Origin of the sequence: Pseudomonas sp. PS01300, assembly GCF_029960155.1 — a bacterium.
GTDB lineage: Bacteria > Pseudomonadota > Gammaproteobacteria > Pseudomonadales > Pseudomonadaceae > Aquipseudomonas > Aquipseudomonas palmensis.
In genome coordinates this window covers 1-105,734 of sequence record NZ_JASCPN010000012.1, presented here as the reverse complement: position 1 = coordinate 105,734, position 105,734 = coordinate 1, and the positions used below count along the sequence as shown (strand labels likewise).

General features: G+C 65.6%; 98 protein-coding genes. 53 read left to right on the top strand and 45 right to left on the bottom strand.

What is annotated here, in order from left to right; genetic code table 11:
* Nucleotides 1-74 precede the first annotated feature (74 nt).
* Nucleotides 75-1,208, bottom strand: a complete 1,134-nt coding sequence (locus QMX96_RS09415; RefSeq protein WP_282361663.1) for an MFS transporter — start codon at nucleotides 1,206-1,208, stop codon at nucleotides 75-77.
* Between the two features lie 97 nt (nucleotides 1,209-1,305).
* On the opposite strand from QMX96_RS09415, the gene QMX96_RS09410 reads away from it, so the two are divergent.
* A complete protein-coding gene (locus QMX96_RS09410; RefSeq protein ID WP_210015236.1) occupies nucleotides 1,306-2,196 on the top strand; it encodes a LysR family transcriptional regulator in 891 nt (296 codons plus the stop codon).
* A 114-nt stretch (nucleotides 2,197-2,310) separates the two neighbouring features.
* The gene (locus tag QMX96_RS09405; protein ID WP_282361661.1) at nucleotides 2,311-3,978 is read left to right on the top strand and encodes an FMN-binding glutamate synthase family protein; all 1,668 of its coding nucleotides are present in this window, start codon (nucleotides 2,311-2,313) and stop codon (nucleotides 3,976-3,978) included.
* 27 nt (nucleotides 3,979-4,005) lie between these two features.
* Here QMX96_RS09405 and QMX96_RS09400 read toward each other — a convergent pair whose 3' ends face one another.
* Nucleotides 4,006-5,295, bottom strand: coding sequence for an OprD family porin (locus tag QMX96_RS09400; RefSeq protein WP_043861662.1), 1,290 nt, complete (start codon nucleotides 5,293-5,295; stop codon nucleotides 4,006-4,008).
* 395 nt (nucleotides 5,296-5,690) lie between these two features.
* On the opposite strand from QMX96_RS09400, the gene QMX96_RS09395 reads away from it, so the two are divergent.
* Nucleotides 5,691-7,781 (top strand): TonB-dependent siderophore receptor, encoded by a 2,091-nt coding sequence (locus tag QMX96_RS09395; protein WP_123753344.1) that lies wholly within the window; start codon nucleotides 5,691-5,693, stop codon nucleotides 7,779-7,781.
* Between the two features lie 142 nt (nucleotides 7,782-7,923).
* Here the strand turns inward: QMX96_RS09395 and QMX96_RS09390 are convergent, their stop codons facing one another.
* The 4 genes from QMX96_RS09390 to QMX96_RS09375 all read right to left on the bottom strand — a co-directional run bounded on the left by QMX96_RS09390 (nucleotide 7,924) and on the right by QMX96_RS09375 (nucleotide 13,380).
* A complete protein-coding gene (locus tag QMX96_RS09390) occupies nucleotides 7,924-8,124 on the bottom strand; it encodes a hypothetical protein (protein WP_078481589.1) in 201 nt (66 codons plus the stop codon).
* Between the two features lie 184 nt (nucleotides 8,125-8,308).
* Nucleotides 8,309-9,415, bottom strand: a complete 1,107-nt coding sequence (aguA, locus tag QMX96_RS09385) for an agmatine deiminase (RefSeq protein ID WP_229589766.1) — start codon at nucleotides 9,413-9,415, stop codon at nucleotides 8,309-8,311.
* Between the two features lie 2 nt (nucleotides 9,416-9,417).
* Nucleotides 9,418-10,296 carry an N-carbamoylputrescine amidase gene (gene aguB, locus QMX96_RS09380; RefSeq protein WP_043861659.1) on the bottom strand — a complete coding sequence of 293 codons (879 nt, stop codon included), beginning with the start codon at nucleotides 10,294-10,296 and terminating at the stop codon, nucleotides 9,418-9,420.
* A 198-nt stretch (nucleotides 10,297-10,494) separates the two neighbouring features.
* Complete coding sequence (locus tag QMX96_RS09375; RefSeq protein WP_282361660.1) at nucleotides 10,495-13,380, bottom strand: aminotransferase; 2,886 nt, start codon at nucleotides 13,378-13,380, stop codon at nucleotides 10,495-10,497.
* Between the two features lie 392 nt (nucleotides 13,381-13,772).
* Between QMX96_RS09375 and rfbB the strand changes: the two genes are divergently transcribed.
* From rfbB to QMX96_RS09340, 7 genes are all read left to right on the top strand, one after another.
* On the top strand, nucleotides 13,773-14,855 hold the full coding sequence (rfbB, locus tag QMX96_RS09370; protein ID WP_043861652.1) for a dTDP-glucose 4,6-dehydratase: 1,083 nt from the start codon (nucleotides 13,773-13,775) through the stop codon (nucleotides 14,853-14,855).
* Nucleotides 14,852-15,733 carry a glucose-1-phosphate thymidylyltransferase RfbA gene (gene rfbA / locus QMX96_RS09365; protein WP_054915924.1) on the top strand — a complete coding sequence of 294 codons (882 nt, stop codon included), beginning with the start codon at nucleotides 14,852-14,854 and terminating at the stop codon, nucleotides 15,731-15,733. Before rfbB ends, rfbA begins: the two co-directional genes overlap by 4 nt.
* On the top strand, nucleotides 15,724-16,269 hold the full coding sequence (rfbC, locus tag QMX96_RS09360) for a dTDP-4-dehydrorhamnose 3,5-epimerase (RefSeq protein ID WP_043861650.1): 546 nt from the start codon (nucleotides 15,724-15,726) through the stop codon (nucleotides 16,267-16,269). The genes rfbA and rfbC overlap by 10 nt, the downstream gene beginning before the upstream one ends.
* Nucleotides 16,266-17,126: a dTDP-4-dehydrorhamnose reductase gene (rfbD, locus tag QMX96_RS09355; protein WP_054915923.1), complete on the top strand. Its 861-nt coding sequence runs from the start codon at nucleotides 16,266-16,268 to the stop codon at nucleotides 17,124-17,126. The genes rfbC and rfbD overlap by 4 nt, the downstream gene beginning before the upstream one ends.
* Before the next feature lie 144 nt (nucleotides 17,127-17,270).
* Complete coding sequence (locus tag QMX96_RS09350) at nucleotides 17,271-19,085, top strand: ATP-binding protein (protein WP_081315192.1); 1,815 nt, start codon at nucleotides 17,271-17,273, stop codon at nucleotides 19,083-19,085.
* Nucleotides 19,082-20,494, top strand: a complete 1,413-nt coding sequence (locus tag QMX96_RS09345; RefSeq protein ID WP_282361658.1) for a sigma-54 dependent transcriptional regulator — start codon at nucleotides 19,082-19,084, stop codon at nucleotides 20,492-20,494. Before QMX96_RS09350 ends, QMX96_RS09345 begins: the two co-directional genes overlap by 4 nt.
* Nucleotides 20,494-20,946 carry a YiiD C-terminal domain-containing protein gene (locus QMX96_RS09340; RefSeq protein ID WP_043861647.1) on the top strand — a complete coding sequence of 151 codons (453 nt, stop codon included), beginning with the start codon at nucleotides 20,494-20,496 and terminating at the stop codon, nucleotides 20,944-20,946. Before QMX96_RS09345 ends, QMX96_RS09340 begins: the two co-directional genes overlap by 1 nt.
* Here the strand turns inward: QMX96_RS09340 and cysQ are convergent.
* A complete protein-coding gene (gene cysQ / locus QMX96_RS09335; RefSeq protein ID WP_282361657.1) occupies nucleotides 20,935-21,762 on the bottom strand; it encodes a 3'(2'),5'-bisphosphate nucleotidase CysQ in 828 nt (275 codons plus the stop codon). The genes QMX96_RS09340 and cysQ overlap by 12 nt on opposite strands.
* Nucleotides 21,759-22,325: an ADP compounds hydrolase NudE gene (nudE, locus tag QMX96_RS09330; RefSeq protein ID WP_043861645.1), complete on the bottom strand. Its 567-nt coding sequence runs from the start codon at nucleotides 22,323-22,325 to the stop codon at nucleotides 21,759-21,761. The genes cysQ and nudE overlap by 4 nt, the downstream gene beginning before the upstream one ends.
* A 73-nt stretch (nucleotides 22,326-22,398) precedes the next feature.
* Between nudE and yrfG the strand changes: the two genes are divergently transcribed.
* Nucleotides 22,399-23,061 carry a GMP/IMP nucleotidase gene (yrfG, locus tag QMX96_RS09325; protein ID WP_058541678.1) on the top strand — a complete coding sequence of 221 codons (663 nt, stop codon included), beginning with the start codon at nucleotides 22,399-22,401 and terminating at the stop codon, nucleotides 23,059-23,061.
* A gap of 83 nt (nucleotides 23,062-23,144) precedes the next feature.
* Here the strand turns inward: yrfG and lysM are convergent, their stop codons facing one another.
* Nucleotides 23,145-23,585, bottom strand: coding sequence for a peptidoglycan-binding protein LysM (lysM, locus tag QMX96_RS09320; protein WP_058541679.1), 441 nt, complete (start codon nucleotides 23,583-23,585; stop codon nucleotides 23,145-23,147).
* Between the two features lie 84 nt (nucleotides 23,586-23,669).
* Here lysM and QMX96_RS09315 point away from each other — a divergent pair, with 84 nt between their 5' ends.
* The 13 genes from QMX96_RS09315 (at nucleotide 23,670) to QMX96_RS09255 (ending at nucleotide 37,458) form a co-directional block, all read left to right on the top strand.
* The gene (locus tag QMX96_RS09315; protein ID WP_054915921.1) at nucleotides 23,670-24,557 is read left to right on the top strand and encodes a LysR family transcriptional regulator; all 888 of its coding nucleotides are present in this window, start codon (nucleotides 23,670-23,672) and stop codon (nucleotides 24,555-24,557) included.
* A 94-nt stretch (nucleotides 24,558-24,651) separates the two neighbouring features.
* A complete protein-coding gene (fdhD, locus tag QMX96_RS09310; RefSeq protein ID WP_054915920.1) occupies nucleotides 24,652-25,488 on the top strand; it encodes a formate dehydrogenase accessory sulfurtransferase FdhD in 837 nt (278 codons plus the stop codon).
* Complete coding sequence (locus QMX96_RS09305) at nucleotides 25,485-27,821, top strand: FdhF/YdeP family oxidoreductase (RefSeq protein WP_282361656.1); 2,337 nt, start codon at nucleotides 25,485-25,487, stop codon at nucleotides 27,819-27,821. The genes fdhD and QMX96_RS09305 overlap by 4 nt, the downstream gene beginning before the upstream one ends.
* A gap of 295 nt (nucleotides 27,822-28,116) precedes the next feature.
* Nucleotides 28,117-28,596 carry a glycine zipper domain-containing protein gene (locus tag QMX96_RS09300; protein ID WP_043861639.1) on the top strand — a complete coding sequence of 160 codons (480 nt, stop codon included), beginning with the start codon at nucleotides 28,117-28,119 and terminating at the stop codon, nucleotides 28,594-28,596.
* A 331-nt stretch (nucleotides 28,597-28,927) separates the two neighbouring features.
* A complete protein-coding gene (locus tag QMX96_RS09295) occupies nucleotides 28,928-29,998 on the top strand; it encodes a methyl-accepting chemotaxis protein (RefSeq protein ID WP_255000363.1) in 1,071 nt (356 codons plus the stop codon).
* Between the two features lie 17 nt (nucleotides 29,999-30,015).
* Nucleotides 30,016-30,381, top strand: coding sequence for a response regulator (locus QMX96_RS09290; RefSeq protein ID WP_043861637.1), 366 nt, complete (start codon nucleotides 30,016-30,018; stop codon nucleotides 30,379-30,381).
* Between the two features lie 5 nt (nucleotides 30,382-30,386).
* Nucleotides 30,387-30,713, top strand: coding sequence for an STAS domain-containing protein (locus QMX96_RS09285; RefSeq protein ID WP_043861636.1), 327 nt, complete (start codon nucleotides 30,387-30,389; stop codon nucleotides 30,711-30,713).
* Between the two features lie 2 nt (nucleotides 30,714-30,715).
* Complete coding sequence (locus QMX96_RS09280; protein WP_282361655.1) at nucleotides 30,716-32,734, top strand: chemotaxis protein CheA; 2,019 nt, start codon at nucleotides 30,716-30,718, stop codon at nucleotides 32,732-32,734.
* A gap of 2 nt (nucleotides 32,735-32,736) precedes the next feature.
* Complete coding sequence (locus tag QMX96_RS09275) at nucleotides 32,737-34,359, top strand: methyl-accepting chemotaxis protein (RefSeq protein ID WP_043861634.1); 1,623 nt, start codon at nucleotides 32,737-32,739, stop codon at nucleotides 34,357-34,359.
* A 13-nt stretch (nucleotides 34,360-34,372) separates the two neighbouring features.
* Nucleotides 34,373-34,885, top strand: coding sequence for a chemotaxis protein CheW (locus tag QMX96_RS09270; RefSeq protein WP_253086524.1), 513 nt, complete (start codon nucleotides 34,373-34,375; stop codon nucleotides 34,883-34,885).
* On the top strand, nucleotides 34,886-35,698 hold the full coding sequence (locus QMX96_RS09265; RefSeq protein ID WP_043861632.1) for a protein-glutamate O-methyltransferase CheR: 813 nt from the start codon (nucleotides 34,886-34,888) through the stop codon (nucleotides 35,696-35,698). It abuts the gene before it with no gap.
* Nucleotides 35,695-36,762: a chemotaxis response regulator protein-glutamate methylesterase gene (locus tag QMX96_RS09260; protein ID WP_054915916.1), complete on the top strand. Its 1,068-nt coding sequence runs from the start codon at nucleotides 35,695-35,697 to the stop codon at nucleotides 36,760-36,762. The genes QMX96_RS09265 and QMX96_RS09260 overlap by 4 nt, the downstream gene beginning before the upstream one ends.
* A gap of 39 nt (nucleotides 36,763-36,801) precedes the next feature.
* Nucleotides 36,802-37,458: a response regulator transcription factor gene (locus QMX96_RS09255; RefSeq protein ID WP_043861630.1), complete on the top strand. Its 657-nt coding sequence runs from the start codon at nucleotides 36,802-36,804 to the stop codon at nucleotides 37,456-37,458.
* A gap of 12 nt (nucleotides 37,459-37,470) precedes the next feature.
* Here the strand turns inward: QMX96_RS09255 and QMX96_RS09250 are convergent, their stop codons facing one another.
* On the bottom strand, nucleotides 37,471-37,899 hold the full coding sequence (locus QMX96_RS09250) for a thioesterase family protein (RefSeq protein WP_043861629.1): 429 nt from the start codon (nucleotides 37,897-37,899) through the stop codon (nucleotides 37,471-37,473).
* A 179-nt stretch (nucleotides 37,900-38,078) separates the two neighbouring features.
* Here QMX96_RS09250 and QMX96_RS09245 point away from each other — a divergent pair, with 179 nt between their 5' ends.
* Together QMX96_RS09245 and QMX96_RS09240 are read left to right on the top strand one after the other, a co-directional pair.
* On the top strand, nucleotides 38,079-38,393 hold the full coding sequence (locus QMX96_RS09245; protein WP_043861628.1) for a hypothetical protein: 315 nt from the start codon (nucleotides 38,079-38,081) through the stop codon (nucleotides 38,391-38,393).
* Nucleotides 38,393-38,680 (top strand): helix-turn-helix domain-containing protein, encoded by a 288-nt coding sequence (locus QMX96_RS09240; protein WP_043861671.1) that lies wholly within the window; start codon nucleotides 38,393-38,395, stop codon nucleotides 38,678-38,680. Before QMX96_RS09245 ends, QMX96_RS09240 begins: the two co-directional genes overlap by 1 nt.
* Before the next feature lie 63 nt (nucleotides 38,681-38,743).
* Here QMX96_RS09240 and QMX96_RS09235 read toward each other — a convergent pair whose 3' ends face one another.
* On the bottom strand, nucleotides 38,744-40,285 hold the full coding sequence (locus QMX96_RS09235; protein ID WP_043861627.1) for a phosphoenolpyruvate carboxykinase: 1,542 nt from the start codon (nucleotides 40,283-40,285) through the stop codon (nucleotides 38,744-38,746).
* A gap of 179 nt (nucleotides 40,286-40,464) precedes the next feature.
* Complete coding sequence (gene hslO / locus QMX96_RS09230) at nucleotides 40,465-41,367, bottom strand: Hsp33 family molecular chaperone HslO (RefSeq protein WP_043861626.1); 903 nt, start codon at nucleotides 41,365-41,367, stop codon at nucleotides 40,465-40,467.
* A 105-nt stretch (nucleotides 41,368-41,472) separates the two neighbouring features.
* Here hslO and QMX96_RS09225 point away from each other — a divergent pair, with 105 nt between their 5' ends.
* Entirely contained in the window at nucleotides 41,473-42,276 is an 804-nt protein-coding gene (locus QMX96_RS09225; protein ID WP_043861625.1) for a phosphatase PAP2 family protein, read from the top strand.
* Here QMX96_RS09225 and QMX96_RS09220 read toward each other — a convergent pair.
* The gene (locus QMX96_RS09220) at nucleotides 42,273-42,674 is read right to left on the bottom strand and encodes a S4 domain-containing protein (protein WP_043861624.1); all 402 of its coding nucleotides are present in this window, start codon (nucleotides 42,672-42,674) and stop codon (nucleotides 42,273-42,275) included. The genes QMX96_RS09225 and QMX96_RS09220 overlap by 4 nt on opposite strands.
* A 109-nt stretch (nucleotides 42,675-42,783) precedes the next feature.
* On the opposite strand from QMX96_RS09220, the gene QMX96_RS09215 reads away from it, so the two are divergent.
* Entirely contained in the window at nucleotides 42,784-43,266 is a 483-nt protein-coding gene (locus QMX96_RS09215) for an ATP-dependent zinc protease (RefSeq protein ID WP_054915912.1), read from the top strand.
* The gene (rimK, locus tag QMX96_RS09210) at nucleotides 43,263-44,168 is read left to right on the top strand and encodes a 30S ribosomal protein S6--L-glutamate ligase (protein ID WP_043861622.1); all 906 of its coding nucleotides are present in this window, start codon (nucleotides 43,263-43,265) and stop codon (nucleotides 44,166-44,168) included. The genes QMX96_RS09215 and rimK overlap by 4 nt, the downstream gene beginning before the upstream one ends.
* 12 nt (nucleotides 44,169-44,180) lie before the next feature.
* Here rimK and QMX96_RS09205 read toward each other — a convergent pair whose 3' ends face one another.
* Both QMX96_RS09205 and ompR read right to left on the bottom strand, forming a co-directional pair.
* Complete coding sequence (locus QMX96_RS09205) at nucleotides 44,181-45,494, bottom strand: ATP-binding protein (RefSeq protein ID WP_043861621.1); 1,314 nt, start codon at nucleotides 45,492-45,494, stop codon at nucleotides 44,181-44,183.
* Nucleotides 45,495-45,618: 124 nt separating this feature from the next.
* Nucleotides 45,619-46,359 carry a two-component system response regulator OmpR gene (gene ompR / locus QMX96_RS09200; RefSeq protein ID WP_043861620.1) on the bottom strand — a complete coding sequence of 247 codons (741 nt, stop codon included), beginning with the start codon at nucleotides 46,357-46,359 and terminating at the stop codon, nucleotides 45,619-45,621.
* A gap of 242 nt (nucleotides 46,360-46,601) precedes the next feature.
* Between ompR and QMX96_RS09195 the strand changes: the two genes are divergently transcribed.
* The 4 genes from QMX96_RS09195 (at nucleotide 46,602) to QMX96_RS09180 (ending at nucleotide 51,668) form a co-directional block, all read left to right on the top strand.
* Complete coding sequence (locus QMX96_RS09195; RefSeq protein WP_058541685.1) at nucleotides 46,602-48,917, top strand: Tex family protein; 2,316 nt, start codon at nucleotides 46,602-46,604, stop codon at nucleotides 48,915-48,917.
* Nucleotides 48,914-49,300: a PaaI family thioesterase gene (locus tag QMX96_RS09190; protein ID WP_052504261.1), complete on the top strand. Its 387-nt coding sequence runs from the start codon at nucleotides 48,914-48,916 to the stop codon at nucleotides 49,298-49,300. Before QMX96_RS09195 ends, QMX96_RS09190 begins: the two co-directional genes overlap by 4 nt.
* Before the next feature lie 153 nt (nucleotides 49,301-49,453).
* On the top strand, nucleotides 49,454-51,040 hold the full coding sequence (gshA, locus tag QMX96_RS09185) for a glutamate--cysteine ligase (RefSeq protein WP_282361651.1): 1,587 nt from the start codon (nucleotides 49,454-49,456) through the stop codon (nucleotides 51,038-51,040).
* Between the two features lies 1 nt (nucleotide 51,041).
* Nucleotides 51,042-51,668: a TetR/AcrR family transcriptional regulator gene (locus QMX96_RS09180; protein WP_043861617.1), complete on the top strand. Its 627-nt coding sequence runs from the start codon at nucleotides 51,042-51,044 to the stop codon at nucleotides 51,666-51,668.
* Between the two features lie 106 nt (nucleotides 51,669-51,774).
* Here the strand turns inward: QMX96_RS09180 and QMX96_RS09175 are convergent, their stop codons facing one another.
* From QMX96_RS09175 to QMX96_RS09140, 8 genes are all read right to left on the bottom strand, one after another.
* On the bottom strand, nucleotides 51,775-51,990 hold the full coding sequence (locus tag QMX96_RS09175; RefSeq protein ID WP_043861616.1) for a TOBE domain-containing protein: 216 nt from the start codon (nucleotides 51,988-51,990) through the stop codon (nucleotides 51,775-51,777).
* A 28-nt stretch (nucleotides 51,991-52,018) separates the two neighbouring features.
* Nucleotides 52,019-52,831 (bottom strand): aliphatic sulfonates ABC transporter ATP-binding protein, encoded by an 813-nt coding sequence (gene ssuB, locus QMX96_RS09170; RefSeq protein ID WP_043861615.1) that lies wholly within the window; start codon nucleotides 52,829-52,831, stop codon nucleotides 52,019-52,021.
* Nucleotides 52,828-53,622: an aliphatic sulfonate ABC transporter permease SsuC gene (gene ssuC, locus QMX96_RS09165; protein WP_043861614.1), complete on the bottom strand. Its 795-nt coding sequence runs from the start codon at nucleotides 53,620-53,622 to the stop codon at nucleotides 52,828-52,830. The genes ssuB and ssuC overlap by 4 nt, the downstream gene beginning before the upstream one ends.
* Before the next feature lie 10 nt (nucleotides 53,623-53,632).
* Nucleotides 53,633-54,781 carry an FMNH2-dependent alkanesulfonate monooxygenase gene (gene ssuD, locus QMX96_RS09160; RefSeq protein ID WP_078481609.1) on the bottom strand — a complete coding sequence of 383 codons (1,149 nt, stop codon included), beginning with the start codon at nucleotides 54,779-54,781 and terminating at the stop codon, nucleotides 53,633-53,635.
* A gap of 58 nt (nucleotides 54,782-54,839) precedes the next feature.
* Entirely contained in the window at nucleotides 54,840-55,805 is a 966-nt protein-coding gene (locus QMX96_RS09155; RefSeq protein WP_054915910.1) for a sulfonate ABC transporter substrate-binding protein, read from the bottom strand.
* A gap of 96 nt (nucleotides 55,806-55,901) precedes the next feature.
* On the bottom strand, nucleotides 55,902-56,495 hold the full coding sequence (ssuE, locus tag QMX96_RS09150; protein WP_043861611.1) for an NADPH-dependent FMN reductase: 594 nt from the start codon (nucleotides 56,493-56,495) through the stop codon (nucleotides 55,902-55,904).
* A 277-nt stretch (nucleotides 56,496-56,772) separates the two neighbouring features.
* Complete coding sequence (locus QMX96_RS09145) at nucleotides 56,773-57,411, bottom strand: peroxiredoxin (protein ID WP_282361649.1); 639 nt, start codon at nucleotides 57,409-57,411, stop codon at nucleotides 56,773-56,775.
* 158 nt (nucleotides 57,412-57,569) lie between these two features.
* Nucleotides 57,570-58,904 (bottom strand): OprD family porin, encoded by a 1,335-nt coding sequence (locus tag QMX96_RS09140; protein ID WP_282361648.1) that lies wholly within the window; start codon nucleotides 58,902-58,904, stop codon nucleotides 57,570-57,572.
* A gap of 490 nt (nucleotides 58,905-59,394) precedes the next feature.
* Between QMX96_RS09140 and tauA the strand changes: the two genes are divergently transcribed.
* The 4 genes from tauA to tauD are packed head-to-tail and all read left to right on the top strand — an operon-like array spanning nucleotide 59,395 to nucleotide 62,873.
* The gene (tauA, locus tag QMX96_RS09135) at nucleotides 59,395-60,372 is read left to right on the top strand and encodes a taurine ABC transporter substrate-binding protein (RefSeq protein ID WP_043861608.1); all 978 of its coding nucleotides are present in this window, start codon (nucleotides 59,395-59,397) and stop codon (nucleotides 60,370-60,372) included.
* 15 nt (nucleotides 60,373-60,387) lie between these two features.
* Nucleotides 60,388-61,182: a taurine ABC transporter ATP-binding subunit gene (gene tauB / locus QMX96_RS09130; RefSeq protein WP_043861607.1), complete on the top strand. Its 795-nt coding sequence runs from the start codon at nucleotides 60,388-60,390 to the stop codon at nucleotides 61,180-61,182.
* A complete protein-coding gene (gene tauC, locus QMX96_RS09125) occupies nucleotides 61,179-62,018 on the top strand; it encodes a taurine ABC transporter permease TauC (protein ID WP_282361647.1) in 840 nt (279 codons plus the stop codon). The genes tauB and tauC overlap by 4 nt, the downstream gene beginning before the upstream one ends.
* Before the next feature lie 21 nt (nucleotides 62,019-62,039).
* Complete coding sequence (gene tauD / locus QMX96_RS09120) at nucleotides 62,040-62,873, top strand: taurine dioxygenase (RefSeq protein ID WP_054915908.1); 834 nt, start codon at nucleotides 62,040-62,042, stop codon at nucleotides 62,871-62,873.
* A 150-nt stretch (nucleotides 62,874-63,023) separates the two neighbouring features.
* Here the strand turns inward: tauD and betT are convergent, their stop codons facing one another.
* Nucleotides 63,024-65,021: a choline transporter BetT gene (betT, locus tag QMX96_RS09115; RefSeq protein ID WP_282361646.1), complete on the bottom strand. Its 1,998-nt coding sequence runs from the start codon at nucleotides 65,019-65,021 to the stop codon at nucleotides 63,024-63,026.
* Nucleotides 65,022-65,257: 236 nt separating this feature from the next.
* Complete coding sequence (gene epsC / locus QMX96_RS09110) at nucleotides 65,258-66,190, bottom strand: serine O-acetyltransferase EpsC (RefSeq protein ID WP_043861603.1); 933 nt, start codon at nucleotides 66,188-66,190, stop codon at nucleotides 65,258-65,260.
* A 193-nt stretch (nucleotides 66,191-66,383) separates the two neighbouring features.
* Here epsC and QMX96_RS09105 point away from each other — a divergent pair, with 193 nt between their 5' ends.
* From QMX96_RS09105 to QMX96_RS09050, 12 genes are all read left to right on the top strand, one after another.
* Nucleotides 66,384-67,397 (top strand): D-cysteine desulfhydrase, encoded by a 1,014-nt coding sequence (locus QMX96_RS09105; protein WP_043861602.1) that lies wholly within the window; start codon nucleotides 66,384-66,386, stop codon nucleotides 67,395-67,397.
* Between the two features lie 21 nt (nucleotides 67,398-67,418).
* Nucleotides 67,419-68,213: a cystine ABC transporter substrate-binding protein gene (tcyJ, locus tag QMX96_RS09100; RefSeq protein ID WP_100632959.1), complete on the top strand. Its 795-nt coding sequence runs from the start codon at nucleotides 67,419-67,421 to the stop codon at nucleotides 68,211-68,213.
* The gene (tcyL, locus tag QMX96_RS09095; RefSeq protein WP_088514101.1) at nucleotides 68,210-68,878 is read left to right on the top strand and encodes a cystine ABC transporter permease; all 669 of its coding nucleotides are present in this window, start codon (nucleotides 68,210-68,212) and stop codon (nucleotides 68,876-68,878) included. Before tcyJ ends, tcyL begins: the two co-directional genes overlap by 4 nt.
* A gap of 3 nt (nucleotides 68,879-68,881) precedes the next feature.
* A complete protein-coding gene (gene tcyN / locus QMX96_RS09090) occupies nucleotides 68,882-69,643 on the top strand; it encodes an L-cystine ABC transporter ATP-binding protein TcyN (RefSeq protein ID WP_058541691.1) in 762 nt (253 codons plus the stop codon).
* A 182-nt stretch (nucleotides 69,644-69,825) separates the two neighbouring features.
* Nucleotides 69,826-70,551 (top strand): hypothetical protein, encoded by a 726-nt coding sequence (locus QMX96_RS09085; protein WP_282361645.1) that lies wholly within the window; start codon nucleotides 69,826-69,828, stop codon nucleotides 70,549-70,551.
* 183 nt (nucleotides 70,552-70,734) lie between these two features.
* Complete coding sequence (locus QMX96_RS09080; protein WP_054915904.1) at nucleotides 70,735-71,976, top strand: SfnB family sulfur acquisition oxidoreductase; 1,242 nt, start codon at nucleotides 70,735-70,737, stop codon at nucleotides 71,974-71,976.
* 21 nt (nucleotides 71,977-71,997) lie between these two features.
* Nucleotides 71,998-73,203: an SfnB family sulfur acquisition oxidoreductase gene (locus QMX96_RS09075; RefSeq protein WP_282361644.1), complete on the top strand. Its 1,206-nt coding sequence runs from the start codon at nucleotides 71,998-72,000 to the stop codon at nucleotides 73,201-73,203.
* On the top strand, nucleotides 73,203-74,585 hold the full coding sequence (locus QMX96_RS09070) for an LLM class flavin-dependent oxidoreductase (protein ID WP_054915902.1): 1,383 nt from the start codon (nucleotides 73,203-73,205) through the stop codon (nucleotides 74,583-74,585). Before QMX96_RS09075 ends, QMX96_RS09070 begins: the two co-directional genes overlap by 1 nt.
* Entirely contained in the window at nucleotides 74,578-75,384 is an 807-nt protein-coding gene (locus tag QMX96_RS09065) for a MetQ/NlpA family ABC transporter substrate-binding protein (protein WP_282361643.1), read from the top strand. The genes QMX96_RS09070 and QMX96_RS09065 overlap by 8 nt, the downstream gene beginning before the upstream one ends.
* Nucleotide 75,385: 1 nt before the next feature.
* Entirely contained in the window at nucleotides 75,386-76,507 is a 1,122-nt protein-coding gene (locus QMX96_RS09060; protein ID WP_282361642.1) for a methionine ABC transporter ATP-binding protein, read from the top strand.
* Nucleotides 76,497-77,141: a methionine ABC transporter permease gene (locus QMX96_RS09055; protein ID WP_054915900.1), complete on the top strand. Its 645-nt coding sequence runs from the start codon at nucleotides 76,497-76,499 to the stop codon at nucleotides 77,139-77,141. The genes QMX96_RS09060 and QMX96_RS09055 overlap by 11 nt, the downstream gene beginning before the upstream one ends.
* A gap of 170 nt (nucleotides 77,142-77,311) precedes the next feature.
* Complete coding sequence (locus QMX96_RS09050) at nucleotides 77,312-77,767, top strand: transposase (RefSeq protein WP_043861589.1); 456 nt, start codon at nucleotides 77,312-77,314, stop codon at nucleotides 77,765-77,767.
* Nucleotides 77,768-77,852: 85 nt separating this feature from the next.
* On the opposite strand, the gene QMX96_RS09045 is transcribed toward QMX96_RS09050, so the two are convergent.
* The 14 genes from QMX96_RS09045 to QMX96_RS08980 form a co-directional block, all read right to left on the bottom strand.
* Nucleotides 77,853-80,900, bottom strand: coding sequence for an efflux RND transporter permease subunit (locus QMX96_RS09045; protein WP_043861588.1), 3,048 nt, complete (start codon nucleotides 80,898-80,900; stop codon nucleotides 77,853-77,855).
* Entirely contained in the window at nucleotides 80,897-81,964 is a 1,068-nt protein-coding gene (locus QMX96_RS09040) for an efflux RND transporter periplasmic adaptor subunit (protein ID WP_100632965.1), read from the bottom strand. The genes QMX96_RS09045 and QMX96_RS09040 overlap by 4 nt, the downstream gene beginning before the upstream one ends.
* A complete protein-coding gene (locus QMX96_RS09035) occupies nucleotides 81,961-83,049 on the bottom strand; it encodes an efflux RND transporter periplasmic adaptor subunit (RefSeq protein WP_043861586.1) in 1,089 nt (362 codons plus the stop codon). The genes QMX96_RS09040 and QMX96_RS09035 overlap by 4 nt, the downstream gene beginning before the upstream one ends.
* 354 nt (nucleotides 83,050-83,403) lie before the next feature.
* On the bottom strand, nucleotides 83,404-84,282 hold the full coding sequence (locus QMX96_RS09030; RefSeq protein WP_054915897.1) for a transporter substrate-binding domain-containing protein: 879 nt from the start codon (nucleotides 84,280-84,282) through the stop codon (nucleotides 83,404-83,406).
* A complete protein-coding gene (locus QMX96_RS09025; protein ID WP_282361641.1) occupies nucleotides 84,279-85,052 on the bottom strand; it encodes an amino acid ABC transporter ATP-binding protein in 774 nt (257 codons plus the stop codon). The genes QMX96_RS09030 and QMX96_RS09025 overlap by 4 nt, the downstream gene beginning before the upstream one ends.
* Complete coding sequence (locus tag QMX96_RS09020; RefSeq protein WP_043859912.1) at nucleotides 85,049-85,708, bottom strand: amino acid ABC transporter permease; 660 nt, start codon at nucleotides 85,706-85,708, stop codon at nucleotides 85,049-85,051. Before QMX96_RS09020 ends, QMX96_RS09025 begins: the two co-directional genes overlap by 4 nt.
* On the bottom strand, nucleotides 85,689-86,354 hold the full coding sequence (locus tag QMX96_RS09015; RefSeq protein WP_043859911.1) for an amino acid ABC transporter permease: 666 nt from the start codon (nucleotides 86,352-86,354) through the stop codon (nucleotides 85,689-85,691). Before QMX96_RS09015 ends, QMX96_RS09020 begins: the two co-directional genes overlap by 20 nt.
* 450 nt (nucleotides 86,355-86,804) lie before the next feature.
* On the bottom strand, nucleotides 86,805-87,590 hold the full coding sequence (locus QMX96_RS09010; protein WP_043859910.1) for a MetQ/NlpA family ABC transporter substrate-binding protein: 786 nt from the start codon (nucleotides 87,588-87,590) through the stop codon (nucleotides 86,805-86,807).
* Between the two features lie 162 nt (nucleotides 87,591-87,752).
* On the bottom strand, nucleotides 87,753-88,697 hold the full coding sequence (locus QMX96_RS09005; protein ID WP_058541698.1) for a sigma 54-interacting transcriptional regulator: 945 nt from the start codon (nucleotides 88,695-88,697) through the stop codon (nucleotides 87,753-87,755).
* Nucleotides 88,698-88,763: 66 nt separating this feature from the next.
* The gene (locus QMX96_RS09000; protein WP_043859907.1) at nucleotides 88,764-89,345 is read right to left on the bottom strand and encodes an alpha/beta hydrolase; all 582 of its coding nucleotides are present in this window, start codon (nucleotides 89,343-89,345) and stop codon (nucleotides 88,764-88,766) included.
* A 226-nt stretch (nucleotides 89,346-89,571) separates the two neighbouring features.
* Nucleotides 89,572-89,973 (bottom strand): biopolymer transporter ExbD, encoded by a 402-nt coding sequence (locus QMX96_RS08995; RefSeq protein WP_043859906.1) that lies wholly within the window; start codon nucleotides 89,971-89,973, stop codon nucleotides 89,572-89,574.
* Nucleotide 89,974: 1 nt separating this feature from the next.
* On the bottom strand, nucleotides 89,975-90,697 hold the full coding sequence (locus QMX96_RS08990) for a MotA/TolQ/ExbB proton channel family protein (RefSeq protein ID WP_043859905.1): 723 nt from the start codon (nucleotides 90,695-90,697) through the stop codon (nucleotides 89,975-89,977).
* Nucleotides 90,698-90,726: 29 nt separating this feature from the next.
* Nucleotides 90,727-91,521: an energy transducer TonB gene (locus QMX96_RS08985; protein ID WP_282361640.1), complete on the bottom strand. Its 795-nt coding sequence runs from the start codon at nucleotides 91,519-91,521 to the stop codon at nucleotides 90,727-90,729.
* A gap of 252 nt (nucleotides 91,522-91,773) precedes the next feature.
* Nucleotides 91,774-94,113, bottom strand: coding sequence for a TonB-dependent receptor (locus QMX96_RS08980; RefSeq protein WP_282361639.1), 2,340 nt, complete (start codon nucleotides 94,111-94,113; stop codon nucleotides 91,774-91,776).
* Nucleotides 94,114-94,257: 144 nt separating this feature from the next.
* On the opposite strand from QMX96_RS08980, the gene QMX96_RS08975 reads away from it, so the two are divergent.
* Nucleotides 94,258-95,202, top strand: coding sequence for a LysR family transcriptional regulator (locus QMX96_RS08975; protein WP_088514085.1), 945 nt, complete (start codon nucleotides 94,258-94,260; stop codon nucleotides 95,200-95,202).
* Between the two features lie 100 nt (nucleotides 95,203-95,302).
* Complete coding sequence (locus QMX96_RS08970) at nucleotides 95,303-96,901, top strand: alkaline phosphatase family protein (RefSeq protein ID WP_043859901.1); 1,599 nt, start codon at nucleotides 95,303-95,305, stop codon at nucleotides 96,899-96,901.
* 119 nt (nucleotides 96,902-97,020) lie between these two features.
* On the opposite strand, the gene QMX96_RS08965 is transcribed toward QMX96_RS08970, so the two are convergent.
* From QMX96_RS08965 to dibA, 6 genes are all read right to left on the bottom strand, one after another.
* The gene (locus QMX96_RS08965) at nucleotides 97,021-98,010 is read right to left on the bottom strand and encodes a sulfate ABC transporter ATP-binding protein (protein WP_054915893.1); all 990 of its coding nucleotides are present in this window, start codon (nucleotides 98,008-98,010) and stop codon (nucleotides 97,021-97,023) included.
* A 3-nt stretch (nucleotides 98,011-98,013) separates the two neighbouring features.
* Complete coding sequence (cysW, locus tag QMX96_RS08960; RefSeq protein ID WP_043859899.1) at nucleotides 98,014-98,886, bottom strand: sulfate ABC transporter permease subunit CysW; 873 nt, start codon at nucleotides 98,884-98,886, stop codon at nucleotides 98,014-98,016.
* A 14-nt stretch (nucleotides 98,887-98,900) separates the two neighbouring features.
* Entirely contained in the window at nucleotides 98,901-99,719 is an 819-nt protein-coding gene (gene cysT / locus QMX96_RS08955; RefSeq protein ID WP_043859898.1) for a sulfate ABC transporter permease subunit CysT, read from the bottom strand.
* Between the two features lie 87 nt (nucleotides 99,720-99,806).
* Nucleotides 99,807-100,814 (bottom strand): sulfate ABC transporter substrate-binding protein, encoded by a 1,008-nt coding sequence (locus QMX96_RS08950; protein ID WP_043861301.1) that lies wholly within the window; start codon nucleotides 100,812-100,814, stop codon nucleotides 99,807-99,809.
* A gap of 46 nt (nucleotides 100,815-100,860) precedes the next feature.
* Nucleotides 100,861-101,043, bottom strand: coding sequence for a sulfur starvation response protein OscA (gene oscA / locus QMX96_RS08945; RefSeq protein WP_007941032.1), 183 nt, complete (start codon nucleotides 101,041-101,043; stop codon nucleotides 100,861-100,863).
* 236 nt (nucleotides 101,044-101,279) lie between these two features.
* Nucleotides 101,280-103,175, bottom strand: coding sequence for a phosphodiesterase DibA (gene dibA / locus QMX96_RS08940; RefSeq protein WP_043861302.1), 1,896 nt, complete (start codon nucleotides 103,173-103,175; stop codon nucleotides 101,280-101,282).
* A gap of 150 nt (nucleotides 103,176-103,325) precedes the next feature.
* Here dibA and desA point away from each other — a divergent pair, with 150 nt between their 5' ends.
* Together desA and QMX96_RS08930 are read left to right on the top strand one after the other, a co-directional pair.
* Nucleotides 103,326-104,510: a delta-9 fatty acid desaturase DesA gene (gene desA, locus QMX96_RS08935; protein ID WP_043861303.1), complete on the top strand. Its 1,185-nt coding sequence runs from the start codon at nucleotides 103,326-103,328 to the stop codon at nucleotides 104,508-104,510.
* Between the two features lie 150 nt (nucleotides 104,511-104,660).
* The gene (locus QMX96_RS08930) at nucleotides 104,661-105,650 is read left to right on the top strand and encodes a sensor domain-containing diguanylate cyclase (RefSeq protein ID WP_058541701.1); all 990 of its coding nucleotides are present in this window, start codon (nucleotides 104,661-104,663) and stop codon (nucleotides 105,648-105,650) included.
* The last annotated feature ends 84 nt before the right edge of the window (nucleotides 105,651-105,734 follow it).

The following is a 105,734-nucleotide window of genomic DNA, read 5'->3' as shown; positions in this document are numbered from 1 at the left end:
GGTCAAGCCCGCTCCCACAAGGATCCCCGCTGTCCTTGTGGGAGCGGGCTTGACCCGCGAAGGGGCCGAAGGGTTCAGCGCCAGCCCACCCGCCCGATCAACATGAACACCGCCTGAAACCCCAGAATCAGCACCACGCACCCGGTCCAGCCCCACTGCTGCCACAGCACCGCCGGCAACAGCGCGCCGGCACTCCCGCCCAGGTAATAGCAGGTCAGGTAGCGCCCGATCGCCCCGGCCTTGTTCGCGCCGGCCGTGGTCGCAATGAAGGTGTTGGCCGCCGCCTGCGCCAGGAACACCCCGGTCGAGCTCAACGCCAGCCCCAGCACGATCACCCACAGCGTGGGCACAAGCGTCAGGCCGATGCCCACCGCGCCGACAACGCCCGCCACCATCAGCAGGTGCAACGGCGGGCGAGCCCTGGCCAGGCGGCCGGCAATCGGCGTGACCACCAGCGCCAGCAGAAACACCGCATAGATCGACCCCAGCGCCGCCGCCCCCAGCCCGAAAGGCGCCCGGCTCAGGTGCAGCCCCACATAGGTGAACGACGCCACCTGTGAAAACAGCACGCAGAACCCCACCGCGCACGCCGACCACAATGGCCAGCCAAACCGTGGTGGCGCACTGGCCCTGCGCGTGCTCGCCGGCATCGGTTCGAGCACCAGCAGCCAGCGAATCCCCAGCCCCATCAGCAGCACCACCAGCGCCAGCACCTCGAACGCTTCGCGCCAGCCCCAGTACTCGGTCACCCACGCCACCACGAAGCGCCCGGCAAAGCCGCCCAGGATGGTGCCGGTCACGTACAGGCTGGTGACCTCGGTCACGCTCGCGCCCTGCCATCGCTCACCAATCAGCGCCACGCTGCAGGCGAAGATCACCGGTATCAGCAAGCCCTGCACCGCCCGCCACAGCAGCAGCTCGGCAAAGCTGCCCACCGTGGCCATCAGCAGCACCGGGGTGGCCAGCAGCAACGCCGCCATCACGATCAGCGTCACCGGCGACCAGCGCCGCGCCAGCCAGCCGACCCAGGGCGCAGTCAACGCCACCATCAGGGTGGTGATGGTCAAGCTCCAGCTCACCTGGCCAATGTCCACGGCAAACTGCCGGGCCAGTTGCGCGAGGATGCCCTGGGTGGCGTACAAGGGGAGGAACGCCGCGCAGCCGCACAACAACATCGCGACCCGCGCAGCCGAAGAAGGCGCCTGCATGGCAAAACTCGTTAAAGTGTGTGGCGCCCTTTATACGGCGCCCCACTCGCCCCGGGCCAATACCGATTTCGGACCGATCGATACCTCAAGGTGCACCATGCTCGACCTCCGCAAACTGCGCTATTTCCTGGCCGTGGCCCAGGCCCTGCATTTCGGCCGCGCCGCCCAGGCCCTGCACCTGGCCCAGCCCGCGCTGACCCGGCAGATCTCGGCGCTGGAAGCCCAGCTGGGGTTCAGCCTGTTCGAGCGCAGCAGCCGCAACGTCAGCCTCACCGTGCAGGGCCAGGCCTTCGTGCCCTATGCACGCAACGTGATCGAGCAACTGGCGCTGGCCGAAACCATGGCCGCCAGGCTCGCCAGCGGCATGGCCGGCCACCTGAGCCTGGGCTATGCCAGCTCCGTGGCCCTGAGCGACCGCTTTACCCAGGCCATCCAGCGCTTCGCCCAGGCCTTCCCCGAGGTGCAGTTGAACCTGATCGAACAGGCGTCGATGAACCAGTGGGCGCAGCTGCGCGACGGCACCCTGGACATCGGCCTGAGCCGCCTGCCGCCCCCCGCCGAGCACAACCTGCACACCGACACCCTGGAGCACGAACCCCTGCTGCTGGCGCTGCCGGTCAGCGACCCGCTCAGTGAACAGGCACAGGTCAGCCTGGCGCAGTTGCAGCAGCGCCCGGTGATCCTCTACCCCGAGCAGCACGGCACCGGGCTCAACCTGGCTATCGAGACCCTGTTCGCCAACGCCGGCCTGGCGCTGCACCGCGGCCCCAGCGGCCAGCAGACCACCACCATCATCGCCCTGGTCGCCGCCGGCCAGGGCGTGGCGGTGGTGCCGGCCTGCACCAGCGCGCTGGAACGCAAGGGCGTGTGCTACCGCCCGCTGAGCGATGCCGATGCACACATCGCGCTGCATGCCATCAGCCGCCGGCACGGCCGTTCGCGGGCGGCCGAGGCGTTCCTGGCGATCATCAACCAGCCGGGCCCATGAGCCCCGGCGCCTGGCAAGCACGGCGCGGATAAAACTGTTTTACCGAAACCGCGGGTTTTCCGCCGCGGTGCTTTGCCTATCCTAGGCGCGACAAACATCATCAGCGGAAGATTCATGCGCCTCTCGTTTCCCAGCCGTTATGCCTGCCTGGCGGCGTGCCTCACGTTCAGCCTGGCCAGCCTGCCGTTTCTTGCCACTCACGCCTGGCTCTGGCCATTGACCCTGATCGGCACGCTGCTCTCGCTGGTGGGCCTGAACGACCTGCGCCAGCGCCAGCACGCAGTGCGGCGCAACTACCCGATCCTGGGCAACCTGCGCTACCTGATCGAGACCATCCGACCCGAGATCCGCCAGTACCTGCTCGAAGGCGACGACGACAAGCTGCCCTTCTCCCGCGCGCAGCGCTCGCTGGTGTACGCACGGGCCAAGAACGAAAGCGCCGAGAAAGCCTTCGGCACGCTCAATGACGTGTACCGCCCGGGCTTCGAGTTCATCAGCCATTCGATGCTGCCGGTCAACACCCCCGACCCGGCCTCGTTTCGCATCGCCATCGGCGGCCCGCAATGCCGCCAGCCTTACTCGGCATCGATCTTCAACATTTCGGCCATGAGCTTCGGCGCCCTCAGCGCCAACGCCATCGGCGCGCTGAACAAGGGCGCCAGCCTCGGCCGTTTTGCCCACGACACCGGCGAGGGCAGCATCAGCCCCTACCACCGCGAACATGGCGGCGACCTGATCTGGGAAATCGGCAGCGGCTATTTCGGCTGCCGCGACGCCCACGGCCGCTTCAACCCGCAGCGCTTCGCCGAACAGGCCCGCGACCCGCAGGTGAAGATGATCGAGATCAAGCTCAGCCAGGGCGCCAAGCCCGGCCACGGCGGCATCCTGCCGGGGCACAAGGTGAGCGCCGAGATCGCCGCCACGCGCGGTGTGACGCCCGGCGAAGACTGCATCTCGCCCGCCGCCCACAGCGCCTTCAACACGCCGGTGGGGTTGCTCGAGTTCGTGGCGCAGTTGCGCGAGCTGTCCGGCGGCAAACCGGTGGGCTTCAAGTTCTGCCTGGGCCACCCCTGGGAGTTCATGGGCATCGCCAAGGCCATGCTGGCCACCCAGATCGTGCCCGACTTCATCGTGGTCGACGGCAAGGAAGGGGGCACCGGCGCTGCGCCACGCGAATTCAGCGACAACATCGGCGTGCCCATGCGCGAGGGCCTGATGTTCGTGCACAACACCCTGGTGGGCCTGAACCTGCGCCACAAGGTGCGCATCGGCGCCGCCGGCAAGATCGTCAGCGCGTTCGACATCGCCGGCGTGCTGGCCCTGGGCGCCGACTGGGTGAACTCGGCGCGCGGCTTCATGTTCGCCATCGGCTGCATCCAGTCGCAAAGCTGCCACACCAACCAGTGCCCCACCGGCGTGGCCACCCAGGACCCGTTGCGCCAGCGTGCACTGGTGGTGCCCGACAAGGCCGAACGGGTGTTCAGCTTTCATCGCAACACCCTGCATGCGCTGGCCGAGATGCTCGCGGCCGCCGGCCTCGAGCACCCCAGCGAACTCAAGCCCAAGCATCTGGTACGCCGCGTCAGCGCCAGCGAGATCCGGCTGTTTTCGCAGTTGCACGTGTTCCTCAAGCCCGGCGAATTGCTCAGCGGCTCGATCGACAGCGAATTCTATGCACGGATGTGGCGGATGGCCCGCAGCGACAGCTTCGCGCCGCAATTGCAGGATGCGCCCGTGGCGCCGGCGAATGCGGTACGCCGAAAACAAACAACCCCGGCCTAGGCCGGGGTTGTTTGAAGGTCGAATCGATCAGAGGATGCTGATCGGGTACTCGACGAATACGCGGACTTCGTTGCCGTCTGCGGTGTAGTCGATAGCGTTGAGGTTGTTGGTGCCACGCAGGAACGAGCTACGCAGTTTGACGGACAGGTCCTTGGCAGGGCCTTCCTGAACCACGTACTTGAACTGGTTGAAGATTTCGCGCTCTTTGCCTTCGCCGAAGCCGTGGGTGTTGATGTTGTCACCCGCTACGTATGCAAAGTTGTAGGTCAGACCCGGTACGCCGAAGGCGCTGAAGTCCAGGCCGTAGCCGATCTGCCACGAACGCTCGTCTTCGGCGTTGAAGTCGGACCAGTAGGAGTTGGCCAGGAAGATGGTCGAACCACCGTCACCCACGCCGCGGCGGTTCTGGTACCAGCCGTACTGGTAGCCGGTGTCGCCGGTGTTGCGCTGGTGCGCCAGGGTGATCGAGTGCGGGCCGAAGGCGTAGGTGGCCGCCAGGCTCCAGATGGTGTTGCGGTCACCGGTCAGGCCTGCACGGTTGACGTACTTCTTGTCGATGTCCGACTTGTAGCCGTTGAAATCCAGGGTCAGCGACTGGTCGTCGGAGATGGCGTGGACGTAGTTCAGGCCCAGGTAGTGCTTCTTCAGTACGTCTTCGACGTCGGAGGTGTACAGCGCACCGGTGAAATTCTCGGTGAACTGGTACTTGCCGCCGAACACGTTGATCGACTTCAGACCACCGCTATCGCGACCTTCGGCGCTCTTGCGCGCTTCCTGGGTGTAGCGACCGGCGTTCAGTTCCAGGCCCTTGATCTCCTTGGAGGTGATCGATGTGCCAGTGAAGCTCTCTGGCAGCAGGCGGCCGTCGTCATAGTTCAGCACTGGCAGAGTCGGCATCTGGTCGCCGTATGCCAGTACGGTATTGGAGACGCGGAACTTGATCGCAGCACCGGCACGCGCCAGGTTGTGCGGGGAGTTGCTCGGTTCGGTATCGCTTGGCTTGAAGAAGTCGATACCGGCGCCGCCGTTACGACCCTTGCCGCCGTCCAGGCGGATGGCATACAGGCCGAAGGCGTCGACGCCCACGCCCACGGTGCCCTGGGTGAAGCCCGACGAGAACTTGCCGATGAAGGCCTGGCCCCACTCGGACTGGTCACTGCTGCCATGCTTCTTGTCACGATTGATGAACGCGTTGCGCAGCAGAACGCTGGCCTTGCTGTCTTCCTGGAAACCGTTCGACGCGGCCTGGTCGTTGGCCATTGCCTGAGTCGCCGCCATAAGCCCCAGCGCGATCAGACTGATCCGTGTTTTCAACATGTTATTTTCCTTATTTCGGAGTGTTTTACGCTCTGCGACCAACGCCAGGAACCACGCCCCCTGCGTGGGTTGACGCTCACGGGTCTGCAAACAAAAAGCCCGCCTGCAACAAGGGTGCAGCGGGCCTTTTCTTGGGACTCTTGGCCGATGGGCCTACAGGCGTTGGGTCCGATCCTAGCCGTGCGTACAAGGCCATGTCAAAAATTCGTGAAAACGACAAGTCATATGGCCATTACGCCGTCTTCAGCGGCGCAGACAAGGCAACCCGCAATCGGTTGCGCCCCGGTGGAAATACCTGGATACGACCGCACCACAACGGTGCGTAAATAGCGCTAACATTTGGGAATGCAAAGCATTACCATTCGCACCCTTTTCATCACCAAGTACCTTTGCCGATGCGTGCCACGCCCGTCCCTTGCCGTCTTTCCCCTGTGTCTCTGGGGCTTTGCGCCCTGTTCAGCTCCAGCCTGGCGTGTGCTGCCAGCACCACGTTGCCCGAGCTGTCGGTAACCGCCGACAGCGACCGGGATGACCCTCGGGTCAAGGAAGTGACCACCGCCACCCGCACCTCCACCCCGGCGCGCTACGTGCCCCAGGCCATCGATTCGATCAAGACCGCCAGCGTGCACGACTACGGCACCCATGACCTGGGCAAGGCCCTGAGCGGCATCCCCAACGTCAGCAACAGCGCCGACACCCGCTTCGACAGCCTGCGCATCCGAGGCTTCGACGCCAGCAATGACTTCTACCTGGACGGCATCCGCGACGACAGCCAGTACGTGCGCGACCTGTACAACATCGAACGGATCGAGGTGCTCAAGGGGCCGGCGGCGGTGCTGTACGGCCGCGGCAGCCAGGGCGGTATCATCAACCGCGTGAGCAAGGCGCCCGAAGCCGGCCGACACTCCAGCATCGAGGCCCAGGGCGGCAGCGACGACCTGCGCAGCCTGTATGCCGACCTCAGTGCCGACCCCAGCGACACCCTCAGCCTGCGCCTGAACATGGGCAACCGAGACAACAACAGCTTCCGCCACGGCATCGACGGCAGCCGCCAGCTGTTCGCGCCTTCGATGAGCTGGCAGCTCAGCCCGGACCTGAACTGGCTGGTGCAGTACGAATACAGCCGCTACAACCGCACGCCCGACCGCGGTATCCCCGGCGATCCGCGCACCGGTCGCCCGGTGGATGTCAGCCGCAGCACCACCTATGGCGACCCGCAGCGCGACTACATCGACGACACCGCGCAGTCGCTGCGCTCGCGCCTGAACTACCAGCTCAACGATGCCTGGCAACTGCGCCATACCCTGGGCCTGTTCCAGCTCGACAGCGACTTCGACAACACCTACCTCACCGGCTACAACGCCAGCACCGGCCTGGTCGGGCGCCAGCGCTGGCAGCAGGACCTGAACACGCGCAACCTGTTCAACACCGTGGAAATCGAAGGCAACGTGTCGACCTTCGGCCTGGAGCACACCCTGCTCACGGGGCTCGAACTGGGCGAGCAGCGCCGTCACTCGCTGCTGCGCAGCGGCAAGGGCGTGCCGGGCGTCGACCTGTTCAACCCGGACCGCGGCCAGCAACACAACGGCGTGCTGGCGGTGTCCAGCAACAACCATACAGACGTGCACAGCCGTGGCCTGTATGTGCAGGACCAGGTCCGCCTGAACGATCAGTGGCAACTGCTCGTGGGCCTGCGCCATGACCGGTTCGAGGTGGACACCACCAGCAAGGTCAGCGGCCTGAGCGAAAAGCAGCAGAGCAACAGCACCAGCCCGCGCCTGGGCGTGGTGTGGACGCCGCTCAGGGACCACGCTTTCTATGCCTCGTGGAGCAAGACCTTTTCGCCGGTGGGCGGCGGCCTGATCGGCATCACCCCGGGGGCGGCGGGCAACGCCAACGAAACCGGGCCTGAACATACCCGGCAGAAGGAGATCGGGGTCAAGAGCGAGTGGCTGGACGAGCGCCTGAGCACCACCCTCGCGGTGTACGAGCTGGAGCTGTACGACCGCCGCAGCCGCGACCCGGACAACGCCGACCGCTACATCCTCACCGGCCTGCAGCGTTCGCGCGGGGTCGAACTGACCGCCACCGGCAAGCTGGGAGGCAACTGGTATGTGCGCGGGGGCATCGGCCTGCAGGACGCCACCATCGTCGAGGACACCGAAGGCAATGCCGGAAACCGCATCAACGACGTGGCGCGGCGCAACGCCAGCCTGTTCGTCACCTGGAAACCGGAAATGGGCTGGTACGCCGAAACGGGTGTGACACTGGTGGGGCAGCGTTATGCCGATACCAGGAACACCATCGTGCTGCCGGGGTATGGCAGTTGGGACGCGCTGGTCGGCTGGCGCACGCAGGATTGGGATGTGCGCGCGGCGCTGAGCAACATTGCCGACAAGACCTACTACAGTTCGGCGACCAGTGCCGGGCAGATCCAGTTCGGTGATCCGCGCAGCCTGGTGGTGACGGGTACCTACAACTTCTAGAACTGCGGTGCTGCCATCGCGGGTCAAGCCCGCTCCCACAAAGACCGCGCCACCCCCTGTGGGAGCGGGCTTGACCCGCGATGAGGCCAGTACAGCCTCCACAAAAAAGGGCACCACCGCAATCGGTGGCGCCCTTTCCAGTTCAGCGGTAGCACACCCCCAGCAGCGCATCGAGCTCTGCCTCGGTGATCAACCCCTGTGGATAACGTTCCACCAGTGCACGTCGTGGATCGGTCTTCCTGACCCGGAGGGTTCCATGGTGTTTCAACCACTGCGCCACTGCCTCAAGCGCCTCGAGGTTCACCACCGACGGGTGCGAAACCGGTTCACTTGTCGCATTCATTTCCACACGTACTCCCCAGAAGTGTGAGCGGCTACCTTAATCAAACTTTGTGACAGAACTGCGCCGTCGTACTTGCTTGAAATACAAGGCAAAACGAATACAAGAGGTGTGCCAGTTGCGTCGCCGGCCATCGCGCAGGCAAAAAAAAGCCCGTCGATGACGGGCTTGATTTGCCAGGCCGCTCTCAGCGCTTGGCAGGGGCGGGTTGCTGCTGGGTCAGGCAATGGATGTTGCCGCCGCCCAGCAACAGCTCGCGGCCCGGCACCATGACCACTTCGTGATCGGGGAACAGACGTGCCAGGACCGCTCTGGCCTCGGCATCGGCGGGGTCGTCGAAGCTCGGCGCGATGATCCCGCCGTTGACGATCAGGAAGTTCACGTAGGAACCGGCCAGGCGTACCGACGGATTGCGCTCCTGGCTGCCGGCCACCAGATCGACCCCGGCGCACTCCTCTTCGGTAGCGTACAACGGGCCCGGGATCGGCATCTTGTGCACCACGAATTCACGGCCCCTGGCATCGCGCTGGCTTTGCAGCACCGCCAGGGCGGCGCGGCAGCGTGCGTAGTTGGGGTCTTGCGAATCATCGGTCCAGGCCAGTAACACTTCGCCCGGGCGAACGTAACAACAGAAGTTGTCCACATGCCCGTCGGTTTCGTCGTTGTACAGGCCCTCGGGCAGCCACACGATGGTGTCCACCGCCAGTTGATCGCGCAGGATCGCCTCGATCTGCTCGCGGTTCAGGTGCGGGTTGCGGTTGTGGTTGAGCAGGCACTCCTCGGTGGTGATCAGGGTGCCTTCGCCATCCACGTGAATCGAGCCGCCTTCGAGCACGAAGCCCTCGGTGCGGTAACGCTGGCAGCGCTCCATTTCCAGCACCTTGGCCGCCACCTGTTCGTCGCGGTTCCACGGTGCGTACAGGCCGCCCTCGAAGCCGCCCCAGCTGTTGAAGCCCCAGTGCACGCCGCGCACTTCGCCGCTGTCGTTGATCACGAAGGTCGGGCCGGTGTCACGCACCCAGGCGTCGTCGTTGCTGATTTCCACCACACGGATGTTGGGCATGTCCAGTTGCGCACTGGCGTTTTCGTACTGGCCGGCCGACACACCCACGGTGACCGGCTCGAAACGCGCGATGGCCTTGGCCACCGCCACGTGGGCGGCCTGGGCCGGCTTGCCGCCCAGGCGCCAGTTGTCCGGGCGCTCGGGCCACAGCATCCATACCTGGGTTTGCGGTGCCCACTCGGCAGGCATGTGGAAGCCGTCGGCGCGCGGGGTAGTGTTCAGGGTCTTCATGGTCAGGATTCCAGTGAACCGTCGAGGGTTTTGATCGCACCATACAGGTTCGGACGGCGGTCACGGAAGGTGCCCCAGGCGCTGCGCACGTGTTCCAGTTTGTCCAGGTCAAAGCTGTGCACCAGCACGCCCTCTTCGGTCTGGTCCAGTTCCTCGACCTTTTCGCCGAACTGGTTGGCGATGAACGACGAGCCGTAGAAGGTGATGGCGTAGCCGTCCTGTTCTTCGCGGCCGATGCGGTTGCTGGCCACCAGCGGCATCAGGTTGGCGCCGGCGTGCCCCTGCTGCACACGCTGCCAGTGCTCGCGGGAGAGGATATTGGCATCGTGCGGTTCGCTGCCGATGGCGGTGGGGTAGAACAAAATCTCCGCGCCCAGCAGCGCCATGCTGCGGGCGCACTCGGGGAACCACTGGTCCCAGCAGATGCCCACGCCGATCTTGGCGTAGCGGGTCTGCCACACCTTGAAGCCGGTGTCGCCGGGGTTGAAGTAGTACTTCTCGTGGTAGCCGGGGCCGTCGGGGATGTGGCTCTTGCGGTACACGCCCAGGTTGCTGCCGTCGGCGTCGATGATCGCGATGCTGTTGAAGCGGGCGCGGCCGGCCAGCTCGTAGTAGCTGATGGGCAGCACCACCTGCAGCTCCCTGGCGAGCGTCTGGAAGTGCGCGATGGCGGCGTTGGTTTCGGTGGGCGTAGCCAGTTGCAGGTAGTCGGCGTTGGGCTTCTGGCAGAAGTACGGGGTTTCGAACAGTTCCTGGATCAGGATGATCTGCGCGCCCTTGGCGGCGGCTTCGCGCACCAGTTTTTCGGCGGTGGCGAGATTTGCCTGGCGGTCCCAGGAACAAGCCATCTGGGTGGCGGCGACGGTGACGGTACGGCTCATGGGAACCTCCTTGGGAAGGTACAAGGGAAGACGATGAGCACTTTATAACCGATAAATATCGGCTTTAAAAGCCAAAAATAATTAAAACACTCAGGTTCGTCCGATTATTAATCGATATTAATCGGCGAAAGGAAGGGTTCGTTGACTGCTTCGCTGGCAAGCCAGCGAATGCAGGACAGCGCCCTCCCGACTCCGCCGCTACACCCCCTGCGTCAACACCCGCTCCACACTGTCCACAAAGAAATCCACGCTCGCCCGCGTAGTGCACATGGGCGGCTTGATCTTGAGGATGTTCAGGTAGTCACCGGTCGGCTGCATGAAGATGCCCAGCTCGCGCAGACGCTCGCACAGCGCCGCCGTCTCTTCGGTGGCCGGTTCCAGGCTGGCGGCATCACGCACCAGCTCCAGGCCCAGGTAGAACCCCGACCCATGCACCGCACCCGCCAGCGGATACTTATCGACAAGCGCCTGCAGACGCGCCTTGAAGTACCCACCCACCTCGCGCGCGTTGTCCCACAGGCCCTCCTCCTCCATCACGTCCAGCACCGCCATGCCGATACGGCAGCTCACCGGGCTGCCACCGGCCGACGAGAAGAAGTAACCCTCGGCCTCCAGCGCCTCGGCGATCTCGCGCCGGGTGATCACCGCGCCCAGCGGCTGGCCATTGCCCATGCCCTTGGCCATGGTGATGATGTCCGGCACCACACCCTGCTGCTCGAAGCCCCAGAAGTACTCGCCCAGCCGCCCGTACCCCACCTGCACCTCGTCGGCGATGCATACCCCGCCCCGCGCGCGCACCCTGGCATACACCTGCTGCAGATACCCCGCCGGCAACGGGATGCCACCGGCATTGCCGTACACCGGCTCGCAGATGAACCCCGCCAGCTGACGCTCGCCGATCTCGGCCAGGCGTTCGTCGACATCGCGCACATAGTCGGCGGTGGTGTCCTGCCCACGGTACTTGCCGCGGTAGGTGTTCGGTGCGGTCACCGGGTGCACCCAGTCGGGCCGAGTGCTCAATGCCTGCGGGTTGTCGGCGATGGAGGTCGAGATGGCATCGGTGGCCACCGACCAGCCGTGGTACGCCTCCAGCACGCTGAGCATGTCGCGCCCGCCGCTGGCCGCCCACGCCAGGCGGATCGCCAGGTCGTTGGCCTCGGTGCCGCTGTTGACCAGGAACACCCGGTCCATCCCCGGCGGCGCCAGCGCCAGCAGGCGCTCGGAAAACTCGGCGATGGCCGCATAGTGAAAGCGCGAGTTGGTGTTGAGCAGCGACCACTGGCGCGCCGACTCGCTCACCATGCGCGGGTGCCCATGGCCCAGCACCGCGACGTTGTTGAGCATGTCCAGGTACGAGCGCCCCTGCATGTCGATCAGGTAGTTGCGCCAGCCGCGCTCGATATGTGGCGGCTGCTGGTAGTAGTGCTTCTGCGAGCGCGCGAAGCTGGCGTCGCGACGCGCCAGCAGGGCATGCGGGTCGGGCAGTGGCGCGGCGTCGCAGTCAAAGCCCAGCAGCGCAGCCGGCGAAGGGCACAGCGCCTGCCACGCCAGCGCGCGCGAAGGCGCGACGAAGTTCGGCGGTTGCAGGCCGGCCACGCGGCACAGCTGCACCTTGAGCTCGGTGGCGTGCCCCAGCGGCTCGCCCTGGGCGATGACCGCGCCCGATGCGGGGCTTTGCACCACCCCGCGCAGCCACAGGCTGGAGGCGTCACCTTCAAGGCACGCCCAGCCCTGCTCGCCGTGGCGCCAGGTGCCGGCAAACGGCGCCACCAGCGCACTGTCCACGGGCAGGTGCAGCTCCACGTGCAGCGCACAGGTGTGCGGTTCCAGCGGGTTGTCGATATGGGTCTGCGACAGGCGGTACTGGGCATACAACGTGCTGGCCGGGGCCGCATGGGTACGCAGCAGGTGCTGGTCGATGCCGGGCTGCTGCCAGTTGCCGGCGCTGAAGTGCTCGCTCAGCACGCCAAGATCGACCCGCGCCACAGCCTGGTCGCGCAACCCCGGCAGCAGCATGCCCGTGGCCGGCAGCGGCGCGGGCGCAAGGCCGGCTAGTTGCATGATCGCCGCCTCCATCAATGCAAACGGCACACCGGCTGCCACCTCGAAGATCTGCCACTCATGGGCCAGGTTGTCGCGGCTGTAGGTGTTGCCGGGGTCGACGCCCACCTGCTGCTCGCCACTGAGCACCAGCACCGCCGCGCGCGCCACGATCATCGGCCATAGCGCTCGCAGCTCGGCCTCGTGCAGCGGGTTGAGCGCATGGTAGGCAGCGATGGCCGGCAGGATGCGCAGCGGGTCGCCGTCGACATGATGCAGCAGCGCCGCGCAGGTCACCGACAGGTCGGCGATGCGCCAGGTGTGCAGCAGGTCGCCGAAATCGATCACCCCCTGTAACTGCCACTCGCGTGCGCCATCGCGCTGCCACACGGCGTTGTCATCGGTAATGTCCAGGTGCACCGCCTGCATCGGCAGCTGCGCCAGAAGCGGCTCTAGCGCCACGCGGGCCTGCTCGGCAATGGCCTGCACCCGCACCTTGCGCGGCCCGTCGGCCAGCACCGGGAGCAGGTGGGCGATCACCGCCTGGGCATGGCGCGGGTCCCATTGCAGGGTGCGCTCCAGCCCGGGGTGGGTGAAGTCCGCCAGCGCCAGGTCGACCCGTGCACACAGCGCCCCCAGCGCGTGCATCAGGCGCGGCGCCATGTACGGCAGGCGGGTCAGGGTCTGGCCCTCGATGTAGGTGAGCACCCGTGCGCGCACCGGCTGGCCGTCGATCGTCAGTGCCAGCAGCGGCTCGCCACCGTTGGCACGACGAACGGCCGGTACCGGCACACCCTGACGGTGCAGGTGCTCCAGCGCCGCATGCTGGGCTTCAAGCTCCTGCTGCGCATAGTCGCCATGGCAGACCTTGAGCACGAAGCGCCCGTGGGGCGTATCGACGCGAAAGTTCAGGTCCTGCTGGCTGCCCAGCGGCTGCAGCGTGCCTTGCAGCCCGTAATGCGCCTGCAGCAGCTGCGCCGCCTGGGCCGGGTCGAGATCGGGGCATGGCAGGCTGGCGCGGTGAATGAGGGTGTTCAGCGACATGGAGAAGGCCTCGATTTTTTTTGTCGCTTATATCGCCACCGCTGCTGCCGATAAGCAAGGGGAGTGACGAAGGGAAAGAATTGAACGTATTCTGACCCGCCGTCGATTTCGCCCTCCAACCCCGGGACAGACGCTTGAAGCAGGTTGCCATCCTCCAATCCTGCTCCCGCGCATGCAGCAGGCGATGAGCGACGCCGGGTTCACCGCGTACTTTTCCGACAACCTGCCCCTCGGCGCGCAGATCGGCGGCAGGATCAGCCACTATTAACTACGCGGGCATCCGGCCGATAGCCTGACGTCGGCCAGCGCTGCGTTGCCCTTGCACCGGCCGGCGCCTGGCGACAAGCTACGAGCCACCTGAACACCACCCGCTGCACCAAAGGCCATTCGACATGCGCATACTCATCACCGGCGGTGCCGGCTTCATCGGTTCGGCGCTGGTCCGCCACCTGATCGAGCACACCGACCACCACGTGCTCAACCTGGACAAGCTGACCTACGCCGGCAACCTGGAGTCGCTGCACAGCATCGCCAGCAACACCCGCTACGAGTTCGTGCAGGCCGATATCGTCGACCAGGCCACGGTGAGCGCGGTGCTGGAGCGCTTCCGGCCCCAGGCGATCATGCACCTGGCAGCCGAGTCGCATGTCGACCGCTCCATCGACGGGCCAGCGGCGTTCATCCAGACCAACATCGTCGGCACCTACAGCCTGCTCGAAGCCACTCGCGCCTACTGGGGCACGCTGCCGGCCGCCGAGCGCGAGGCGTTTCGCTTCCATCACGTGTCCACCGACGAGGTGTATGGCGACCTGCATGGGGTCGACGACCTGTTCACCGAAACCACTCCCTACGCACCCAGTTCGCCCTACTCGGCGAGCAAGGCCGCGTCCGACCACCTGGTGCGCGCCTGGCAGCGCACCTACGGGCTGCCGGTGCTGCTGACCAACTGCTCGAACAACTACGGGCCGTACCACTTCCCGGAAAAACTCATCCCGCTGGTGATCCTCAACGCCCTGGCGGGCAAGCCGCTGCCGGTGTACGGCAACGGCCAGCAGGTGCGCGACTGGCTGTTCGTCGAGGACCATGCCCGCGCCCTGCTCAAGGTGGTCACCGCAGGTGAGGTGGGCCAGACCTACAACATCGGCGGGCACAACGAGCAGACCAACCTCGAGGTGGTGCACGCCATCTGCGCTCTGCTCGAAGAGCTGGCCCCCGCACACCCGGCGGGCGTGGCGCGCTATGCCGACCTGATCACCTTCGTGCAGGACCGCCCCGGCCACGACCTGCGCTACGCCATCGACGCCGGCAAGATCGAGCGCGAGCTGGGCTGGCGCCCTGAAGAAACCTTCGCCACCGGCCTGCGCAAGACCGTGCAGTGGTACCTGGATAACCTGGAATGGTGCCGCCATGTGCAGGACGGCAGCTACCAGGGCCAGCGCCTGGGCAACAGCGATTTCAAGGACCTGATTGCATGACCAAAGGCATCGTACTGGCAGGCGGCTCCGGCACGCGCCTGCACCCCATCACCCTGGGCATTTCCAAACAGCTGCTGCCGGTATACGACAAGCCGATGATCTACTACCCGATCTCGGTGCTGATGCTGGCCGGCATCCGCGAGATCCTGATCATCTCCACCCCTCACGACCTGCCACACTTTCGCCAGCTGCTGGGCGACGGCAGCCAGTTCGGGGTGCACTTCGAGTATGCCGAGCAGCCCTCGCCCGACGGCCTGGCCCAGGCGTTCCTGATCGGCGAATCGTTCATCGGTGACGACTCGGTGTGCCTGATCCTGGGCGACAACGTATTCCACGGCCAGCGTTTCACCGAGCAACTGCTGCGCGCCGCCGCCCACTCCAGCGGCGCAACGGTGTTCGGCTACTGGGTCAAGGACCCGGAGCGTTTCGGCGTGATCGAGTTCGACGCGGCAGGCAACGCCTTGTCGATCGAAGAAAAGCCCGCGCAGCCCAGGTCCAGCTACGCGGTCACCGGCCTGTACTTCTACGACAACGACGTGGTGCGCATCGCCCGCGACATCAAGCCTTCGCCGCGTGGGGAGCTTGAGATCACCGATGTCAACAATGCCTACCTGCGCCGTGGCGACCTGCGCGTGGAGCGCTTCGGGCGTGGCTTCGCCTGGCTCGACACCGGCACCCACGACAGCCTGCTGGAGGCCTCGCAGTACGTGCAGACCATCGAGCATCGCCAGGGCCTGAAGGTCGCCTGCCTTGAAGAGATCGCCTTCCAGCAGGGCTGGATCTGCCAGGAGCGTCTGCTGGAACGGGCCAAGGCCTTCGGCAAGACCGGCTACGGCCAGTACCTGTACGGCCTGACCGGAGACCAGCAATGGAAGTGATCGCCACCGCGCTACCGGACGTGCTGATCCTCGAGCCCAGGGTGTTCGGCGATGACCGCGGGTTCTTCTACGAGAGCTTCAACGCCCAGGCCTTCAGGGCCGCAACCGGCATCGATGCACAGTTCGTGCAGGACAATCATTCGCGCTCGCTTCGCGGCGTGCTGCGCGGCCTGCACTATCAGGTGCACAACCCCCAGGGCAAGCTGGTGCGCGTGACCCAGGGCGAGGTGCTGGACGTGGCGGTGGATATCCGCCGCAGCTCGCCGACCTTCGGGCAATGGGTGGCGGTACACCTGTCGGCCGCCAACCACCGGCAGGTGTGGATCCCCCAGGGGTTTGCCCACGGTTTCCGGGTGCTCAGCGACAGCGCCGAGTTCCTGTACAAGACCACCGACTACTACAACCCGAGCGCCGAGCGCTGCATTCGCTGGGACGACCCGCAGCTGGCCATCGACTGGCAACTGGACGCACCGCCGCAGCTGTCGGCCAAGGATCAGGTCGGCCAGTTGCTCAAGGACGCCGACCTGTTCCCATGAAAATCCTCATCACCGGGCGCAATGGCCAGCTCGCCCAGGCCCTGCAGCAGCGCCTGGCCGGGTTGGGCCAGGTGCATGTACTGGGCCGCGAACAGCTTGACCTGGCCGAGCCCGAACGCATCCGCCAGGTAGTACGCGAGCTGAGCCCCGACCTGCTGGTGAACGCCGCCGCCTATACCGCAGTCGACCAGGCCGAAAACGAACCTGCGCTGGCCTTCGCCATCAACGCCACCGCACCCGGCGTACTTGCCGAGGAGGCCGCACGGCTGGGCGTACCGCTGCTGCACTACTCCACCGACTACGTGTTCGACGGCAGCAAGGCCACGCCCTACACCGAAGACGACGCGCCCAACCCCCTGAGCGTGTACGGACGCAGCAAGCTGGCTGGCGAGCAGGCCATCCATGCCGTGGGCGGCGCGCACCTGACACTGCGCACCAGCTGGGTGTACTCGTTGCACGGGCGCAATTTTCTGCTGACCATGCAGCGTCTGCTGCAGGAAAAACCGCAGCTGCGCGTGGTCGCCGACCAGATCGGTGCACCGACCTGGGCCGGTAGCCTGGCCGCCAGCACCCTGGCGTTGATCCAGCGCTGGCAGGCCGGGCAGGCGGGTGCGTGGGGCACCTACCACATGACCGCGCAGGGCCAGACCTCCTGGTTCGGTTTCGCCCAGGCCATCGGCGAGCATCTGAAGGCTCAGGGCAGGCCCTGCGCGCAGCTGCTGCCGATCCCGTCCAGCGAATACCCGACCCCGGCGCAGCGCCCACTGAACTCGCGCCTGGACTGCAGCCGCCTGCGCCAGCAGTGGCAGGTGGAGCAGCCAGACTGGCGTCAAGCGCTGATCGAGTGCCTGAAGTAGCGCATAATGCGGCCAACGTTTCTGCGCCCTTTGCGACGCCATCGCGGGTCAAGCCCGCTCCCACGGGATAATCAGTGGCCTTGTGGGAGCGGGCTTGACCCGCGATGGGCTGCAACGCGGCCCCCCACCAAAGCCCGGTTTGCGATGACCATGACCCCGACCCTACCCCGCCGTCCGCGCTGGCGCAGCCTGGCCCTCCTGGCGCTGTGCCTGGCGCCGCTGCTGTGGCCGCTGCAACGTCTGGCCGAGCACTACTACCAGGAGGAACTGGCCAGCCAGAACCGCCAGACCCTGGACCTGTACGTGGCCAACCTGCTGGGCACCCTGCACCGCTACGAGACCCTGCCGCAGATCCTCGGTGACCTGCCGGCATTGCGTGCGGTGCTGGCCGACCCGATACGCCTCGAGACCCTGACCAACGCCAACCGCCTGCTCGACGACATCTGCGCGCAGACCGGCGCCGAGGTGATGTACCTGATGGACGTCAACGGCAACACCCTGGCGGCCTCCAACTGGAACAAGCACGACAACTTTGCCGGGCGCAACTTCTCGTTCCGCCCCTACTTCAGCGAAGCCATGCAGGGCCGGCTGGGGCGTTTCTTCGGCCAGGGCACCACCTCGGCCAAGCGCGGCTACTTCTTCGCCGCAGCAGTGCGCGACGGCGACCAGGTGATCGGCGTACTGGTGGCCAAGATCGACCTGGACCACACCGAAACCCTGTGGGGCAAGACCCCCGAGCAACTGCTGGTGACCGACCACAACGGCGTGGTGATCCTCACCTCGCGCCCCGACTGGCGCTTTCGCGCCACGCGCCCGCTCAGCGAGGCCGAGCGCGACGCGATCGTGGCGATCCAGCCCTACCCCACCACCACGCCCAAGCCCCTCAGGCTCAACCCCGATGCCTGGCTGACCCAGACCCAGGCCATCCCCGAGACCGGCTGGCAGGTCAGCATCCTGGCCCCGCGCACCCTGGTCGACCGCTCGGTGAGCACGGTGCTGTTCATCGGCGCCGCCACCCTGCTGGTGGTGATGCTGCTGCTCGGGCTGGTGATGCAGCGCCGGCGCAACTACATGGACCGCCTCGACTTCGAGGCCCGCGCCCGCCAGGAGCTGGAGCTGCGCGTGGCCGAACGCACCGCCGCCCTCGAAGGCCTCAACAGCCGCCTCAAGACCGAAGTGCTGGAGCGCGAGCAGGCCCAGCAGGAACTGGTGCGCGCCCAGGACGAGCTGGTGCAGGCCGGCAAGCTGTCGGTGCTGGGCACCATGTCGGCAAGCATCAGCCATGAGCTCAACCAGCCGCTGGCGGCTATCCGCAGCTACGCCGAGAACGCCGAGATCCTGCTCGACCACCAGCGCACCGACGATGCTCGCAGCAACCTCAAGCTGATCAGCGAACTGACCGGGCGCATGGCCTCGATCATCGCCCACCTGCGCGCCTTCGCCCGGCGTGACCGGCATGCGCCGGAAAGCGTGGCGCTGCAGCCGGCACTGGACGACGCCCTGGCCCTGCTGGCCAAGCGGCGCCGGGCGATGGCGGTGGAACTGGTGCGCGACCTGCCCGAGGCCACCCTGTGGGTGCAGGCCGGCGAAACCCGCCTGCGCCAGGTACTGGGCAACCTGCTGGCCAACGCCCTCGACGCACTGACCGAAAAGGCCAACCCGCGCAAGCTCTGGCTAAGTGCCGAACGCCGCGAAGGCAGCGTCTACCTGACCATTCGCGACAACGGCCCGGGCTTCAGCAGCCAGGCCCTGCTGCGCGCACGCGAGCCGTTCTTCACCACCAAGACCCGCACCCAGGGCCTGGGCCTGGGCCTGGCGATCTGCGATACGCTGATCAACGCGCTGGGCGGTGAGCTGGTGCTGGCCAACCACCCGGAAGGCGGTGCGCTGCTGACCCTGCAACTGCGCGTGGCCACCCCCGGCGCCGCGCTTCAAACCTCGGAGGACTCCTCGGCATGACGACCGACACACTGATCGACAGCCGCACCCAGGTCGTCCTGGTCGATGACGACCCGCACCTGCGTCAGGCCCTGAGCCAGACCCTGGACCTCGCCGGCCTGCGCGTGCTGCCCCTGAGCGACGCCCAGGGCCTGGCCGCGCGCCTGGAAAGCGACTGGCCCGGGGTGGTGGTGAGCGATATCCGCATGCCCGGCATCGACGGCCTGCAACTGCTCGAACAACTGCATGCCCAGGACCCGGACCTGCCGGTGCTGCTGATCACCGGCCACGGCGACGTGCCGCTGGCGGTGCAGGCGATGCGCGCCGGGGCCTACGACTTTCTCGAAAAGCCCTTCGCCAGCGACGCCCTGCTCGACAGCGTGCGCCGCGGCCTGGCGCTGCGCCGCCTGGTGCTGGACAACCGCAGCCTGCGCCTGGCCCTGAGCGATCGCCAGCAACTGAGCACGCGCCTGGTGGGCCAGTCGACCCCGATGGCCCGGCTGCGCGAGCAGATCGGCGCGCTGGCCGGCACCCGCGCCGATGTACTGATACTGGGCGAGACCGGCGCCGGCAAGGAGGTGGTGGCGCGCGCGCTGCACGACCTGTCGAGCCGGCGCGACGGCCCGTTCGTGGCGATCAACGCCGGTGCCCTGGCCGAATCGGTGGTCGAGAGCGAGCTGTTCGGCCACGAGCCCGGGGCCTTTACCGGGGCGCAGAAGCGGCGCATCGGCAAGTTCGAATTCGCCAATGGCGGCACGCTGTTTCTCGATGAAATCGAGAGCATGAGCCTGGATGTACAGGTCAAGCTGCTGCGCCTGCTGCAGGAGCGGGTGGTCGAGCGCCTGGGCGGCAACCAGCTGATCCCGCTGGATATCCGCATCATCGCCGCCACCAAGGAAGACCTGCGCCAGGCCGCCGACCAGGGGCGTTTTCGCGCCGACCTGTATTACCGCCTAAACGTCGCGCCGCTGCGCATTCCCCCCCTGCGCGAGCGCGGCGACGATGTGCTGATGCTGTTCCAGCATTTTGCCGACGCCGCCAGCGAACGCCACGGCCTGCCCCCCCACGTGCTGCAACCGGCGCAACGTGCGACGCTGCTGCGCCATGCGTGGCCGGGCAACGTGCGCGAGCTGCAGAACGCCGCCGAGCGCTTCGCCCTGGGCCTGGAGCTGGCCCTGGACGGCGACAGCCCTGGCCCGGTCGATCAGGCGCAGGCAGCGCCGGGCAGCGGCAACCTCAGCGAACAGGTCGAGCAGTTCGAACGCTCGCTGATCGCCGCCGAACTGACCCGCCCGCACAGCTCGATGCGCAGCCTGGCCGAAGCCCTCGGCGTGCCGCGCAAGACCCTGCACGACAAGCTGCGCAAACACGGCCTGAGCTTTGCCGACAGCAATGCCAGTGGCACCGACGACACCGAGGACAACCGCTGATGAACCCGAGCCATTACCTGCAGGACGTGCTGCACGCCGACATCCCGCTGACCCGCGAGATGGGCCTGCAGGTGCTCGACTGGCAGCACCAGCGGCTGCGCCTGCAATTGCCGCTGGCGGCCAACGTCAACCACAAGAGCACCATGTTCGGCGGCAGCCTGTATTGCGCGGCCGTGCTGGCAGGCTGGGGCTGGCTGCACCTGCGCCTGCGCGAGGCGGGCATCGGCGACGGGCATATCGTCATCCAGGAAGGCCAGATCAGCTACCCGCTGCCGGTCACCGGCGCCGGCGTGGCGGTGTGCGCGGCGCCCGAGGCCAAGGTCTGGGAGCGCTTCGTGGCCACCTACCAGCGCTACGGCCGCGCGCGCCTGACCCTGCACACCCAGGTGTTCAACGAAGGCAGTGAAACGCCCGCCGTGCAGTTCGGCGGGCAGTACGTGCTACACCGCTGAGGCGAGCGCGAGCAGGCTGGCGCGCCACGGCGCTGCGGCTGGCAGGGCAAGGAAGAAAGGATTGAGCAGGCTTTCGCGGGGTGGGTAGGCGAACGGCTGGCCGTCCAGGCCCAGCACTTCGCCGCCGGCGCCTTCGAGCACGCCCTGGGCGGCGGCGGTGTCCCACTGCGAGGTCGGCGCCAGGCGCGGGTAGCAGTCGGCGGCGCCTTCGGCGAGCAGACAGAACTTGAGCGAGCTGCCCACGGAGGTCAGCTCCAGCTCACCCACCGCCGCACTCAGGCCGGCCAGCAAGCGCTCCTGCTCGGGGCTGCTGTGGCGGCGGCTGGCGACCACGGTGAACGGGGTGCCGGCAGGCGGCGCCGCACGCACGCTGATCGGCGCTGCCGGCGCGTGCGGGTCTTCGTGCCAGGCGCCCAGGCCCTGGCCACCGTAGTAGCAACGCCCCGTGGTGGGCACCCCGACCACGCCGAATACCACCCGGCCCTGTTCGATCAGGGCGATGTTGACGGTGAACTCTTCGCTGCCGGCGATGAACTCCTTGGTGCCGTCCAGCGGGTCCACCAGCCACCAGCGCTGCCACTGTTGGCGCTCGGCCAGGCCGATGTCGCAGTCTTCCTCGGACAGCACCGGAATGTGTGGCGCCAGCCGCTGCAGGCCGGCGGCGATCACGTCGTGGGCGGCGATATCGGCTGCGGTCACCGGCGAGGCATCGAGCTTGGTCTGCACAGCCACGTCCGCACGCCAGAAGGGCAGGATGGCAGCGCCCGCCTGCCGGGTCAGTTGCACCACCTGCTGCATCAGTTCGCGGTCGTTCATGCGCCGAACACGCCGCGCTGGGTCAGCAGGTCACGCACCAGGTACAGCGCCGCCAGCGCCCGCCCTTCGGAGAACTGCGGATGCTGGGCCAGGGCCGAGAGCTCGCGCAGGTTGACCTTGTCGACACGCATCGGCTCGGGCTCGTCGCCCTCCAGGCGCTCTTCGAACAGGTCGGTGGCCAGCACCACCTGGATCTTCTGGCTCATGTAGCCGGGCGACAGCGACAGCTCGGTCAGGTGTTCCAGCTGCCGGGCGCCGAAGCCGGCCTCTTCCTTGAGTTCACGGTTGGCCGCCGCCAGCACGTCTTCACCGGGCTCGATCAGGCCCTTGGGCAGCGACAGCTCGTATTCGTCGGTGCCGCCGCAGTATTCCTCCACCAGCACCGCGTGCTCGGCATCGAGCATCGCCACGATCATCACCGCGCCATAGCCGTTACCGCGCCCGACCAGGCGTTCATAGGTACGTTCGGTGCCGTTGCTGAAGCGCAGCTCGACCGCTTCGACACGGAACAGGCGGCTGCTTGCAACAATTTCGCGACTGAGGACAGTGGGTTTCTGGCGCATGAGGGGGCGGCTCCTTGGCGGTAACGGGGTACTATACCGTCCACCGAGTCTGGATCGAACGAGAATATTTCACATGCCCTCCCTGGCCTGGCACGACATCGATACCGTATTGCTGGATATGGACGGCACCCTGCTGGACCTGCACTACGACAACCACTTCTGGTTGGAGCACCTGCCCCAGCGCTACGCCGAGCTACATGGCATCAGCCGTGCGATGGCCGAGCTGGAAATGCAGCCACTGTTCGAACGCCACGCCGGCTCGCTGAACTGGTACTGCCTGGATTTCTGGAGTGCCGAGCTGAAGCTGCCGGTGCGCGAGCTGAAACTGGAAACGGCCGACCTGATCGCGCTGCGTCCGGACGCCGACACCTTTCTGCAGGCGATCCGCCAGGCCGGCAAGCGGGTGATCCTGATCACCAATGCCCATCGCGATTCGTTGTCGTTGAAGCTGGAGCGGGTGGCGCTGGCGCCCTATTTCGAGCGGCTGATCAGCTCCCATGACTATGGCTTCCCCAAGGAAGACCAGCAGTTCTGGAGCGCATTGCACGCGGATACCGGGTTCGACCCGGCACGCAGCCTGTTCATCGACGACACCCTGGCGATACTGCGCAGCGCGCGCGACTTTGGCGTGGCGCACCTGCTGGCAGTGCGCCAGCCGGACAGCCGCAAGGGGCCGCGGGATACGGCGGAGTTTGCGGCGCAGGAAGATTATCGGGACTTGTTGCTGGGGCTGTAGGCCGCTTCGCCGGCTCCTACACAAGGCACCTTACCTGTAGGAGCCGGCGTTGCCGGCGAAGACCGCACCACCAAGCTGGAGCCTTACTCCGGAATACGCAGCGTCTGCCCCGGGTAGATCTTGTCGGGATGGCTCAGCAACGGCTTGTTGGCCTCGAAGATCTTGTTGTACTGGTTGGCATTGCCATACACCGCCAACGAAATCGCACTCAGCGTGTCGCCCTTCTTCACCACCACGAAACGCGCCGCCGCCACGACCGGGCCGGTCACGGTGAGCTGGTCGTCCACCGACGCCACGCCGGCAATGTTGCCCAGCGCCAGCAGGATCTTCTCCTTCTCTTCCTGGCTGCCTACCTCGCCCTTGACCGTGACCTTGTCGCCGTCGACGGTGGTCTGGATGTTCGGGTTGCCCAGGCCGACCTTCTGCACGTGCTCCTTCAACTGGTCGTCAGCCTTGGCGTTGCCGGGGGTGAGCAGGTCGATCAGTTTTTCACCCGCTTCTTTCACGAAACTAAAAATGCTCATCCTGTGCTCCTTAGGTATCAATGACCGGAGCAGGCAGTCTAGGACAAGATAGAATGCTTCGCCTGCCAATGCCCCGGAACGACGATGGATATCAAACAACTCAAATTCCTCATCGCCCTGGATGAAACCCGCCACTTCGGCCAGGCCGCCGCGCGCTGCCACGTGACCCAGCCCACGCTGTCGATGCGCCTGCGCAACCTGGAGCGCGAACTGGGCCTGCCGCTGGTCAACCGCGGCCAGCGTTTCGAGGGCTTCACCGCCCAGGGCGAGCGCGTGCTGGCCTGGGCGCGCTCGGTACTCTCGGCCTACGACGGCCTGTACGCCGAGGCCGCCGCCTGTCGAGGGCACCTGGCCGGCACGCTGCGCCTGGGGGTGGTGCCGCTGTCGAGCTTCGACCCGCTGCCGCTGCTGCAGCGCCTGCACCGCCAGCACCCCGAGCTGCGTTTCGAGCTGAGCGCGTTGAGCTCCGAACAGATTCTCGACCAGCTGGCGAGCAACCGCCTGGACCTGGGCGTGTCGTACCTGGAGCGTCTCGACAGCGAGCGCTTCGAGGCCCTGCCCCTGGGCGACACACGCATGGGCCTGCTGTTCGACCCACGTCACTTCGCATTCGCCGAACAGCCGTTGAGCTGGGAGGCCGTGGCCGAGCTGCCGCTGGGCCTGCTGACCGCCGGCATGCACTTTCGCCAGTCCATCGACCACGCCTTCCATACCCGCGGCCTGGCCCCGCAGTTGCTGTTGCAGACCGACGCCGTTCATCAGCTGGTGCAAGCGGTGGAGGGTGGCCTGTGCTGCGCGGTAATGCCGCTGAACGCCGGGCTCGAAGCACTCACCGGGCACCTGCGCCTGCAACCGATAGACCAGGCCACCACGCTGGCGCCCCTGGGGCTGATCATGCGCCGCAGCGCGCCGCGCTCGGCCCTGGCCGAGGCCTGCATCGCCGAGTACCGCCTGTCGCTCGACCCGGCGTGATCGACGCGCTCTATCAATGCATCGGCAGTAGCGATTAGACGATACCCGAGTGCAGGCCTAGGCTTAAGGCTGACCTGCCTGCCGGTACCTGCCGATGACCATCAAACCCCCGGCCTGCGGGGCGTCCACGCCCCTGGCCGCGCCCGCTGCCAGCAACCGCTACGACTACCGCCAGCTTGACGACAACAGCCAGGGTGGCGCCGACCTCGCCGAAGAGGTGGCCCTGGCGATCGCCTACAACGGCATCAGCCAGGCGGTGATGCTGGTGAGCCCTACCGATCTGCACGACTTCATCGTCGGTTTCAGCATCGGCAGCGGCATCATCGCCTCCCCCGACGACATCTATGACGTGAGCTTCACGGCCAGCGGCTCGGCCATCCATGCCGAGGTGCAGATAGCCAGCCGCGCCTTCTGGAACCTCAAGAACCAGCGCCGCCAACTGGCCGGCACCAGCGGCTGCGGCCTGTGTGGCGTCGAGGCGGTGGAGCAGGCGCTGCCCGATCTGCAGGTGCTGCCCGGCGCGCCCCTGCCGCCGCCGCACTGGCTGGACGGCCTGCGCCAGCGCATCAGCGCCTTCCAGCCACTGGGCCAGCACTGCGGCGCGGTGCACGCGGCACTGTTCATGAACGATCAGGGCGAACTGCTGCTGGGCCGCGAAGACATCGGCCGGCACAACGCCCTGGACAAGCTGATCGGCGCCCTGGTGCGTCAGCACATCGCCCTCGACGGCGGCCTGGCGGTAGTCACCAGCCGCTGCAGCCTGGAGCTGATCCAGAAGGTGCTGCGCGCCGGCATCCAGACCCTGGTGAGCCTGTCTGCGCCCACCGGCCTGGCGCTGCAATGGGCGCGCCGCCACCAGCTCAACCTTATCCACCTGCCGCACCACAGTGCGCCAAGGGTCTACAGCCCGGCGCAGGAGAGTCGCCCGTGAGCCTGCATCATCAAGCCGACCAGAAGCCGGTCCCCCGCTACAAGCCCTACCACGGCGCCGCCGGCGGCTGGGGCGCGCTGCGCAGTGTGGCGCAGGCCTGGATCGGCAGCGACAACGCGCTGAAGAACATCCGCGCCCTGCTCAAGACCAACCAGAACGGCGGCTTCGACTGCCCGGGCTGCGCCTGGGGCGACTCGCCGGAAAGCGGCATGGTCAAGTTCTGCGAGAATGGCGCCAAGGCGGTGAACTGGGAGGCCACCAAGCGCCGGGTCGATGCGGCCTTCTTCGCCCGCCACAGCGTCACCTCGCTGCTGGGCCAGAGCGACTACTGGCTGGAGTACCAGGGCCGGCTCACCGAGCCGATGGTGTACAACCCCTCCAACGACCGTTACCAGCCGATCAGCTGGGACAACGCCTTCGCCCTGATCGCGCGCCACCTCAACGGCCTGACCAGCCCCGACCAGGCGGAGTTCTATACCTCGGGCCGGGCCAGCAACGAGGCGGCCTACCTCTACCAGCTGTTCGTGCGCGCCTACGGCACCAACAACTTCCCGGACTGCTCGAACATGTGCCACGAGGCCAGCGGCGTGGCCCTGGGCCAGAGCGTCGGGGTCGGCAAGGGTACGGTGACCTTCGACGATTTCGAGCACGCCGACGCGATCTTCGTGTGGGGCCAGAACCCTGGCACCAACCACCCGCGCATGCTTGAACCGCTGCGCGAGGCGGTCAAGCGCGGTGCCCAGGTGGTGTGCGTGAACCCGCTCAAGGAGCGCGGCCTGGAGCGCTTCCAGCACCCGCAGCACCCGCTGGAGATGCTCACCAACGGTGATCGTCCGACCAACACCGCCTATTTTCGCCCCGCCCTGGGCGGCGACATGGCGCTGCTGCGCGGCATGGCCAAGTTCCTCCTGCAGTGGGAGCGCGAGGCGCAGGCAACAGGTGCGCCAGCGGTGTTCGACCATGCCTTCATCGCCGAACACACCGCGGCCGTGGAGGCCTATCTTGAAGTGGTCGAGGCCAGCAGCTGGGAGCAGATCGTGCAGCAGTCGAGCCTGGGCCTGGCCGATATCGAGCAGGCCGCACGCATGTATGCGCGGGCCGAAAAAGTCATCATGTGCTGGGCCATGGGCATCACCCAGCACCGTCACTCGGTGCCGACCATCCAGGAAATCGCCAACCTGATGCTGCTGCGCGGCAACCTTGGGGTGCCAGGGGCCGGGCTATGCCCCGTACGCGGCCACAGCAACGTGCAGGGCGACCGTACCATGGGCATCAACGAACGCCCGCCGGTGGCGCTGCTGGATGCACTGGAGCGCCGCTTCGGCTTTGCCGTGCCGCGCCACAACGGCCACAACACGGTGGAGGCGATTCGCGCCATGCTCGATGGCAAGGCGCGTGTGTTCATCGGGCTGGGCGGCAACTTCGCCCAGGCCACCCCCGACACCGAACGCACTGCACAGGCGCTGCGCAACTGCGAGCTGACGGTGCAGATCAGCACCAAGCTCAACCGCAGCCACCTGATCCACGGGCAGCAGGCGCTGATTCTGCCGTGCCTGGGACGCACCGATATCGACCTGCAGGGCGAAGGCCCGCAGGCAGTGACGGTGGAGGACTCGTTCAGCATGGTGCATGCCTCCAACGGCCAGCTCAAACCGCTGTCGCGCCAGATGCGCTCGGAGCCGGCGGTGATCGCCGGAATCGCTGCCGCCACCCTGGGCAGCAAACCGGTGGACTGGCACTGGCTGGTGGCCGACTATGGGCGCATTCGCGAACTGATCGCCGACACCATTCCAGGGTTCGAGGGGTTCAACCAGCGCCTGCAGCACCCCGGTGGCTTCTACCTGGGCAACAGCGCCGGCCAGCGCCAGTGGAAGACGTCCAGCGGGCGGGCCAACTTCAAGGCCAATGCGTTGCCCGACGACCTGCTGCACGAGAGCGTGCGCGCCAGCGGCCAGGTGCCGGACCTGATCATGCAGTCGATGCGTTCCCACGATCAGTACAACACCACCATCTACGGGTTGGATGACCGTTACCGTGGGGTCAAGGGGCAGCGCGACGTGCTGTTCGCCAACGAGGCGGATATCATCCGGCTGGGTTTCAACCCCGGTGACAAGGCCGATATCGTGTCGTTGTGGGGCGATGGCCGCGAGCGCCGGGTCAAGGGCTTCACCTTGCTGGCATTCGACATTCCGGCGGGGCAGGCGGCAGCCTACTACCCCGAGGTGAACCCGCTGGTGCCACTGGAAAGCGTGGGCGATGGCAGCCATACGCCGACGTCGAAGTTCGTGGCGATCAGGATCGAGGCGGCCAGCGCCACGGCCAGGATCATCTAGGCCCCTTCGCCGGCAACGCCGGCTCCCACAGGGTCTTGCGGCGCATGCAGAACGCTGTGGGAGCTGGCTTGCCAGCAGTTCGTTCAGCGCATAACTGCAGGCAAGAAAAAGGCCCTGGCATCACTGCCAGGGCCTTCGTCCCAAGTAAGCTCAGACCCGCAAAAACGCATTAAGTTTCACTGTAAAAACAGTAACTTATAAAATTGTATACACGTCGTGCCAATCGTCGGATTTGCGTTGCCAGCGCGTGTTGCAGAGCCTCAGGATCGCCTCGTCATCCCTTTGAGGCTCCCTTATGAAGTACTCCTCGATTCTGCTGTTGTCTCTCGGCCTGCTCAGTGGCGTTGCCTCGGCAGGTGGCTCCACCGAAGCCGGTATCGGCGGCGCATTGGGCGGGGTATTGGGTTCGGTGGTTGGCCAGTCGATCGGTGGCAGCACCGGTTCGGCCATCGGCGCCGGCCTGGGCGGTGCAGCCGGTAGCGCGGTAGGTGCCGACAAGCGCAGCCGCGGCGAGGCGGCCATCGGTGGCGCACTGGGTGCGGCCGGCGGCAACGTGGTGGGCCGCAGCGTGGGCGGCAACACCGGCAGCCTGATCGGCGCCGCAGCCGGCGGCGGTGCGGGCGGTGCACTGGGCAACTACATGGGCAACAAGAGCGACGACGAAGACCGCCGCTACAACAACCGCGGCCGCGGCTACGACGACCGCCGCCACTACCGCGATCGCGGCCACCACTACGGCCATCGCAAGCACGACAAACGCTGGCGTCACCGCTGAATTCCATCGACGCTGCCGGCCCCGCGCCGGCAGCGCCGCAGTTGTACCCGCAAACGTAGCAATCAAGCCATGTGCCATCACGCCATTGGCTTAAGCCATTCACCTAAGCCTTTCCCCGCCCCGGCCCCTGCGCGAAAACCTTCGAGCCTGTTGTTCGGCCAGCTTTCCAGCCTTTTATATTGACTGTCCGATCAACATCGGCAGGGGCCTGTTTGCGTCGGCTGTTTTGTGACTGACGGGTCGGCTTAAGGGGCGTCCCGATTTTGACGTCAAATAGCAATCGCTATGATCCGTCCCACCTTAAGCGACGCAGTGGGCGCACGGAATGCGGATGTACCTGGGAATATGGATCGGCACGGCCCTCGGCGCCTGCGGCCTGCTGCTCGACCTGCTGCCCCTGGGCCTGGCCGGGCTGTCGCTGGTACTGCTTGCCAGCACCTTGCTGCGCCCGCGCCCCGTGGCACAGGTGGCTGCGGTCAGCGACGCGCCCATCGTGCTCGAACAGCCGCCACTGCACACACTGCTGCCGGTGGTGGCGCCCAGCTGGATCGACAGCCTCCAACAGAGCCGAACCCTGCTGGGCGACAACATCAGCCAGTTGCTCGAACGCTTCGGCGCCATCAACCAGCGCCTGGAACACAGCCTCAACGACGCCGACAACGTGCTGGCCAATGGCGGCGTGGGCGAGAACCTGCGCGAGGCCAACCAGCGTCTGCGCCGGGTCACCGAAAGCTTCGCCGCCAGCAGCCAGCGCCAGCATGAATTTCTGACCACCATCAATCATCTGGGCAGCTACGCCGGCCAGCTCCAGCAGATGGCCAAGCGCGTGCAGGAAGTTGCCAGCCAGACCAACCTGCTGGCGCTCAATGCCGCCATCGAGGCTGCCCGCGCCGGCGAGTTCGGCCGCGGCTTCTCGGTGGTCGCCGACGAGGTGCGCAAGCTCTCCAGCCTGTCGGCCGAGACCGGCCAGTCGATGGACGCCAAGGTGGGCGAGATCAACCAGTCGATCCAGTCCAGCATCGATGCCGCCACCGCGCTGGGCAGCGAAGAGCAGGCCAACCTGCGCGAGCTGGAGCAGGTGCTCGACGAGGTGATCAGCGACCTGGGCGGCAACCTCGACGCCCTCGACGGCGCCTCGCGGGCGCTGCAACAGGATGCCCGCGCCACCCAGGCAGATATCCACGCGATCATGGTCAGCCTGCAGTTCCAGGATCGCGCCGACCAGATGCTCGACCACCTGCAGGCCGACCTGCTGCAACTGCTCGATGCCCTTGCCCACGACGACCCGCGCCTGCACGACCCGCAAGGCTGGCTGCAGCAATTGCGCCAGCGCTTCACCACCAGCGAGGAACGGGCTGGCCACAGCCAGTCGGCATCCAGCAGCGACGTGACCTTTTTCTAACTCCGGAAGCCCTGAACATGGCCAAGACCATCCTGATCGTGGACGACTCCGCCTCGATGCGCCAACTCGTGAAAATCAGCCTGGCCAGCGCCGGCCACCAGGTCATCGAAGCCTGTGACGGGCGCGACGCGCTGAACAAGCTCACCGGGCAGAAGATCAACCTGGTGATCAGCGACGTGAACATGCCCAACCTGGACGGCATCGGCCTGGTCAAGGCGCTCAAGGCGCGCAACGAATACCGCTTCACCCCGATCATGATGCTCACCACCGAAAGCGAGCAGGCCAAGAAGGCCGAGGGCCAGGCCGCCGGAGCGCGGGCCTGGATCGTCAAGCCGTTCCAGCCCCAGCAGTTGCTGGCGGCTGTCGAAAAGCTGATTGGCTGACGCGCATGTTCACACTCGCCGCAGCCACCGCCGACACCCCCGCACGGCTACGCCTGGACGGCGACCTGACCATCTATGAGGTGCGCGCCGCACGCGAGCAGCTGCTGGCCCTGTTGCCCGCTCAACCAGTGCCCTGGCAACTGGACCTGGGCGGCCTGGACGAGCTCGACAGTGCCGGCGTGCAACTGCTGCTGAGCCTGCACAAGACCCTCTGCGCAAATGGCCACGACGCCGAGGTGATCGCCCTGCCGGGCAACGCCCGGGCGTTGCTGGAGCTGCTGCGCCTGCCCGCATTGTGCCCGGCCGGTAGTCCCGTGCCGTGCGAGGAGTGAGCATGTTCGACGCCGAGCAATGGAGCCAGCTGCTGCAGGGCTTTCTCGAAGAGGCCCGCGACCTGCTCAAGGAAGCCGAAGACAGCCTGCTGCGCCTGGAAACCCGCCCCGATGACGACGCGGCGATCAACGCGCTGTTTCGCGCCGTGCACACGCTCAAGGGCTCGGCGGGAATCTTCTCCCTCGACCCACTGGTGGCGCTGGCGCACCAGCTGGAAAACCTGCTGATGGGGGTACGCGACGGTGCGCGGGTGCTGGACGCCCCGCTCACCTCGTTGATGCTGCAGTGCATGGACGAACTGGGGGTGATGCTCGACAGCATCGACCCGCAGCAGGTCAGCATGCCAGCGCACACGCCACGCCAGGCCGCCCTGCTGGCGGCATTGCAGGCGCATCAGGGCGAGCTGCCCGCGTCTGTGGACAACCCGCTGGCAGCCCCGCACGGTGCGCCCCGCTTGCGTACCTGGCACCTGTCGATCCGCTTTGCCAGCGAGCTGCTGAGCAACGGCTTCGACCCGGCGGCGTTCATCCGCTACCTGGCGCGGCTGGGCGACATCCTCAGCCTGCAGACCCTCACCTGGGCCGTGCCGGAGCTCGACAGCCTCGACCCGGAGGCCTGCTACCTGGGCTTCGAAGTGAGCCTGCACAGCGACGCCAGCCGCGAGCAGCTCGAAGACGTGTTCGCCCTGGTGCAGGACTTCTGCACCCTGCGCCTGCAGGCCCAGGAGCCGACCGATACCGCCTTGCCGGCCGAACCCCGCGCACCGGCGCAAACGTTGGCGCCTGCAACCGCCACACCCTTGCCATCGATGCCCGCCGGCGAGCCGCGCACTGCCTCCAGCAGCCAGGTCAAGGTGGCTGCGCAAAAGCTCGACGAGCTGATCAACCTGGTCGGCGAGCTGGTCATCGCCACCGCCGGCGCCCAGATGCAGGCCCTGCGCAGTGCCCACGCCGCCTGCATCGAAAGCGTGCAGGCGGTGCAGCAGCATGTGGAGCAGATCCGCGAGCGGGCGCTGAAACTGCGCATGGTCGAAGTGGGCGAGACCTTCAACCGCTTCCACCGCGTGGTGCGCGATGTGAGTCAAGCGCTGGACAAGCAGATTGCGCTGACCATCAGCGGCGGCGACACCGAGCTGGACAAGACCCTGATCGACCGCATCGCCGACCCGCTGGTGCACCTGGTGCGCAACGCCATCGACCACGGCATCGAGGCCCCTGCCGAGCGCCGCGCCGCCGGCAAGCCCGAGCAGGGTCAGCTGCGCCTGAACGCCTACCACGACTCGGGCATGATCGTGCTCGAGATCCAGGATGACGGGCGCGGCCTGAACACCACGAAGATCCGCGAGAAGGCCATCGCCCGCGGCATGCTCGACAGCGATTCACCGATGAGCGAACAGGACATCCACCTGCTGATCTTCGAAGCGGGTTTTTCCACCGCCGAGCAGGTGTCCAACCTGTCCGGACGCGGGGTGGGCATGGACGTGGTGCGCAGCGCCATCGACCAGTTGCGCGGGGTCATCGAGATCGACTCCAGGGCCGGCCATGGCTGCACCTTCCGCATCCGCCTGCCGCTGACCCTGGCGATCATCGACGGGTTTCTGGTGAGCGTGGGCGAGGAGCACTTCGTGATCCCGCTGGACATGGTCACCGAATGCATGGAGGCGCCCGCCAACCAGGCCGAGCAGGGCCACCTGAACCTGCGCGGGCGGCCGCTGCCGTGCATCGACCTGCAACCGCATTTCGGCCTGCCGCGCAGCGCCTGCGTGCGCCGCAACATCGTGGTGGTCAGCCAGGGCCGGCAGCATGCCGGGCTGATCGTCGACCAGTTGCACGGCGAACTGCAGACCGTGATCAAGCCCTTGGGGCAACTGTTCCAACACCTCAGTGGCATCAGCGGCTCGACCATCCTCGGCTCTGGCCAGGTGGCGCTGATACTCGATATCCCCAGCCTGTTCCGCCAGTCGCAGCAACGCGCCGAAGGCGAGACGCCGCACCTGTTGCCAAGCCCTTCCGGAGAATAGACATGCAGTTGATCAGCAATATGAAGATAGGCGTGCGCCTGACCCTGGGCTTTCTGCTGGTGGTGGCGCTGACCGCGCTCATCGGCGTCATCGGCCTGCGCAACCTGGAGCAGGTCAACGGCCTGTCGGACCGCATGTACGAGCTGGACGTGGCCGGCCTGAGCACCTTGCAGCAAGCCAACATCCAGCTGCTGATGGCCAACCGCGCCGTGCGCCAGAGCCTGCTCTCCACCACCGCCCAGGAGCGCGACCAGTCGGCCGCCACCGCCCGTGCGGCGATGGAAAAGACCCGCGAACTGCTGATCAAGGCGCGCGAGCACTTCATCACCAAGGAAGGCCGCGCCCAGGTGGAAAGAATCGACGCGCCGCTGCAGGCCTACATCAGCGTGGCCAACCAGTTGCTGGGGGTGCACCAGCAGTCGGGCGACCTGCAGATTGCTTCCGAAGCGCTGGCGTTGATGCCGCAGAACGTCGCGGCGGCCAACGTGGTCGACCAGTTGCTGGGTGAGGCCAGCGCTGCCAAGCAGGCGCGCGCCGGCGAGGCGAACGCCGAGATCAGCGTCATCTACGAACGCTCGCGGGTGCAGATGATCGCCCTGGTCGCCGCCGCAACCCTGATCGGCATGCTGATCGGCGTGCTGGTCACCCGCAGCATCACCCGGCCGCTGGCAGGCGCAGTGCAGGCCGCCGACCGCATGGCCGCCGGCGATCTGAGCCAGGACCTGGTAGTGACCCACAAGGACGAGACCGGGCAGTTGCTGGGCTCGATGCAGAACATGACCCTGCGCCTGCGCAGCATCTTGGGCGATGTGCGCAGCGCCGCCGATGCGCTGTCGTCGGCCTCCGAACAGGTCAGTTCGACCTCGCAATCGCTGAGCCAGGCGGCCAACGAGCAAGCCGCCAGCGTCGAGCAGACCAGCGCTTCGGTCGAGCAGATGTCGGCCTCGATCGCGCAGAACACCGAAAGCGCCAAGGTCACCGACGGCATCGCCGGCAAGGCGGCCAACGACGCGGTGCAGGGCGGCGGCGCAGTGGGCGACACGGTGCTGGCGATGAAGCAGATCGCCGAGAAGATCGGCATCATCGACGACATTGCCTACCAGACCAACCTGCTGGCGCTCAACGCCGCCATCGAGGCCGCCCGTGCCGGCGATCACGGCAAGGGCTTTGCCGTGGTGGCCGCCGAGGTGCGCAAGCTGGCCGAACGCAGCCAGGTGGCGGCGCAGGAAATCGGCCAGGTGGCCTCCAGCAGCGTGCAACTGGCCGAACAGGCCGGCAGCCTGCTCAGCGAGATCGTGCCCAACATCCAGAAGACCTCGGACCTGGTGCAGGAAATCACCGCCGCCTCGCAGGAGCAGAGCAGCGCCGCCGGGCAGATCAACATCGCCATGGGCCAGATGAACCAGATCACCCAGCAGAACGCCTCGGCTTCCGAAGAGCTGGCCGCCACCGCCGAAGAGATGAACGCCCAGGCCGGCCAGCTGCAGGAACTGATCGGCTTCTTCCGCTTCGAGGCCGGCAGCACTGCGCGTGCCCTGCCCCGGGTGGGCGAACCGCAAGTCGGCGCCTACAAGCCCACCCACAAGGCGCTGATCGATGAAGGCCAGTTCGTCAGCTTCACTTGACCGAGGCGTACCCATGCACACCCTAGAGTCTGCGGCGCCCGCGTCGCACCTGCCCACCAGTGTCCAGCACCTGACCTTTCGCGTGCGTGAGGCCGGCTATGCACTGCCCATCGAACTGGTGCGCGAGATCATCGAGTACGCCGAGATCACCCGCGTGCCGATGATGCCCGCCTACATTCACGGCGTGCTCAACCTGCGCGGCAACGTGGTGCCGGTACTGGACCTGGCAGCGCGCTTCGGCATGGAACTGACCGAGGCCGGCAAGCGCACCTGCATCGTGATCATCGCCCTGCCCCTCGAGGACGGCGTGCAGCGCATCGGCCTGGTGGTGGATGCGGTGGACGCGGTACTCGACATCGACCCGCACGGGGTGGTGCCGGCGCCGCCGTTCGGCACCGGCATCCGTGCCGACTTCATTGCCGGCATGGCCCAGCAGGAACAGGGCTTTTTGATCATCCTGAACATGCCCCAGGTGCTGTCGCTGGAAGATATCCGCTACCTCAGCCAGGCGGCGAAGGGCTCCTGAATGCCCTCGACCTTCAAACTGCCGGTGCTGGGCGAACAGGAGTTCAGCCGCCTGCAGACGCTGATGAGCAGCGCCTCGGGCATCCACCTGGCCAGCAACAAGCGCTCGCTGGTGGCCGGGCGCCTGATGAAACGCCTGCGTCACTACCACCTGGACAACTACCGCGACTACCTGCACCTGATCGAGCGCCCGACCCACAGCCGCGAGCGGCGCCTGGTGATCGACCTGCTGACCACCAACGAGACCTACTTCTTTCGCGAGTTCCCGCACTTCGAATTCCTTGGCCAGTGGCTGGGCCGGCGCAAGGGGCCGCTGCGGCTGTGGAGCGCGGCCTGCTCGTCGGGCGAGGAGCCCTACAGCCTGGCCATGACCGTGGCCGAGCACGCCACCGGCAGCGACTGGTCGATCCTGGCCAGCGACCTCAGCCAGAGCATGCTGACGCTGGCCGAGCAAGGCATCTACGACATCGCCCAGGCGCGCTACTTTCCCGATGGCTGGATGCAGCGCCACTGCCTGTGCGGGGTTGGCGACATGCACGGGCGCCTGCGCGTGCAGGCGCACCTGCGAGCGCGGGTGAGCCTGCGCGAGATCAACCTGGTGCAGCCGCTGCCCGAAGGCCTGGGGCCGTTCGACGTGATATTCCTGCGCAACATCCTGATCTACTTCGACACCCCGCAGAAACAGCTGATCGTGCAGCGCCTGGTCAACCAGCTGCGCCCCGGCGGGCTGTTGTTCATCGGGCACGCCGAAAGCATCCACGGCTTCGAGCTGCCGCTCAGGCTGGTGCACCCCTCGGTGTTCGAGCGCGTATGACCGAGCGTGCGGCGGCGCCGGTGCGGGTGTTCATCGTCGACGACTCGGCGCTGGTGCGCCAGGTGCTCAACCAGTGCCTGAACGACCACCCGCGCATCCGCGTGATCGGCATGGCCGCCGACCCGCTGTATGCCATCGAGAAGATGCGCCGGGACTGGCCCGATGTGCTGGTGCTGGACATCGAGATGCCGCGCATGGACGGCCTGACCTTTCTGCGCCAGATCATGGCCGAGCGCCCCACGCCGACCATCATCTGCTCGACCCTCACCGAAGCCGGCACCGACCTCAATCTCCAGGCCCTGGCCGCCGGGGCGGTCGGCGTGTTCACCAAGGCCCGGCTGGGCTTGCGTCAGAGCCTGGAGAACCTCGCCAGCGGGCTGATCCGCAGCATCGAGGAAGCGGCCCGCACCCGCCCGGTATTGTTACCTCTGTCGCAGGCGAAAGAAAAAACCAGTGCACTGCCTGCAACCCCAAGCAAAACCACCGAGCGAATCGTTACACTTGGCTGCTCGACCGGCGGCACCCAGGCGCTCGAATTCATCCTGCGTCAGCTGCCGCGCGATTGCCCGGGCATCGTGATCGTGCAGCACATGCCGGCCAGGTTCACTGCCGACTTCGCCAGGCGCCTGAACAGCCTCTGTCAGATCGAGGTGCGCGAGGCCAGGCATCTGGACCGTGTCCACAGCGGCCTGGCACTGCTGGCCCCGGGGGGCCTGCACATGCAGCTCAAACGCAGTGGTGCGCACTACCTGGTGGAGGTGCTCGACGGTCCCGCCGTCAATCGGCACAAACCCTCGGTCGATGTCCTGTTTCGCTCCGCCGCCCGGCATGCCGGGGGCAATGCCCTTGGCATCATCATGACCGGAATGGGCGATGACGGTGCCCGAGGCCTGCTGAGCATGCGTGAGCAAGGCGCCGCCACCGTGGCACAGGACGAGGCCAGTTGCATCGTGTTCGGCATGCCCAAGGAAGCCATACGGCTGGGTGCGGCCCAGGCGGTGGAACCGCTGACACGGTTGCCGGCGCTGATCGCCCAGTTCAGCGACAACCCACGTGCCAGCTGAGCCATACACCGCCCCTTACCTTGCGACACAGGCCTACCTATGCTTTGCCGAATACTCCTTGCAGACGAGTCGCCCCTGTTCAGAGCGGGGCTGCGCGCGCTGCTCGAACAAAAACAAGATTACGCAGTGGTGGGTGAAACCGGTGACGGCGTGAGCGCCGTCGAGCTCGCCGAACAGCTCAAGCCGGACATCATCATGCTGGACATGGCGCTGGATGCGCTGGAGAGCGAAGAGATCCTGCGCGAGCTGTGCCTGCGCGTGCCGGCAAGCATGGTGCTGATGCTGTCGGCGCGCTCGGAGCTGGAGTTCGTGATGAAGTGCCTGCAGCAGGGTGCCCACGGCTTTCTACTCAAGACTGCCACCGTGCTGGAACTGGAGCTGGCGTTGCAGGCGTTGAAGAACGGCGGCCAGTACCTGTCGTCGGCGGTGTTGCCGCTGGTGATCGGGCAGGCGGTCAAGCACAGCCGCAAGCGCCATGCCGGCAGCAGCACCATGCAACTGACCACCCGCCAGCTGGAGATCCTGCGCCTGATTGCACGAGGCGAGTCGACCCGCTCGATTGCCGATGGCCTGGGCCTGAGCGTGAAGACGGTGGAGGCGCACCGCTCGCAGATCATGCACCGCCTGCAGATACACGACATACCGGGCCTGGTGCTGTTCGCGGTGCGCGAAGGCATCATCCGCATCAACGACTGACCGCGCCGGGTTTCAGCCTTGCAGGGCTACCAGGGCGCCTTGCAGGGCCGTCGGCAAGCTGGCGGGCTGGCCGGTGGCACGCTCGACGAACACCTGCACCATGCGCCCGGCGGCGCAGGGCTGAGCTTCACCGACCTTGAACAGGGCCAGTTGGTACTCCACCGAACTGCCGGCCACCCGCACCGCGCGCAGGCCGACTTCCAGGCATTCGGGGAAGGCGGCCGAGGCAAAGAAGTCGCACCCCGAACTGACCACGAACCCCACCACCTCGCCGTCCTGCGGGTCGAGCCCGGCATGCTCGATCAGGTAGGCCTGCACGGCGCTGTCGAAGAAGGCGTAGACCGTGGCGCTGGCGATGTGGCCGTTGACGTCGTTGTCCTGCCAGCGGGTCGGCAGGGGGTGGACGTGGGGGTAGTGGTGGCGTTCGGGTGTGGCAGACATGAATGACCTGTATGCAGTGAAGGGGGCGGGAAGCATCCCACAACGAATTCAGAAGCACGGTGACAGTAAACCGTAGCAGGGCTGAATAGCATGGGCGCCTACTCGAAACATCCATGCGGTTGCGCCGCTACTGCGCAAGGCATAGACTCTAACTACGCCAATGGCGTACAAAGGTTGGCATGCTCTTCATCGAAACAAGCGTATTTACCAGCGACGTTTCAAGCCATCTCGATGATCACGAGTACCTGTCGCTTCAGGTGTATCTTGCCGAGCACCCTGAAGCAGGTGACCTGATCGAAGATACCGGCGGGCTGCGAAAAATTCGATGGGCAGCAAAAGGCAAAGGAAAAAGCGGCGGGGTTCGAGTGATCTATTACTACGCCGTGTCAGCCAGCCAGATCCGTTTGCTGCTTATCTACCGCAAAGGCATCCACGACACATTGACTAAAAAACAGAAAGCCGTACTTCGAAGCCTCAACCAAGGGTGGAAATGATGGACAGGAATCTTTTCGGTCGTCTCGTTGACAGCATGACCGAGATGGCTGAAATCGATCGTGGGGAGCGCAAACCTTCACGCGAGTTCCAGGTAGACGCCATGCGGGTCAGGGCCATACGCGAGGCAACCGGGCTTACCCAGGAAAAATTTGCGCAGTGTATCGATGTACCGCTGGGTACGTTGCGCAATTGGGAGCAAGGACGCCGTGCTCCAGAAGGGCCAGCACGGGCACTGCTGCGTGCGATTCACAATGACCCGGAACATGTTCTGGCCGCATTGGCCTGAATCACAGCCCAAACGAAAAAGCCGCCCATTCGGGCGGCTTTTTCTCAGCTGGCGAGCAGCAACTTACAGTTGCGGACCCGCTGCCTTGATGGCGTCGGAAACGTCGAACTTCTTGAAGTTCTCGATGAACAGCGAAGCCAGGCCCTTGGCCGCTTCGTCGTAGGCAGCGCTGTCAGCCCAGGTGTTGCGCGGGTTGAGCAGTACGGTTTCAACACCCGGTACCAGTTTCGGCACGTCCAGGTTGATGATGTCCAGGTGCTCGGTTTCAGCACCGACCAGTGCGCCGCTCTGGATGGCCGCGATCACCGCACGGGTGGTCGGGATGTTGAAGCGCTTGCCCACGCCGTAGCCACCACCGGTCCAGCCGGTGTTGACCAGGTACACCTTGGAACCGAAACCACGGATACGCTTGATCAGCAGTTCAGCGTATTCGCCAGCCGGACGCGGGAAGAACGGCGCGCCGAAGCAGGTGGAGAAGGTCGACTTGATGCCGCTGCCCGAACCCATTTCGGTGGAGCCCACCAGCGCGGTGTAACCGGACAGGAAGTGGTAGGCCGCCTGCTCTTCGCTGAGGATCGATACCGGTGGCAGTACGCCGGTCAGGTCGCAGGTCAGGAAGATCACTGCGTTGGGCTCGCCACCCAGGTTCTTCTCGGAACGCTTGGCAACGTGCTCGAGCGGGTAGGCCGCACGGCTGTTCTGGGTCAGGCTGACATCGGAGTAGTCAGCGTGCTTGGCGTCGTCGATGACGACGTTTTCCAGCACGGCACCATGCTTGATGGCTTTCCAGATGACCGGCTCGTTCTTCTCCGACAGGTCGATGCACTTGGCATAGCAACCGCCTTCGATGTTGAACACCACGCCCTCGCCCCAGCCGTGCTCGTCGTCACCGATCAGGTAACGGCTTTCGTCAGCCGACAGGGTGGTCTTGCCGGTGCCCGACAGGCCGAAGAACAGGGTCACGTCGCCTGCTTCGCCGATGTTGGCGGCGCAGTGCATCGGCAGCACGTCGGCAGCCGGCAGCAGGAAGTTCTGCACCGAGAACATGGCTTTCTTCATCTCGCCGGCGTAACGCATGCCAGCGATCAGTACCTTCTTCTGGGCGAAGTTGAGGATCACGCAACCGTCGGAGTTGGTGCCGTCACGCTCGGGCACGCATTCGAAGTTGGCGACATTGAGCACTTGCCACTCATCACGACCGGCCGGGTTGTACTGCGCCGGGTTGATGAACAGGCAACGGCCGAACAGGTTCTGCCAGGCAGTCTGGGTGGTCATGCGTACCGGCAGGTAGTGCTCGGCAGCCGCACCTACGTGCACGTGGGAAACGAAATGATCCTGGGCGTTGTTGAACGCCTCGACGCGGTCCCACAGGGCATCGAACTTGTCGGCCGGGAACTTGCGGTTGATCGGGCCCCAGGCGATGGCAGACGAGGTGGACGGCTCGTCGACGATGAAACGGTCGACCGGCGAACGACCGGTACGGTGACCAGTTTTCACGACCAGCGCGCCCGTATCGGCCAGCTCGCCTTCACCGCGGTTCAGCGCTTCTTTTACCAGTTCATCGACGCTCAGGTCGGTGTACACGGTGTTGTTGGCTTGCGTCATGAGATTCCCCATCCGGCCTGCGGCCGAGTGCTCCGAACGTTTTGTAGTAGAGCTTTTAAAACTACTACAGCGAAAAAAGTGGCGGGATTATGCCAGAAACGCCCAAAAAAAGTAGGGCCCTCCTGTCAGAACGGCGTGTTTCCGGCGTTCGACAGGAGATTTACCTGAGCTTAAACGTTTTAGTGACGAGTATCTGACGGTGCGTCAACACCCCCGCCGGCGAACAATTGTGCGATTTCGGTTTCATCGAACAGGTAGCGCTGGTTGCAGAACTGGCAGTCGATTTCGATCGCCCCGCCATGCTCGGCCGCCAGGGCCAGGGCATCGTCCTGGCCGAGGCTGACCAGCGCGTTGCCCGAGCGCTCACGCGAGCAGCTGCAGCGGAACTGCAGCGGCTGGATATCGAACAGGCGCACGGCATCCTCGTGGTACAGACGGTGCAGCACGGTCTCGTTGTCCAGGCCCAGTTGCTCTTCGGCCTTCAACGTGTTGGCCAGGGCGGTGACGTGCTTCCAGCTGTCTTCGCGGTCGTCCTCGTCCTTCTGGCGGTCGGCCGGCAACTGCTGCAGCAGCAGGCCGCGGGCGCGCTGGCCATCGGCGTTGAGCCAGAAGCGCGTGCCCACCTGCTGGGACATCACGAAGTAGTTGGTGAAGCACTCCGAGAGGTTCTCGCCATCCAGGTCGACAATGCCCTGGTAGCGCTGGCCCTGCGCCGGGTCAATGGTCAGCGCCAGCTGGCCATCGGGCATCAGGTCGCCCAGGGTGGCATCGGGGGCGATCTGCTCGGCGTGGTAGCGCGCCAGGCCACGGATGTCGCGCTCGCTGGAGCACTCGATCATCAGCAGCGGGATCGGCCCTTCGGAGCGTGCCTGCAGGATCAGCAGGCCGTCGAACTTGAGCGCGCCCACCAGCAGCGCCGCCGCGGCCATCAGCTCACCGAGCAGCTGCGCCACCGGCTGCGGGTAGGGGTGCTTGGCCAGGACTTCGGCGTAGCTGCGCTCGAGCGAAACCAGTTCGCCGCGTACGTCGCGCTCGTCGAAGATGAAGCGTTGGGTGAAGTCGGTATCTGGCAAATCGGACATGGTTTCTGGCTTTCTGAAAGATGACAAAATAATTTCAAGGGCCTATAAAGCCCCGTTTAGAGCACCAGAATGGTGCGAACGATAGCGCTGTAAAAGAGGTAGTTTATGGACAATCCACCCCTGTTCCAAGCCAGGTGGGCTTGGGGCCCCCTGTGTCTGGCTACGTTGATTCCCGTTGCACTACTGTGTTTCTGGTTATGGCCCGTTGGCCAGGCCCTTTGCATGGCGCTCGACGAATGGCTGTTCCACGCCCTCAATCGCCCACTGGCCGACAACACCCTGTGGCGCAGCATCTGGACCCTGGGCAGCCTGCGCCCGTTCGACATCGTGGTCGGGCTCATCATGCTGATGCTGCTGATTCGCGGCGACTGGGTATTCAAGGCCGTCGAGGTGCGCCGGGCTTTTTTCGGCTTCCTGGTGACCCTGCTGGTGCTGGTGGTGATCCGCGCCCTGTTCTCCAAGCTGGTACGCCTGATGGGCTGGCAGCACCATAGCCCGTCGATGGTGTTCAGTGACGCCATCATGCTCAGCGACTACTACCCGGCGCTCGAAGCGCGCTGGGAGCTCAAGGACCGTTCCAGCCAGAGCTTCCCCGGCGACCACGCCTCGGTGCTGCTGCTGTGGGCACTGTTCATGAGCCTGTTCAGCCGCCGCCTGATGCAGCATGTGCTGATCTGGGCACTGGCGGTGCTGTTCATGCTGCCACGCCTGGTGGCGGGTGCCCACTGGGGCCAGGACGACTATATCGGCGGCCTGGGCATGGCCATCCTGGCGCTGGGCTGGAGTTACTATACGCCGTTTGCTGCCCGGACCAGCGCCGGCCTGGTGCGTGTCACCGCGCCCTTGTTCGGTTGGCTGGCACGGCTGCCGCTGCTCGGCCGCCTGAGCGTGATCGGCGCGCGGGGCTAACCGGCGCTGTCGTGCAACTGATGTAGCTGGCGGCGCTGCTTCTTGGTGGGCCGCCCGTCGGTGCTTACCCCAAGGGCGCCGGCCTTGCGCAGCGCCGCGGCCTGCTCGCGGCGTGCCAGGCTCTGTGCGGTCTCCTCGTACAGCGCCTGTGCCTCGGGTGCGCCGCGGCGCACCACCGACAGCGCCGTGACCACCACGGTACGCTCGTCGAAACCGGTACGCAGCACGAACTCGTCACCCACCCGCGGCTCCTTGCCCGGCTTGCAACGCTCGCCCCGACAATGCACCTTGCCGCTCTCGATCGCCGCCTTGGCCAGGGCGCGGGTCTTGTAGAAGCGCGCCGCCCACAACCATTTGTCCAGGCGAACCTTGTCGTCCTCTTCCGGCTTTTGTGCCATGGCATTTCCCCGATTCATTTGTTTCATGGAACTGTACTACCGTAACTGGCGGATGCAAAAAATACGCGGCGTGCTTACAGTTCACCGACTTTTACCCAGGTTGTGCATCTTGAAGACATTTGACCATTTGAGCGTGATCGGCCTGCGCGAGTGGGTGGCCTTGCCCGACCTCGGCGTGGCAGGCCTGCGCGCCAAGATCGACACCGGCGCCAGCACCTCCAGCCTGCACGCCACCGAAGTGGAAACCTTCGAACGCGATGGTGAAACCTGGGTCCGCTTCAACGCGCACCTGGGTTCGGTGGTACAACTGCGTCACCGGCGCTGCGAAGCGCCGCTGGTGACGATGAAGACCATCAAGAGCTCCAATGGCCATGCCCAGACCCGCTACGTGATCCGCACGCCCCTGGCGCTCGGCGACCGGGTGTGGGAAGTGGAGTTCACCCTGGCCTGCCGCAAGGCCATGCGCTATCGCCTGCTGCTCGGCTCCAAGGCCCTGGTACACGGCCAGCTGGTGGTCAACCCGGGCCTCAAATACGTACAGGACAAGCCGGCCTCTCCGGCCACCATTACCCCCTCCACAGGTGTTGCATGAAGATCGCTGTGCTGTCGCGGAACCCGCGTCTGTATTCCACTCGTCGTCTGGTCGAAGCCGGTACGCAACGAGGCCATGAAATGGTTGTGATCGATACCCTGCGCGCCTACATGAACATCGCCAGCCACAAGCCGCAGATCCACTATCGCGGCAAGCCGCTGGAAGGGTTCGACGCCGTCATCCCGCGCATCGGCGCGTCAGTGACGTTCTATGGCTGCGCGGTGCTGCGCCAGTTCGAGATGATGGGCGTGTTCCCGCTCAACGAATCGGTGGCCATCGCCCGCTCGCGGGACAAGCTGCGCTCCCTGCAACTGCTGTCGCGCCGTGGCATCGGCCTGCCGGTCACCGGCTTTGCCCATTCGCCCGACGACATTCCCGACCTGATCCAGATGGTCAACGGCGCCCCCCTGGTGATCAAGGTGCTCGAGGGCACCCAGGGCATCGGCGTGGTGCTGTGCGAAACCACCAAGGCGGCCGAGTCGGTGATCGAGGCCTTCATGGGCCTGAAGCAGAACATCATGGTGCAGGAGTACATCAAGGAGGCCGGTGGCGCCGACATTCGCTGCTTTGTGGTGGGCGACAAGGTGATCGCCTCGATGAAGCGCCAGGCCAAGCCCGGCGAGTTCCGCTCCAACCTGCACCGGGGCGGCACCGCCAGCCTGATCAAGGTCACCCCGGAAGAGCGCATGACCGCCATCCGCGCTGCCAAGGTCATGGGCCTGAGCGTGGCCGGCGTGGATATCCTGCGCTCCAATCACGGCCCGCTGGTGATGGAGGTCAACTCCTCGCCGGGCCTGGAAGGCATCGAGGTCACCACCGGCAAGGACGTGGCCGGGATGATCATCGAACACCTGGAGAAGAACGGCGGGCCGAACCTGACCCGCACCAAGGGCAAGGGCTGAGCCCTTGCGTCCCTAGACCGCGTCGCGTGGCAGCAGCAGGCCCAGGGGCAAGCGTACCCGCGCCTCGATGCCGCCACCGGAACGGTTGCGCAGCTCCACATTGCCGCCGTGCTGGGCGGCAATGCGCTTGACGATAGCCAGGCCCAGGCCGGTGCCCTTGCCGCTGCGGGCGCGATCACCGCGAATGAACGGATTGAAGATCGCCTCCAGCTCACCCGGATCGATGCCGGCGCCGCGGTCGAGCACGCTCAGCACCACGTAGGGCGCGCTGGTGTCACCCGAGACATAGGCCGCCACTTCCACGCCCTGCCCGGCGTGATGCAGCGCATTGCCGATCAGGTTGTTGAGCAGGCGCTTGATCGAAACCCGGCGCAGCGGAAACGGCGGGATCGGCTCCAGGCACAGCCGCACCTGCTCTTCGGGCTGGTTGAACGGCGCGACCACCTCGCGTACCAGGTCGCTGAGGTCCACCTCCTCGACCGGCTCGTCGCGGCCATCGCGGATGAACGCCAGGAACTGGTCGAGAATCGCGTCCATGTCCTCGATGTCGCGCACCATGTCATCGGTCAGGTCGCTTTCGTTGGCCAGCAGCGACAGCGACAGGCGCAGGCGCGTCAGCGGCGTGCGCAGGTCATGGGACACCCCGGCCAGCATCAGCTCACGCTCGCGCCCCGCCTGCTCGACATCCTCTGCCATCTGGTTGAAGGCCCGGTAGACCTCGGTCATCTCGCTGGGCGTGTCGCTGATCGGCAGGCGCACGCTGCGCCCCTGGCCCAGTTGCCGGGCGGCGAACACCAGGCGCTTGAGCGGCTGGTTGAGCTGGCGCACGAAGATCCAGGCCGAAGCCGTGGACAACAGACCGATGGCCAGGAACCAGCCCAGCACGTTCCAGATCTTCTGGCCGCGCAACGGGTGCGGGTACAGCGGCACCTTCAGCCAGCCATCGCCCAGGCTCGGGGCCTGTACCCACAGCGCCGGCGGCGCATGGATGCGCAGGCGCACCTCGGTGTCCTCGCCCAGTTCGGCCTGCATCTGGCGCTGGTAGATCTCGCTGTAGGGCCAGTGCTGCTCACCCTCGGGCACACCGGTGCCGACCACCCGCTTCAAGCCGGCGGCTTCGGCAATCTTCTCGCGGTTTTCCTCATCGGCCGCCCAGTAGGCGCGCAGCGTCAGTGCGACGCCGTGGCTGTACTGGCGGTCCACCAGCACGTCCTCGTTCATCAGCAGGTACACCAGCGTCAGTGCCTTGGAGAACAGCACCACGGCCAGCACCAGCCACAGCGTGCGGGCGAAGAAGCTTTGGGGGAACCACAATGGCGTTTTCATGGGCGACGGCTACACGGTTGGCAGGAGCGAGCGCGGCTCGCAGGCGTTGCGGATTTCGGCACAGGCAAAAACAGGGCAACCCGAGGGGCGCCCTGCCTATGCTGACCTGCTCCTGTACAAGGCTTCACTTGCCGGCATTGCCATCCGGCACGAAGACATAGCCCACACCCCAGACGGTCTGGATATAGCGTGGCTTGGAAGGGTCGGGTTCGATCATGCGGCGCAAACGCGAGATCTGCACATCGATGGAGCGCTCCAGGGCGTCCCACTCGCGACCGCGCGCCAGGTTCATCAGCTTGTCGCGGGTCAGCGGCTCGCGGGCATGCATCACCAGCGCCTTGAGCACCGCGAATTCGCCGGTGGTGAGCATGTGCACTTCGTCGCCGCGCTTGAGTTCGCGGGTGGCCAGCGACAGCGCGTAGTCGCCGAAGGTGACGGTTTCGTCCTCGCTGCCTGGTGCGCCCGGTACCACCGGGGCCTGGCGACGCAGCACGGCCTTGACCCGCGCCATCAGCTCGTCGGGGTTGAACGGCTTGGCCAGGTAGTCGTCGGCACCCAGTTCCAGGCCCTTGATGCGGCTGAGCTCGTCACCCTTGGCGGTGAGCATGATGATCGGCACCTGGTTGTTTGCCCCGCGCAGGCGCTTGCAGGCGGTCAGGCCGTCTTCGCCGGGAAGCATCAGGTCGAGCACGATCAGGTTGAACACTTCACGCGCCAGCAGGCGGTCCATCTGTTCGGTGTTGGGTACGGCGCGGGCACGGTAGCCCTTGCTGGTGAAGAAACGCTCCAGCAGGCTGCTCAGGCCCGGGTCGTCATCGACGATGAGGATTTTCTCGCCTTCGGCGGGTTGTGCAGTGCTGCTCATGGGTAGCTCCTTTAATCTCGGCGGGCATTATGGCTTAGGCGCCATTTGAGCGTGCCGTGTGCATTGTTAGCAGATTTTTCCCAAGTCGCCAGCGGCATGCCCCGACAGGCTGGCGCGCCGCGATCCCCGCAAGCCCGGATCGCTGGGTATAATGCGCCGCTTTGATCCAGCGTCGCCCTGCTCGAGCGCGCCCCGTGGCGCCGGCCTGCGGCCTTTGCATTCACGAATTGTCAGGTGGTTTTATGGACAGCATCAACAGCCGCATCGCCGAGGAACTCGGTGTCCGCCCGCAACAGGTCGAAGCGGCCGTGGCTCTACTTGATGAAGGCTCCACGGTGCCCTTTATCGCCCGTTACCGTAAAGAAGTGACCGGCAGCCTGGACGACACCCAACTGCGCAACCTGGAAGAGCGCCTGCGCTACCTGCGCGAACTCGACGACCGCCGCGCCAGCATCCTGGCCAGCATCGAGGAGCAGGGCAAGCTGACCCCGGAGCTGGCCCGCGAGATCAAGCTGGCCGACACCAAGACCCGCCTCGAAGACCTTTATCTGCCGTACAAGCAGAAGCGCCGCACCAAGGGCCAGATCGCCCTGGAAGCCGGCCTGGGCGAGCTGGCCGACGGCTTGTTCAACGACCCGCAGCTGAACCCGGAAACCGAAGCGGCGCGCTTCGTCGACGCCGAAAAAGGCGTGGCCGACGTCAAGGCGGCCCTCGAAGGCGCCAAGTACATCCTCATGGAGCGCTTCGCCGAAGACGCCAGCCTGCTGGCCAAGCTGCGCAACTTCCTCAAGCAGGAATCGGTGCTCAGCGCTCGCCTGGTGGCCGGCAAGGAAGAGGAAGGGGCAAAGTTTCGTGACTACTTCGAACACGACGAGCCGCTCAAGAGCGCGCCCTCGCACCGCGCCCTGGCGATCTTCCGCGGGCGCAACGAAGGCGTGCTGTCGGCCAGCCTCAAGGTCGGCGAAGAGCTGCCCGGCACCCTGCACCCCTGCGAAATGATGATCGGCGAGCACTTCGGCGTGAAAAACCAGAACCGCCCAGCCGACAAGTGGCTGGGCGAAGTGGTGCGCTGGACCTGGAAGGTCAAGCTCTACACGCACCTGGAAACCGACCTGTTCGGCGAGCTGCGCGACAACGCCGAGAGCGAGGCGATCAACGTGTTCGCCCACAACCTGCATGACCTGCTGCTGGCCGCCCCGGCCGGCCCGCGCACCACCCTGGGCCTGGACCCGGGCCTGCGCACCGGCTGCAAGGTGGCGGTGGTGGATGCTACCGGCAAACTGCTCGACACCGCCACGGTGTACCCGCACGTACCCAAGAACCAGTGGGACCAGACCATCGCCGTGCTCGCCGCCCTGTGCGCCAGGCACAAGGTCGAGCTGATCGCCATCGGCAACGGCACCGCCAGCCGTGAAACCGACAAGCTGGCCGCCGAGCTGATCAAGAAATACCCAGCCTTGAAAATGACCAAGATCATGGTCTCCGAAGCCGGCGCCTCGGTGTACTCGGCCTCCGAGCTGGCGGCCAAGGAATTTCCCGACCTGGACGTGTCGATCCGCGGCGCGGTGTCGATTGCCCGTCGCCTGCAGGACCCGCTGGCCGAACTGGTCAAGATCGACCCAAAATCCATCGGTGTGGGCCAGTACCAGCACGACGTGTCGCAACTCAAGCTGGCCCGTGGCCTGGATGCGGTGGTCGAGGACTGCGTGAACGCCGTGGGCGTGGACGTCAACACCGCCTCGGTGGCGCTGCTGGCACGCATCTCGGGCCTCAACAGCACCCTGGCGCAGAACATCGTGGCACACCGCGATGCCAACGGTGCCTTCAAGACCCGCGCCGCGTTGAAAAAGGTCAGCCGCCTGGGCGAGAAGACCTTCGAGCAGGCCGCAGGCTTCTTGCGCGTGATGAACGGCGACAACCCGCTGGACGCCTCGGCGGTGCACCCTGAAGCCTACCCGCTGGTACAGCGCATCGCCGCCGACACCGACCGCGACATCCGCTCGCTGATCGGCGACAGCGGCTTTCTCAAGCGCCTGGACCCGAAAAAATTCACCGACGAAACCTTCGGCCTGCCGACCGTCACCGACATCCTGCAAGAGCTGGACAAGCCCGGCCGCGACCCGCGCCCCGAGTTCAAGACCGCCGAGTTCCAGGAAGGCGTCGAAGACCTCAAGGACCTGCAACTGGGCATGATCCTCGAAGGCGTGGTCACCAACGTGACCAACTTCGGCGCCTTCGTCGACATCGGCGTGCACCAGGACGGCCTGGTACACATCTCGGCGCTGTCGGAGAAGTTCATCAAGGACCCGCGTGAAGCGGTCAAGGCCGGCGACGTGGTCAAGGTCAAGGTCATGGAAGTGGACATTCCGCGCAAGCGCGTGGGCCTGTCGATGCGCATGGGCGACACCCCGGGCGAGAAAATCGACGGCGCCCGCGGCAGCCGCCCGGGCTCGGCACCGCGCCAGCAGCAGCCGGCACGCGCCAAGGAGACCCCGGCCCCGGCCAACAACGCCATGGCCTCGCTGTTCGCCAACGCCAAGCAGTTGAAGAAGAAGTGACCGACCTGCCCGAAGAGCAGGTGCGCAGCGCATTCAGCCAACTGCTCGGCTGTCGCCTGCAACGCCTCGACCAGGGCGTTGCCGAGGTGGCCCTGGCCCTTGAGCCGCACCTGCGCAACCGCGGCGGCAAGCTGCATGGCGGGGCGATCTTCAGCCTGGTCGACATCGCCATGGGCCTGGCCTGCTCCAGCGCCCATGGCTTCGACAAGCAGAGCGTCACCGTGGAATGCAAGATCAACTACCTGCGTCCGGTCAGCGAGGGCGAGGTGCTGTGCGTGGCCCGCGTGCTGCAGGCCGGGCGGCGCATCCTGGTGGTCGATGCCGACGTGCTGCAAGGCGAAAAACTGATGGCCAGGGCCCAGGGCACCTTCACCGTGCTCTAGCCGCAAATGCCCAATGTGCGGTACTTTCGGCAGTGCGCGGGCACTGCCGGAACCCTGCGAAAACCAGGCGACCACGCCAGTTCCTCTGTCCACCCTTGTAGACCGTCGTTTCCACCCCCATATTGGGGCGACTGACGCGTGAAGGAATCCATCTTGAGCGAACTTCTCAACCGCCGCCTGAGCCTGCTCGGCCAGGGCGACAACCTCTCCCTGCTCAAGCAGTGCCTGCACGGCATCGAGCGTGAATGCCTGCGCGTGACCGAGGACGGTCGTCTGGCCCAGACCCCGCACCCCGAAGCCCTGGGCGCGGCCCTGACCCACGAGCAGATCACCACCGACTATTCCGAGTCGCTGCTGGAGTTCATCACCCCTGCCCTGGCCGACCCTGCCCAGACCCTCGAAAGCCTCGAGAACATCCATCGCTTCGCCTACAGCAAGCTCGGTAACGAGTACCTGTGGAGCCCGTCGATGCCCTGCCCGCTGCCGGCCGAGGAAGACATCCCGATCGCCTGGTACGGCACCTCGAACATCGGTCAGCTCAAGTACGTGTACCGCAAGGGCCTGGCCCTGCGCTACGGGCGCACCATGCAATGCATTGCCGGCATCCACTACAATTTTTCGCTGCCAGAACAGATCTGGCCGCTGCTGCGCCAGGCCGAAGGACAGGCGGGCGACGACCGCGACTACCAGTCGTCGGCGTACATCGCACTGATCCGCAACTTCCGTCGCTACAGCTGGCTGCTGATGTACCTGTTCGGCGCCTCCCCGGCGCTGGACGCAGGCTTCCTGCGCGGCCGCGCGCACCAGCTCGAACAATTCGATGCCGACACCCTGTACCTGCCCTACGCCACCAGCCTGCGCATGAGCGACCTGGGTTACCAGAGCAACGCCCAGGCCGGCCTGACGCCGTGCTACAACAACCTGGCCAGCTACACCGACAGCCTGCGCAAGGCCGTCGCCACGCCCTATGCGCCGTATGTCGAGATCGGCACGCACAAGGATGGCGAGTGGGTGCAGCTGAACACCAACATCCTGCAGATCGAAAACGAGTACTACTCCAACATCCGCCCCAAGCGCGTGACCTACAGCGGCGAGCGGCCGATCCAGGCGCTGATGGCCCGCGGCATCCAGTACATCGAAGTGCGCTGCCTGGACATCAATCCGTTCCTGCCCACCGGCATCGACCTCACCGAAGCGCGCTTCCTCGACGCCTTCCTGCTGTTCTGCGCACTGGAGCAGAGCCCGCTGCTGGACAATGGCGAGTGCGGCCAGTGCACCAGCAACTTCCTCAGCGTGGTCAAGCAGGGCCGCAAGCCTGGCCTGGAACTGCAACGTGACGGCCAGCCGGTCGCGCTCAAGCAGTGGGCCGACGAGCTGCTGCAACGTATCGCCCCGCTGGCCGAACTGCTCGACCGCAGCCACGCCAGCGACGAGCACGCCAAGGCCCTGGCCGCGCAGGCGGCCAAGGTCAGCGACCCGTCGCTGACGCCGTCGGCCCAGGTGCTGGCGAGCATGACCGAGCACAAGGAGAGCTTCAGCCGCTTCTCCCTGCGCCAGAGCCAGGCGCATGCCGACTACTTGCGCGGCACGCCGCTGAGCAGCGAGGCGCAGCGGCGTTTCGAGGCCCTGGCGCGTGAATCGCTGGAGGCCCAGGCCACCCTGGAGCGCGAAGAGGACGTGGTCGATTTCGACCTGTTCGTGGGCGCCTACCAGGCCAGCATCCTGGCGATCAGCAACTGACATGAGCCGTGCAGCCACGCCCCGCAAACCGCGCGCTGCCAGCCAGGCCCGGATCGACTCGATCCTGGCCGCCGCACGCGACCTGCTGGCCAGCGAAGGCGTGGCCAGCCTGTCGATCTATGCAGTGGCCGAACGCGCACAGATCCCACCCTCGTCGGTGTACCACTTCTTCGCCAGTGTGCCGGCGCTGCTCGAAGCCTTGACGGCGGATGTGCACAGCGCCTTTCGCGCCTGCCTGCAGGCGCCGATCGAGCCTGGCAGCCTGCAGCACTGGGGCGACCTGTCGCGCCTGGTGGAGCAGCGCATGCTGAGCATCTACAACCAGGATGCGGCGGCGCGCCAGCTGATTCTGGCGCAGCATGGGCTGAGCGAAGTAACCCAGGCCGACCGCCAGCACGATATCGAGCTGGGCGACCTGATGCACAAGCTGTTTGCCGAGCACTTCCGGCTGCCGGCGTTGCCGGACGATGTGGATGTGTTTGCCCTGGCGATGGAGCTGGGAGACCGGGTGTATGCCCGTTCGGTGCAGCTGCACGGACAGATCACCCCGCGCATGGCGGAGGAAGGAATGCGGGTGTTCGATGCGTACCTGGGGTTGTACCTGCCGCCCTTTCTGCCCAAACGCTGACGGCCTCATCGCGGGTCAAGCCCGCTCCCACAAGGTAATCGCCGTCCTTGAGAACGGCGGGACACCTGTGGGAGCGGGCTTGACCCGCGATGCAGACGGCGCGGTCTCAGAGCTTGGCGATAGACACTTCAGTCGACTTCACGAACGCAATCACCTCACTGCCCACCACCAGTTCCAGCTCCTTGACCGAACGGGTGGTGATCACCGAGGTGACGATGCCCGATGCCGTCTGCACGTCGATTTCCGACAGTACAGGGCCTTCGAGAATTTCTTTCACAGTGCCTTTGAACTGGTTACGTACGTTGATCGCTTTGATGGTCATGTGCAGGTTTCCTTTTAAAGACGAAAGATCAATGGGCCCAACGCAGTTGCGTGGGCAAAGGTGCTACAGGTTCAGGCTCGGGCGGGGTGCCCGGCACCGACAGGACACGGTTCAGCACTTCGGTTTCCAGCGCCGCCAGGCGATGCGAGCCGCGTGCCCGCGGACGCGGCAGGTCGACCAGCAGGTCCAGGCCGATCTCGCCGTCCTCGATCAGGATCACCCGATCGGCCACGGCCACCGCTTCGCTGACGTCATGGGTCACCAGCAACACGGTGAAGCCGTGCTTGCGCCACAGGTTCTCGATCAGTTGCTGCATCTCGATCCGGGTCAGCGCATCCAGTGCGCCCAGCGGCTCGTCCAGCAGCAGCAGGCGCGGCTGGTGAATCAGCGCACGGGCCAGGGCCACGCGCTGCTTCTGCCCACCGGACAACGCCGCCGGCCACTCGTTGGCCCGGTCTGCCAGGCCCACTGCCTCCAGCGCCTGCAACGCACGCTCGCGCCAGTTGCCGGTCAGCCCCAGGCCGACGTTGTCGATGACTTTCTTCCAGGGCAGCAGGCGCGCCTCCTGGAACATCAGCCGGGTGTCCTCGCGGGCATCGCTGAGCGCCGCAGAACCGGCCAGCAGCTCGCCGGCACTGGGCTGGTCGAGCCCGGCCAGCAGACGCAGCAGGGTGCTCTTGCCGCAGCCGCTACGGCCGACGATGGCAACGAACTGGCCCGCCGGGATGTGCAAGTCGATATCGCGCAGCACCTGGCGTTGGCCAAAGGTCTTTTGCAGCTTGTGCACGGCCAGCGGTATTCCGCGCAGCAGCCGTGGCGGTTGTTCCTTGAGCACGGTCATGCGCCGTCTCCCTTGCTGACTTGATAGGCCGGGTGCCAGCGCAGCCATACACGCTCCAGGCCACGGGCGGCCAGGTCGGCGAGCTTGCCGAGCACGGCGTACAGCACGATCGCCAGCACCACCACGTCGGTTTGCAGAAATTCGCGGGCGTTCATCGCCAGGTAGCCGATGCCGGCGTTGGCCGAGATGGTTTCGGCCACGATCAGGGTCAGCCACATGAAGCCCAGCGCGAAGCGCACGCCCACCAGGATCGAGGGCAGCGCACCGGGCAGGATCACCTGGCGAAACAGCGCAAAACCGCTCAGGCCATAGCTGCGGGCCATCTCCACCAGCGCCGGGTCGACATTGCGGATGCCGTGGTAGGTGTTCAGGTAGATCGGGAACAGGGTGCCCAGGGCCACCAGGAAGATCTTTGCCGACTCGTCGATGCCGAACCACAGGATCACCAGCGGGATCAGCGCCAGGTGCGGCACGTTGCGGATCATCTGCACCGAGCTGTCGAGCAGGCGTTCGCCCCACTTCGACAGGCCGGTGATGAAGCCCAGCGCCAGGCCGATGCTGCCGCCGATCACGAAGCCGACCGCGGCGCGCCAGCCGCTGATGGCCAGGTGGGTCCAGATTTCGCCGCTGCGCACCAGCTCCACGCCGGCACTGAGCACCGCGCTCGGCGCTGGCAGGATGCGCGTCGACAGCCAGCCGGCGCTGACCGCCAGCTGCCACACCGCCAGCAGCAGCACGGGCAGGGCCCACGGCGCCAGGCGATGCGACAAGGGAATGGAGGATCGTTTCATGCTTCGATCCTCACGCCTTGGCCGCGGCTTTGGGCAGGATGTCGTTGGCGACCATCTCACCGAACGGGCTTACGTAGTTGGCACCGGCCGGGGCCTCGGGGCGCTGGATGTCCAGGTGCGGGAACAGCAGTTCGGCCACGCGGTAGGACTCTTCCAGGTGCGGATAACCGGAGAAGATGAAGGTGTCGATACCCAGGTCGGCGTATTCCTTGACCCGTGCAGCCACGGTCGGGCCATCGCCGACCAGCGCGGTGCCGGCACCGCCACGCACCAGGCCGACCCCGGCCCACAGGTTGGGGCTGACCTCCAGGTTGTCGCGGTTGCCGCCATGCAGCGCAGCCATGCGTTGCTGGCCCACCGAGTCGAAGCGCGCCAGCGAGGCCTGGGCACGGGCAATGGTGTCGTCGTCCAGGTGCGAGATCAGGCGCTCGGCCGCTTGCCAGGCCTCGGCGTTGGTCTCGCGCACGATCACGTGCAGGCGGATACCGAAACGAACGCTACGGCCCTGCTGGGCGGCCTTGGCGCGCACCTGTTCGATTTTCTCGGCCACGGCGGCCGGTGGCTCGCCCCAGGTCAGGTACAGCTCGACCTGTTCGGCGGCGAGGTCTTGCGCCGCTTCCGACGAGCCACCGAAGTACAGCGGCGGGCGTGGCTGCTGCACCGGCGGGTAGAGCAGCTTGGCGCCTTTTACCTTGATGTGCTGGCCATCGTAGTCGACGGTTTCGCCTTCCAGCACGCGGCGCCAGATGCGGGTGAATTCCACCGAGGCCTGGTAGCGCTCTTCGTGACTGAGGAACAGGCCGTCGCCGGACAGCTCTTCCGGGTCGCCACCGGTCACCAGGTTGAACAGCGCACGGCCATTGGACAGGCGGTCGAGGGTCGCGGCCTGGCGCGCCGCCACGGTCGGCGAGATGATTCCCGGGCGCAGGGCCACCAGGAACTTCAGGCGCTGGGTCACCGGAATCAGCGACGCGGCCACCAGCCACGAGTCTTCGCACGAGCGGCCGGTAGGGATCAGCACGCCACCGAAGCCCAGACGGTCGGCGGCCTGGGCGATCTGTTGCAGGTAACCATGATCGACAGCGCGAGCACCTTCGGCGGTGCCAAGGTAATGACCGTCGCCGTGGGTTGGCAGAAACCAGAAAACATTGAGGCTCATTGGAGTTGTCTCCTAAGGGGTGGCGCAAGCCGGGGCGGCGCCCCGGTGCGGTCGAACGTCAAGGCGCGGTGGCGACCTTGGCCGGTGGCGTCCAGATCACATCCTTGATGCTCAGCGGCTTGGGAATCAGCTTCAGGGTATGGAAGGTGTCGGCGATCTTCTGCTGGGCGGTGACCACGTCCGGGGTCAGGAAATGCGCACCGTAGCCCTGGCGCTTGACCGAGGTCAGGGTGATGTCGGCCGGCAGGCCCAGCAGCGGCGCCACCTGGTCGGTGACCTCCTGCGGGTTGGCCTTGGACCACTCGCCCACCGCGCGCACCTCGTCCACCAGCGCGGCGATCACTTCAGGGTGCTGCTGCGCATAGGGCCGGGTGGCCAGATAGAACTGGTGGTTGTCGACGATGCCACTGCCATCGCGCAGGGTGCGTGCCTGCAACTGCTGCTCGGCGGCGGCCTGGTACGGGTCCCAGATGACCCAGGCGTCGACGCTGCCACGCTCGAACGCGGCGCGGGCATCGGCTGGCGGCAGGAATACCGGCGTGATGTCGGTGTACTTGAGGCCGGCGTCTTCCAGGGCGCGCACCAGCAGGTAATGCACGTTGGAGCCCTTGTTCAGGGCGACCTTCTTGCCCTTGAGTTCCTTCACCGACTGGATCGGCGAACCCTTGGGCACCAGGATCGCCTCGCTGGTGGGGGCCGGCGGCTCGTAGGCCACGTAGAGCAAGTCGGCACCGGCGGCCTGGGCAAACACGGGCGGGGTTTCGCCGGTCACGCCAAAGTCGATGGAGCCCACGTTGAGGCCCTCGAGCAGCTGCGGGCCGCCGGGGAATTCAGTCCACTGCACCTGCACGCCCTGGGCAGCCAGGCGCTTTTCAAGGGAGCCCTTGGCCTTGAGCAGCACCAGGGTGCCGTACTTCTGGTAACCGATGCGCAGGCTCTCGGCCTGGGCTTGAGTGATGGCGCCGAAGGACACAGCCGCAGCAAACAGAGCGACCAGACCGCGACGCAAAACGACAGTGCGCATAGCGCTCTCCTTTTTGCTGTGGGGGTTCAGGCTGCACCTGCTTGCCCGTTGGCGGGCGAGTAAGGTGGGGTAAGACGGTAAAGCCGGTGTAGCGCTTCAGATGCTCCAGCGAGCACTGAGCAGACGTTCGTTGAGCAGGCCCGGGGCCACCGGCTTGGGGCGGCGCGCCAGGGCGCTGTGAAACAGTTCCAGCGATTCGTTGAGACGCTGCTCAAGCACCGGCGCCAATTGGGCGGCGGCGCTGCCTTCGCCGTAGGCGATCTGGCTGTCGTCGGCGAAGATCCCCTGCAGGGTCTCCTGGGCCTTGAGCGCCGAGAGCACCGGCTTGAGCGCGTAGTCCACCGCCAGCATGTGGGCGATGCTGCCACCGGTGGCGATGGGCAGAACCACCTTGTGTTCCAGCGCACGCTCGGGCAGCAGGTCGAGCAGGGTCTTCAGCGCACCGGCGAAGGACGCCTTGTATACCGGGGTGGCAACCACCAGGCCGTCGGCCTGGGCTACCAGTTGCAGGAAGTGCTGCACCGTGGGGCTGTCGAAACGTGCGTGCAGCAGGTCTTCAGCGGGGAAATCGCGCACCTGGAAGCTCACAACTTCCACGCCCTGGCTGTTCAGCCATTGCCGCGCGCGGTCGAGCAGGACGCCGGAGCGCGAACGCAGACTGGGACTACCGCCGAGAGAAACAACCAGCATTGGAGCACTTCCTTGATCGTGTTCTAGAGGGCCGCGAGATTGGATCTCGCTGGAGTGGAGTGACCATAACAGCTCGGCATATATACCAATAAATCATATTTTTTCATTTGTTTATTCTATATGGAACTATAAGAGCTTCGCCGGCAAGGCCGGCTCCTACAGGGGGCAGTGCAACCTTGCAGGAGCCGGCCCTGCCGGCGAAAGAGGCCCGCGCGGACATAAAAAAAGGGCCGTCGAAACGGCCCCGAAATACCCTGCTGTGGCTACATCAAAACATTCAACGGTTAGGCTGCGGGGTCAGGCGCAGGTACGGCTTGACCGCCCGGTAGCCCTTCGGAAAGCGCCGCTTGATTTCCTCTTCGTCCTTGAGCGACGGCACGATCACCACCTCGTCACCGTCCTGCCAGTTGGCCGGGGTGGCGACCTTGTGGTTGTCGGTGAGCTGCACCGAATCGATCACCCGCAAAATCTCGTTGAAGTTGCGGCCGGTGCTGGCCGGGTAGGTGATGGTCAGGCGGATCTTCTTGTTCGGGTCGATCACGAACAGGGAGCGTACCGTCAGGGTGTCGCTGGCGTTGGGGTGGATCAGGTCGTACAGGTCCGACACCTTGCGGTCGGCGTCGGCCAGGATCGGGAAGTTGACGATGGTGTTCTGGGTTTCATTGATGTCTTCGATCCAGCGGTGGTGCGAGTCCACCGGGTCGACCGACAGCGCGATGGCCTTGACCCCGCGCTCGGCGAACTGGTCCTTGAGCTTGGCGGTAAAGCCCAGTTCCGTGGTGCACACCGGGGTGAAGTCGGCGGGGTGCGAGAACAGCACGCCCCAGCTGTCGCCCAGCCACTCGTGGAAGCGGATCTTGCCCGCGCTGGAATCCTGTTCGAAATCGGGGGCGATATCGCCGAGTCTGAGGCTCATGGTGCGGCTCCTTGGCTGGGTTGTTTATGACCTCACTGTAGCCTGCCTGTGCATAAGGTTAAAAAGAATAAATATCGATTTATTTATAACTGAAAAGCCTATCAATTCACGGGCAAAAAAAACCCCGCACACGGCGGGGCTTTTCGTTCAGCCAGGCCTTACAGGAAGCTGTAGGTGTAGCTGAGGATCAGGCGGTTTTCGTCCTGGTCGCGCTGGTTGACCGCGTCGGAACGCAGCGAGGCGTTACGCCAGGCCAGGCCCAGACCCTTGAGGGTACCTTCCGGTACGACATAGCCCAGGGTGAAGTCACGTTCCCACTCGGAACGGTCACTGCCCGGCGCGTTGACGTTGTCGCCCTTGAGGTAGATCACGGAGGTGGTCAGGCCAGGCACGCCGATGGCAGCGAAGTCATAGGCGTACTGCGCCAGCCAGGTGCGCTCGCCGGCACGCTGGAACTTGCCGATCTGCACGTCGGTGATCAGGTAGCTGGTCGAACCGTCACCCTGGTTCAGGAACGGGAAGTCGCTGGTACCGTTGACGCGCTGGTAGCCGGCGCTCAAGGCATGGCCTTGCAGGCTGTAGGTGAACTTGGCGCTCCAGGTACGGTTGTCGACTTCACCGTTGTTCTGGTAACCGGAGGCACGGTAGCCGGCCAGGCGACCTTCGGTGCTGCCGTTCTTGCCGTCCGAATCGCTGTAGAAATAACGCAGGTCGGACTTCAGGCTACCCACTGGCAGTGCCAGGGTGTGGGTCAGGCCCAGGAAGTGCTGTTTGTAGAAGTCGTCCAGGTTGCCGTAGTAGTACTGCGCCAACAGGTCCTTGGTGATCTTGTAGTCGGCACCGGCGTAGTAGAACGCGTTGCTGCGACGGTTCGAGGTAGCGGTTTGCGGGTTGCCGTTGGAGCCGGCGATGGTCAGCGACTCGTTGTTGGTCGAGTTACGGCCCTTGGCGTGTTCCAGCTTGCCGCCGACCAGCGTCAGGTTGTCGATTTCGTTCGAGGTGATCTGGCCACCTTCGAAGGTCTGCGGCAGCAGACGGCCGTCGTTGTAGGTCACGACCGGCAGTTTTGGCTGCAGGGTGCCCAACTGGGCGACGGTTTTCGAGATCTTGACCTTACCGGTCAGGCCCACGCTGCTGAATTCGTTGACCGCACGGCCGTCGCCGTCGGTTGGGAACACCAGGCCGCCCTTGGCAGAGCTGGTTGGGTTGTAGTGGGTGCCTTTACCCGAGTCCAGGCGGAAACCGGCCAGGCCGATGGCGTCGACACCAAAGCCGACTGTGCCTTCGGTGAAGCCCGAGCTGAAGTTGAAGATGAAACCTTGGCCCCATTCTTCCTGTTTGGAAGGTTTGCCATCGCCATTACGGTTGTCTTGGTTGATGTAGAAGTTGCGCGCAGTGATGCTCGCCTTGCTGTCTTCCACAAAACCGGCTGCACCCGCTTGCTGGGCCAGTACCCCTACGGCCACGGCAAGTGCCAGGCTGGACTTGTTCATGCATCACTCCTTTCGATTCTAATTTTTGTGTGTCGCTTGATGGGCAGACTCTGTCGTTCCGCTCCAAAGACGATTGGCGATTAGCACCAAAGCGTGACTGATAAGTCAATCGTAACCAGTCGTTTCACTACTTTGGTCTAAGGCGCCGGCCTTGGGTGCGAAGGATAATGACAATCCTATAAATCAAAAAAGACAATTTTGTGAATTTTTCAGATTATTACGGAATATAGTCCGATTATTTCAGCGTTTTGCAGGATAGCCCATAAGCTAATTCCCATATCTTCTTAAAAAGATATTTTTTATACCGATCATCTTCCTCATTGCCCCGGCAGCCCGCGATTGTTCACCACCCTGGCAGCGACTACCTTGACCCGGGTCATCCAGCCAATGACTCCTAAGCTAATGCCAAAAAGTTATTTATTTCGACATTCTTAGATCAACTAGTCTTCTCGTCATCCACACCGCCTACCCGCCTGACGAGGAGTTTTCCATGACCCTGCCTGCCCCGCTGCGCCTGTTCACCGCCCTGGCCCTGGCCGGTGCCGCCTTCTTCGTCCAGGCCGCCGACCTGACCGTGGCCTACCAGACCACCGTCGATCCGGCCAAGGTGGCCCAGGTCGATGGCACCTATGAAAAGACCAGCAAGGCCAGCATCGACTGGCGCAAGTTCGACAGCGGCGCCGACGTGATCACCGCCGTCGCCTCCGGTGACGTACAGATCGGCTACCTGGGCTCCAGCCCCCTGGCCGCCGCCGCCACCCGCAAGCTGCCGGTGGAAACCTTCCTGATCGCCACCCAGATCGGCGCCGCCGAGGCACTGGTGGCTCGCGAGGGCAGCGGCATCAACTCGCCGCAGGACCTGATCGGCAAGAAGATCGCCGTACCGTTCGTGTCCACCGGCCACTACAGCCTGCTGGCCGCACTCAAACAGTGGAACATCGACCCGTCCAAGGTGCAGATCCTCAACCTCGCGCCACCGGCGATCATCGCCGCCTGGAAGCGCGGCGACATCGACGCCACCTACGTATGGGACCCAGCCCTGGGCGTGGCCAAGGAAAACGGCAAGGTGCTGATCACCTCCGGCGAGCTGGCCGAAAAAGGCGCACCGACCTTCGACGCCTGGATCGTGCGCAAGGACTTCGCCGCCAAGCACCCCGAGATCGTCAAGGCCTTCGCCAAGGTCACCCTCGACGCCTACGCCGACTACCGCAAAAACCCGCAAGCCTGGCTGGCCGACAAGGCCAACGTCGACAAGCTGGTCAAGCTTTCCGGCGCCAAGGCCGCGGACATTCCGGGCCTGCTGCAGGGCAACGTGTTCCCGCTGGCCGCCGACCAGGTCGCGGCCCTGGGCGCACCGACCACCAAGGCCATCACCGACACCGCCACCTTCCTCAAGGAACAAGGCAAGGTCGACGCGGTACTGCCGGACTACGCGCCCTATGTCAGCGCCCAGTTCATCACCAACTGACACCGGAGCCCCTTCATGGCCCTGCTACAACTGGAGCGCATCAGCGCACAGTACCCCGGCGCTGCCGAACCCGTACTGGCCGACATCTCACTGAGCCTGGGCCCGCAGCAGCTGCTGGTGGCCCTGGGCCCTTCCGGCAGCGGCAAGACTTCGCTGCTCAACCTGATCGCCGGCTTCGTCACCCCCAGCGCCGGGCGCATCACCCTCGATGGCCAAGCGGTGCAGGGCCCCGGCGCCGACCGTGGCGTGGTGTTCCAGGACGACGCCCTGCTGCCCTGGCAGGACGTACTGGCCAACGTCGGCTTCGGCCTGGAACTGGCCGGCGTACCCCGTGCACAACGTGAAGCCAGGGCCCGCGAAATGCTCGCCCTGGTGGACCTGGCCGACTTCGGCAGCCGGCGTATCTGGCAATTGTCGGGCGGGCAGAAGCAGCGTGTGGGCCTGGCCCGTGCACTGGCTGCCGACCCGCGCATCCTGCTGATGGACGAGCCGTTCGGCGCCCTGGATGCATTCACCCGCGAACAGATGCAGGAACTGCTGCTGCAGGTGTGGCAACGCACCGCCAAGCCGGTGTTCCTGATTACCCACGACATCGAGGAGGCGGTGTTCCTGGCCACCGAACTGGTGCTGCTGGCGCCCAACCCGGGGCAGATCGTCGAGCGCCTGCAACTGGACTTCGGCCAGCGCTACGCCGCAGGCGAATCGGCACGCGCGATCAAGTCCGACCCACGCTTCATCGAAACCCGCGAGCACGTACTGTCGCGGGTGTTCTCCCAACGCAGCGCCACCCCGCGCAAGGAGCTCGCATGAGCAGCCTCGACCTGCCGGTAACGGCCAAACCTGCCGCTGCTGCAGCGGTGCCCGTGAAGGCGCGGCGCAGCCTGAGCACACGCTGGATCAGCGTACTGACCCTGGCCACGCTGCTGCTGGCCTGGTGGGCGGTGACCGCCGCCGAATGGATCGAGCCGCTGTTTCTGCCCTCGCCCGAGGCGGTGCTGGGCAAGGCCTGGCTACTGATGATCCAGGGCTACATGGAATCGACCCTGTGGCAGCACCTGGGCGCGAGCCTGCAGCGTATCGGCCTGGCCCTGGGCGCGGCGATCCTGACCGCGATCCCGATCGGCATCGCCATCGGCCACAACCGTATTGCCCGCGGCATCTTTGACCCGCTGATCGAGTTCTACCGGCCGATCCCGCCGCTGGCCTACCTGCCGTTGATCGTGATCTGGTGCGGCATCGGCGAGTTGTCCAAGGTGCTGCTGATCTACCTGGCGATCTTCGCCCCGATCGCCATCGCCACTGCCACCGGCGTGCGCACCGTCGACCCGGCCAGGCTGCGCGCCGCGCAGTCGCTGGGGGCCACCCGGGCACAACTGATTCGCCACGTGATCCTGCCCAGCGCACTGCCCGACATTCTTACCGGCGTGCGCATCGGCCTGGGCGTGGGCTGGTCGACCCTGGTGGCCGCCGAACTGATTGCCGCCACCAGCGGGCTGGGCTTCATGGTGCAGTCAGCCGCGCAGTTCCTGGTGACCGACGTGGTGGTGCTGGGCATTCTGGTGATTGCCCTGATCGCCTTCGCATTGGAAATGAGCTTGCGCGCCCTGCAGCGCAAGCTGGTGCCCTGGCATGGCCAGAGCCATTGAGACTTGCACAAAGAGACCGACATGAGCCTGACCATTACCCCGCTGAGCCCCGCGCTCGGCGCACAGATCAGCGGCATCGACCTGACCCGCGAGATCAGCCGTGAACACCGTGACGCCGTGGAGCAGGCGCTGCTCCAGCACCAGGTGCTGTTCTTCCGCGAGCAGCCGCTGACCCCGCAGCAGCAGGCCAGTTTTGCCGCGCGTTTCGGCGATCTGCACATTCACCCCATCTACCCCAACGTGCCCGAAACGCCACAGGTGCTGGTGCTCGACACGGCCGTCACCGATGTACGCGACAACGCCATCTGGCATACCGACGTGACCTTTCTGCCCACCCCGGCGCTGGGTGCGGTGCTCAGCGCCAAGCAGTTGCCGGCCTATGGTGGCGACACCCTGTGGGCCAGCGGCATTGCCGCCTATGAGGCACTGTCGGCGCCGCTGCGCCAGCTGCTCGACGGGCTGACCGCCACCCACGACTTCACCAAGTCGTTTCCGCTGGAGCGCTTTGGCAACACCGCCGAAGACCTGGCGCGCTGGGAAGCGGCGCGACGCAACAACCCGCCGCTGTCGCACCCGGTGATCCGCACGCACCCGGTGAGCGGGCGCAAATCGCTGTTCGTGAGCGAAGGCTTCACTACCCGCATCAACGAACTGGGCGAGGCCGAGAGCGAGGCGATCCTGAAACTGCTGTTCGCCCACGCCACGCGCCCGGAGTTCACCATCCGCTGGCGTTGGCAGGAAAACGACGTGGCGTTCTGGGACAACCGCGTAACGCAGCATTACGCGGTGGACGATTACCGACCGCAGCGGCGGGTAATGCATCGGGCGACTATTCTGGGCGACAAGCCGTTTTGAGGCGGTGCGCCGCGGCCATCAATTACGTACTACGTGGTACGAATCAAGATATGAAAACACCCCGTTGGGCGTAGCTGGCAAGAGGGAGGCATTCGCCGGCAAATCCGGCTCCTGTAGGAGCCGGCCGTGCCGGCGAAGGGGCCGGCAGCCCTAACGCACCATGTGCAAAAACTGCAGGTGACGCTCGTACTGGTCGAGGATGTCGTTGATGATCTGCTCCTTGCTGTAGCCCACCAGGTCGTAATCCTGGCTGCCTTCACTCAGGTGCACCTCGGCGCGGTAGTAGCGCCGGTTCTTCAACTCCTGCGTGCCCAGCCCGGCCAGTGCGAACGATGGCGTGAAGTAGCCGCGCATCTGCACCTGGTAGATGAACGGCTGCTCTTCGCCATGGCCGATCTTCAAGCTCACGTTGTCGTGGCTCGGGTCTTCTTGGGTGATGACATTCAGGCCCTTCTCGGCAAACACGTCGGTCACCTCGGCAATCGCCGGGCGCACCACGTCATCCATGAACCGGTACACCTCGTCCCGCGAGGGGAAGTGCACAGCCTGGCTCAGGCGATGCCGCCAGCCGCCACGCCCGCGCCGCGAGTTGGCGAACGGTGCCAGCGAGTGCATCTGCGCGATCTGACGCTGCGACTCCAGGTAGAACGCCTTGTGCAGGCCCCACATCATCGCCAGCAGGATCACCGAGAACGGCAGCGAGGTCAGCACCACCGCCGACTTGAGCGAGTCGATGCTGCCGGCAAACAGCAGCCCGCTGGTCACCAGCGCCGTCATCGCACCCCAGAACACCCGCAGCCAGTTGGGGCCGTCCTCGTCCGGGCTGCCGTCACGGGCCGACAGGGTCGAGAGCACCACCGTGCCCGAGTCGGCCGAAGTGACGAAGAACACGAAGCTGATGAACACCGTGACCGCGATCACCACCTTGCTCCACGGGTAGGTTTCCAGCAGCAGGTACAGGCTCATCGAGGGGTTTTCCAGCGCCGACTGCCCCAGCGCCGTAGCGCCATTGAGCACCTGCAGGATCGCGCTGTTACCGAAGATGGACATCCACGCCAGGGTGAAGCCCAGCGGAATCAGCAGCACGCCGAACACGAACTCGCGGATGGTGCGCCCGCGGGAAATCCGTGCGATGAACAACCCGACGAACGGCGCCCAGGCAATCCACCAGGCCCAGTAGAACACCGTCCAGCCGCCCAGCCAGTCGCTCGGTTCGTTGTAGGCGTACACATCGAAGCTCTTGCGCGGCAACGCGCCCAGGTAGTCGCCCAGGTTCTGGATCAGGGTGTTGAACAGGTGCTGGGTAGGCCCGGCGAACAGTACGAACAGCAGCAGTGCGCAGGCCAGCACCATGTTGATGTCGGACATCACCCGCACGCCCTTGTCGACCCCGGCGATGGCCACCACCACCGCTGCCCCCATCATCAGGCTGATCAGGATCACCTGCACCCACTGGGTGTGCGGGATGCCGAACAGGTAGTCCAGGCCCGAGTTCAGGTGCAGCACGCCAAAGCCCATGTCGGCGCCCAGGCCGAACACCGTGGCGATGATGCCGAAGCCGTCCACCGCGTAGCCGATGGGGCCGTTGATGCGCTTGCCGATCAGCGGGTACAGCGCCGAACGCAGCGCCAGCGGCAGGTTGTGGCGGTAGGCGAAGTAGGCCAGCGCCATGCCCACGAAGGCGAACACGCCCCAGCCGTGCAGGCCCCAGTGCAGAAACAGCAGCTGCATCGCCTGGCGCCCGGCCTCGGCGGTGCCGGCTTCGCCCTGGGGCGGCTGCAGCAGGTGGGTCAGGGGTTCGGAGACGCAGAAGAAGAACAGCGTGATGCTGATGCCGGCGGCGAACAGCATGCCGGCCCACGACAGGTAGCTGAACTCGGGTTCGTCGTGGTCGGCACCGAGCTTGATCTTGCCGTAGCCGGACAAGGCGGTGACCACCACGAAGACCAGGTACAGGGTCATCGCCAGCATGTAGTACCAGCCCACGGTGTTGGCGGCCCAGTTCTGCGCCGCCAGCAGCCATTCACCGGCCACCTGCGGGTTGCTGATCACGGTCAGGCCGAACAGCAGGATGAAGCTGGCGGCAAAATAGAACACCGGGGGGTTCATGCGGATAGTGCTGGGGGTATTCGAAGACGGTGCACTCATTGCGTGTGCACCTCGCGGGGGTGTGTGAGGGTTGAGTTGTACGGGTTCAGCAAAGGGTTTCCTCCTGTTGAACACCGGCAGCGGACCACCGTTTAAGTTGAACGAGCGTTCAAGTTAAACATGGATGGGGGTTACGGTGCGACCCATCGCGGGTCAAGCCCGCTCCCACAAAAACAGCGGTGATCGTTGTGGGAGCGGGCTCGGCCCGCGATGAGGCCTTCAAAAACACTGAAGATCTACTTCTGCGTCCCATCATCATGCTGCAGATTGGCCTGGGTCAGGTTGCTGCCTGCCGCCACACTGCGGGTCAGCCACACATTGCCGCCGATGGTCGAGCCCTTGCCGATGGTGATACGCCCCAGAATAGTCGCGCCGGCGTAAATCACCACGTCGTCCTCGACGATCGGGTGGCGCGGCTGGCCCTTCTGCAACTGCCCCGACTCGTCCGCCGGGAACCGCTTGGCGCCCAGGGTCACCGCCTGGTAGATACGCACCCGCTCGCCAATGATCGCCGTCTCGCCGATCACCACACCGGTGCCATGGTCGATGAAGAAGCTCGGGCCGATCTGCGCGCCGGGGTGAATGTCGATGCCGGTGGCCGAATGCGCCAGCTCCGAACTGATGCGCGCCAGCAGCGGCAGCCCGGCGCGGTACAGGTGATGCGCCAGGCGGTGGTGGATCACTGCCAGCACGCCGGGGTAGCACAGCAGCACCTCGTCCACGCTGCGCGCCGCCGGGTCGCCGTGATAGGCCGCCAGTACATCGGTATCGAGCAACGTGCGCAGGCCCGGCAGGGCGGCGGCGAAATCCTGGATCAGGCGCAGCGCCTGGGCGTCAATCTCCAGCGACTCGGCCTTGCCCTGGCGCGCGGCGTAGCGCAGCTCAAGGCGCGCCTGGGCCAGCAATGCGGTCAGCGCCGCGTCCAGGGTGTTGCCCACATAGAAGTCTTCGCTCTCTTCGCGCAGGTCCACCGGGCCCAGGCGCATGGGGAACAGCGCGCCGCACAGCTGCTCGAGAATCTGGCGCATCGCCTCGCGCGAGGGCAGCTCGCGCCCGCCCTGCTCGCCACTGCTGCGGCCATTGCGGCTGCGCCATTGGTCACGGGCTGAACGCAGCTGGCTGACGAGGGTTTGCAACTGCCAATGGCCTGTTTGCGCGTTGTCGCTCACGGTTGTCTCTCCTGACGCGGCGGCGGCTTGTGGAGGGGGTGGCCGCCTTGTTGCGGATCACTTTACGGCAAATGGCCACGGCGGAAAAAATATCCCTTTATGCGCTTTGGCTATAAATCCGGCATAAGCCGGCCCAGTGGAAGAGACGCCCACGGCTGCCTATAGTCGAAGTTTCCCCAGTCAGCCCGATGCCATGATCGAACACCAGCTCGAACGCTTCAAACGCCTGCCCTTGCTCGATGCACCCACCCCGCTGCACCGGCTCGAACGCCTGTCGGCCTGGGCCGGGCGCGACATCTACATCAAGCGCGACGACCTCACCCCGCTGGCCCTGGGCGGCAACAAGCTGCGCAAGCTCGAGTACCTGGCCGCCGACGCGCTGGCCAGCGGTGCCGATACGCTGATCACCGCCGGCGCCATCCAGTCCAACCACGTGCGCCAGACCGCAGCACTGGCCGCGCAACTGGGCCTGGGCTGCGTGGCCCTGCTGGAAAACCCCATCGGCACCGACTCCCCCGCCTACCAGCACAACGGCAACCGCCTGCTGCTGGAACTGTTCGACGCCAGGGTCGAGCTTGTGGATAACCTCGACGATGCCGATGACCAGTTGCAGGCGCTGGCCGTGCGCCTGCATGCCAGCGGACGCAAGCCCTACATCGTGCCGATTGGCGGTTCCAATGCGCGTGGCGCCCTGGGCTATGTGCGCGCCGGGCTGGAGCTGGCCGAGCAGATCACCCGCAGCGGGCAGACCTTCGCCGGGGTGGTGCTGGCCTCCGGCAGTGCGGGCACCCACAGCGGCCTGGGCCTGGCGCTGGCCCAAGCGCTGCCGCAACTGCCGCTGATCGGCGTGACCGTGTCGCGCAGCGACGAGGCCCAGCGCCCCAAGGTGCAGGGCCTGGCCGAACGCACCGCCGAGCTGCTGGGCATCGACCTGCCTGACGCCTTCAAGGTCGAACTGTGGGACGAGTACTTCGCGCCGCGCTACGGCGAACCGAATGCCGGCACCCTGGCCGCCATCCGCCTGCTGGCCAGCCACGAGGGCCTGCTGCTGGACCCGGTGTACACCGGCAAGGCCATGGCCGGGCTGCTCGACGGCATCGCGCGCCAGCGTTTCGACGAAGGCCCGCTGATTTTTCTGCATACCGGTGGGGCACCTGCATTATTCGCCTACCCTGAGGTCTGGAGCAGTCAACCAATAACGGCTTAATTGATATCAGCGGGGCCAGTCATGACGATTTCCGTATTCGGTAAACAGTTGCTGGGCACAGGGGCTGCCCTGGTACTTGGCCTGGGCCTGCTTGGCCAGGCGGTCGCCGGCGAGCAATTGCAGAAGATCAAGGACAGCGGCAGCATCAGTGTCGGCCTGGAGGGTACCTACCCGCCGTTCAGCTTCGTCGACACCGACGGCAAGCTGACCGGCTTCGAGGTCGAGCTGTCCGAGGCCCTGGCCAAGGAACTCGGGGTCAAGGCCAGGCTGCAGCCGACCAAGTGGGACGGCATCCTCGCCGCCCTTGAATCCAAGCGTCTGGACATCGTGGTCAACCAGGTGACCATCTCCGACGAGCGCAAGAAGAAATACGACTTCTCCGAGCCCTACACCGTTTCCGGCATCCAGGCCCTGGTGCTGACCAAGAACAAGGACACCCTCAAGACCGCGCAGGACCTGGCCGGCAAGAAGGTGGGCGTGGGCCTGGGCACCAACTACGAGCAATGGCTCAAGGACAACGTGCCCAAAGCCATCATCAAGACCTACGACGATGACCCGAGCAAGTTCCAGGACCTGCGCGTGGGCCGCATCGACGCCATCCTGATCGACCGCCTGGCGGCACTGGAATACGCCAGAAAAGCCAAGGACACCATCGCCGCCGGCGACGCCTTCTCGCGCCAGGAAGCCGGCGTGGCCCTGCGCAAGGGCGAGCCGGAACTGCTCGACGCGATCAACAAGGCCCTCGACAAACTGCGCGCCGACGGCACGCTGAAAAAGCTTTCCGAGAAGTATTTCAGTGCTGACGTGACGCAATGATCGAAGAGAGCCTGCAGCTGGCCCTGGACAGCGCGCCCTTTCTGCTCAAGGGCGCCTACTTCACGGTGTTCCTGAGCCTGGGCGGGATGTTCTTCGGCCTGTTGATCGGCTTCGGCCTGGCGCTGATGCGCCTGTCTGCGATCAAGCTGCTGAGCTGGACGGCGCGGGTCTATGTATCGTTCTTTCGCGGCACGCCGCTGCTGGTGCAGCTGTTCATGATCTATTACGGCCTGCCGCAGCTGGGCATCGAGCTGGACCCGCTGCCCGCGGCGCTGATCGGGTTTTCCCTGAACATGGCCGCCTATGCCTGTGAAATCCTGCGCGCCGCGATCAGCTCCATCGACCGCGGCCAGTGGGAGGCCGCCGCCAGCATCGGCATGACCCGCGGCCAGGCGATGCGCCGCGCGATCCTGCCGCAGGCCGCGCGCACCGCCCTGCCGCCGCTGGGCAACAGTTTCATCTCGCTGGTCAAGGACACCGCGCTGGCCGCCACCATCCAGGTGCCGGAGCTGTTCCGCCAGGCCCAGCTGATTACCGCACGCACCTTTGAGATCTTCACCATGTACCTGGCCGCCGCCCTGATCTACTGGGTGCTGGCCAGCGCGCTGGCCCACCTGCAGAACCGTCTGGAAGCGCGGGTCAACCGCCATGACCTGGAGCCCTGAGGCATGATCGAAGTCACCCGCCTGAGCAAGCAGTTCAACGGCCTGACCGTGCTCGACGACATCAGCCTGACGGTCGAGGCCGGTGAAGTGATCGCCATCATCGGCCCCAGCGGCTCGGGCAAGACCACCTTCCTGCGCTGCCTGAACCTGCTGGAGACCCCCAGCAGCGGACGCATTCGTGTGGCCGACATCGAGATCGACGGCGACCGTCCGCTGGCCAAGCAGGCCACGTTGATTCGCCACCTGCGCCAGCAGGTCGGTTTCGTGTTCCAGAACTTCAACCTGTTCCCGCACCGCACCGCCCTGGAGAACGTCATCGAGGGGCCGCTGGTGGTCAAGAAGGCCCCCCGCGAAAAGGCCCTGGCCCTGGGCCGTGCGCTGCTGGCCAAGGTCGGCCTGGCGGGCAAGGAGGATGCCTACCCGCGGCGCCTATCCGGTGGCCAGCAGCAGCGCGTGGCCATTGCCCGTGCATTGGCCATGGAGCCGCAGGTGATCCTGTTCGACGAACCCACCTCGGCGCTGGACCCCGAGCTGGTGGGCGAGGTGCTGGCGACCATTCGCGGCCTGGCCCAGGAAAACCGCACCATGATCATCGTCACCCACGAAATGAACTTCGCCCGCGACGTGGCCAACCGGGTGATCTTTTTCGACAAGGGCGTGATCGTCGAACAGGGCGAGGCCAAGGCCCTGTTCGCCGCGCCGAAGGAAGAACGCACACGCCAGTTTCTGGGCAAGTTTCTCGGCGCGCAGGGCCACGCCCACTGACCCGGATGCACCGCCCGAGCACAGACAAATCCGAGTTTATCCACAGCCCCCATGCCGCTTCGGGTAGGACCGCTCTGAAGCGCTGCCGACTGCCCGGTCACGGCCATCGGGCACCTTGACTCACCTGCCGATCCAGCCAATAACCAAAGCCTCGTGCCACCACCCGCACAAGGAAACGGACCATGCACCGCGCAGCCAAAGGATCTGAACTGCCGCCCCCCGCCCTGCTCCATATCGCGCCCCATGGCATTGGCGTGCACACCGCCAGCCACCTGCAAGCCAGCATCCAGACCGCACCGACCCTGCAGGCCGGCGACCTGCTGGAGCTGTTCTGGGGCAACCGCTACGTGGCCGCGCATCTACTGCGCGCCGGCGAGCCCGGCACCTCGATCGCCCTCGCCGTGCCCAGGCAGATGCTCTACCCGGGGCTCAACACCCTGCACTACCGCCTGCTCCAGCCCGGCCAGCACCCGCGACGCTCCGCGCCATTGCAGGTAGCGGTCAAGCTGAACTGCCCCGGCGGCTACGTGACCACCCCGGAGAACCCGCACCTGACGCCCTTGCGCCTGCCTGGCCGGCTGCTGCGCCAAGGGCTGGATCTGAGCCGCTGCGGGCAGGGTGTACCGTTCAATATCGCGCCGTACCGGCACATGGCCGAAGGCGATGCGATCACCCTGCGCTGGGCCGACCTGCGCATCGACCTGGCGCCACTGTCCGGCGACGGTATCGGCTGCCCGATACAGGGCCTGATCCCGCCCCAAGTGCTGCTGGAAGCCGGCAACGACGAGCACCTGGACGCCAGCTACTGCATTCTGGACAAGGTCGGCAACTGCTCGCAGTGGGCCCCGGCCGTGCGCCTGCGGGTGTTCGGCCAAGGGCCGCGGAGGCACTTCTATGCATATTCCTAAAGGTTAGTTTATTTAATTTTTATACACGCTTAGGGTATATAGACCGGACCACCGGACCAGCGCATTTCTGTCGCCCATATCGATCACGGCGACGTTTCCAATACGTGAGGTAGGTATGGTCAGGAACACAATCACCCCAGTGCGCAACGCCAGGGCATTGAGTGCAGCCAAGGAGCGGTACTGATGTCCAGCTTGGTACACGACGCAGTCCACAGCGATCTGGACAACGCCCCATTACTGCTGCCGGCCAAGGTCCTGCGCAATGACGCAGAGGCCCTGGAGGCCGCCCATGAACTGGCCGCCGCCGCGCGCCTGCAGGCCGCCCGCCGCGACCAGCAGCGCAAGCTGCCGTGGGCCGAGATCGAGCAGTTCACCCGCAGCGGCCTGGGCAGCATCAGCATCCCGCGCGAGCACGGCGGGCCGGACGTTTCCTTCGCCACCATCGCCGAGGTGTTCCGCATCATCAGTGCGGCCGACCCGGCCCTGGGGCAGATCCCGCAGAACCAGTTCGGCATCCTCCAGCAGGTCAAGAACACCGGCAACGAACGTCAGAAGCACCTGCTGTTCAAGTCGGTGCTCGACGGCTGGCGCATCGGCAATGCCGGCCCCGAGCGCGGCAGCAAGAACACCCTCGAACTCAAGGCCCGCGCCGTGCGCCAGGGCGATCACTTTCTGCTCACCGGGCAGAAGTTCTATTCCACCGGCGCGCTGTTCGCCCACTGGGTGGCAGTCAAGGCGCTGAACGACGACGGGCGCCAGGTCATGGCCTTCGTGCGCCGTGGCAGCCCGGGCCTGCGTATCGTCGACGACTGGTCCGGCTTCGGTCAGCGCACCACCGCCAGCGGCACGGTGCTGCTCAACGAGGTGCCGGTGGACGCGGAGCTGGTGCTCGACAACTGGCGCCAGGCCGACAGCCCCAACATCCAGGGCGCCGCCTCGCAGCTGGTGCAGGCCGCCATCGACGCCGGCATCGCCGAGGCCGCAGTGGCCGATGCGATCAGCTTCGTGCGCGAACGCGCGCGGCCGTGGGTCGACGCCAAGGTCGATCGCGCCAGTGACGACCCCTATGTGATTGCCGACATCGGCCGCCTGACCCTCGAACTGCATGCCGCCCAGGCGCTGCTCGGCCGCGCCGCGCGCGTGCTCGACGAGGTCAACGCCGCGCCCATCGATGCCGCCGCTGCCGCACGTGCCTCGATTGCCGTGGCCGAAGCCAAGGTGCTGACCACCGAGATTGCCCTGCAGGCCAGCGAGAAGCTGTTCGAGCTGTCGGGCAGCCGCGCCACCCTGGCCGAGTTCAACCTCGACCGGCACTGGCGCAACGCCCGCGTGCACACCCTTCACGACCCGGTGCGCTGGAAGTACCACGCCGTGGGCGCCTACCACCTCAACGCGACCCTGCCTGCCCGGCATTCCTGGATCTGACCAGACCACTGGAGCCCTCTCATGAGCCTATTGCCGCAACCGCACGATCTCGTGGCGGTCATCTCTTCTGATGCCCAGGCGTTGGAAACTGCCGAACAGATTGCCGAACAACTGCGCCGCGACAGCATCGAGCGCGACCGTGAACGCCGCCTGCCGCACCCGGAACTGGCGCTGTTCTCGCGCTCGGGCCTGTGGGGCATCAGCGTGCCGAAAGCCTTCGGTGGCGCAGGCGTGTCCAACGTCACCCTGGCCAAGGTCATCGCCCGTATGGCCCAGGCCGACGCCTCGCTGGGGCAGATCCCGCAGAACCACTTCTACGCCCTTGAAGTGCTGCGCGTGAACGGCAGCCCGCAGCAGCAGGCACGCCTGTACGCCGAGGTGCTGGCCGGCAGGCGCTTCGGCAACGCCCTGGCCGAACTGGGCACCAAGACCGCCCACGACCGCACCACCGCCCTCACCCGTGACGGTGACGGCTACCGCATCAACGGCCGCAAGTTCTACGCCACTGGCGCGCTGTACGCGCAGCGCATCCCCACCTCGGTGATCGACGAACAGGGCGTGCAACAGCTGGCCTTCGTGCCCGCCGACAGCGCCGGGCTCGACGTGATCGACGACTGGAGCGGCTTCGGCCAGCGCACCACCGGCAGTGGCTCGGTGGTGTTCGACAACGTGCGTGTCGAAGCCGACGATGTGGTGCCGTTCCAGAGCGCCTTCGAGCGCCCGACCCCGGTCGGCCCGCTGGCGCAGATTCTGCACGCCGCCATCGACACCGGCATCGCCCGCGCCGCCTATGAAGATGCCCTGCATTTTGTGCGCACGCGCACCCGGCCATGGATCGACTCGGGTATCGACAAGGCAGTCGACGACCCGTTGACGCTCAAGTCCTTCGGTCACCTGGCGATCCGCCTGCATGCCACCGAAGCCTTGCTCGAACGCGCCGGCGAATACCTCGACCGAGCCCAGGCCGAGACCGATGCCGACACCGTCGCGGCGGCCTCCATCGCCGTGGCCGAGGCGCGCGCCATCAGTACCGAGATCTCCCTGGCCGCCGGCAGCACGCTGTTCGAACTGGCCGGCAGCCAGGCCACCCTGGCCGAACACGGCCTGGACCGCCACTGGCGCAACGCCCGCGTGCACACCCTGCACGACCCGGTGCGCTGGAAGTACCACGCCATCGGCAACTTCTACCTCAACGATGAAAACCCACCGTCGCGGGGCACCATCTGATGGCGAAAAAGAAGATCCTGCTCAACGCGTTCAACATGAACTGCGTGGGGCATATCAACCACGGCCTGTGGACGCACCCGCGCGACACCTCGACCCGGTACAAGACCCTCGAGTACTGGACCGACCTGGCGCGGTTGCTCGAGCGCGGGCTGTTCGACGGCCTGTTCATCGCCGACATCGTCGGGGTGTACGACGTGTACCAGCAGTCGGTCGATGTGCCCCTCAAGGAGTCCATCCAGCTGCCGGTCAACGACCCGCTGCTGCTGGTGTCGGCGATGGCCGCAGTCACCCGCCACCTGGGTTTCGGCCTCACCGCCAACCTCACCTACGAGCCGCCGTACCTGTTCGCCCGCAGGCTCTCGACCCTCGACCACCTGAGCAATGGTCGGGTGGGCTGGAACATCGTCACCGGCTACCTCGACAGCGCGGCCAAGGCCATGGGCCTGGACGCGCAGCCCGAGCACGACCGGCGCTACGACCAGGCCGACGAATACCTGCAGGTGCTGTACAAGCTGCTCGAAGGCAGTTGGGAAAACGACGCCGTGCGCAATGACCGCGAACAGCGCGTGTACGCCGACCCGGCCAAGGTGCACAAGGTGCAGCACCACGGCGAATTCTACCGGGTGGAGGGTTATCACCTGTGCGAACCGTCGCCACAGCGCACCCCGGTGCTGTTCCAGGCCGGCGCCTCCGAGCGTGGCCTGGCGTTTGCCGGGCAGCATGCCGAATGCGTGTTCATCAGTGGCCAGAACAAGGCCGCGACCCGCGCCCAGGTCGACAAGGTGCGCGCCGCGGCCACGGCGGCCGGGCGTGATGGCGACGCGGTGAAGGTGTTCATGGGCCTCACCGTGATCGTGGCCCGCACCGAGGAGCAGGCCCGCGCCAAGCACGCCGAGTACCTGCGCCATGCCAGCCCCGAGGCCGGCGTGGCGCACTTTGCCAGCTCCACCGGCATCGACTTTGCCGAATACGACCTGGACGAGCCGATCCAGTACGTCAAGAGCAACGCCATCCAGTCCGCCACCAAGCACCTGCAGAACAACGACTGGACCCGGCGCAAGCTGCTCGACCAGCACGCCCTGGGCGGGCGCTACATCACCCTGGTCGGCTCGCCGACCCAGGTTGCCGACGAACTGGAGCGCTGGATCGAGGAGACCGGCCTGGACGGCTTCAACCTGGCCCGCACCGTCACCCCGGAAAGCTATGAGGACTTCATCGACCTGGTGATCCCCGAGCTGCAACGTCGCGGTTCGTACAAGACCGCCTACACCGACGGCAGCCTGCGCGAAAAACTCTTCGCCGCCGGCCCGCACCTGCCCGCCGACCATACCGGCGCGGGCTATCGCACCCTCAACCCGACTGGAGCGCAACCGCATGCTTAAGACATTTCTGGCCCGCCCTGTCGCGGCCCTGGCCCTGGCCCTCGGCCTGATCGGTGGCGCCCATGCCAACGATGCACCGCTCAAGGTCGGCACCACCGCAGCCTTCGCCCCGGCCCTGGAAGCGGCCGTGGACGAGGCCAAGAAGCAGGGCCTCAAGGTGGAACTGGTGGAGTTCAGCGACTGGATCGCGCCCAACGTCAGCCTCGCCGCCGGCGACCTCGACGTGAACTACTTCCAGCACATCCCGTTCCTGGAAAACGCCAACGCCGCGGCGGGCTCGACGCTGGTGCCGTATGCACCGGGCATCATCAACAATGTCGGGCTGTACTCGAAAAAGTACAAAAGCTTCGACGAGCTGCCCCAGGGCGCCACCGCCGCCATCGCCAACGACCCGATCAACGGCGGACGCGGCCTGCAACTGCTGGCCAAGGCCGGCCTGATCACGCTCAAGCCGGGGGTGGGCTACAAGGCCACCGAGGACGACATCGTCGCCAACCCGAAAAAGCTCAAAATCCTGCAGGTCGAGGCCGTGCAACTGGTGCGTGCCTATGACGACGCCGACCTGGTGCAGGGCTACCCGCACTACATCCGCCTGGCCAACACCTTCGATGCAGGTTCGGCACTGATGTTCGACGGCGTGGAGCACAAGGAATACGTGATCCAGTTCGTGATCCGCCCGCAGAGCAAGGACGACTCGCGCCTGGCCAGGTTCGTGGATATCTACCAGCACTCGCCGGTGGTACGCGCAGCCCTCGACAAAGCCTACGGCAAGCTCTACCAGCCGGGCTGGGAGAGCTGAGATGAGTGCTGCCACCGCCCGCCAGACGGCGCCCCCCAGCCCACCTGCGCAGCCCGCGCCACGGCACGCGCTGCACCCTGAGTTGAGCAGCGCGCAAGTGCGCCTGATCGGCGTCAACAAGACCTACCCCGGGCAGGCCACGGCGGCGCTGGCGGACATCGACCTGAACATCCAGCGCGGCGAGATCTTCGGCATCATCGGCCGCAGCGGCGCCGGCAAGTCGTCGCTGATCCGCACCCTCAACCGCCTGGAGCAACCCAGCAGCGGCCGGGTGCTGATCGACCAGGTCGACATCGGCGAGCACAACGAGGACCACCTGGTGGCGTTGCGCCGACGCATCGGCATGATCTTCCAGCACTTCAACCTGATGTCGGCCAAGACCGTGTGGCAGAACGTCGAACTGCCGCTGAAGGTGGCCGGCGTGCCCAAGGCCCAGCGCCAGCGCAAGGTGGCCGAACTGCTGGAGCTGGTGGGCCTGCAGGACAAGCACGGGGTGTACCCGGCGCAGTTGTCGGGCGGGCAGAAGCAGCGCGTGGGGATTGCCCGCGCGCTGGTGCACGACCCGCAGATACTGCTGTGCGACGAGGCCACTTCGGCGCTGGACCCGGAGACCACCGGCTCGATTCTGGCGCTGCTGCGCGACATCAACCAGCGCCTGGGCCTGACCATCATCCTGATTACCCACGAGATGGCGGTGATCCGCGATATCTGCCATCGCGTGGTGGTGCTCGAGCGCGGGCGCATCGTCGAGCAGGGGGCGGTGTGGCAGGTGTTCGGCGACCCGCAGCACGCGGTCAGCAAGACCTTGCTGGCGCCGCTACAGCCAGCCTTGCCGCAGCACCTGCAGGCCCGCCTGCTGCCCGAGGCGCCGAATGCGCAGGCCGCGCTGGTACTGCGCCTGCGCGTCAGCGGGCGCGACCGCGAGGCACCGGAACTGTCGACGCTGTTCGCGTTGCTGGGCGGCCAGGTGAGCCTGCTGCAGGGCGGTATCGAACCGATCCAGGAACGTGCGCTGGGGCAGCTGGTGGTGTCGGTGGCCAACTCGGCGCACGGGCATGCGCAGGTGATCGAACGGGCACGCCAGTGGGCGGCGCAGGTGGAGGTGCTGGGCTATGTGGTTTGATCGATTGTTGCAGGGAGTGCTCGACACCCTGCTGATGGTGGGCGTGTCGTCGCTGATCGCGTTGCTGGCGGGCATTCCGCTGGCGGTGATCCTGGTGACCAGCGGCAAGGGCGGCATCTACGAGGCGCCGCTGGTGAACCGCGTGCTGGGGGCGTTCGTCAACCTGTTCCGCTCGATACCGTTTCTGATCCTGATGGTGGCGTTGATCCCGTTCACGCGGCTGATCGTGGGCACCACGTATGGCGTGTGGGCGGCGGTGGTACCGCTGACGATTGCGGCCACACCGTTTTTTGCGCGCATTGCCGAGGTGAGCCTGCGCGAGGTGGATCATGGGCTGATCGAGGCGGCGCAGGCGATGGGGTGCCGGCGCTGGCACATCGTCTGGCATGTGCTGTTGCCCGAGGCGCTGCCAGGCATCGTGGGCGGCTTCACCATCACCCTGGTGACCATGATCAATTCGTCGGCGATGGCCGGTGCGATTGGTGCCGGTGGGTTGGGGGACATCGCGTACCGATACGGGTACCAGCGCTTCGACAGCCAGATCATGCTGACGGTGATCGTGATGCTGGTAGTGCTGGTGGCGTTGATCCAGCTGGGCGGGGACCGGTTGGCGCGGGGGTTGAACAAAAGATAGACCGCAGCGTCCGTATCGCGGGTCAAGCCCGCTCCCACAGGTCCGCTGAAGTCCTTGTGGGAGCGGGCTTGACCCGCGATTGGCCAGCCCGGACACATCCGGAGTCAATGACACCCTTCATGCAGGTGCACACCTGACTACCTTGAGATTTCAACCTCAAGGAGATCGACATGGACTGTCCAAGCTCTCGTTTCCTGCGCCGCGGCCGTTTCTCGGAACCTGGCCGACTTTACCTGCTTACCAGCATCATCGAACACCGCAAACCTCTTCTTCAGGACTTCCACATCGCGCGCCTGGTGGTAGCCCAGTTCATGCAGGCGCAGCGAGAAGGCAGTGCACACTCGCTGGCCTGGGTCGTCATGCCTGACCACGTTCACTGGTTGATCGAGTTGCAGAACCTGACCCTGGCGACACTCATGCGACGTTTCAAGTCACGCACGGGTTGTGCCGTACTCAAGGCTTGCAGGCATCAGGGGCGCATCTGGCAGCCCGGGTTTCATGATCGTGCGTTAAGACGGGAAGACGATGTGCGCGCAGTCGCCCGCTACATCGTTGCCAATCCTTTGCGGGCGGGGCTGGTAAAGCGGCTCGGCGACTATCCGCATTGGGACGCCGTATGGCTCTAGAACCGGTAACGGCCATCGCGGGTCAAGCCCGCTCCCACAGAGACAACACCGGACCTGTAGAAACGGGCTCGACCCGCGATGGCCATCACTCGCGCTGCGGCTCCTTGATCTTGTACCAGGCCACATACAGCGCCGGCAAAAACAGCAAGGTCAGCAACGTGGCGACAATGATGCCGCCAATCATCGCGTAGGCCATCGGCCCCCAGAACACTTCCCGCGCAATCGGAATCATGCCCAGGCTCGCCGCCGCCGCCGTCAGCAGAATCGGCCGGCGACGATGGTCCGTAGCCTCCACCACCGCATCCCACGGCGCATACCCATCGGCCTCGTACGCATCGATCTGCGTCACCAGGATCACCGAGTTGCGGATGATGATCCCCGCCAGCGCCAGAATGCCCAGTATCGCCACGAACCCCATCGGCGTACCCGTGGGGATCAGCGCCAGCACCACGCCAATCAACCCCAGCGGCGCCACGCTCGCCACCAGGAACAGCTTCTGCACACTGTGCAGCTGAATCATCAGGAACGTCGCCATCAGAAACAGCATCAACGGCACCACCTTGGCAATCGGCCCCTGGGCCTTGCCGCTCTCCTCCACCGTGCCCCCCGTCGCCACCTGATAACCGGCCGGCAACTTACGCGCAAACTCGTCGATCTGCGGCTTGAGCTGCGCCACCAGGTCGGTCGGCTGGATCTCGTCACGCACCGCCGCCTTGACCGTGATGGTCGGCTTGCGGTCACGCCGCCACACCAGCGGCTGCTCCAGCTCGTAACGCACCGTGGCAAACGCCAACAAAGGAATCGAGGTGCCGCTGGGCGTCACGATCTGCAGGTTCTGCAGGGTCTGCGGCGAGTCACGCTCGCTGTCCACCGCGCGCCCGATCACGTCGATCAGGTAGATGTCATCGTTCACCTGGGTCACCGGCGAGCCGCTGACGATGCCGTTCATCAGGTTGGCCACGTCCTCGGACGACAGCCCAAGCTGGCGCGCCTTGTCCTGGGCAATGTCGATGCGCAGCACCTTGCCCGGCTCGTTCCAGTCGTAAATGATCTCGCCCACATGGGAGTTGCCATCGAGCAGCGCCGCCAGCTCGATCGCATGCTTGCGCACCTGGTCGATGTCCTTGCCGCTGACCCGGTACTGGATCGGCCGCCCCACCGGCGGGCCCATCTCCAGCGACTGCACGTAGCTGCCGATGCCGACGAAGTCCTTGCGCAGGCGCTCCTTCAGACGCGCCGTCAGCGCCTCGCGCGACTCCAGACCCTTGCTCACGATCACCAGCTGGGCGTAGTACGGGTTCTCCAGCTGCTGGTCCAGCGGCAGGTAGAAACGAATCGCGCCCTGGCCGATGTAGGTACTCCAGCGCACGATGTCCGGGTCGTCCTTGAGGGTCGCCTCCAGCTTGTCCACCGCCTTGCGCGTCTCGTCGATGGAGGCGTTCTGCGGCAGGTTGAGGTCCACCAGGATCTCCGGGCGGTCCGAGGACGGGAAGAACTGGTTCTGCACGAAGCGCATGCTGAACACCGCCAGGGCGAACAGCACCACGGTGCCGATGATGGTGATCCAGCGGTGGCGCATGCACCACAGCAGGCCATGGTTGAAACCGCGACCGATACGCCCGGGCTCGGCGTCGTGGGCCTTGACCTTGGCGCTGAGCAGGTGCACCCCCAGCACCGGCGCGAACAGCACCGCCACCACCCACGACACCAGCAGCGCCACGGCGATCACCGCAAACAGGGTGAAGGTGTACTCGCCCGCAGAGCTGGCGTTCAGGCCGATGGGCACGAAACCCGCCACCGTCACCAGGGTGCCGGTGAGCATCGGGAAGGCGGTGGAGGTGTAGGCGAACGTGGCCGCCTGCTCCTTGCTCTCGCCCTTCTCCAGCCGCGTGACCATCACCTCCACGGTGATCATCGCATCATCCACCAGCAGGCCCAGCGCGATGATCAGCGCGCCGAGGGAGATCCGCTGCATGGTGATGCCGCTGTACTCCATGAACACGAACACCATGGCCAGCACCAGCGGAATCGAGCAGGCCACCACCAGCCCGGCACGCACCCCGAGGCTGATGAAACTGACCACCAGCACGATCACCACCGCCTCGAACAGCGCACTGGTAAAGCCGCCCACGGCCTCCTCGACCACCACCGCCTGGTCCGACACGGTGTGCACGCCCACGCCCACCGGCAGGTCGGCAGTGGCGGCCTCCATGCGCTCGTGCAGCTGCTTGCCGAAGGCCTGGATGTTGCCGCCCTTCTTCATGCCAATGGCCAGGCCGATGGCAGGCTTGCCGTCGTAGCGGAACATCGGCGTGGGCGGGTCGGCGTAGCCGCGGCTGATCTCGGCAATATCGGCCAGGCGATAGAAGCGGTCGTCCAGGCGCAGGTTGACCTGCTCCAGGTCTTTCTCCGAGGCGAACTGGCCAGTGGTGCGCACCGAGATACGCTCGGGGCCGGCCTCCATCACCCCGGCCGGGGTCACCGCGTTCTGCGCCTGCAACGCCTGCACCACCTGGCGCTGGTCGATGCCCAGGGCCGCCAGCTTGCGGGTGGAGAAGTTCAGGTACAGCACCTCGTCCTGCTGGCCGATCATCTCGACCTTGCCCAGCCCCGGCACCTCGCGGATTTCTGCACGTACCTGCTCGACGTAATCGCGCAGCTGGCGCATCGAGATGCCGTCGGCGGTGAACGCATACACCGAGCCGAACACATCGCCGAACTCGTCGTTGAAGCCGGGGCCCTGGATGCCCTGGGGGAACTCGCCGCGGATGTCCTGGATCTTCTTGCGCACCTGGTACCAGATCTGCGGGATGTCGCCAGCCTTGGTGGTATCGAGCAGGTTGACGAACACCGTCGACTCGCCGGGCCGGGTGTAGCTTTTCACGTAGTCGAGCGAGTCCAGTTCCTCGAGTTTCTTCTCGATGCGGTCGGTGACCTGCAGCAGGGTCTCGTCCTGGGTGGCGCCGGGCCAGCGGGTCTGGATGACCATGGTCTTGATGGTGAACGAGGGGTCCTCCTCACGGCCCAGGTTGAAATAGGAAAACACCCCCATCAGCAACGCGACGAACATCAGGTACCAGACGAAGGATTGGTGCTTGAGTGCCCATTCCGACAGGTTGAAGCTTCCTTTCATCGCGGGCCTTCCTCATCGATTTTTACCTTCTGGCCAGGCTTGAGGCTGTTGACCCCCGCCGTGACCACACGCTCGCCCGGCTGCAGGCCGGCACTGAGCACCACGCTGTTGTCCAGCCGCTCGCTGACCTTCACGTCACGCAATGAAACCGTATGCTGCTGCGGGTCGACGACCCATACCCGGGTGTGCCCGTCGACCTCCTGCAGGGCGCTCAACGGCAGCTCGCTGCGCGGTTGGATCGCCGAGCTCAGGGTGACGCTGATGGCCGTGCCCAGGCGAAAGGCCTCGGGGGTGTCGGCCAGGGTCAGGCGCGCCCGCCGGGTACGCGTGGCCGCGTCGGCCTGGGGCTCGATCTCGCGCAGCACGGCACTGGTGTTCACGCTGGGGTCGAGCTGCGCGGCCACCAGGAACTTCACCTCGCCCGACAGTTCGTCGGCCAGGCCTGCGGGCAGGTCGATCACCGCCTCCTTGACGTCCGGGCGCGCCAGCGTGACCACGCCCTGGCCGGCGGTGACCACCTGCCCGGCCTCGGCCTGCCAGGCAGTGACCACGGCGGGGTGGTCGGCCTGCAAGGTGCTGTAGCCGAGCTGGTCGCGGGCCTGGTTGACCGCCGCCTTGGCCTGTTCGAGCGAGGCGCCGGTAGTCTTCAGGTCGGTCTGGGCGATGTCCAGCTGGGCCTGGGCACCCACGCCCCGGTCGAACAGCTGCTGCTGACGACGGGCGTTGGCCTGGGCGTTGATCCACTGCGCCTGCACCTTGGCCAGGTCGCCTTCGGCGGCACGCAACTGGTTCTGCTGGTCGGTGGGGTCGAGGGTGGCCAGGGTGTCGCCGGCCTTCACCGTGGCGCCCACATCCACCCAGCGCCGGGCGATGCGCCCGCCCACGCGAAAGCCCAGGGTGCTTTCGTAGCGCGCCTGGATGGAGCCGGCAAAGCGCCCCAGGCGCGCCTGGTCCTGCGCCTGCACCACCTGGGACAGCACCGGGCGCACCGGCTCGGGCGGCGGCTCGTCATCGGCGCAGGCGGCCAGCAACACACAACCGAACATCAGCCACAGGGTTCTCATTGCGTCACCCCGATATCGGCTGGGTCTGCCACTTCCACCTGCATGTCCGGGTGCAGCAGCTGCCCACCCGCGATCACCACGGTTTCGCCGCCCTTGAGGCCGTCGCCCACCACCACCTTGCCGGTGAGGTAGCGCAGCACCTTGACCTTGCGCAGGTTGACCTTGTTGTCCTGGCCCACCAGCCACACCGCCGGGTCATGCACATCCTTGGTCAGCGCCGACCACGGCAGCTCGATGCTCGGGGTGCCCTCGGCCCTGGCGGTGGCACTCACCACCGAGCCCAGCTGCATGGCCGGCGGCACCTCGCTCAGGCCCACCTTGACCTGCACCGTGCCGCTTTGCGCCGAGACCGTCGGGGTGATTTCACGCACGTGCCCCTTGGCTTGCACCTTGGGGTCGTCGAGCAGGCTGACGATGATCGCCTGCTGGGTGGGTGGCGCCATCAGCAGCGATTCGTAGACGTTGAACACCGCGTCGCGCTCGCCGTCGCGGGCCAGGGTGAAGATCGGCACGGTGGCCTGCACCACCTGCCCCACCTCGGCCTGGCGCGCGGTGATCACCCCGGGCGCCTCGGCGATCAGCGCGGTGTAGCTCAGTTGTTCGCGGGCGTTGGCCAGTTGCGCCTGGGCGGCCTTGAGCGCGCTCTGGCTGCTGCGCAGGGCGGCCTGGGCCGCGTCGTATTCGCTCTGGCTGGTGTAGCCCTTGGGCAGCAGCTTCTGCTGGCGCACGAAGGCGGCGGAAGTCTGGGTCACGCGAGCCTGTTCGGCGAAGACCTCGGCCTTGGCCGAGTCGACATTGGTTTGCAGGTCCTTGGGGTCCAGGCGCGCCAGCACCTGATTGGCGCTGACGTGATCGCCCACGTCGACGTTGCGCTCGATGATCTTGCCGCCCACGCGAAACGACAGGTCGGCCTGCACCCGTGCCTGAACATCGCCGGTGAGGGTCACGGAGGCTGCAAAGTCGCCGGCCTTGACCTGTTGCACCGCCACCCTGGGCAGGTCGGGTGCGGCGGCTTTCTTCTCGCCGCAGCCAAGCAGCAGCGCAAGCCCCAGGCAGACGATCAGGTTGGGGGGCGACACCGTCATGCGGGCTCCTTGCGTGGGTTCTGGGCAGTTGCTAGATGCGACTGTTAGCGTAGATCAGGGTTCCGCGTGCCGCTTGTCCTGGGGGCAATTGAGCACAGCGGCGACGTTGCGAGGGGTGGGTGGTGTCGCCTGCATCACGTTTGATCGCGGCGCTGGAGCAGGATGCGCAGAGCAACTGCATCGTGCTGGAGAAGGCGTTGGGGCAGACGCGGGGGGGTGGGGCAAGGGCGGTGGCCGGAGAGAAGGCGGGCCGCGGGGCGGCCCATCGCGGGTCAAGCCCGCTCCCACACAGACAGCGACGGTCCTTGTGGGAGCGGGCTTGACACGCGATAAGAGCGACGCGGTGTCAGGGCCTCAGCCCTGCCACTTGCCGCCCTCGACGATCACGCTCTCCGGCTTGGTGTCGTCGCTAAGCTCCTTGCGCACGTACTGGTCATACAGCTTGAGCAGGTACTTCTGCTCGCCCAGGCGCGCCAGCTCGCTGTTGACCCAGTCACGCAGCTCGATGTTGCCCTTCTTCACCGCCGGCGCAATCGGCGCTTCCTCGCCCAGCTTCTCGTCCAGCACACGGTAGCCCGGGTTCTGCTTGGACCAGCTGAACAGGATCAGGTTGTCCTGCGCATACGCATCGCCACGGCCATTGGCCAACGCCTGCAACGACTCGGAGTTCTTCTCGAACTTGAGCAGTTTCCAGTCCGGGTGGTTCTTGGTCAGCCAGATGTCCGCCGTGGTGCCGGTGGTGACGATGGTGGTCTTGGCCGCAAGGTCGTCGAGCTTCTTCACCTCGCTGCCCTCGGGCACCAGCGCCTGTACCGCCACGCGCAGGTTGGGGTTGGTGAACTCCACCGCTTCCTTGCGCTCCGGGGTCACGGTCATGTTGGCCAGAATCAGGTCGACCTTGTCGCTCTGCAGGAAGGGAATGCGGCTGGCCGGCTCCACGGCCACGAACTCGACCTTGTTCTCGTCGCCCAGCAGCGACTTGGCCAGCTCGCGACCGATGTCGGTGTCAAAGCCCACATAGCGCCCGCTTTCATCCACATAGCCGAATGGCGGCTTGTCGGTGAACACGCCGACGATCAGTTTGTCGCGGGCCTTGATGGTTTCCAGATAGCTGGTGGCCGGCGCTGCGGCATTGGCGGCAGGCTTGCTCGGCGCTTCGGATTTGTTGCAACCGGCCAGTACGGCCAGGGTGAACAGCGACAGCAGCAGTTTTGAAGCGTGGGCAGTCTTCATGACAGTTCCTTGTGTGGTGTCTTGGGCAGGCTTTCGACAAAGGAGAATTTCTCCAGGAACTGCTGCGCGCGTGCGGTCTGCGGGTTCGTAAAGAAGCTCTCGGGGGCGCTCTGTTCAAGGATCCTGCCGGCCTCCATGAACACGATGCGGTCGGCCACCGCGCGAGCGAAGGCCATTTCATGGGTCACGATCAACAGGGTCATGCCGTCGCGGGCCAGGCCCTGGATCACCTGCAGCACTTCCTTGACCATCTCCGGGTCGAGGGCGGCGGTCACCTCGTCGAACAGCATCACCTGCGGGTTCATGCACAGCGAACGCACAATGGCGATACGCTGCTGCTGGCCACCGGAAAGCTGGCGCGGATAGGCGTCGCGCTTGTCCAGCAGGCCCACCCGCGCCAGCAGTGCTTCGGCCTGGGCCTGGGCCTCGAGGCGTTCGCGCTTCTGCACCTTGAGCGGCCCGAGCAGCAGGTTTTCCATCACGCTCATGTGGCCGAACAGGTGGTAGCTCTGGAACACCATGCCCACCTGCTGGCGCACCTGGCGCCAGTCGGTGGCCTTGCTCAGCAGCTCTTTACCGGCCAGTGTCAGGCTGCCGCCGTGGGCCAGTTCCAGGCCATTGAGGCAGCGCAGCAGGGTGCTCTTGCCACAGCCGCTGGGGCCCAGGATCACCACCACTTCGCCGCTGCGCACCTGCAGGTCGATGCCCTTGAGCACCTGGTGCTCACCGAAGAACTTGTTGAAACCCTTGAACTCGATCAATGCGCTCATGCGTGTGTCCAGCGCCGCTCCAGCGCCCGCGAGGCGGCCGACAGCGGGTAGCAGATGAAAAAGAAGAACAGGAACAGCGCGCCGTAGATCAGCACCGACTCATAGGTGCGCTCGATGATCTGCTGGCCCACCTTGATCACGTCCACCACGCCGATCAGCACTGCCAGCGAACTGGTCTTGATGATGCGCGTGTAGATGTTGATGGTCGGCGGGGTCATGCGCTTGAGTGCCTGGGGCAGCAGCACGTAGCCATACAGCTGCCAGCCATCCAGGCCGATCGACAGCCCCGCCTCGCGTTGCCCGCGCGGCAGCGAATGCAGTGCACCGCGCACCACCTCGCCCACCTCGCTGGCACCCCACAGCGACAGCACCAGCACCGCGCACCAGAAGCTGGGAATGCTCACGGCAAAGAAGATCGGCAGGCCGAAGAACAGCAGGTACAGCCACACCAGTACCGGTATCGCCCGAAACAGCTCCAGGTACACCCGCAGCACCAGGTTCACGCTGCGCTTGCCGAGGGTGGCGAGCACGCCGTAGAGCACCCCGCCCAGGGTGCTGAAGGCGATGCCCAGGGCCGAGATCGACAGGGTTTGCGCGGCGCCCTGGGCCAGTTGCGGCAGCGACACCAGCAGCAGTTCAAGACCCGAACTGGCCATGTTGCAACCTCCTTTCCAGGCGGCTCAGCAGCAGCGACAACGGCAAGAACAGCAGCACGCAGATCAGCGTCAGCACCGCGAGCATTTCGTAGGTCTTGTAGTACAGGGCGATGTAGCTCTTGGTGGTGTAGAGAATCTCGGGCACCGCCACCGCCGACACCACGGTGGTTTCCTTGAGCAGGAAGATGAAGTTGGCGAACAGCGCCGGCAGGCTGAGGATGCCGGCCTGGGGCAGGATCACGTGGCGCAGCAGCTGGCCTTCGGACAACCCGATGGAGCGGCCGGACTCCAGCTGTGCGGCAGGCACCGCCTCGACGCCGGCGCGCAGCACCTCGGTCAGGTAGGCACCGCCGAGAAACGTCATGGTGATGATCGCGGCGGCGAAGCCGGAAATCTTCAGGCCCAGGCTGGGCAGCGCGAAGTACACGAAAAACAGCTGGATCAGCAGCGGCGTGTTGCGTGCCAGCTCCACGTACAGGCCCACGGCGCGCTGCAGGTAGGGCGTGCGGTAGACCAGGATCGCGGTGTTGATCACGGCCACCACCAGCGAGGTGGCGATGGCGATCAGGCCGACCTGCAGGGTGACCCCGACGGCCTTGAGAAACGCGGGCAATGTGCTGAGGATGAATGCGACGTCGAAGCTCATCGGCGTGGCCTCGGCGCCCGAAACAGGGTGCGCTGCATGGGGGTGGTCTCGAACCGGCCCGAGGGTAGACGGGCGGTGGCGGCTAGGGTTGGGCGTGCCGGTAAGCACTTTGTTAATACTCTAAAGCTATAAAAATATTTATTTAAATATCGTTATTGCATATTGATATCACGCAAAAAACTAACCGCAAATTTCCTCGTGGCAGGCGGGATCTTTCCCGCGCGCGCGCCATCAAACAGCTGTCGTGCGCGGCCCCGTGGGCCGTTCAACCCACAAGGAAAACAACACCATGAACAGCGACCAGCCGACCCTCGACCCCAGCGAACTGATCAAATGGCTGACGGCCCTGCGCCGCGCGGTCAACACACCACGCTGAAACCCCATTCAAAAAAAACGCCGACCCGGTAACCGGAGTCGGCGTTTTGCATCGTGCGGTCTACAGCGGGCGAATCAGAACGCCGGCAGTACCGCGCCTTTGTATTTCTGCTCGATGAAGGCTTTCACTTCAGGGCTGGTCAGGGCCTTGGCCAGCTTCTGGATGGCGTCGCTGTCCTTGTTGTCGGGGCGTGCCACCAGGAAGTTCACGTAAGGCGAGTCGGAGCCCTCGATCACCAGGGCATCCTTGGCCGGGTTCAGGCCGGCTTCCAGCGCATAGTTGGTGTTGATCATGTCCAGGTCGACCTGGTCCAGCACGCGTGGCAGCAGGGCCGACTCAAGCTCCTTGAACTTGAAGTTGTGCGGGTTCTTGGCGATGTCCTTGGGCGTGGCCAGGGCGTTTTTCGGATCTTTGAGTTCGATCAGCCCGGCCTTCTGCAGCAGGATCAGCGCACGGCCACTGTTGGAGCCTTCGTTGGGGATGGCGATGGTGGCGCCGTCCTTGAGCTCGGCCAGGCTCTTGACCTTCTTCGAGTAGCCACCGAACGGTTCGACGTGTACGCCGATCACGGTTTCCAGGTGGGTGCCTTTACCTTCGTTGAAGCTCTTGAGGTAGGGCAGGGTCTGGAAGTAGTTGGCGTCCAGACGCTTCTGATCGACCTGCACGTTGGGCTGCACGTAGTCGGTGAACACCTTGATTTCCAGGTCCACGCCTTCCTTGGCCAGGGTTGGCTTGATCAGCTCGAGGATCTCGGCGTGGGGCACCGGGGTGGCGGCAACCACCAGCTTCTGGCCGGCGTGGGCGAAACCTGCAACCGACAGAGCGGCTGCCAATGCAGTCAACAACAAAGCCTTTTTCATGCGCAGTCCTTATTCGAATCACAGCCATCGTCGACGGCGGAAGAGAGGGTGCCAGTATTGTGCTAGCTGGCGTGGAGGCGACAATACCGAGATTTTTTATTCCTTAACAATATCTTTTGCTTAGCTGCTTATTCCATTTTTTGTTGCGCGCCCCGCATGACCTCAGGCGGCCGATTGCGCCAGACGCAACGACACCTGCTGCAGCAAGGCCTGCAACGCACTGCGCTCACCCGGCTGGCCCAGGCGGCAGAGCTGGTCGAGCTGCGTGGCCAGCGCCTGCAGCGGAGTGGGCAGGTTCAGATGCTCGGGCAGTATTTCCTCCCCGCTGCTGACCAGCAGGGCGAAGTGAATGACGTTTTCCAGTTCGCGGGTGTTGCCCGGCCAGCTGTGCAGTTCCAGCACCCGCTGCGCGGCCTCGCTGAGCAGCGGCGGCACGGCCAGGTTCAGGCGCGGGCTGTAGATGCCCACGAAGTACTCGGCCAGCGGCAGGATATCGCCCACCCGCTCGCGCAACGCGGGCAGCTCGAGGCGGCCTTCGTGCAGGTAGTGGTAGAGACGGTCGTGGAACTTGCCGGCGGCCACCGCCTGGGCCAGGTCGATGCTGGAGGCGGCCACCAGGCGCACGTCCACCGGGTTGGGTTGCTGGGCGCCAACGCGGGTGACTTCGCGGTTTTCCAGGGCAGCCAGCAGCTTGACCTGGATCGGCAGCGGCAGGTCGGCGATTTCATCCAGGTACAGCGTGCCGCCGTTGGCCGAGCCGAACCAGCCGGCGCGGCTGCTGGCGGTACCACTGTGGGCGCCGGCGCTGTAGCCGAACAGTTCGGCGTCGGCGTAGGTGGGGCTGATGGCGCCGCAGTTGACCGAGACGAACAGCCCGCCGCGGTCGCTGGCGCGGTGGATCTGCCGGGCCAGCAGCTCCTTGCCGGTGCCGCTTTCGCCGCGGATCAGCACGGGCAAGGCCAGCGGCGCCAGCAGCTCCAGCTCTTCGCGCAGCTGGCGCGAGCGCGGGTCGACGAACACCAGCGCCTTGGCGCGGATGCTCAACGGGCTCTTGTCGCTCTCGGGGAAGGTCAGCAGTGGCTGGCCGTAGGTGTCGTGAAGGCTCATGGCAAACTCCCGCCCGAGCGACTCACGGCGCGGACGTCTTGATGAAAAAGAGGGTAGCGCCCGGGGTCAGGCGCGACGCAGTGCGTGCTGTTCCAGGCGGCTCTGCAGGCGATAGAGGTAGGCAAAGCCCTGCTCCCAGCGCCGGTGTCCAGACTTGACGTTGATATGCCCGGCGCCGCCGAGCACACCGGCTTCTGCGCCCCAGGCGCGAGCCAGTTGCATCGCCCGTGGCGCGCTGACCGCCGGATCGTTGTCGGAGGTGACCACCTGGCTGGGAAACGGCAGCAGGTTCTGCGGAATCGGCGCGAAGTTGCGCAGGGCCGGTGCACAGGCCGGGCGTTCGACGTCGGCCGGGGCCACCAGCAGTGCGCCACGTACCTGCTGCAGCAGGGTTTCGCTGGCGTGGGCGGCCCAATGCGCGACGGTGATGCAGCCCAGGCTGTGGGCGATCAGGATCACCGGCGAGGTGTCGGCGGCGATGGCATGTTCGAGCGCGGCAACCCAGTCTTCACGACGCGGGGTGATCCAGTCGGCCTGTTCGACGCGGGCACTGTTGGGCAGGCTGTTCTGCCAGTGGGTTTGCCAGTGATCGTCTGGCGATCCTTGCCAGCCCGGCACAATCAGGTAACGAATCGACTCATTGCGCATGAGATGCCTCCTGCTGGGTTTGCATTGCATGAGGGCAAGTATAGGGCGGGGGTTATATTCGTAAAGGAATAAGAAGCTATTTATTAATAACCAAAACTGCTTTACGAATACTATGTGCAACCCTGTGGGCGCTGGTATCGGCGCCTTCGGAACGGGCATAAAAAAAGGGGCCGTCCCCTGCCAGGATACGGCCCCCGAATGCGTTGCCCTTACCGTTGCATCGTGCTCAACGCGCGGTGATCACCGAAAGCTTGGTGATCCCCGCCCGCTCGATCGAGGCCATGGCGCGCGCCACTTCCCCATAATTCACACCGTCGTCCGCCTGCAGTTGCACGCGTACCTCCGGGTCCTTGGCCTTGGCCGCCTGCAAGCTGGTCTCCAGCAAGTCCGGCTGGATCTCGTCCTTGTTGATGAACAACTTGCCGCCCCCATCGATGCTCACCACCAGCGGGTCCTTCTGCTCCACCGGGGCCACGGCCTCGGTCTTGGGCAGGCTGATCGGGATCGCGTTGGTCAACAACGGCGCGGTCACGATGAACACCACCAGCAGCACCAGCATCACGTCCACCAGCGGCGTCACGTTGATCTCGCTGAGTACCTCGTCACTGTCCTGGGTAGAAAAGGCCATGTCAGGACGCCTCTTTCACAGGTTGGCCGCTCACTGTTGCAGCTTTGTGAAGCGCAGGGTGCACCAGCACGCGGAAGGCACTCTTCTGCGCCAGGCTGTAGAAGTCGTGGGCAAAGTCGTCGAGGTCGGCCGCCGTGAGTTTCAGGCGACGCAGGAAGTAGTTGTAAACCAGCACCGCCGGCACCGCGACCGCGATCCCCACACCCGTGGCCACCAGCGCCGCACCAATCGGCCCGGCCACGGTTTCCAGGCTCGCCGAGCCCGCCGCACTGATGCCCTTGAGCGCTTCCATGATGCCCCACACGGTACCGAACAGGCCGATGAACGGCGACGTGCTGCCGATACTGGCCACCACCGCCAGGCCGGTTTCCAGCGAGCGGCGCTCACGCACGATCTGCTGGCGCAGGGCGCGTTCGAGGCGGTCCTGGTGGTTGATCGCCTGGCTCAGGTCATTGGCCTGGCCGGGCTCGCCCACCGCGATGGCGGCGTAGCCGGCCTGGGCCACGCGGGCGGCGGCGCCGGGCTGGGTCTGGGTGAGTTCGGCGGCCGAATCAAGGCTTGAGGCCGCCCAGAACTGCTTGTGGAAGCGCTTGTCCTGGTTCTTCAGGCGGGCGAACTGCAAGCCCTTGACCAGGGCCAGGCCCCAGGTCGCGACGGAAAACACCACCAGCAGCCAGATCACCGCGCTTTCGATGGATTCAAGGGGGGATGCCAATACACTCATGATGGTTTCTCTCTGTTAGCGCGAAATTTTTAGCGAATCTTGAAATCGATCGGCACGCTGACCCAGCCCGCCTGGGCCACGTCGCCCTGCTTGGCCGGCACGAAGCTCCAGCGCTTTACCGCCGCCAGCGCGGCATCGTCGAGCTGCTGGCGACCACTGCTCTTCTGCAACTGGATCTCGCCAGGCTTGCCGCTGGGCAACACATGCACCCGCAGCAGCACGGTGCCTTCCCAGCCGCGACGCTGGGCCAGCGACGGGTATTCCGGCGCCGGGTTCTTCAGGTACGCCGCGCTGGCCGAAGCCGGGGTCACCGGCGCCGGGGCAGGTGGCGCAGGCGGGGCGGCAGGTTGTGGCGGTGCCGGCGGCGGCTCGACCGGTTTGGGCGCAGGCTCGGGCTTGGGCACCGGCTTTGGCTTGGGCTTGGGTACCGGCTTGGGCGGTGGCGGCGGCTTGACGGCCAACTCGTCGACCACCGGCGGTGGCGGCTCCACCACAGGCTCGGCCGGCGCCGGGGGCGGCGGCTCGACAACCGGTGGCGCCGGCTGGGAAAACTCGATGGTCATCGGCGGGATTTCCGGTGGAACCACCGGCAACACCGGGGCCGGTGCCTGGCTGACCCAGTAGGCCACGGCACCATGCAGCACCAGCGCGAAAACCCCGAGCAGCACCTTCTCGCGGCCCTTCAAGGCACTACGCGGGGTGCGCTGCAAGCGCTGTTGCGCCAGCGGCAACCGGTGCGGCCGACCGAGGTCGACCAGCTCGCCGCCCGGCGCCTGGCGCCAAAGCACATCGAGAGCACTGGCGGCGGTCTGGACATTACCCATTGATCAACTCCTGGGAGGTTCGGTGCATGTGCATCGAAGGCCGCCCGGTCTGGCCGGCCTTCGCTGAGGTGGATGATCGACGCGTGCTGCTTATCTCTTAAAGTAATCTTTAAAGTTATGGATAGAACCTGATCGCATATACAAAACCGCTGAACCGCTCTAGCCCGCGCCAATCAAGGGCTGGAGGGCATTGCTGATCTGGCAATGCCTTTGCGGCATCGAAAATATTCGCCAAAGGCATCGAAAACCCCCTCAGAAGTCATAGCGACCGGTCACGCCCAGGGTCCGCGGGGTGCCGAGCAGCCCTTCGTAGCCGCCGTTGGCGGCGCTCCACAGGGTGGTGTAGTAGGTCTTGTCGAAGGCGTTCTTCAGCCATAGCGACACGTCCCACTGCCCGCCCCCGGCATCGCCGCGCAGGCCGGTACTGAGGTTGACCACGGCGTAGCTGGGGATCTGCGCGAAGTCCGAGTCCTCGACCGTGCCCACCGCCCTGGAGCGGAACGCATAGCTGGCGGTGACATAGGGCTGCAGGCCGTTGTCCAGGTCCCACTGGTACTGCCCGTTGGCGTTGGCGATCCATTTGGAGGCGCCGACCACCTGATGCCCGCTGAGGTCGCAGGCGGCCGGGGCACCCGGTTGCAGAGCCACCTCCGGCGCGCACGGGGCGTCCTTGTAGGCGAGGTAGCGCACGTCGTTGAACGAGCCGTTGAGGTTCAGCGTAAGGCCGCGCAGCGGCACCAGGGTGCTGTCGAACTCGACCCCGCGTGAGCGCACCGAGCCTGCGTTGGTCAGGTACTGCACGCGGTTGGCGTCGTCGTAGGCGTTGGTCTGGTAGCCGTTGACCTGGGTCCAGAACAGGTTGGCGTTCAGTTGCAGGCGGCGGTCCCACAGGGTGCTCTTGAAGCCCAGTTCGGCGTTGTTGGCGCGCTCGGTGCCGATCAGCAACGAGTCGGCGCCAGCCACCGGTGCGGTGCCCACCGCCAGGTTGACCCCGCCGGACTTCTCGCCGTGGGACAGCGTGGCGTAGCCCAGCAGGTCGTCGGTGAAGCGGTAACTGAGGTTGAGCAGGCCCGAGGGGCTGGTGCTGTACTGGTTGAGGTCGCCCGAGTCATACGCACCGGCCCGTCCCTGGCGTACCGCTGCCGCCGCCCCGCTGACCGCAGCGCCGCCCACCGGGGCGCTGCGGTTGACCCAGGCGCTTTTCTCTTCGTAGGTGCCGCGTATCCCGGCGGTGAAGTCCAGGCGCGGGGTGAGGTGCCAGGTGCCCTGACCGAACAGGGCGAAGCTGTCGGTCTTGATGTGCCCCTTGCCCACCGAGCTGACGTTGGCCAGCGCACCGGTCGGCGTGCCGTTCCACACGTCGGCCTGGGGGCCGTAGAAGGCGAAGGACTTGTTGTCCAGGTTGGAGCCGAAGTAGTACGCGCCCAGTACGTAGTCGAAGAAGCCGCCCGTGGGCGAGGCCAGGCGAAATTCCTGGGAGTACTGCTTGTCTTGCACCGACACCCCGGCGTTGTAGGTCGCCGGCACATCCAGGCCGTCGTCGTTGCGCGGGGTGAAGTCCCACCAGCGGTAGCTGCTGATGGAGGTCAGGGTGAAGTCGTTGTCCAGGGTCCAGTTGGCCTCCAGCGAGGTGCCGCCCTGGAACACCGTGACCTTCTGGTCGTCGTCCAGGTTGACCTTGCGGTGGCGGCCGTCGACCAGCGTGGCGCCGGCCGCCGCCGCACGGTTTTCATAGCGGTTGACGCCGTTGATGGTCGGCCCGGTGCTGTACAGCACGCGGGTGCCGGCGCTGGAGTCTTCCTCGTTGTAGTCGCCGATCCAGCGCAGGTTGAACTGCTCGCCGGGCTTGTACAGCAGTTGCCCGCGAAAGCCCTGGCGCTCGCCACCGTTGAGGGTGTGGCCGTCGTGCTCGTTGCTGATGTCGCCGTCGCTGCGCGTGCGGTAGGCCGAGAAGCGGCCGGCCAGGGTCTCGGTGAGCGGGCCGGAAAGCGTGCCCTTGGTCTGGAAGTAGCCGTCCTCGCCCACCGAGGCCTCGATGCTGCGCTCGGGGGTGAAGCTGGGCGCACGGGTGCTGATGTTGATGACCCCCGCAGTGGTGTTCTTGCCGAACAGGGTGCCCTGGGGGCCGCGCAGCACTTCGAGCTGCTCGATGTCCATGAGGTCGAACACCGCCATGCCGGGGCGGCCGAGGTAGACGTTGTCCAGGTACAGCCCCACGCTGCCTTCCAGGCCGTCGCTGGCCGGGTTGTTGCCCAGGCCGCGGATCGACACGCTGGACTGGCGCGCATGCATGTAGGCCACGTTGACGCTGGGCACCAACTGCTGAAGGTCCTGGATGCGGTACACGCGCTGGCTTTCCAGGGCCTGGCCGTCGAGCACGCTCATCGGCGTGGGCACGTCCTGGGCGCTCTCTTCACGTCGGCGCGCAGTCACGGTGACGGCCTTGAGCTGGCTGTCGGGCTTGACCTCGGGCGCCGCCTCGGTGGCCGCCTGGGCCGGCAGCCAATGCGCGCTGCCGGCCAGCAGCAAGGCCAGCGGCAGGCGCTTGAGCCGTCGGGAAGACAAGGGTGCGGCGGGGGAAGACGGGCGCATGGGCGGCTCCTGGGCAAGGAATTGATATTCCTTAAAGTTATTTATTTATGATTTCACATATGTTTACTGCATAAGAGATTGCCTTTATAAGGAGTGCAGCCGAGGCAGAGCAAATGCATTTGCCCGATACTTTTCATGTGAAAAATGCATATCGACCTACGCCAGCTTCGCCACCTGATCGCGCTTGCCGAGCACCGCAGCTTCGTGGCGGCGGCGAACGCGGTGAGCCTTTCGCAATCGGCCTTCAGCCGTAGCATCCAGGCCCTGGAACACAGCGCCGGGTGCCTGCTGGTGGACCGGTCGAGCAAGGAGCTGGCGCCGACCAAACAGGGCCTGGTGGTGCTCGAACATGCACGCCGGCTGGTCAGCGGCGCGCATCAGTTGAGCAACGAGATCAGCCAGTTCAACGGCCTGGAGGCCGGCGAGCTGCGCTTTGGCTGCGGCCCGGCGCCGGCCGCCGGGCTGGTGCCGCGTGCCATCGGCACGTTCATCGGGCGCTACCCCAGGGCACGGGTGCGCTTTCAGGTGGATGACTGGCAGAACCTGGACAAGCGCCTGCTGGCCGAGGAGTTCGAGTTCTTCGTGGCCGACACCCGCCGCTTCGAGGCCGACCCGGCCTACCACACCGTGCGCCTGCGCCCGCGCCGCTGGCACTTCTGCTGCCGCGCCGCGCACCCGCTGGCGCAACTGCCGAACGTCAGCGCCGAGCAACTGCTGGCCTACCCCCTGGCGGTGACCCTGCGCCCGCCCAACCTGCGCAAGGTGATCAGCGACCTGAGCGGGCGCCCGGACTTCACCGCCAGCGTCGAGTGCGAGAACGGCTACAGCCTGCTGGGGGTGGTGCTGAACTCCGACGCGATCGGCATCTGCAGCGCCAACAGCGATGCGCTGCACAGCGCAGCCCAGCAACTGGTGCGCCTGAACATCGACGGCCTGCACGACGACTGCGAGGAGCTGTACACCCGCTACGGCATCGTCAGCCGTGCGCGCCAGCGCCTGTCGCCGCTGGCCGAGGCAATGATCGCGCAGATCGTCGCCACCGATCAGGCCGACCAGGACCTGTGCAACCTGGAGCGCCTGGCCATCTGAGGTGTTGCGCCGGGCGCATCGAAGGTATTCGGCAAATGCGCTTGTGGTCGCGTGGCGTGCAGGGCGAAATCACCCACCAGACTTTCAACCGGTGAGCGCCATGACCCAACCTGCCCCCGTGCGCAACGTGCTGTACATCATGTGCGACCAGCTGCGTCGCGATTACCTGTCGTGCTACGGCCACCCGCACCTGCACACGCCCAACATCGACCGCCTGGCCGCTGCCGGGGTGCGCTTCAGCCGCGCCTACACCCAAGGCACCATCTGCGGGCCGTCGCGCATGTCGGCGTACACCGGGCGCTATGTGAGCAGCCACCAGGTGGCCTGGAACAGCGTGCCGCTGCCGCTGGAGGAGCTGACCCTGGGCGACTACCTGCGCCCGGCCGGCATCCGCACCGCGCTGGTGGGCAAGACCCACGCCACGCCGAACCTTCAGGCGCAGCAGCAGCTGGGCATCGACGCCGACATGGCCAGGCAGCTCGATGAAGTGGGTTTCGAAGCCTATGTGCGCCATGACGGTATCTACCCCGACGACCCGCAGTTCGCCGACAAGCGCGAGAGCGCGCCATACACCCGTTACCTGCGCGAACACGGCTATGGCGGCGACAACCCCTGGCACGACTGGGCCAATGCGGCGCAGGGCGAAGACGGCGAGGTGCTCAGCGGCTGGCACATGCGCCACGCCGACCGCCCCACGCGCCTGCCCGAGCAGCATTCGGAGACGGTGTACACCACCGACCGCGCCATCGACTTCATCACCGAACAGGGCGAGCAGCCGTGGTGCCTGCACCTGTCGTACATCAAGCCGCACTGGCCGTACATCGCGCCGGCGCCGTACCACGCGCTGTATGGCGCGGCGCAGGTGCTGCCGGCGGTGCCGGGCGGGCGCAGCGATCACCCGGTGTATGGCGCGTTCCGCCAGCATCAGGAGAGCGTGAACTTCTCCCGCGAGGAGGTGCGCCTGAAGGTGATCCCCACCTACATGGGGCTTATCAGGCAGGTGGACGACCAGCTCGGACGGCTGTTCGAAGTGCTTCGACGCACCGGGCGCTGGGACGACACGCTGATCGTGTTCACCAGCGACCACGGTGATTTTCTGGGCGACCACGGGCTGGGGGAGAAGGAGTTTCTGCTGGAGCAGGCGGTGGGAGTGCCGTTGATCGTGCGCGACCCGCGTGGGGCGGCAGATGCCACCCGCGGCACGGTGGATGCGCGGCTGGTGGAGACCATCGATGCGCTGCCGACGTTTCTGGACGCACTGGGATTGCCAGGGGCCGAGCATCGGCTGGAGGGGCGGTCACTGGTACCGTTGCTGCACGGTACGGCGCAGGGATGGCGCGAATACGCGATTGCCGAGTACGACTATGCGTTCCAGACCCCGGCGCGGGAGCGGCTGGGGCAGCCGATCGACCGTTGCCGCATGACCATGGTGCGCAGCGAGCGCTTCAAGTACATCGCGTATGACGGCTTCAGGGCGCAGCTGTTCGACCTGCAGGAAGACCCGCAGGAGCGGCACGACCTGGGCGATGATCCGGCGCATGCCGGCGTGCGCGAGGTGCATCAGGGATACCTGTTGCAGTGGCTGCGCGGGCTCAAGCGCCGCACCACGATCAGCCATGCGGAGATCGAGCGGCGGGGGGAGCGGTTTCGCTACGGGGAGCCGCAGGCGGACAGCGTGGTGAAGATCGGGGTGTGGTGAGGCGGGCCGCTTCGCGGCCCATCGCGGGTCAAGCCCGCTCCCACAGGGATATCACTGATCCAAGGGGCAGTGGAGTACCTGTGGGAGCGGGCTTGACCCGCGATGAGGCCCGTAAGGCCTCAGATATTGCCGACCTTCTGCCACACCTTCGGCTTGAAGAACAACGTCTCGCCACGGGCCAACCCGGTCAGGCTGTCGTGATCCTTGACCACCTCGGCCTCGATCAGCTCGCTCTGCCCTTCCACCTTCAGCGTCACCCGCGTGGTCGCGCCCAACGGGCGTATGTCACGCACTTCAGCTGCGTGGTGGCCTTCCACCTCCTGCCGCGACAGCGACACTTCGTGCGGACGGAACAGCACGTGCTGGTCCTCGCTCAGGTGCAGGCGGTTGGAGTCGCCCAGAAAGTGGTAGACGAAGTCGCTGGCCGGGTTCTCGTATACCTCGCCCGGCGAGCCGATCTGCTCGATCACGCCCTTGTTCATCACCACGATACGGTCGGCCACTTCCATGGCTTCTTCCTGGTCGTGGGTCACGAACACCGAGGTCAGGTTGATGTCTTCGTGCAACCGCGCCAGCCAGCGACGCAGCTCCTTGCGCACCTTGGCGTCCAGCGCACCGAACGGCTCGTCCAGCAGCAGCACCTTGGGCTCTACCGCCAGCGCCCGCGCCAGGGCGATACGCTGGCGCTGGCCACCGGACAGTTGCTCGGGGTAGCGGTCGCTGAGCCAGTCCAGCTGCACCATGTTCAGCAGCTCGTGGACCTTCTCGGCAATGCGCGTCTCGTTCGGGCGCTCGCCCTTGGGCTTCATGCGCAGGCCGAAGGCGACGTTGTCGAACACGCTCATGTGGCGAAACAGCGCGTAGTGCTGGAACACGAAGCCGACGTTGCGATCACGCACGTCGTGCCCCGACACGTCCTCGCCATGGAACACGATGCTGCCCTGGTCCGGCGTCTCGAGCCCGGCGATGATGCGCAGCAGGGTGGTCTTGCCGCAGCCGGACGGGCCCAGCAGCGCTACCAGCTCGCCGCTGTGGATATCCAGGTTGATGCTGTCCAGGGCCTGGAAAGCGTTGAAGCGCTTGCTGACGTTACGAACTTCGATCGACATGAATTATTCCTCCGCGGCGCTGTGGCGCAGGCGGTTAATGCGGGACTCGCTCCACTGCTTGAGCAGCAGGATGAAGAGCGCCAGGATCAGCAGCAGGCTGGCCACGCTGAAGGCCGCGACATGGTTGTATTCGTTGTAGAGGATCTCGACATGCAGCGGCAAGGTGTTGGTCACCCCGCGAATATGCCCGGACACCACCGACACCGCACCGAACTCGCCCATCGCGCGCGCCGTGCACAGCACCACGCCATAGATCAGGCCCCATTTGATGTTGGGTACGGTGACGTGCCAGAACATCTGCCAGCCGTTGGCCCCGAGCAGGCGTGCGGCCTCCTCTTCCTGGGTGCCCTGCTCCTGCATCAGCGGGATCAGCTCGCGCGCCACGAACGGCACGGTGACGAAGATGGTCGCCAGCACGATGCCGGGCAGGGCGAACACAATCTGGATGTCATGGTCCTGCAGCCACGGGCCGAAGAAGCCCTGGGCACCGAACATCAGCACGTAGACAAGACCGGCGATCACCGGCGACACCGAGAACGGCAGGTCGATCAGGGTCACCAGGATGCTCTTGCCGGGGAAGCTGTACTTGCTCACGCACCACGCCGCGCTGACCCCGAACACCAGGTTCAGCGGCACCGAGATGGCCACCGCGATCAGGGTGAGCTTGAGCGCCGACAGCGCGTCGGGCTCGAAGATCGCCTCGAAGAAGGTGCCCAGGCCCATCTTCAGGCCCTGGGACACCACGATGAACAGCGGCAGCAGCAGAAACAGCGCGAAGATCAGCCAGCCGAGGCCGATCAGCACGCGCCGTGAAATCGCGCTGCCACGGCGGGCAGCGTTGGCCGAAGCGGCCACACCAACAGATGATGCAGACATGGGTCAGGCCTCCTTCACGGGGTTTCGATGCGCCGCTGCAACAGGTTGATCAGCAGCAGCAGGATGAAGGAAACCACCAGCATCATCACGCCGATGGCAGTGGCGCCGGTGTAGTCGTACTGGTCGAGCTTGACCATGATCAGCAACGGCAGGATCTCGGTCTTCATCGGCATGTTGCCGGCGATGAAGATCACCGAACCGTACTCGCCCACACCCCGTGCGAAGGCCAGCGCGAAGCCGGTCAGCCAGGCCGGCAGCAGCGCCGGCGCCAGCACGTAGCGGAACACCTGCAGCGGCTTGGCCCCCAGGCACGCGGCGGCCTCTTCGACCTCGCGCGGGATGTCGGCCAGCACCGGCTGCACCGTGCGCACCACGAACGGCAGGGTCACGAAGGTCAGCGCCAGGGTGATGCCCAGCGGCGTGTAGGCGATCTTGAAGCCCAGGTCGGTGGCGAACTGGCCCACCAGACCGGACGGCGCATACAGCGCGGTCAGGGCGATGCCGGCCACCGCGGTGGGCAGGGCGAACGGCAGGTCGATCATCGCATCGATGACCTTGCGCCCTGGGAAGGTGTAGCGCACCAGCACCCAGGCCAGCAGCGTGCCGATCACGCCGTTGATCAGCGCCGCATAGAACGCGGTGCTGAAGCTGAGCTTGAGCGCGGCCAGCACCCGGGGTGCGGTGACGATGGTCCAGAACTGGTCCCAGGTGAGCTGGGCGGCATGGATGAACATGGCCGCCAGCGGTATGAGCACTATCAGGCTGAGGTACACCAAGGTGTAGCCCAGCGTCAGCCCGAAGCCGGGTATGACGGGGGAGATACGACGCGACATAGAAGTCCCTGGTTTAACGCACGAAGCCCGAGACGAATCCCGGGCCCATGCTGGCTACTGAATGGCGATTATCCTAACGGCCACGCATCACTGCGCCGTGTAGATCTGGTCGAACACACCACCATCGTTGAAGAACTTGGGCTGCGCAGTTTTCCAGCCACCGAAGTCTTTGTCGATAGTCACCAGTTCGAGTTTAGGGAACTGCTTGGCGTATTCGGCAGCGACCTTCTCGTCACGCGGGCGGTAGAAGTTCTCGGCGGCGATCTTCTGGCCGGCCGGGCTGTACAGGTACTTGAGGTATTCGGTGGCGATCGCGGTATTGCCCTTTTTCTCGGCGTTCTTGTCCACCACCGCCACCGGCGGCTCGGCCAGGATCGACAGCGACGGCACGACGATGTCGAACTTGTCGGCGCCACCGTCTTCCTTGAGGGCCAGGAAGGCTTCGTTTTCCCAGGCCAGCAGCACGTCGCCCTGACCGTTGTTGACGAAGGTGATGGTCGAGCCGCGGGCGCCGGTGTCCAGTACCGGCACGTGCTTGAACAGCTCCTGCACGTATTCCTGGGCCTTGGCTTCGCTGCCGCCGGCCTTCAGGCCGTAGGCCCAGGCGGCGAGGAAGTTCCAGCGCGCGCCACCGGAGGTTTTCGGGTTGGGCGTGATCACCGACACGTCCTTCTTGATCAGGTCGCCCCAGTCCTTGATGCCCTTGGGGTTGCCCTTGCGCACCAGGAACACGATGGTCGAGGTGTACGGGGTGCTGGCGTCGGGCAGGCGGGTCTGCCAGTTCTCCGGCAGGGTCTTGCCGAGCTTGGCGATTTCGTCGATGTCGCCGGCCAGGGCCAGGGTCACCACGTCGGCGCGCAGGCCGTCGATCACCGCACGGCCCTGCTTGCCCGAGCCACCGTGGGACTGCTGGATCTTGACCTTGTCGTCCGGGTGCGCCTGTTGCCAGTGCTTGATGAATTCGGCGTTGTACTGCTGATACAGCTCGCGGGTGGGGTCATAGGACACGTTCAACAGCTCGTAGTCCTTGGCGATGGCGGAACCGGCAAACACGGCACTGGCCAGTGCGGCCAGGGCATAACGGCGGATGGACATGGTGAAGCTCCCGATTGGCGTATTTTTTTCTAATTAGAGGGCTGAATCAGCTGGGCTTGTTGCCTGGATTCTGCAGGCGGAATTTTTCCTTGCGTTCGATCTGCACGACCTGGGCGTTGTGCACGGTGATTTCCACCGCGCCGAAACGCAGGTCGCGCAATGCGCTCTGGATCTCGCGCAGAATGGTGGCTTCGTCCTGTCCGTCAACGCTACGCAGAGATGCGCTCATGCTCGTGCTCCTGGAAATAAGGGGTGCCGTGCAGCTGCATCTGAAGGGGACGACTGCGCCTGGCTTGAGGGCAATCTTAGAGAGGGTGGAATATTCTTAAAAATACTATTTAAGAATTTTTATATAACTAAAAAGTGTAGAGGCGGGCTGCTTTGCAGCCCATCGCGGGTCAAGCCCGCTCCCACAAGGTTCTCCACCGGCCCCTGTGGGAGCGGGCTTGCCCCGCGAAAGGGCCCTCAGGACCAGCGCAGTTGCTGCGCAGGCACCGGTCGACCGTACCAGTAGCCCTGGCCCATGTCGCACTGCTGCTCCAGCAGGAAGCGCGCCTGCTCGGCCTCTTCGATGCCCTCGGCCTGGATCTGCATGCCCATGCTGCGCGCCAGGGCGATGATCACCCGCACGATGGCGACGTCATCATCGTCATGGGGCAGGCCCGCCACGAAGCCCTGGTCGATCTTGAGCTTCTGCACCGGCAGGCGCTTGAGCCGCAGCAGCGAGGAGTAACCGGTACCGAAATCGTCGATGGCCAGTTGCAGGCCCAGCTCGCGCAGGCGGTGCAACTGCTCCAGCGCCACCTCGGGGTCTTCCATCACCGCGCTTTCGGTCACCTCGACCTCCAGCCGCGCCGGGTCCAGCCCGGTGTCGTGCAGCACCTGGGCCACCAGCTGGTACAGGCTGCGCTTGCCGAACAGGCGGCTGGACACGTTGACCGCGACAAACCTCAGGGCCTTGCCCTCGGCCTGCCACTGCACCATCTGCTGGCAGGCCTGGCGCATCACCCAGGTGTCGATCTCGGCAATCAGCCCGGTGCGTTCGGCAATCGGGATGAACTCGCCCGGCGGCACCAGCCCGCGCTCGGGGTGCTGCCAGCGCACCAGTGCCTCGACGCCGATCATGGCGCCGGTGAGCAGGTCGTGCACCGGCTGGTAGTACACCCGCAGCTCCTGCTGCTCCAGGGCCCGGCGCAACTCGCCGGCCGTCTCGACCCGCTGCTGGGCATGGGCGGTCAGCTCCTCGGTGTACAGGGCGTACCCCGAGCGGCCATTGCCCTTGGCCTTGAACAGCGCCGAGTCGGCGTTGCGCAGCAATTGCTCGGCGCTCAGCGCATCGCTGGGGAACAGGCTGATGCCGATGCTGACGCTGGTGAACAGGCGATGGTGGTCGAGCTCGAACGGCTCCTTGAGGCAATCGATGATGCCTTGCGCCAGGGCAGCGGCCTGGCCGACCTGGGCGCAGTTCTCGGACAGCACGGCAAACTCGTCGCCGCCCAGCCGCGCCAGGGTCATGCCGGTGCCCAGCTGGGCCAGCAGGCGTTCGCTCACGGCCTTGAGCAACTGGTCGCCGGTGTTGTGGCCGAGGCTGTCGTTGATGCTCTGGAAGTGGTCCAGGTCCAGCAGCAACAGGGCACAGCCGCGCTTGTTGGCCTGGGCCGCAGCCAGGGTCTGCTTGACCCGGTCGTTGAACAGCAGGCGGTTGGGCAGGTCGGTGAGCGGGTCGTGGTGCACCAGGTGCGCCAGCTCGCGCTCGGTGTGCTTGATCGCGCTGATGTCGCTGAACACCGCCACGTAGTGGGTCAGCTGGCCACTGTCGTCGTGAATGGCGCAGATGGTCTGCCACTGCGGGTAGATCTCGCCGTTCTTGCGCCGGTTCCAGATTTCGCCGCTCCATTCGCCCTTCTCGGCCAGGGTGGCGAATATCTGCTGGTAGAACGCGGTGTCGTGGCGGCCCGACTTGAACTTGCTCGGGCGCTGGCCCAGCACCTCGTCCTTCTGGTAGCCGGTGATCTGCATGAACGCCCGGTTGACGTGCACGATCAGGCCGTCGCGGTCGCTCACCAGCACCCCTTCGAGGGTGCTGTCGAACACCGCTGCGGCCATGCGCAGGCGCTCGCGGTCCTCGCGGCGCAGGCGCGCGCCCACGCCGATGAAATTGAGCAGGCGCCAGCGCGACACGAAGATCAGCGCAGCGCTGCAGCCCATCCACGCGTAGGCGTTGATCAGCTCCCAGCGTGCCAGCTGGGCGGGATCATCGAAAAGATTGCTCAGTATTTGATCAGACAGCACCAACCACATGACCGACAGCACCAGATACAGCGCGGACATACGCAGGGCGTCTCGAACGGATACAGACATAGAGTCGCTGGAACCCAGGGCAAAATGATGGCCATTATAGGGGTAGAAATATCCCGTGACCTCCTATCTAAAACGCCGACTGGTTTTATTTAGTAGGGTAGGGATAATACTTTGCGCTGTTTCTTTCGCTTTACGAGGGCCCACCCGCCTATGTGGTACAACGGTTTTCTCGACCTGTCAGCCTGGCAACTGCTGGCCGTCACCCTGCTGATGACCCACGTGACGATCGTCGCGGTCACGGTTTATCTGCACCGCTATTCCGCGCACCGCTCCCTGGAGCTCAATGCCGGGCTCAAGCACTTCTTCCGCTTCTGGCTGTGGCTGACCACGGCGCAGAACACCCGCGAATGGACCGCCATCCACCGCAAGCACCACGCCAAGTGCGAAACCGTCGACGACCCGCACAGCCCGGTCATCAAGGGCCTGTCCACGGTGCTGCGCAAGGGTGCCGAGCTGTACCGCGAAGAGGCGCAGAACCCCGAGACCCTGCGCATCTACGGCAAGAACTGCCCCGAGGACTGGATCGAACGCAACCTGTACTCGCGCTACAAGCTGGGCGGCATCGCGCTGATGGCGCTGATCGACGTGCTGCTGTTCGGCACCATCGGCATCACCATCTGGGCAGTGCAGATGATGTGGATTCCGTTCTGGGCCGCCGGCGTGGTCAACGGCCTGGGCCACGCGGTGGGCTACCGCAACTTCGAATGCCGCGATGCCGCCACCAACCTGGTGCCGTGGGGCATCATCATCGGCGGCGAAGAGCTGCACAACAACCACCACACCTACCCCAACTCGGCCAAGCTTTCGGTCAGGCGCTGGGAGTTCGACATGGGCTGGGCGTGGATCAAGCTGTTCACCTGGCTGCGCCTGGCCAAGGTGCAGCGCGTGGCACCCATCGCGCACCGCGTCGAGGGCAAGGGCCAGCTCGACATGGACACCGCCATGGCGATCCTCAACAACCGCTTCCAGATCATGGCGCAGTACCGCAAGCTGGTGATCGCGCCGCTGGTCAAGCAGGAGCTGATGCGCGTGGACGACTCGGTGCGCCACCAGTTCCGCCGCGCCAAGCGCCTGCTTTCGCGTGAGCCGAGCCTGCTCGAAGACCGCCACCACCAGCGCATCGAGTCGATGCTGGCGCACAGCCAGGCACTCAAGACCATCTACGAGAAGCGCCTGGCCCTGCAGCAGATCTGGGCACGCACCAGTGCCAACGGCCACGACATGCTGGCCGCGATGAAGGACTGGGTACACGAGGCCGAGGCCAGCGGTATCCAGTCGCTGCGCGACTTCGCCGCACAGCTCAAGACCTATTCGCTGCGCCCTGCCCTGGCCTGACGCCGTTGATCGGCGCGCCCCGTCCTGGGGCGTGCCTGAGGAACTCTCCCTTCGAATTTCACTCTGACTGGCATATCGCCCGCGTGGCGGGCCGTGTCAGGCCGCACGCCCTTCGCCTTTCGATTCCGCTTTTCGAGACGCTTCGTGCACATGGTCAACAAGAACCCGCCGTCCCCGTCGTTCAGCCCACCGTCGCATCCCGCGCACACCTTGCTGGCCCTGCTGCATGCCCAGGGTGAAGTCGCGCGCCTGAGCGAGCGCGAGCAGCTGTTCAGCTCGCTGCTGGACAGTGTCAACGCGGTGCTCTGGGCCATGGATTGGGAAACCCGGCGCGTGCTGTACGTGAGCCCGGCCTACGAGCGGATTTTCGGGCGCTCGGCCGGTCTGCTGCTGGCCGATCACAACGAGTGGCGCGACAGCATCTACCCCGACGACCTGGAGTACGCCGAACGCAGCCTGGCCGAGGTGCTGGTCAAGGGCGCGGTGGAAGACCGCGAGTACCGCATCATCGCCGCCGACGGGCAGGTGCGCTGGCTCAGCGACAAGTGCTTCATCAACCAGCAGGCCGACAGCGCACAGGGCGTGATCGTGGTCGGCATGGCCGAGGACATCACCGAAAAGAAGCAGCTCGAAGGCGAGTTGCAGCGCCTGGCTACCACCGACGTGCTGACCCAGAGCAGCAACCGCCGGCACTTTTTCGAATGCGCGCACCACACCTTCGAAAAGGCACGCCAGGAGCAGGCGCCGATGGCGTTCCTGCTGCTGGACATCGATGACTTCAAGCAGGTCAACGACACCTACGGGCACCAGACGGGTGATCAGGTGCTGCAACGCATCGCCGACAGCGGCAAGGCGGTGCTGCGCCGTGGCGACCTGTTCGGGCGCATTGGCGGCGAAGAGTTCGCGGCGGTGTTTCCCGGGTGCACGCCGGAGCTGGCGCTGCAGGTGGCGCAGCGTCTGCAGCGCGAGATCCAGCGCCTTAGCTTCAGCCAGGACGAACAGGTGTTCGGGGTGACGGTGAGCCAGGGGCTGACCGGCATCGATGAGGAGGATGAAGTGCTCGACAGCCTGTTCGCACGGGCGGATGCGGCGATGTATCAGGCCAAGCGGCAGGGCAAGAACCAGATTGTCAGGGGCTGAAACGTCCGGCGCCTGAGCCGGCCCCATCGCGGGCCAAGCCCGCTCCCACAGGTTTACCAGGGCCCTGTGGGAGCGGGCTTGGCC

Bases quoted from the DNA above. Each gene is read 5' to 3' on its own strand.
- QMX96_RS09415 (WP_282361663.1), bottom strand. From the start codon at position 1,208: ATGCAGGCGCCTTCTTCGGCTGCGCGGGTCGCGATGTTGTTGTGCGGC.
- QMX96_RS09410 (WP_210015236.1), top strand. From the start codon at position 1,306: ATGCTCGACCTCCGCAAACTGCGCTATTTCCTGGCCGTGGCCCAGGCC.
- QMX96_RS09405 (WP_282361661.1), top strand. From the start codon at position 2,311: ATGCGCCTCTCGTTTCCCAGCCGTTATGCCTGCCTGGCGGCGTGCCTC.
- QMX96_RS09400 (WP_043861662.1), bottom strand. From the start codon at position 5,295: ATGTTGAAAACACGGATCAGTCTGATCGCGCTGGGGCTTATGGCGGCG.
- QMX96_RS09395 (WP_123753344.1), top strand. From the start codon at position 5,691: ATGCGTGCCACGCCCGTCCCTTGCCGTCTTTCCCCTGTGTCTCTGGGG.
- QMX96_RS09390 (WP_078481589.1), bottom strand. From the start codon at position 8,124: ATGAATGCGACAAGTGAACCGGTTTCGCACCCGTCGGTGGTGAACCTC.
- aguA (WP_229589766.1), bottom strand. From the start codon at position 9,415: ATGAAGACCCTGAACACTACCCCGCGCGCCGACGGCTTCCACATGCCT.
- aguB (WP_043861659.1), bottom strand. From the start codon at position 10,296: ATGAGCCGTACCGTCACCGTCGCCGCCACCCAGATGGCTTGTTCCTGG.
- QMX96_RS09375 (WP_282361660.1), bottom strand. From the start codon at position 13,380: ATGTCGCTGAACACCCTCATTCACCGCGCCAGCCTGCCATGCCCCGAT.
- rfbB (WP_043861652.1), top strand. From the start codon at position 13,773: ATGCGCATACTCATCACCGGCGGTGCCGGCTTCATCGGTTCGGCGCTG.
- rfbA (WP_054915924.1), top strand. From the start codon at position 14,852: ATGACCAAAGGCATCGTACTGGCAGGCGGCTCCGGCACGCGCCTGCAC.
- rfbC (WP_043861650.1), top strand. From the start codon at position 15,724: ATGGAAGTGATCGCCACCGCGCTACCGGACGTGCTGATCCTCGAGCCC.
- rfbD (WP_054915923.1), top strand. From the start codon at position 16,266: ATGAAAATCCTCATCACCGGGCGCAATGGCCAGCTCGCCCAGGCCCTG.
- QMX96_RS09350 (WP_081315192.1), top strand. From the start codon at position 17,271: ATGACCATGACCCCGACCCTACCCCGCCGTCCGCGCTGGCGCAGCCTG.
- QMX96_RS09345 (WP_282361658.1), top strand. From the start codon at position 19,082: ATGACGACCGACACACTGATCGACAGCCGCACCCAGGTCGTCCTGGTC.
- QMX96_RS09340 (WP_043861647.1), top strand. From the start codon at position 20,494: ATGAACCCGAGCCATTACCTGCAGGACGTGCTGCACGCCGACATCCCG.
- cysQ (WP_282361657.1), bottom strand. From the start codon at position 21,762: ATGAACGACCGCGAACTGATGCAGCAGGTGGTGCAACTGACCCGGCAG.
- nudE (WP_043861645.1), bottom strand. From the start codon at position 22,325: ATGCGCCAGAAACCCACTGTCCTCAGTCGCGAAATTGTTGCAAGCAGC.
- yrfG (WP_058541678.1), top strand. From the start codon at position 22,399: ATGCCCTCCCTGGCCTGGCACGACATCGATACCGTATTGCTGGATATG.
- lysM (WP_058541679.1), bottom strand. From the start codon at position 23,585: ATGAGCATTTTTAGTTTCGTGAAAGAAGCGGGTGAAAAACTGATCGAC.
- QMX96_RS09315 (WP_054915921.1), top strand. From the start codon at position 23,670: ATGGATATCAAACAACTCAAATTCCTCATCGCCCTGGATGAAACCCGC.
- fdhD (WP_054915920.1), top strand. From the start codon at position 24,652: ATGACCATCAAACCCCCGGCCTGCGGGGCGTCCACGCCCCTGGCCGCG.
- QMX96_RS09300 (WP_043861639.1), top strand. From the start codon at position 28,117: ATGAAGTACTCCTCGATTCTGCTGTTGTCTCTCGGCCTGCTCAGTGGC.
- QMX96_RS09295 (WP_255000363.1), top strand. From the start codon at position 28,928: ATGTACCTGGGAATATGGATCGGCACGGCCCTCGGCGCCTGCGGCCTG.
- QMX96_RS09290 (WP_043861637.1), top strand. From the start codon at position 30,016: ATGGCCAAGACCATCCTGATCGTGGACGACTCCGCCTCGATGCGCCAA.
- QMX96_RS09285 (WP_043861636.1), top strand. From the start codon at position 30,387: ATGTTCACACTCGCCGCAGCCACCGCCGACACCCCCGCACGGCTACGC.
- QMX96_RS09280 (WP_282361655.1), top strand. From the start codon at position 30,716: ATGTTCGACGCCGAGCAATGGAGCCAGCTGCTGCAGGGCTTTCTCGAA.
- QMX96_RS09275 (WP_043861634.1), top strand. From the start codon at position 32,737: ATGCAGTTGATCAGCAATATGAAGATAGGCGTGCGCCTGACCCTGGGC.
- QMX96_RS09270 (WP_253086524.1), top strand. From the start codon at position 34,373: ATGCACACCCTAGAGTCTGCGGCGCCCGCGTCGCACCTGCCCACCAGT.
- QMX96_RS09265 (WP_043861632.1), top strand. From the start codon at position 34,886: ATGCCCTCGACCTTCAAACTGCCGGTGCTGGGCGAACAGGAGTTCAGC.
- QMX96_RS09260 (WP_054915916.1), top strand. From the start codon at position 35,695: ATGACCGAGCGTGCGGCGGCGCCGGTGCGGGTGTTCATCGTCGACGAC.
- QMX96_RS09255 (WP_043861630.1), top strand. From the start codon at position 36,802: ATGCTTTGCCGAATACTCCTTGCAGACGAGTCGCCCCTGTTCAGAGCG.
- QMX96_RS09250 (WP_043861629.1), bottom strand. From the start codon at position 37,899: ATGTCTGCCACACCCGAACGCCACCACTACCCCCACGTCCACCCCCTG.
- QMX96_RS09245 (WP_043861628.1), top strand. From the start codon at position 38,079: ATGCTCTTCATCGAAACAAGCGTATTTACCAGCGACGTTTCAAGCCAT.
- QMX96_RS09240 (WP_043861671.1), top strand. From the start codon at position 38,393: ATGGACAGGAATCTTTTCGGTCGTCTCGTTGACAGCATGACCGAGATG.
- QMX96_RS09235 (WP_043861627.1), bottom strand. From the start codon at position 40,285: ATGACGCAAGCCAACAACACCGTGTACACCGACCTGAGCGTCGATGAA.
- hslO (WP_043861626.1), bottom strand. From the start codon at position 41,367: ATGTCCGATTTGCCAGATACCGACTTCACCCAACGCTTCATCTTCGAC.
- QMX96_RS09225 (WP_043861625.1), top strand. From the start codon at position 41,473: ATGGACAATCCACCCCTGTTCCAAGCCAGGTGGGCTTGGGGCCCCCTG.
- QMX96_RS09220 (WP_043861624.1), bottom strand. From the start codon at position 42,674: ATGGCACAAAAGCCGGAAGAGGACGACAAGGTTCGCCTGGACAAATGG.
- rimK (WP_043861622.1), top strand. From the start codon at position 43,263: ATGAAGATCGCTGTGCTGTCGCGGAACCCGCGTCTGTATTCCACTCGT.
- QMX96_RS09205 (WP_043861621.1), bottom strand. From the start codon at position 45,494: ATGAAAACGCCATTGTGGTTCCCCCAAAGCTTCTTCGCCCGCACGCTG.
- ompR (WP_043861620.1), bottom strand. From the start codon at position 46,359: ATGAGCAGCACTGCACAACCCGCCGAAGGCGAGAAAATCCTCATCGTC.
- QMX96_RS09195 (WP_058541685.1), top strand. From the start codon at position 46,602: ATGGACAGCATCAACAGCCGCATCGCCGAGGAACTCGGTGTCCGCCCG.
- QMX96_RS09180 (WP_043861617.1), top strand. From the start codon at position 51,042: ATGAGCCGTGCAGCCACGCCCCGCAAACCGCGCGCTGCCAGCCAGGCC.
- QMX96_RS09175 (WP_043861616.1), bottom strand. From the start codon at position 51,990: ATGACCATCAAAGCGATCAACGTACGTAACCAGTTCAAAGGCACTGTG.
- ssuB (WP_043861615.1), bottom strand. From the start codon at position 52,831: ATGACCGTGCTCAAGGAACAACCGCCACGGCTGCTGCGCGGAATACCG.
- ssuC (WP_043861614.1), bottom strand. From the start codon at position 53,622: ATGAAACGATCCTCCATTCCCTTGTCGCATCGCCTGGCGCCGTGGGCC.
- ssuD (WP_078481609.1), bottom strand. From the start codon at position 54,781: ATGAGCCTCAATGTTTTCTGGTTTCTGCCAACCCACGGCGACGGTCAT.
- QMX96_RS09155 (WP_054915910.1), bottom strand. From the start codon at position 55,805: ATGCGCACTGTCGTTTTGCGTCGCGGTCTGGTCGCTCTGTTTGCTGCG.
- ssuE (WP_043861611.1), bottom strand. From the start codon at position 56,495: ATGCTGGTTGTTTCTCTCGGCGGTAGTCCCAGTCTGCGTTCGCGCTCC.
- QMX96_RS09145 (WP_282361649.1), bottom strand. From the start codon at position 57,411: ATGAGCCTCAGACTCGGCGATATCGCCCCCGATTTCGAACAGGATTCC.
- QMX96_RS09140 (WP_282361648.1), bottom strand. From the start codon at position 58,904: ATGAACAAGTCCAGCCTGGCACTTGCCGTGGCCGTAGGGGTACTGGCC.
- tauA (WP_043861608.1), top strand. From the start codon at position 59,395: ATGACCCTGCCTGCCCCGCTGCGCCTGTTCACCGCCCTGGCCCTGGCC.
- tauB (WP_043861607.1), top strand. From the start codon at position 60,388: ATGGCCCTGCTACAACTGGAGCGCATCAGCGCACAGTACCCCGGCGCT.
- tauC (WP_282361647.1), top strand. From the start codon at position 61,179: ATGAGCAGCCTCGACCTGCCGGTAACGGCCAAACCTGCCGCTGCTGCA.
- tauD (WP_054915908.1), top strand. From the start codon at position 62,040: ATGAGCCTGACCATTACCCCGCTGAGCCCCGCGCTCGGCGCACAGATC.
- betT (WP_282361646.1), bottom strand. From the start codon at position 65,021: ATGAGTGCACCGTCTTCGAATACCCCCAGCACTATCCGCATGAACCCC.
- QMX96_RS09105 (WP_043861602.1), top strand. From the start codon at position 66,384: ATGATCGAACACCAGCTCGAACGCTTCAAACGCCTGCCCTTGCTCGAT.
- tcyJ (WP_100632959.1), top strand. From the start codon at position 67,419: ATGACGATTTCCGTATTCGGTAAACAGTTGCTGGGCACAGGGGCTGCC.
- tcyL (WP_088514101.1), top strand. From the start codon at position 68,210: ATGATCGAAGAGAGCCTGCAGCTGGCCCTGGACAGCGCGCCCTTTCTG.
- tcyN (WP_058541691.1), top strand. From the start codon at position 68,882: ATGATCGAAGTCACCCGCCTGAGCAAGCAGTTCAACGGCCTGACCGTG.
- QMX96_RS09085 (WP_282361645.1), top strand. From the start codon at position 69,826: ATGCACCGCGCAGCCAAAGGATCTGAACTGCCGCCCCCCGCCCTGCTC.
- QMX96_RS09080 (WP_054915904.1), top strand. From the start codon at position 70,735: ATGTCCAGCTTGGTACACGACGCAGTCCACAGCGATCTGGACAACGCC.
- QMX96_RS09075 (WP_282361644.1), top strand. From the start codon at position 71,998: ATGAGCCTATTGCCGCAACCGCACGATCTCGTGGCGGTCATCTCTTCT.
- QMX96_RS09070 (WP_054915902.1), top strand. From the start codon at position 73,203: ATGGCGAAAAAGAAGATCCTGCTCAACGCGTTCAACATGAACTGCGTG.
- QMX96_RS09065 (WP_282361643.1), top strand. From the start codon at position 74,578: ATGCTTAAGACATTTCTGGCCCGCCCTGTCGCGGCCCTGGCCCTGGCC.
- QMX96_RS09060 (WP_282361642.1), top strand. From the start codon at position 75,386: ATGAGTGCTGCCACCGCCCGCCAGACGGCGCCCCCCAGCCCACCTGCG.
- QMX96_RS09055 (WP_054915900.1), top strand. From the start codon at position 76,497: ATGTGGTTTGATCGATTGTTGCAGGGAGTGCTCGACACCCTGCTGATG.
- QMX96_RS09050 (WP_043861589.1), top strand. From the start codon at position 77,312: ATGGACTGTCCAAGCTCTCGTTTCCTGCGCCGCGGCCGTTTCTCGGAA.
- QMX96_RS09045 (WP_043861588.1), bottom strand. From the start codon at position 80,900: ATGAAAGGAAGCTTCAACCTGTCGGAATGGGCACTCAAGCACCAATCC.
- QMX96_RS09040 (WP_100632965.1), bottom strand. From the start codon at position 81,964: ATGAGAACCCTGTGGCTGATGTTCGGTTGTGTGTTGCTGGCCGCCTGC.
- QMX96_RS09035 (WP_043861586.1), bottom strand. From the start codon at position 83,049: ATGACGGTGTCGCCCCCCAACCTGATCGTCTGCCTGGGGCTTGCGCTG.
- QMX96_RS09030 (WP_054915897.1), bottom strand. From the start codon at position 84,282: ATGAAGACTGCCCACGCTTCAAAACTGCTGCTGTCGCTGTTCACCCTG.
- QMX96_RS09025 (WP_282361641.1), bottom strand. From the start codon at position 85,052: ATGAGCGCATTGATCGAGTTCAAGGGTTTCAACAAGTTCTTCGGTGAG.
- QMX96_RS09020 (WP_043859912.1), bottom strand. From the start codon at position 85,708: ATGGCCAGTTCGGGTCTTGAACTGCTGCTGGTGTCGCTGCCGCAACTG.
- QMX96_RS09015 (WP_043859911.1), bottom strand. From the start codon at position 86,354: ATGAGCTTCGACGTCGCATTCATCCTCAGCACATTGCCCGCGTTTCTC.
- QMX96_RS09010 (WP_043859910.1), bottom strand. From the start codon at position 87,590: ATGAAAAAGGCTTTGTTGTTGACTGCATTGGCAGCCGCTCTGTCGGTT.
- QMX96_RS09005 (WP_058541698.1), bottom strand. From the start codon at position 88,697: ATGAGCCTTCACGACACCTACGGCCAGCCACTGCTGACCTTCCCCGAG.
- QMX96_RS09000 (WP_043859907.1), bottom strand. From the start codon at position 89,345: ATGCGCAATGAGTCGATTCGTTACCTGATTGTGCCGGGCTGGCAAGGA.
- QMX96_RS08995 (WP_043859906.1), bottom strand. From the start codon at position 89,973: ATGGCCTTTTCTACCCAGGACAGTGACGAGGTACTCAGCGAGATCAAC.
- QMX96_RS08990 (WP_043859905.1), bottom strand. From the start codon at position 90,697: ATGAGTGTATTGGCATCCCCCCTTGAATCCATCGAAAGCGCGGTGATC.
- QMX96_RS08985 (WP_282361640.1), bottom strand. From the start codon at position 91,521: ATGGGTAATGTCCAGACCGCCGCCAGTGCTCTCGATGTGCTTTGGCGC.
- QMX96_RS08980 (WP_282361639.1), bottom strand. From the start codon at position 94,113: ATGCGCCCGTCTTCCCCCGCCGCACCCTTGTCTTCCCGACGGCTCAAG.
- QMX96_RS08975 (WP_088514085.1), top strand. From the start codon at position 94,258: ATGCATATCGACCTACGCCAGCTTCGCCACCTGATCGCGCTTGCCGAG.
- QMX96_RS08970 (WP_043859901.1), top strand. From the start codon at position 95,303: ATGACCCAACCTGCCCCCGTGCGCAACGTGCTGTACATCATGTGCGAC.
- QMX96_RS08965 (WP_054915893.1), bottom strand. From the start codon at position 98,010: ATGTCGATCGAAGTTCGTAACGTCAGCAAGCGCTTCAACGCTTTCCAG.
- cysW (WP_043859899.1), bottom strand. From the start codon at position 98,886: ATGTCTGCATCATCTGTTGGTGTGGCCGCTTCGGCCAACGCTGCCCGC.
- cysT (WP_043859898.1), bottom strand. From the start codon at position 99,719: ATGTCGCGTCGTATCTCCCCCGTCATACCCGGCTTCGGGCTGACGCTG.
- QMX96_RS08950 (WP_043861301.1), bottom strand. From the start codon at position 100,814: ATGTCCATCCGCCGTTATGCCCTGGCCGCACTGGCCAGTGCCGTGTTT.
- oscA (WP_007941032.1), bottom strand. From the start codon at position 101,043: ATGAGCGCATCTCTGCGTAGCGTTGACGGACAGGACGAAGCCACCATT.
- dibA (WP_043861302.1), bottom strand. From the start codon at position 103,175: ATGTCTGTATCCGTTCGAGACGCCCTGCGTATGTCCGCGCTGTATCTG.
- desA (WP_043861303.1), top strand. From the start codon at position 103,326: ATGTGGTACAACGGTTTTCTCGACCTGTCAGCCTGGCAACTGCTGGCC.
- QMX96_RS08930 (WP_058541701.1), top strand. From the start codon at position 104,661: ATGGTCAACAAGAACCCGCCGTCCCCGTCGTTCAGCCCACCGTCGCAT.